This window comes from Blastococcus sp. SYSU D00669 (genome assembly GCF_054050715.1).
Window position 1 is genome coordinate 56527 of the sequence record NZ_JBJGZV010000010.1, and the last position, 84557, is coordinate 141083.

Here is an 84557-nt window from a genome sequence, read left to right on the forward strand (position 1 = left end):
GATGGTCTCCCTCGGCGCGTGGAACTTCGCGATCGGCTTCGGCGCCATGGTGGCCGGCCTGGTCATGTCGATGCGCTGGCGCTGAGCAGGTCCCCATCCCTACACGAGGCCCTCGTCCCCCTGGGAACGGGGGCCTCGGTCGTTCCCGGCTGGGGATTCTGTGCACAGCGCCCCGCCCCGTCCACAGGTCGACATGACGCTCCACCCCCAGGGTTGTCCACCGAGTGTGGAGAGAGGGACCCGGTCGTCACACTGCTGACCTGCTATTTCGCCGTCGTTGAGACTCGTGGGACGACGTCCCCACCGGCGTAACTACACCCGTGTGAGTCTTTCCCCAGCTGTGCACACAGCTGTGGAGAAGTCGACATGTGTGCCTGCGCGGGGCGGTGACCTGCGGCTTTCCCTTCCCCGGGGGGTGGGGATCCACACGCGCGGCGCTCACCGTGCGCACCGGTGCGGGCACACCCGCCGCCCTGTGGACCGGGGAGCTGGCAGCCTGGGGCCGTGCAGTGGTCCCCCCGGGCGGCCGAGACGGCCGCGCTCGCCGCGATCGGACTCGGCCTCGCCCTCGCCGTCCTGCTGGTGGACCCCCTGGGCCGGGTGCTCGTGGGCGCGGCGGCCCTGCTGGTGCTCGGGCTGGCGGCGCGCGACGCCCTGCTGCGACCCCGGCTGTCCGCCGAGCTGGACGGCGTGGTCGTCCGAACCCTCGTCGGCCGCCGGCTGCTGCCCTGGGGCGGGCTGCGGGTGCAGGTGCGCACCACGTCGCGCTGGGGACTGCGCAGCCGCACGCTGGAGCTGGACACCGCCGCGGGCCCGGACGACGACGGCGTCCTGGTGCTGCTGGGGCGGCGCGACCTCGGGACCGACCCGGAGGAGGTCGCGCGGGCCCTCCGGGAGCTGGCCCGCTAGAGGACGGCGACCGTCGGCACGGTCAGGCAGAGCACGAGCAGGACGACGGCGAGCACCACCACGCCGGCGATCTGCACCGGCCGGCTGCGCCGGGCGCCCACGAGGAGCGCGCTCGCGGCGATGCCGGCGACCAGGCCACCCAGGTGGCCGACGATGGAGATACCCGGGACCAGGACGCTGACGAGCACGTTGATGACGAGCAGCGTCACGATGCCCCGGAGGTCCTGCCGGCGGGCGACCATGAGGACGGCGAGCCCGCCCATGAGGCCGTACAGGGCCGTGGAGGCGCCCGCGACGGGGATGCCGGGGTGGCTGAACAGCTCCACGGCCGCCGCGCCGCCGAGGATCGACAGGAAGTACAGCGCCAGGTAGCGCCAGCGGCCGAGGGCGTGCTCGAGCTCGGAGCCGAAGATCAGCAGCGCCAGCATGTTGAGCGCCAGGTGCACCGGGCCGACGTGCAGGAACGCGGCGGTGACCAGCCGCCACACCTCGCCCTGGTCGACCAGGATCGGGTACTGGGCGAGCCAGAAGAAGACCGTCGAGTCGTAGTTGTCGAGCGGGTTGTGCCCCGCCACACCGGCGGAGACCGCGGTGACGACGAACATCGCGACGTTGACCGCGATGAGCGTGAGGGTCACCGGCCCCCAGCGGCGCCCCGCCGACCGCACCCCGCCGCCGCGGACGCGGCGCACGCCGGCCTGCCCGGCGCGCACGCACTCCGGGCACTGGAACCCGACGGAGGCCGGGACCATGCACTCGGGGCAGATCGGCCGCCCGCAGCGGGTGCAGGAGATGCCGGTGGCGCGGTCCGGGTGCCGGTAGCAGGTGGTGGTCGGCGGGGCCGGCTGGGGCTCGCTCAGCTCCGCTGCACCTCGACCGACTGGATCACGACGTCCTCGACCGGGCGGTCGTTGCGGCCGGTCGACACCTTGGAGATGCGGTCGACGACGTCGCGGCTCTCCTGGTCGGCGACCTCGCCGAAGATGGTGTGCCGCATGTTCAGGTGCGGGGTCTTGCCGACGGTGATGAAGAACTGCGAGCCGTTGGTGCCGGGGCCGGCGTTGGCCATGGCGAGCAGGTACGGCCGGTCGAACTGCAGCTCGGGGTGGAACTCGTCCTTGAACTGGTAGCCCGGACCGCCGTAGCCCTGACCGAGCGGGTCGCCGCCCTGGATCATGAAGCCGTCGATGATCCGGTGGAAGATCGTGCCGTCGTACAGCGGCTCGGTGGTCTTCTGCCGCGTCTCCGGGTGCGTCCACTCCCGGCGGCCCTCCGCCAGGTCGGCGAAGTTCGCCACCGTCTTCGGCGCGTGGTCGGGGAACAGGTTCACGCGGATGTCGCCGTGGTTGGTGTGCAGGACGGCGCTGCGCGCGGGAGTCGATTCGGTCACGTCCCCCACTCTCCCACCCCGCGCTGTGCGCGGGGTGGGAGGGGAAGCAGCCGCAGGACCGTGAGCAGCCACGGGACGGCGAACAGCGCGCTGGCGAGGACGTCCGTCGGGTGGTGCGCACCGCGGTAGAGCCGGGCCGCGGCCACCGAGACGACGACGAGGACGGCCAGCCCGGCCACCCACCGGCGCCGGCGCCCCCCGGTCGCCGCGACCGCGATGGCCGCCACCGCGCCGTAGAGGCAGATCGCGGCCGCGGTGTGACCGGACGGGAAGCTGGACGTCGGCGGCAGCTGCCCGTCCAGGTGCGGCACCTCCGGCCGCGGGCGGTCGACGAGCGCCGTCGTGGTCAGGAAGACCGCCAGCTCGCCGCACAGCGCGACGGTGAGGACGACGACCGGCCGCCAGCAGCGCCAGGCGACCCCGGCGGCCACGGCGACGACGGCGGCCACCGCGACCACCACGGTCGTGTCGCCCAGCTCGGCGACCGGACCGGAGGCGGCGTCCAGGGCGGCCGTCCGGTGCCCGGCCAGCCAGCGGACCAGGCCGTCGTCGAACCGCTCGAACCGATCGCCCTCCTGCGCCCGCGTCAGCAGCCACCCGGCGCCGAGGGTGCCGGCGAGCAGCACGAGCAGGGTCAGCAGGAGGCCGACGGTCACCGCACCGGGCCGGACCGGCGCCAGGACCGTCCGGGGAGGGCGGACGTCGGTCATGACCGGAGGGTGCCGCCGATGCGGGTCGCGCGCCGCTCGGACCGGCTCGTCCCCGATCGGGGAGGGGTGGAGACGAGGGGAATCGAACCCCTAACCCCCGCCTTGCAAAGGCGGTGCTCTGCCAATTGAGCTACGTCCCCGGGGGTGACCCGGAGGTGTGGGGTCTAGCGCACGGTGGGGGTGCTGACCGCGCCGGGGCCGCTGGTGGCCTCGTGCCACAGGTCGGCCTCCGCCTTGCCGGCGGAGCGCTTGCGGATCGCGGTGATCGCGCCGGCGACGGCCGCCGCGAGGGCCAGCTTCTTCAGCACGGGTTACCTCCTCGGGGCGCCGGGGCCACCGGCACACGGGTGGGCCTGGGAGGACTTGAACCTCCGGCCTCATCCTTATCAGGGATGCGCTCTAACCGCCTGAGCTACAGGCCCGTGAACCTCGAACAGTTTACCCGGCCTCAGGACGGGGCCGGGCGCCGGGGTCCTAGTCCCGCTCGGACAGGGTCAGCTCGAGGCCGCCGACCAGGTCGGAGCAGAGGTTGTAGATGAAGGTGCCGACGGTGCACAGCGCGGTCATGAGGACGACGTTGATCGCGCCGATGACCGCCGCGCCGCCGAAGACGATGCCCGGGGTGATGACCTCGCTGCCGCCGTCGCCGCCCGAGGCGCTGCCGAGCTGGCCGAAGAGGTCGTTGAGGGTGTCGAAGACGCCCAGCCCGGAGAGGACGCCGTAGAGGATCCCGACGGCCACCATCCAGATGAAGAACAGGGCGATCGACAGCACCAGCGAGATCTTGAAGGCCGACCAGATGTCGACGTGCCGCAGCTGCAGCCGGGCCCGCCGCGGGCCGCGACCGGAGGCCTTGCCCGGCCGGCCGGGCTTCTTGCCGCCGGCCGGCGCCGCCACGGCACCGGCGGGGGCCCCCGCCGGTGCGACGGGGGCACCGGCGGGAGCAGCGACCGGCGCGACCGCGGGGGACGCGCCGGTCGCCGGGGGCACGGCGCCGCCGGCCGGGACGCCGGCGGCCTGGGCACGCTGGCTCCCGGTGGTGGGGATCGCCTGCGTGGTCGAGACCGACGCGGCGGCCGGGTCGCCGGCGGCGTCCTGCGTGCGCACCGAGCCCTGCCGGTCGCTCATCCCAGTCTCCCGTCCCCCGGCGCCGCGCGCCGCTCGCTGTCGACCGGTCCGCCGGGTGCCGAGCAGCACCCGGGGAGCGGTCAGGTCCGTGGTTCGACAGGACGCGGTCCGTCCATCGCAGGTTACGACGCGGAGCCGGACCCTCGCCTGTCAACGCTCACCCTAGGCTGAGGCCTCGTCATTGTCCGTGGTACGAGCGATGGCCACGATGCTCACGTCCTCCGGCAAGTTCATGAGCTTGACACCCATCGTGGCGCGGTCCTTGTTGTGGCGCACGCCGTTGACCGGCGTCCGGATCACGCCGCCGCCCGAGGTGATCGCGTAGAGCTCGTCGCCGAGGGTGACGGCCAGCGCGCCGACCAGGTTGCCCTTGCGCGCCTTGGGGTCGGCGGTGAGCACGCCCTTGCCGCCGCGGCCCTGGGCCGGGTAGTTCTCGATCCCGGTCCGCTTGGCGAAGCCGCGCTCGGTGGCCACCAGGACGTCGACGCCCTCCTCGACCACGATCATCGACAGCAGCGCGTCGTCGTCGGACAGCGAGATGCCGCGGACGCCCTCGGTGGCCCGGCCCATGGGCCGCAGCGTCGTGTCGTCGGCCTTGAACCGGATCGACATCGCCTTCTTGGTGACCAGCAGCAGGTCCTGCTCCGGGTCGATCAGCGCGGCGCCGATGAGCTCGTCGCCCTCGCGCAGGTTGATCGCGATGATGCCGCCGCTGCGCGGGGAGTCGAAGTCGGTCAGCCGGGTCTTCTTCACCTGGCCGTTGGCGGTGGCGAGGACCAGGTACGGCGCGACGCCGTAGTCCTTGATCTGCATGACCTGGGCGATCCGCTCGTCGGGCTGGAACGCCAGGATGTTCGCCACGTGCGCGCCGCGGGCGGTGCGGTTGGCCTCGGGCAGCTCGTAGGCCTTGGCCCGGTAGACGCGGCCCTTGTTCGTGAAGAACAGGATCCAGTCGTGGGTGGAGCCCACGAAGAAGTGGTCGACGATGTCGTCCTGCTTGAGCTGGGCCCCCATCACGCCCTTGCCGCCGCGGCGCTGCGACCGGTAGAGGTCGCTCTTGGTCCGCTTGGCGTAGCCGGTGCGGGTGATGGTGACGACGACCTCCTCCTCCGCGATGAGGTCCTCCATGGAGACGTCGCCCTCGTTCGGCACGAACTTGGTGCGACGCTCGTCGCCGTACTTGTCGACGATCTCCTTGAGCTCGTCGCGGACGATCTGCCGCTGGCGCTCCGGCGAGGCGAGGATGGCCTGCAGGTCGGCGATGCGGGCCTCGAGCTCGGCGAGCTCGTCGTAGATCCGCTGGCGCTCGAGGGCGGCCAGCCGGCGCAGCTGCATGTCCAGGATCGCGGTCGCCTGGATCTCGTCGATGTCGAGCAGCTCCATCAGGCCGCCGCGCGCGGCGTCGGCCGAGGCCGCGTTGCGGATCAGCTGGATGACCGCGTCGAGCATGTCCAGCGCCTTGGCCAGACCGCGCAGGATGTGCGCGCGCTCCTCGGCCTTGCGCAGCCGGTACTGGGTGCGCCGGACGATGACCTCGATCTGGTGCAGCACCCAGTAGCGCACCAGCTCGTCGAGGCGCAGCGTCCGCGGGACACCGTCGACGATCGAGAGCATGTTGCAGCCGAACGTCGTCTGCAGCTGGGTGTGCTTGTAGAGGTTGTTCAGCACGACCTTGGCCACGGCGTCGCGGCGCAGGGTGATGACCAGCCGGCGGCCGACGCGGTCGCTGGACTCGTCGGCGATCTCGCTGATGCCCTGCAGCCGGCCGTCGCGGACGGCATCGGCGATCGCCTCGGCCAGGTTGTCCGGGTTGACCTGGTAGGGCAGCTCGGTGACGACCAGCTGCACCCGCCCGCGGGTGTCCTCCTCGACCGTGACGACGGCGCGCATGCGGACCGAGCCGCGGCCGGTCCGGTAGGCGTCCTCGATGCCCTCGCGGCCGACGATCAGGCCGTAGGTCGGGAAGTCCGGCCCCTGGATGCGGGCCATGCAGGCGGTGAGCGCCTCCTCCGGCTCGGCCTCCGGGTGGTCGAGCATCCAGTAGACGGCCTCGGCGACCTCGCGCAGGTTGTGCGGCGGCATGTTGGTCGCCATGCCGACCGCGATGCCCGCCGAGCCGTTGATCAGCAGGTTGGGGATGCGCGAGGGCAGGACCAGCGGCTCCTGGTTCTTGCCGTCGTAGTTGGGCTGGAAGTCGACGGTCTCCTCGTCGATGCCGGCCATCATCTCCATGGCCAGCGGGGTCAGCCGGGCCTCGGTGTAGCGCATGGCCGCGGCCGGGTCGTTGCCCGGGGAGCCGAAGTTGCCCTGGCCGTCGATCAGCGGGTAGCGCATCGCCCAGGGCTGGGCCAGCCGCACGAGGGCGTCGTAGATCGCCGAGTCGCCGTGCGGGTGGTAGTTACCCATGACCTCACCGACGACGCGGGCGCACTTGACGTAACCGCGGTCGGGGCGGAAGCCCTGGTCGTACATCGCGAACAGCACCCGCCGGTGCACCGGCTTGAGCCCGTCGCGGACCTCCGGCAGGGCGCGGCCCACGATCACGCTCATCGCGTAGTCGATGTAGCTGCGCTGCATCTCCTGCTGGAGGTCGACCGGCTCGACGCGGTCGCGGAAGGGAGTCTCCGTCACGGTTTCAAGTCCTCAAGGTCCAGTGCGATGGCGACGTCGGGTCGGCCCCCTCGCAGGGGCCCACGCCCAGCGGAGCGAGGCGTGGGGGGCGAGGGGCTCCTCGATCAGACGTCCAGGAAGCGGACGTCCTTGGCGTTGCGGGTGATGAAGCTGCGGCGGGCCTCGACGTCCTCGCCCATGAGCACGCTGAACAGCTCGTCGGCGGTGGCGGCGTCCTCGAGGGTGACCTGGAGCAGGATCCGCGTCTCGGGGTTCATCGTGGTCTCCCACAGCTCGGTCGCGTTCATCTCGCCGAGACCCTTGAACCGCTGGATCGCGTCGTCCTTGGGCAGCTTGCGCCCGGCCTCGGCGCCGGCCTTGAGGACGGCGTCGCGCTCCTTGTCGGTGTAGACGTACTCGTCGCCGATCTTGCCGCCCCACTTGATCTTGTACAGCGGCGGCTGGGCCAGGTAGACGTGCCCGGCCTCGACCAGCGGCCGCATGAACCGGAACAGCAGGGTGAGCAGCAGCGTGCGGATGTGCTGGCCGTCGACGTCGGCGTCGGCCATGAGCACGATCTTGTGGTAGCGCAGCTTCGACAGGTCGAACTCGTCGTGGATGCCGGTGCCGAACGCGGTGATCATCGACTGGACCTCGGTGTTCTTGAGGACCCGGTCGATCCGCGCCTTCTCGACGTTGATGATCTTGCCGCGGATCGGCAGGATCGCCTGGAACATCGAGTCGCGGCCGGATTTCGCCGAACCGCCGGCCGAGTCGCCCTCGACGATGTAGATCTCGGAGTTGCGCGGGTCGGTCGAGCGGCAGTCGGCCAGCTTGCCCGGCAGCGAGTTGTTGTTGAGGACGTTCTTGCGGGCGAGCTTGCGGGCGTCCTGCGCCGCGCGGCGGGCGCGGGCCGCCGAGCTCGCCTTGGTGATGATCGTCTTGGCCTCGGACGGGTTGGCCTCGAACCAGTGCCCGATCTGCTCGTTGCAGATCCGCTGCACGAAGCCCTTGACCTCGGTGTTGCCGAGCTTGGTCTTCGTCTGGCCCTCGAACTGCGGGTCGCCGATCTTCACCGAGACGATCGCGGCGAGGCCCTCGCGGATGTCCTCGCCGGTGAGCTTGTCCTCGGCCTTGTCCTTGAGGAGCTTCTTCTCGACCGCGTACCGGTTCACGATGGAGGTCAGCGCCGCGCGGAAGCCCTCCTCGTGCGTGCCGCCCTCGTGCGTGTTGATGACGTTGGCGAAGGTGTAGACCGACTCGGAGTACGCCTCGGACCACTGCATCGCGACGTCGACCGACATGCGCATGTCGTTCTTGCCGGTGCCCTCGGCGGAGAAGCTGATCACCGACTTGTGGATCGGGCTCTTCTTCGCGTTGATGTGGCCCACGTAGTCGATGAGCCCGCCCTCGTAGTGGTACGTGACCTCGGTGGCCTCGAACGCCTCGGGCTCGGTGCCCGGCGCCGGCGCCACCTCGGCGACCGAGATCTCGTCGGCCAGGCCGGTCTCGGCCTTGCCCTGGCCCGGCCGCTCGTCGCGCAGGACGATCTTCAGGCCCTTGTTGAGAAAGGCCATCTCCTGCAGCCGCCGGCTGATGGTGTCGAACGAGTAGTGCGTCGTCTCGAAGATGTCGCCGTCGGCCCAGAAGGTGATCGCCGTGCCGCGCTTCTTCGTCGGGCCGACCTCCTCCAGCGGACCCGGCTTGGCGTGGTCGTAGGACTGGTGCCACTCCTTGCCGTGCGTCCACACGCGGACGTCGAGCCGGGTCGACAGCGCGTTGACGACGGTGACGCCGACGCCGTGCAGGCCACCGGAGACGCCGTAGCTCTTGCCGTCGAACTTCCCGCCCGCGTGCAGGACGGTCATGATCACCTCGACGGTCGGGCGCTTCTCGACCGGGTGCATGTCGACCGGGATGCCACGGCCGTTGTCCTCGACCCGGACGCCGCCGTCGGCCAGGAGCGTCACCTTGACGGTGTCGCAGTAGCCGGCGAGCGCCTCGTCCACGGCGTTGTCCACGACCTCCCACACCATGTGGTGCAGGCCGCGCTCGCCGGTGGAGCCGATGTACATGCCGGGGCGCTTGCGCACCGCCTCGAGCCCCTCGAGGACGGTGATGGAGCTGCCGGAGTACGAGTTGTCGGTCTTGGGTCGAGCGACCACGAGGGGCCTTTCTCTCGCGCAACCGGCGCGCGCGGGCCCGTCGACGCTGAAGGGCACGGAGGGCGCAGAACGGCGCTCAGCCGGTTGCTGGGGGTTTCCGTCGTCCAGTCTACCTGCCCCACTGACAGGAATGCCGTCGTCCACGCCCTCAGACGGCATCTGCGCCACAAACGACTCGCCAGCCACCACCGGTGCAGCCCCCGGGGGTGACACGCCGTCCCCGGGGCGCTCGCCCGGGCGGGCGGCTCAGTCGGAGAGCCGGGTCGGGTCCAGCCGGGCGGCCGAGCGGCCCTGCGACCGGTTCGCGAGCACGGTGACGACCCACAGGACGACGCCGATACCCAGCAGGATGCCGGCGATCCGGTACTGCTCGGCCGGCCGCCCCGCCCAGGGCGTGGCGAGGAAACCGCAGGCGAGCGTCCCGACGACCGGCAGCACGGTCGGCGTGCGGAAGTGGTCGCCGTCCACGTGGTCGCGGCGCAGCACCAGCACCGCGACGTTGACGACGGTGAAGACGCAGAGCAGCAGCAGCGCGGTGGTGCCCCCCAGCGCCGGCACCTGGCCGACGAAGGTGATGAGGCCGAACGCCAGCGCCGTGGTGAACAGGATCGCCGGCCACGGGGTGCGCCGGCGCGGGTGCACGCGGCCGAGGAACGCGGGCAGCACGCCCTCGCGGGAGAGCCCGTAGACCAGCCGGCTGGCCATGAGCATGTTGATCAGCGCGGTGTTGGCGACGGCGAACATCGTGATGACGCCGAACAGGCCCAGCGGGAAGCCGGGGGCGCCCGCCTCGACGACCTGCAGCAGCGGGGTGTCGCCCTCGCTGAGCCGGTCCGGCGGCACGAGCGCGATCGCCGAGATGGAGACCAGCACGTAGATCAGGCCGGTGAGCAGCAGTCCGGTGAGCAGCACCTTGGGGAAGATCCGCCGCGGCTCCTTGCACTCCTCGGCCATGTTGACCGAGTCCTCGAAGCCGACCATCGCGAAGAACGCCAGGCCGGTCGCGGCGACCACGCCCGCGAACACGGACCTGTCGCCGGTGTCGAAGTCGGTGACCCGGCCGAAGTCGCCCTCGCCGAAGCCGAGCGCCCACAGGCCCACGCCGATGACGATCAGCAGGCCGGAGAGCTCCACGCAGGTGAGGACGACGTTGGTCTTCACGCTCTCGCCGACGCCGCGCAGGTTGACCAGCGCGACCAGGGTCATGAAGCCGAGGCCGACCAGCGTGATGCCGACGCCCTCGCCGAGCCCGAGGTCGAAGACCTCGGCGAAGTTGGCGCTGAACGCCCGGGCGGCGGTGGACGCCGAGGTGATGCCCGAGCTCATCACCGCGAAGGCGACGATGAAGGTCAGGAAGTGCACGCCGAACGCCTTGTGCGTGTAGAGCGCGGCGCCCGCTGCCCGGGGGTACTTGGTGACCAGCTCGAGGTAGCTGAACGCGGTGATCAGCGCGACGAGGAACGCGATCAGGAACGGCAGCCACACGACCCCGCCGACCTCCGCGGCGACGGTGCCGGTCAGCGCGTAGATGCCGGTGCCCAGCACGTCGCCGACGACGAAGAGCAGCAGCAGGCCGGGTCCCATGACCCGCCGCAGGCCCGGCTGACCGCCGGCGCCGGCCCGTTCGTCGGTGGAGGTCTCCGCCATGGCGCGATCATGGTGCTGCCGGGAGGTGGTCGCGACTCGAGCGGGCGGACACTCGGGGGGTGGACGAGCCCGGGACTACCGCACCCCTGACCTGCCTGGTGACGGGCGCGACCGGCTACATCGGCGGGCGCCTGGTGCCCGAGCTGCTCGCCGCCGGCCACCGCGTCCGGGTGCTCAGCCGCTCACCCGAGCGGTTGCGCGACCACCCCTGGGCCGGGCAGGTGGAGGTCGCGCGCGCCGATGCCGCCGACGCCGAGGGGGTGGCCGCCGCCTGCGCCGGGGTCGACGTCGTCTACTACCTGATCCACGCGCTGGGGAGCGGGCCGGCGTTCGAGGAGACCGACCGGCGCACCGCCCGCGTGGTGGCCGGGGCGGCAGGCGCGGCCGGGGTGAGCCGGCTGGTGTACCTCGGCGGGCTGCAGCCCGAGGGGGAGGAGCTCTCGCCGCACCTGCGCTCGCGCGGGGAGGTCGCGGAGATCCTGCTCGGGTCCGGCGTCCCCACCGTCGTGCTGCGGGCGGCGGTCGTGCTCGGGTCGGGGTCGGCGTCGTTCGAGATGCTGCGGTACCTGACCGAGCGGCTGCCGGCGATGGTGACGCCCAGCTGGGTGCGCAGCCGGATCCAGCCGATCGCCGTCCGCGACGTGCTGCGCTACCTGGTCGGCTGCGCGACGCTGCCGCCGGAGGTGCACCGCTGCTTCGACATCGGCGGCCCCGACGTCATGACCTACGAGGAGATGATGCAGCGGTACGCGCAGGTGGCCGGCCTCCGCCGCCGGCGGATCCTCCGGGTGCCCGTGCTGACGCCGTCGCTGTCCAGCCACTGGGTCGGCCTGATCACGCCCGTCCCGGCGTCGATCGCCCGGCCCCTCGTCGAGTCGCTGCGCAACACCGTCGTCTGCGGCGAGCACGACATCGCCCGGTGGGTCCCCGACCCGCCGGGGGGCCTGCTGGGCTTCGACCGGGCGGTGGCGCTGGCGCTGCAGCGGGTCAAGGAGGCCACCGTCGCCACCCGGTGGTCGTCGGCCTCGGTCCCCGGTGCGCCGTCGGACCCGCTCCCCACCGATCCCGACTGGGCCGGCGGCAGCCTGTACGTCGACGAGCGGGTGCGCGGGACGACGGCGTCGCCCGAGGCGCTCTGGCGCGTGGTGGAGGGCATCGGCGGGGAGACCGGCTGGTACTCCTTCCCGCTCGCCTGGCGGGTGCGCGGGTGGCTGGACCGGCTGGTCGGCGGCGTCGGCCTGCGCCGGGGACGGCGCGACCCGGAGAACCTCTACGTCGGGGACGCCCTGGACTTCTGGCGGGTCGAGGAGGTGGAGGAGGGGCGGCTGCTGCGGCTGCGGGCGGAGATGCGGCTGCCCGGCCTCGCCTGGCTGGAGTTCCACGTGGAACACGGCCGGCTGCGGCAGAAGGCGACGTTCCACCCGCGCGGCCTGCTGGGCCACCTCTACTGGTGGGCCGTCGCCCCGTTCCACGGCATCGTGTTCGGCGGCATGGTCCGCGGCATCGCACGGACCGCCGAGGCTCACACGAGCAGCTGGGCCGCGGCGAGCTCGCGGTAGAGGGGGCTGGTCTCGACCAGCTCGGCGTGCGTGCCGCGGGCCACGGCCCGCCCGGCGTCGAGGACGACGATCTGGTCGCTGTCGAGCACCGTGGACAGCCGGTGCGCGACCACCAGCAGCGAGTGGTCGGCGGCCGCGGCGGCCGCGGCGGCGAGGGTGTCGCGCAGCAGCTGCTCGTTGCGGGCGTCGAGGCTGGCGGTCGGCTCGTCGAGCAGCAGCAGCGCCGGCCGGGCCAGCAGCGACCGAGCGATGGCCAGCCGCTGCCGCTCGCCGCCGGAGAGCAGCACGCCGTCGTCCCCGACCGGGACGTCGAGGCCGCGGGGTGAGCGCTGGACGATGCCGGTCAGCCCGACGTCGGCCAGCACCGCCCACAGCTCGTCGTCCCCGGCGTCCGGCGCGGCGAGCAGCAGGTTCTCCCGCACCGTGCCGGCCAGGACCGGGGCCTCCTGCTCGACGTACCCGAGCCGGCCGCGCAGCGCGGCGCGCGGCAGGTCGCGGACGTCGGTGCCCGTCCACCGGATCGCCCCGCCGGTGAGCGGGTAGAACCCCTCGATCAGCGCGAGCACCGTGGACTTGCCCGCGCCGCTCGGGCCCACGAGCGCGACGCGGCTGCCGGCGGGCACCGACAGGGACAGGCCGTGCAGCACGGCGGTGCCGTCGGGGTAGGCGAACGAGACGTCGTCCAACTCCAGCAGCGGGACCGCCGTCCCCGGCTCGGGCGCGCGGGGCAGCACGGTCGCCGCCCCGCGCTCGGGGCGCTCGTCGTGCTCGGGCTCGAGGGCGAGCACCTCGCGGATCCGGCCCAGCGCCCCCAGCCCGGTCTGGATCTGCGTCCACGCGCCGATCGCCTGGCCCAGCGGGATGACCAGCAGGAACAGGTACAGGATGAACGCGACCAGGTCGGCCACGCCGATCGAGCCGGTGGCCACCCGGTAGCCGCCCACGCCGAGGACGGCGAGGAACGCGCCCTGGACGGCGATCGCGCCGGCCGGGGCGATCAGCGCCTCCAGCCGCGCCAGCCGGACGCCGGCCGCGTACGCCCGGGTGGCGCTCCGGTCGACCACGGCCACCTCGCGGGCGGTGGCGCCGCTGGCCCGGATGGTCCGCACCGCCGACAGCGCCCGCTCGACCGCGGCCGTCATCGCGCCGACCGCCTCCTGCGCCTGCCGCGACAGCCGGCGCGCCCCGCGCGAGGCGGTGACCGCGACCCCCGCCCCCACGGCGACCGCGACCACGGTGACCACCAGCAGCCGGACGTCGACCAGTGCCATCGCGACCAGCGAGCCGAGGCCGACGACCGCCGAGCCGGCCACCTCGACCACCCCGGAGGTGACGGTCGCGCGCAGCAGCGTGGTGTCGGCGCCGACGCGGGACATCAGGTCGCCGGTGCGCCGGCGGTCGTACTCGGCGACCGGCAGCCGCAGCAGCCGGTCGGTCAGCGTCCGGCGGGTGGTGAGGACGACGCCCTCCGCCGTCCGCTGGAGCAGGAACTGCTGGGCCGCGCCGAGCAGCGCGGCGGCGACCAGCACGACGAGCAGGACGACGACCGGGAGCAGCAGCCCCTCCCCACGGCCGACGGCGTCGATGACCCGCGCGATGAGGACCGGCTGGGCCAGGGCCGCGAGGCCGCCCACCAGGCTGAGGACCGCGGCGAGCACGAGGGCCCGCCGGTGCGGGCGCAGCAGGGGGAGCAGGTCGCGCGGCCGGGCGGTGGCCACCTCGGCCGCGGCCGCCTCCGGCGCGGCGTCGGTGCCCACCGCCGGCGGCCGGGCTAGCTGCCGGCCAGCGCGGCGAGCACCGCGCCCAGCAGCCGGGCGTGGTGCTCGATCAGCGAGGGGCGGTGCCCGTCGGGCCGGATGGCCGCGACGTGGCCGGCCGCGGTCCAGAACTCGTCGCCGTCGTCGCTGCCGAGCAGCAGGCCGCGCAGCGTCGGATCGCCCACCAGGCGGCGCAGGTCGGGGCTGTCCTCCGTGGCGAGCAGGACCCAGCGCAGGTCGAACTCCTCGTCGCCGCTCGGGATCTGCAGCAGCCCGCCGGTGCCGTGCTTCCAGAACCGGGCCGGGGCCAGCCGCATGCGCGGGAGGGGCAGCAGGACCGGCGCGGCGGTGACGGCGTACTCGGGCACCCGGTAGCGGCGGGACTCGAAGACCACGTCGAACGCGACCAGGTCGGTGGTGCCGACCCGGCCGCGCACGACCGCCGCGGGGCGGTGGTCCTTGGTCAGCCGCACCGGCGCGGTGGCGATCAGCTCGGCCAGGACGGCGTCCTGCGGGCCGGTGCCGTCGCTGACCGCCCAGCCGTGCTGCACGGCCCAGGTCTGCGCGCCGACCAGGTCGCCCTGGTAGGCGAAGACCTGCTCGGCCGCCCCCGACGTGCGCCGCCGCGGCCCGCCGAAGAGGCCCCGCCGCGGCTCGCCGGCGGGCGGTCCCACCGGCGGCTGGTGCAGCGGCGGCTGGTCCGCGGGCGGCTGCTCGACGGTGTTCGGCTGGTGCTCGTCGCGCTGCGCCGGCGGCAGTGACCAGCCCGGCGGCTCCCACGCCGCCGGCTCGTCGGGCCGCGACGGGCCGCGGTCGGCGGGCGGCTGGTCGCCGCCCGCTCCGCCCAGGTGCGCCGGCTCCTGCCAGCCGGCGCCCTCGTCCCTGCGGTCGTCGAAGCCGTCCCGGTCCCTGCTCATCGCTGCCTCGTCCTCCTGTGACGGCCGGCGGTGCTGCCGCCGTCCGCCTAGCCGTACGTGTCGCGGGGCCCCCGGCCGCGCACCGAGCGCGGCCCCTTCTTCCAGCTGGGCGCCGTCGGTCCGACAACGCGCAACTTCGTCACGACGTCCCCGCCCACCTGCGCCCGCAGCTTGCCCAGGATCGTCGGCGCGAGCAGCCGCAGCTGGGTGGCCCACGCCGTGGACTCCGCCTGGATCAGCAGCTCGCCGTCGGTGAGCGTCTGCGGGGTGCAGTGCGCGGCGATGTCGGGACCGACCAGCGCCGACCACCGGCCGAACACCGTGCCGACCTTGGTCCGCTCGGACCAGTCCTGCGCGCTGACCAGGTTGTCCACCAGCCGGCCCAGCGGCTGGGGGTCGTCGTCGCCGGGCCGCGGCCCGGTCCAGTCCCGCCGCGGCCCGGCGATCCGCCGGCGGGTCGGCTGCGGCCGGGCCGCCGAGGCGGCGCGGGCCGCCTCCAGCGCGGCGCGGGCGATGTCGCTCGGCCGCGCCGGCCGCTCATCGCTCACCGGGCACCTCCTGCAGCTCGGCTCCCGCTGCCGCCTCGTCCAGCGGCGTCGCCGTCCCCCCGGCCACCAGCACCACCGCACCGCGCAGCTCCACGGGCACGTCCTCCAGCACGGCGGCGGTGATCAGCGTCTGCTCGGCCGACCGGGCCACCGCCGCCAGCGCGGCCCGGCGATCGGCGTCCAGCGTGGCGAAGACGTCGTCCAGGACCAGGATCGGCTCCTCGCCGTCGGCCCGGAAGAGGGCGAACGTGGCCAGCTTGAGGGCCAGCGCCAGCGACCACGACTCCCCGTGGCTGGCGAAGCCCTTGGCCGGCGTGCCGCCGAGGTGGATGACCAGGTCGTCGCGGTGCGGCCCGACCAGCGTCATGCCGCGGTCGACCTCGTCGCGGCGCCGCTCCTCCACCCGCTCGCGCAGGGCCGCGGCCAGCTCGGCCGCCGTCGGCAGCGCCGCCCCCGGCGCCAGGGCGCCGCCGTCCCCGGCGAGCGGCACGGTGCTCGAGTAGCCGAGCCCGGCCGGGGCCGCGCCGGCCCCCGCCACCGCCGCGTAGGCCTCGGCCACGTGCGGGGCGAGGTCGGCGATCAGCCCCAGGCGGGCCGCCAGCAGCTGGCTGCCGAGGTCGACGAGGTGGCCGTTCCAGACGTCGAGGGTGGCGAGCGCGTCGCCGCGGGCGAGACGGGCGGTCTTGAGCAGCGCGTTGCGCTGCTTGAGCACGCGGTCGTAGTCGCCCCGCACGCCCGCCAGCCGCGGGGTGCGGCTGACCAGCAGCTCGTCGAGGAACCGGCGCCGCTCCGTGGGGTCGCCGCGGACCAGCGCGAGGTCCTCGGGGGCGAACAGCACGGTCTTGACCACGCCGATCAGCTCCCGCGGCCGGGGCAGCGGCGCGCGGTTGACCCGCACCCGGTTGGCCCGCCCCGGGTTGACCTCGATCTCCACCAGGAGCTCCCGGTCGCCGCGCCGCAGCGCCGCGCGCACCACCGCCTGCGGATCGCCGGTGCGCACCAGCGGCGCGTCGGTGGACACCCGGTGGCTGCTCAGCGTGGCCAGGTAGCCGACCGCCTCGACCAGGTTGGTCTTCCCCTCGCCGTTGCGCCCGACGAGCACCGTCGGGCCCGGGCGCAGCGCGAGGTCGACCCGTTCCCAGTTGCGGAACGAGGCGAGCTGCAGGTGCCGGACGTACACCTCAGTACCCGCTCACGCGGGGCGCTCGGCCTCCTGCGCCGCCACCGCGCGGACGGCGTGCCCGCCGAACTGGTTGCGCAGCGCCGCGACGGCCTTCATGGTCGGGGAGTCCTCCTGGCGCGAGACGAACCGGGCGAAGAGCGACGCGGCGATCGCCGGCATCGGGACGGCGTGGTCGATGGCCGCCTCGACCGTCCACCGGCCCTCGCCGGAGTCCTCGGCGTAGCCGCGGATGCGCTCCAGCGTGGGGTCCTCGTCGAGCGCCCGGACCAGCAGGTCGAGCAGCCAGGAGCGGATGACGGTCCCCTGCGTCCACGACGCGACCACGCCGGGCACGTCGTCGACGAGCTCGGCGGCCTCGAGCAGCTCGTAGCCCTCGCCGTAGGCCTGCATCATCGCGTACTCGATGCCGTTGTGGACCATCTTCGAGAAGTGGCCCGCGCCGGCGCGGCCCGCGTGCACGAAGCCCGCGGCCGGCAGCTCCTGCCCGGACTCGTCGGTGCCGGGGGACGGCGGCTTGAGCGCGTCGAAGATCGGCTGCACGGTCGCGACGTGCTCCTTGTCGCCGCCGACCATGAGCGCGTAGCCGTTGTGCAGGCCCCAGACACCGCCGGAGACGCCGCAGTCGAGGTAGCCGATGCCCTTGGCGCCGAGCGCCTCGGCGTGCACCTCGTCGTCGGTCCACCGGGAGTTCCCGCCGTCGACGACGACGTCCCCGGCGCTGAGCAGCTCGCCGAGCTCGCGGACGACGGAGCGGGTGGGATCGCCCGCGGGCACCATCACCCACACCACCCGCGGCGCCTGCAGCGCGTCGACCAGCTCCTGCAGGCTGGTCACGTCCCGCTTGGGCGAGGACCTGTCGTAGCCCACCACCTCGTGACCGGCGCGGCGGATCCGCTCGGCCATGTTGCCGCCCATCTTGCCCAGACCGACCAGCCCCAGCTGCACGGCGAAGTCCCCTCTCGAACGAACTGCGGAGTTCCCAGCGGTCGCGGTGCCCGGGCGGCCGCGCCCCGACACCTCGGCCCTCCTGCAGGGTCCCGCCGCGAGCCTGCGAGCGGTGGGGGGCAGGAGGGTCCTTCATCAGCCCGGCAGGCGCACCGGCATGATCAGGTAGCGGTAGGAGCCGGCGCGCTCGGCCGGACGCGCGGGCGCACCCTCGGACCCGCTGCCCTCGTCGTCGGTGGCCGGCTCGTCGACGCCGGACAGCACGGCGGGCTTGAGCGGGCTGGTGAAGTCCATCCGCGCGCGCGGCGAGTGCACCGAGGCCAGCCCGTCGAGCAGGAACGTCGGGTTGAAACCGATCGTCAGCGGGTCGCCCTCGAACTCGACGTCGCAGCGCTCCTCGGCCTGGCCCTCGTCGTCGGTGCCGCCGGCGCGCAGGGTGACCTGGCCGGGGGTGAACTCGCAGCGCAGCGGGGTGCCGCGCTCGGCGACCAGGGCGACGCGCTTGGCCGCGTCGGTGAACAGCCCGACCGGCAGCACCGCGTGCGCGCTCGACTCGCTCGGCATGATCGCCCGGTACTTGACGAACTCGGCGTCCAGCAGCCGGGTGGTGGTCTGCCGGTCCTTGCCGGAGAGACCGAGGATGCCCTCGCCCGAGCCGCCCGAGGACAGCGACACCACGATCTCCGGGCCGCTGGTCAGCGTCTTGGCGGCGTCGGCCAGGGTGCGCGCCGGGACGAGGACGGCGGCCGACGTCCCCGGGGTCTCCGGCCGCCAGGCGAACTCGCGGACCGCGAGGCGGTAGCGGTCGGTGGCGGCCAGGGTGATCCGGTCGTCCTCGATCTCCAGCCGGACGCCGGTGAGCATCGGCAGGGTGTCGTCGCGGCCGGCGGCGACGGCGACCTGGCCGACCGCCTCGGCGAAGACGTCGCTGTCGACGACGCCCGCCGACGACGGCATCGACGGCAGGGACGGGTAGTCCTCGACCGGCAGCGTCGGCAGGCTGAAGCGCGCGTTGCTGCAGGCGATGGCGAGGCGCGCGCCCTCGGCGGTGATCTCGACCGGGTGCGGCGGCAGCGCCCGGGTGATCTCGGCGAGCAGCCGGCCGGGGACGAGCGCGCGCCCGCCCTCGGTGGCGTGCACGTCGACCTCCGCGCGCGCGGAGACCTCGTAGTCGAAGCCGGAGACGGAGAGCTGGTTGCCGTCGACCTCCAGCAGGATGCCGGCGAGGACCGGTACCGACGGTCGCGGCGGAAGGCTGCGCGCCGTCCAGGCGACGGCGTCGGCGAGCACCTCTCGTGCCACCCGGAACTTCATGTCTCGACCCACCCCAGCTCTTCCCGGGGGGCGAGGACGTCGTCGTCCCCACCCTCCGCGGGATCTCCCGTGCTCCTGTGCGTTGCTCCCCCGTCGTGCTCATCGTGCCTGGTGCGGCTGCTCCAGTGGAAACCGTGCCCCCTGGAGGCCCCTCCCAGAGCAGCGTCCCCACCCAGACTGGGGTTCGAGAATTCTCCGGGACATCTCCTTCATCCTCGTCATCACCGGTGTGGATCCTGGGGACGACGGCCGTTCGTGCAGGTCGGCCCAGAAGTCGACATGTTGGTGCGCTGTGGGCGGCCGGCGGCGCGCCTGTGTCGACACGTGGACAACTCGACGGCCGTGCACACGGCACCCCCGTCGTCCACGGGCTGTCCCCTGCTGCGCCCCCGGTCGGTCCCCAGTCCGTCCGCAGGCCTCCCCGGCGCGATGACGGACCTCTGCTCAGATCGGTGAACCTGCAGGTGACACGCGTGTAGTTACACGAGGGGTCGAGTACGGCCGGGTACCCGGCCGCAAGGGTCGGGCGGCCGCGGCGCGCGTGCCGGTGACCGGATGTGAGCCGGCACACACGCGACATCCCCAACCTGTGCACATCCCTGGGGACAACTTCTCGACGAGTCGACGGCGTCCCCGGCGACGACCCGCGCTCGCCCGCGCAGGACGTGCGCTTACGCCATGCACACGGTTCCCCACAGGTGGGGATAAGTCGACCGGTGACGTGCTGGAGCGGCCCCGTCCAGGGACCTGCCCCGAGCTTGCGAGGGGTGGGGAGGACGGGGTCCTTCTACTGGCGGGCGCGGCTCTTGATGCGGGCGGTCAGCTCGGTGACCTGGGTGTACGTCGCGCGCCGCTCGCTCATCTGATTGGTGATCTTCTTGACCGCGTGCATGACCGTGGTGTGGTCCTTGCCGCCGAACGAGGCGCCGATGCGGGGCAGCGACAGCTCGGTGAGCTCGCGGCAGAGGTACATCGCGATCTGCCGGGCGTTGACCAGCGTGCGGCTGCGGTTGGTGCCCTGCAGCTCCTCCATCGTCACGGAGAAGTACTCGGCGGTGGCGGCCATGATGATCGCCGCGGTGATCTGCGGGCCCTGCTCGTCGCTGATCAGGTCCTTGAGCACGAGCTCGGCCAGCGGCAGGTCGACCTGCTGCTTGTTGAGGCTGGCGAAGGCCGTGACCCGGATGAGCGCGCCCTCGAGCTCGCGGATGTTGGTCTGCACCTTGCTGGCGATGAACTCGAGCACCGCGTCGGGCACCTGGAGCCGCTCGCCCCACGCCTTCTTCCGCAGGATCGCGATGCGGGTCTCGAGGTCCGGCGCCTGGACGTCGGTGATGAGTCCCCACTCGAAGCGGGTCCGCAGCCGGTCCTCCAGCGTCGTCAGCTTCTTCGGCGGCCGGTCGGAGGTGATGACGATCTGCTTGCTGGCGTTGTGCAGCGTGTTGAACGTGTGGAAGAACTCCTCCTGCGTCCGCTCGGCGCGTTCCAGGAACTGGATGTCGTCGATGAGCAGGAAGTCGATGTCCCGGTAGCGGCGCCGGAAGTCCTCGGCCCGGCCGGAGTGCACCAGGTTGATGAACTCGTTGGTGAACTCCTCGGTGCTGACGTAGCGCACCCGGACGTTGGGGAACATGCGCGCGGCGTAGTGGCCGATCGCGTGCAGCAGGTGGGTCTTGCCCAGCCCGGACTCGCCGTAGATGAACAGCGGGTTGTAGGCGCGGGCCGGGGCCTCGGCGACGGCGACCGCCGCGGCGTGGGCGAACCGGTTGCTGTTGCCGATGACGAAACTGTCGAAGACGTACTTGGGGTTGAGGCCCAGGTCGGCGGCGGCCGGCCGGCGGTCGGTCTCCGCGCTGCGGGCGGCGGCACGGCCGCCCTCGGCGCGTCGTCCCCCGGCCCGGCGGCCGGTGTCGGCGGGCAGCTCCAGGTCGAACGGCAGGACGTCGGCGGTGTGCTCGTCGGCCGCGGGAGGCGCGGCCGCCGCGACGGCCGGGCTCCAGTCCTCCGGGGCCCCGCGGTCGGCCACCGGCCGCGGGCCCGGCTCGGCGGCTGCCGACACGGGGTGGGCCGGCTCCCGGGCCCAGGCCGGGCCCTCCTGCGGCCACGCCGGGGTCTCCCGCTCCCACACCGGGGCGGCGCCGGCCCGGACGCCGAACGCGCTGCGGCCGTCGTCGGCCCGGTCCCGGCTCTCCCGGTCCTCCTCGGCGCGGTGGTTCCCGGCCGCCGACCACGGCCGCCGGGTGGGCGGCTCCTCCTGCGCGGCCGGCGGCTCGGCCGGGGCGTCCTCCAGCTGGACGGCGACGCGGATGTCGCGGCCGAACTGCTCGGACAACGCCTCGGACAGCACGCGGCGCATCCGCGACTCGAGCACGGTCTGGGTGAACTCGTTCGGCGCGGCCAGCACGGCGGTGTCCTCGACCAGACCCAGCGGCCGGGTCAGGTTGAGCATCGCGTTCTGCTGTGGGGACAGGCTCGTGGCCAGCCGCTCGCGGATCTGGTCCCAGACCGTCGCCAGGTCCAGCGTGGCATCGGTCATGCCCGTCGTCCTCCCAGTGCTGTCGTCGACCCCGGGCCCCCGGCCCGGCCCCGTCGTGCCGACTCCCCGGGCCCTGGAGATGTGGATACCCGCACAGGCGCGTTCCACATCTCTGTCCACAGGTTGTGCACTACCGGCGCACGTCTCCTCGCGGGCCGCCGCTGGCGGTCCTCCGTGAGGACGTGTGTACTGGTCAGAGCCCTGTGTTCGCAGACGGACTGGGATCGGCCGCGCCGGTCCGACCGACGGGTCGGCCCCGGCGCCGGACCTGCGGGGACCGACGCGGAGCGACGGCGACGCTAACAGCCCTGTCCACAGCCGGGCAACGCTCGCCCGACGTTCCCGGGCGAGTCGATCCGGGTTCCGACGGTCGTCACCACGGCGTGCCTCGGGAGCCGACGGCGGGCGGTGGGCGACCCTGGGCGGTCGTCGTCCGGCCCGGCCACCGGGCGACGCCGATCCTCGGCTATGCTCGTCGGCGTCTGCAGAGCGCCCGGGGCGCCTGCGCAGGTCGTACCTGTCTCCCGGGCTTCTCGCAGGAACCAGCTTCCGGGGTCCGCACCCCGAGCGCGCCCGTCGGCCGGCGGGTGCGCGACCGCCGATGTCGTGTAGTGGGAGTACCTCGTGAGCAAGCGCACGTTCCAGCCGAACAACCGTCGTCGGTCCAAGACCCACGGCTTCCGGCTGCGGATGCGCACCCGCGCGGGCCGGGCGATCATCGCCGGCCGTCGGCGCAAGGGGCGCGAGAAGCTCTCCGCCTGAGGTGTTGCCCGCGCAGGCCCGCCTGCGCCGGCGTCCGGAGTTCACCGCGGTCGTCCGGTCGGGGCGGCGCGTCGGGCGGCCGACCATGGTGCTCCACTACCTCCCCCAGCGTCCCGCTCCGCCGGGCGTCGTCGCCGACGGCCCGCGGGCGGGGTTCGTCGTGGGCCGGGCGGTCGGCAACTCGGTGGTCCGTCACCGGGTGACCCGCCGGCTGCGCGCCGTCGTCCGCGACGAACTGGACCGGCTGCCCGCAGCGGCCGACCTGGTCGTGCGTGCGCGTCCCGAGGCCGCCGAGGCGACCTCCGAGCGGCTGCGCCGCGACCTGGCCGGTGGCCTGGACCGCCTGCTCGGCGAGCGGGTCCGCTCGTGAAGGCGGCTCTGCTCGCCGCGGTCCGCTTCTACCAGCGGGCGATCAGCCCCGCGCTGCCGCCGCGCTGCCGCTTCCACCCGACCTGCAGCGCGTACGCGCTGGAGGCGATCGAGCGGCACGGCGCCGCGCGGGGCACCTGGCTGGCGCTGCGCCGGCTGGCGAAGTGCGCCCCCTGGCACCCCGGCGGCGTCGACCTCGTGCCCGAGCCGCGTCCCGGAACCACCGCCGTCGGCCGGACGTCGAGCACTGCGGCACCGGCCGCGGTCCCCGGCGCCGACGGTCCCCACCACCCCGACCGTGCGACCACGCGGGCCCCGCGGGAGGAGTCCTCCATTGCTTGACTGGATCTACACCGCCATCTCCTGGGTGATGGCGCGGTGGCACTCCCTGTGGAACGCCCTGTTCGGCGATCCGAACCCGGAGAGCGTCCTCGGTGGCCTGGCCTGGGTGCTGGCGATCGTCTTCCTCGTCGTGACGATCCGCATCATCCTGTTCCCGCTGTTCGTCAAGCAGATCAAGTCGCAGCGGGCGATGCAGGAGATCCAGCCGGAGATCCAGAAGCTGCGCAAGCAGTACGGCAGCGACCGGCAGGGCTTCAGCCAGGCCGTGATGGCGCTGCAGAAGGAGCGGGGGGTCAACCCGCTGGCCGGCTGCCTGCCGATCCTGCCGCAGATCCCGGTGTTCATCGGCCTGTTCCACGTGCTGCGGCGGATCGCGCCCGGCGCGGAGGGTCTCTACAGCTGGAGCGACCAGCTCACCGACGAGGCGGCCCGGGCGAAGTTCTTCGGCGCGCCCATCTCGGCGTCGTTCAACATGTCCGGCTCCAAGGAGCAGGCGATCCTCGAGATCGCCACCTACACGAACATCCGCATCGTCGCGTTCGTGCTGATCGTGATCATGTGCGCGACCACCTACTTCACGCAGAAGCAGATCATGCGGCGGTCGGGCCCGGTCGAGGGCCAGGCCGCGCTCGTGCAGAAGTTCATGCTCTACGGGATGCCGCTGAGCCTCTTCGTCTCCGGCTTCTTCTTCCCGATCGGCGTCCTCCTGTACTGGTTCACCAACAACCTGTGGACGCTGGGCCAGCAGTTCTACGTGCTGAAGAAGCTGCCGCCGCCCCCCGGCTCCCCCGCCGCCCTGGCCCAGGCGGCCGCCGAGAAGCCCGCGATCGACCCGAAGGCGCTCGCCCCCAAGCCCGGCGCGAAGCCGGTGCGCGGCAAGGGTGGCAAGCCGGTCGGCCCGGCCGCGCCGGCCGCCCCGGCCGACGGCGGCACGTCGGCGGGCACCGCCGGCTCCGGCACCCCCACCTCGGAGGGCACGCCGGCCGCCGACGGCGGGACCGGTAGCGGCGCGGGCGGTCGAGCGGCGTCGAACGGGGCGACGCCGAAGACCGGCAGCTCCGGTGCCACCAAGGCCAAACGAAAGCGCCGCTGACCGGCGCTCCGGCGTCCTCCCGGACGCCCGGCCGGCCGCTGCCGGCCCGCAGACCTGACGTCCGACCTTCCGAGGAGGAACCCCCGTGAGTGCTCCGCAGCAGCCGGACACCGCCGCCACCGCCGAGGTGACGTCGGGCGCCGTGCTCAGCCCGGCTCCCGGCACCGCGGTCGAGCCCGACGGTCAGCCCGCGCTGCCCGATCCCGACGCGACCGGCGACGACGCTCTGGTCGAGGACGTCGACGACGACGAGGACGACGACACCGCCGACGACACCGCCGACGACCTGCTCGTCCGCGAGGGCGACGTGGCCGGCGACTACCTCGAGCGGCTGCTCGACATCCTCGACGTCGACGGGGACATCGACCTCGACGTGGAGGGCGACCGCGCCTCCGTCGCCATCGTCGGCGGCCAGCTCGACGACCTCATCGGCGCCGACGGGCAGGTCCTCGAGGCGCTGCAGGAGCTCACCCGCCTCGCCGTTGCCCAGTCCACCGGGGTCCGCAGCCGGCTGATGCTCGACGTCGGCGGCTTCCGGGCCAAGCGGCGGGCCGACCTGTCCGCGCTGGCCGGCGAGGCCGCCCGCCGGGTGGCGCAGAGCCGCCAGCCGGAGCGGCTGACCCCCATGAACCCGTTCGAGCGCAAGGTCGTCCACGACGTCATCGCCGCGGTGAGCGGCGTGCGCAGCGAGTCCGAGGGCGAGGAGCCCAACCGGCGCGTCGTGGTCCTGCCGGACGCGTGACGCTTCCGGACGATTCCGTTCCGCGAACGCCGGAGACGGCCTCCGAGCTGTTCGGGGAGGCGCTGCCGGCGGCCGAGCGCTACGTCGCCCGGCTGGCCTCCGACGGCGTCGCGCGGGGGCTGATCGGCCCCCGCGAGGTGGGGCGGCTGTGGGACCGGCACGTGCTCAACAGCGCCGCGGTGGCCGAGGCCGTGCCCGAGGGGGCCCGGGTGGTCGACGTCGGCAGCGGCGCCGGCCTGCCCGGGATCCCGCTGGGCCTCGCGCGGCCCGACCTGGCGCTGACCCTGGTGGAGCCGATGGCGCGGCGGGTCGAGTTCCTCGAGGAGGCCGTCGCGGAGCTGGGCGCGCCGTGGCGCGTCGTCCGCGGCCGAGCCGAGGACCGCGGCGTCGTCACCGCCGTCGGGCCGGTCGACGTGGTCACCGCCCGGGCCGTGGCGCCTCTGCCCCGGCTGGTCGCCTGGTGCCGCGGACTGCTGCGGCCGGGAACCCGCCTGGTGGCCCTGGTCGGGGCGCGCGCCGTGGCCGAGCTGCCCGCGCTGGTGCCCGAGCTGGAGGCCGCCGGTATGCGTGACGTACATCCGCGGGCTGTCGGCGCCGCGCTCGGGAACGCTGCCACTACCGTGGTGGTGATGACCCGCGGGGAGCGGTGACGGCGGCACGCCGACACCTGTTCCACGTGGAACCGACAGCTGTACCCGGACCCGTTCCACGTGAAACGGGTGCGGGTTCGAGGGGGAAAGGACCGCGATGACCGACCCGGGCGAGCGGTTGCGGAGCAGTCTCGCTGCTGACAACGCCGCCTCGGGGGCTCCGGCGGACTTCGACAGCCCCATCGCGATGGAGGCCTTGCGGGCCACCCGCGTGCTGCACGCCGCCGACCAGGAACCGTTCCCGAGACCGGGACGGCTGCGGGTCATCACCATCGCCAACCAGAAGGGCGGCGTCGGCAAGACGACGTCCGCGGTCAACCTCGGCGTCGCGCTGGCCCTCTACGGACTGCGGACGCTCGTCATCGACCTCGACCCGCAGGGCAACACCAGCACGGCGCTGGGCGTCGACCACACGGTCGGGACGCCGTCGGTCTACGACACCCTGGTCGGTGACAGCCCGCTGTCGGAGGTCACGCACCAGACGAACGCCAGCCCGCTGCTCACCTGCGTGCCGGCGACGATCGACCTCGCGGGTGCCGAGATCGAGCTGGTCTCCGTCGTGGCCCGCGAGTACCGGCTGCGCCGGGCCATCGAGGCCTACGTCCACTCCCTGCCCGAGGACCGCAAGCCGGACTACGTCCTCATCGACTGCCCGCCGTCGCTGGGGCTGCTGACCCTCAACGCGCTGGTGGCCGGCGACGAGGTGCTGATCCCGATCCAGTGCGAGTACTACGCGCTGGAGGGGCTGGGGCAGCTGCTCAACAACATCGACCTGGTGCGGGCGCACCTGAACCCGGGCATCGCCGTCCGGACGATCCTGCTCACCATGTACGACGGGCGGACCAAGCTCGCCGACCAGGTGGCCGAGGAGGTCCGCAACCACTTCGGCGACCTCGTGCTGAACGCCGTCATCCCGCGCAACGTCCGGGTGTCCGAGGCGCCGGGCTACAGCCAGTCGGTCCTGACGTACGACCCGGGGTCCCGCGGGGCGACGGCGTACGTGGAGGCGGCCCGGGAGCTCGCCGAACGGGGTGCTGCGCTGCCGCCGCTGGATCCGGGGCGGATGCCGGCCGGTGTCGCGCCCCCGTCCTACGGATCCGCCGTCTCCACCCCTGAGCACCCGACGGAGAACCGATGACCAAGCGTGGCGGGCTCGGCCGCGGCCTGGCGGCCCTGATCCCCACCGCTCCTCCCCCGCCCGCCGGGCCGGAGGTCGACCGTCCCGCCGTCGTCGCCGCCCCGGCGCCCGCCGCGGTGCCGCCGCCCGGCGACGAGCCGGCCGAGGAGCCCCCCGCACCCGTCGTCCGTCCCGCGCGCCCGGCGCCGGTCGAGGACGCCGTCGGGGTGCCGGGCGCCCAGCTGCGCGAGGTGTCCGTCGACGACGTCGTCCCCAACCCCAAGCAGCCGCGGCAGGTCTTCGACGACGAGGCGCTGGAGGAGCTCACCCACTCCGTGCGCGAGTTCGGGCTGCTCCAGCCGATCGTCGTCCGCGAGCGGGCGGACGGCGGCTACGAGCTCATCATGGGCGAGCGGCGGCTGCGCGCCGCCAAGGCGGCGGACCTGCAGACCGTCCCCGCGATCGTCCGGGACACCACCGACGACGCCCTGCTGCGCGACGCGCTCCTGGAGAACATCCACCGGGTCCAGCTCAACCCGCTGGAGGAGGCCGCGGCCTACCAGCAGCTGCTGGAGGAGTTCGGCGCCACGCACGAGGAGCTCGCCAGCCGCATCGGCCGCAGCCGCTCGCAGGTCACCAACACCATCCGGCTGATGAAGCTGCCGGTGAAGGTGCAGACCCGGGTGGCCGCCGGCGTGCTCTCCGCCGGGCACGCGCGGGCGCTGCTCGGCCTGGCCGACGCCGAGGCGATGGACGCCCTCGCCACGCGCATCGTCGCCGAGGGGATGTCGGTCCGGGCCACCGAGGAGGCCGTCGCGGTCGCCGCCGCCGAGCAGCCCACCGCGAAGCGCCGGACGCGCAAGATCAGCGCGCCCGGGGTGGAGGACCTCGGGCAGCGGCTCTCCGACGTCTTCGAGACCAAGGTGCAGGTGCAGATCGGCCGGGCGAAGGGCCGCATCGTCGTCGAGTTCGGCTCGGTCGACGACCTGCAGCGGATCGTCGGTCTCATGGCGCCGGACATCACCGGCCGCCGGGGCGACTCCTGACGGAGACGCTCCGGCCGACCGGCTGAAACGTCACGGACGCAATTCAGGACCGCGGGTCGGTGTACCGGTCGCTGTTGGCCGGGCCGACGAACGGTTCGACGTCGGGCACGTGCGGCGAGCCGTCGGGCCGGATCGCCCGGAACCGGCCGGTGTCGACCGAGTCGAAGGTCGTGTGCAGGTCCAGCTCCTGCTCGACCACCCGGGCCAGCCGACGCACGCCCTCGCGGATCTCGTGCGGCTCCGGGTAGCAGTAGGACAGCCGCATGTACTCCTTGCCGCTCCCGTCGGCGTAGAAGCCGATCCCGGGCACGTAGGCCACGAGGTTGTTCACCGCCCGCGGCTGCATGAGCTTGGCGTCGAGGCCGTGCGGCAGCTTCAGCCACACGTAGAAGCCGCCGTCGGGACGGGTCCAGGTGGTGCCGGCCGGCATGAGCGCGTCGAGTGACTCGAGGGTGGCGTCGCGGCGGTCGCGGTAGAGCTCGATGAAGTGCTTGATCTGCTGCTGCCAGGGCTGGGTGTCCAGGTAGCGCGCGACGGCGTACTGGGTGAGCGACGGCGGGCAGAGCACCTGCGCCTCGGTGGCCAGCACGAGCTTCTCGCGGACCGCGATCGGCGCCAGCACCCAGCCCACCCGGAGACCCGGGGAGAACGTCTTGGAGAACGAGCCGAGGTAGATGACCCGCTGGGAGTCGCGGGCCCGCAGCGCCTGCATCGGCTCCCGGTCGAAGCCCAGCAGCCCGTACGGGTTGTCCTCGATGATCAGCAGGTCGTAGCGGTCGGCCAGGTCGATGATCGCCCGCCGGCGCGGCTCGGAGAGCGTGACCCCGGCCGGGTTGTGGTAGTTGGGCACGGTGTAGAGGAACTTCACGCGGTCGCCGCGCGCGCGGGAGTCGAGCAGCGCCTGCTCGAGCGCCTCGGGGATGAGGCCGTCGTCGTCCATGGGTACGTGCCGCACCCGGGCCTCGGCCGCCTGGAAGACGCCCAGCGCCCCGACGTAGGAGGGCCCCTCGGCGAGGATGACGTCGCCGGGGTCGCAGAAGACGCGGGTGACCAGGTCCAGGGCCTGCTGGGAGCCCACCGTGACGACGACCTCGCTGGGCGAGGCGTCGCGGATGCCCTCCAGCGCCATCACGTCGCAGATCCGCTCCCGCAGCCGGGGGTCGCCCTGGCCGGAGCCGTACTGCAGCGTCTGCGCGCCCATCCCGGAGACCAGTTCGCCGATCATCGAGCCGACGGCGTCGAGCGGGAGGGCGGTGACGGCGGGCATCCCGCCGGCGAGCGAGACCACCTCGGGCCGGCTGACGACGGAGAACAGCGCGCGGATCTCGGAGGTCTTCATCCCGTGCGTGCGTGCTGCGTACCGGTCCGCCAGCGGGTCCAGCCGCGAGGACCGCGGGACAGGGGGCAGGCCGGGGTGCGCGCCGGAACCGGGCGGGAGGGAAGCCACCTTCAGAAGTGTAGGCAGCGCCGTCCGGACGGCCTGCAGGACACGGCCGGCGGACGGACGGGTCCGGTCCCGCCCGCTCCATCCGTCACAGCGTCAGCCCTTGGCCGGCAGGACGAAGGTGCCGGTCGGCGGGTCGGCCTCGGGCGCGAGGAAGAGCCGCTGGACGGCGGCCAGCACCGCGTGCGCGATGGTGCTGCGCAGCCGGGCGTCGAGCAGCAGCAGCCGGTCCACGGGGTGGGACAGGTAGCCGAGGTCCAGCCGGACGGCGGGCATCCGGGTGGTGCGCAGCAGGTCCCACGTCTTGGGGTGCGAGCCGAGGTCGAGCAGGCCGGTGCGGACGACCACCTCGCGGCGGACCAGGTTGGCGAACTGCTCGCCGACGGTGGAGGAGGCCCCCGACCCGGTGCCGTAGTAGTAGCTGGCCACCCCGCGGGCGTGCTCGGAGCGGTGGGCGTCGACGTGCAGGGAGAGGAAGAGGTCGGCGCGGGCCTGGTTGGCGAACGTCGTCCGCTCGAGGTGCGTGGGGTTCTGGTGGCGGCCGCGGGTGAGGTAGACGGTGGCGCCCGCGGCGGCCAGCCGCCCCTCGATGCGGGAGGCGATGTCGAACACCAGGTCGGCCTCGGTCGTCTCGCCGGAGGAGTGCCCGGCCTCCGGGCCGCCGTGGCCCGGGTCGACGACGATCCGGCGACCGATCAGGTGCGGCCCGCTCTCGACGAACGAGGCGCTCTGCCGCAGCAGCTGCGGCCGCCCGCCGACCACCTTGCGACCGAGCTGGCGCAGCGCGCGCAGGGTGGCCGGCCCGCACGTGCCGTCGGAGGTGAGGCCGTAGTCGCGCTGGAAGGTGCGCAGCCCGGTCTCTGTCTCGGGGCCGAACACGCCGTCGACCGGGCCGGCGTCGTAGCCGAGCTCGTGCAGGCGGTCCTGCAGGTTGGTGACGTCGTCGCCGCGCATAGGGCGCTCGGGGTCGAAGCGCAGCAGCCGGTCCCCCAGCGACCACCGCGCCTCGGTGAGCGCCCGGTAGGTCTCCTCGCCGACCCGGCCGTCGACGCTCAGGCCGCGGACCTGCTGGAAGTGCCGGACCGCGAGCTCGGTCGCGGCGTCGTAGACCGCCGCGCCGTCGGCGAGGCCGTCGGGGGCGGTCGGGAGCAGGCCCAGGCTGCGCAGCGCGGCCAGCACCTCGGCCACGGCCGGGCCGCTGTCCCCGGGACGGAGGGGGTGCATGCGGCTGTCGCTCATCGTGCTCCGATTGTCGCCCGCCGTGCCCGTGCCGGCCCAGCCGGGGTCACCCCGAACGCGACGGGGCCCGTCCGACCGGGTGGTCGGACGGGCCCCGGGACCACGCTCGGTGCGCTCAGCCGATGTAGTCGGCGAGGTCGGAGAGGATCGCGCCCTTGGGCTTGGCGCCGATGATGCTCTTGACCGGCTTGCCGCCCTGGAAGACGGTCATCGTCGGGATCGACATGACCTGGTAGTCGCGGGCGATCTGCGGGTTCTCGTCGATGTTCAGCTTGGCGATCGTGAGCTTGTCGCCGTGCTCGGCCGCGATCTCCTCCAGCACGGGGGCGACCATCTTGCACGGCCCGCACCACTCCGCCCAGAAGTCCACGAGAACGGGCTTGTCGCTGCCCAGGACGTCGCTGGCGAAGCTGGCGTCGGTGACCGTCACGGTGTTGCCTGCCATGGGTCGTACTCCCTGTATCGGTTGCTCGAAAGGTCGCCGGTCGGTGCAACCGGCGTGGTGGGGGATCTATGCCCGGGTCAGCGCTCGCCGAAGGTCTCGGCCAGCCAGCGCTCGGCGTCGATCGCGGCCGCGGCCCCGGTGCCGGCCGAGGTGATGGCCTGCCGGTAGATGTGGTCGACCACGTCACCGCAGGCGAAGACGCCGTCGATGTTGGTGCGGGTGGTCGGGTGCTCCACCTGGATGTAGCCGGCGTCGTCCAGCTTCAGCTGACCGGCGAACAGCTCGCTGCGCGGGTCGTGGCCGATGGCGACGAAGACGCCGGTGACCGGGAGCTCCTCGGTGCCGCCCGACTCGACGTCGGTCAGCTGCACGCCGTTGACGGTGTCGCCGCCGAGGACGTCGGTGACCTGCTTGCCGAGCGCCCAGCGGATCTTCTCGTTGTCCTGGGCGCGCTTCTGCATGATCTTGGAGGCGCGGAGCTCGCGGCGGCGGTGCACCACGGTCACGCTCTTGGCGAAGCGGGTGAGGAAGGTGGCCTCCTCCATCGCCGAGTCGCCGCCGCCAACCACGATGATGTCCTGGTCGCGGAAGAAGAAGCCGTCGCAGGTGGCGCAGGCGGAGACGCCGCGGCCGAGCAGGCGCTGCTCGTTGTCCAGGCCCAGGTACCGGTACTTGGAGCCGGTGGCCACGATGACGGCGTGCGCGAGGTGCGTCTCGTCGCCGACCTTGACGACCTTGGGCGTGGCGGTCAGGTCGACCTCGGTGACGTCGCGCGGCTGCAGCTCGGCGCCGAAGCGCTCGGCCTGCGTGCGCATGTCGTCCATGAGCTGCGGGCCCTGGATGCCCTCGGGGAACCCGGGGAAGTTCTCCACCTCGGTGGTGGTCATGAGGGCGCCGCCGAACTGCGAGCCCTCGAACACCAGCGGGTGCAGGTTGGCACGCGCGGCGTAGACCGCCGCGGTGTAGCCGGCCGGGCCGGACCCGATGATGATCAGGTCGCGGACGCCGTCGTGCTCCGCCGGCGGGATGGCCGGGTGGGCCGGATCGGTCGAGACCGCGGGTCCGGGAGTCGGCTGGGAGTTCGTCACGGGCGGCACAACGTGGATGGTAGGGGTGGCATTCCCCCGCGGGGCGGCCCTCCTCGCCCGCGCGTCACCCCGCCGAGCTGACCGCGACCTCGGCGATGTCGCCGGCGAAGCCGTCGCCGCTGGGCACCAGACCGGTGACCCAGACCAGGACGAACCGGGCGGTCGTCGGCTGCTGGAACTGCAGCGGGGTCTCGCCGTCGACGGTGCCGCTCGCCGCCACCGGGTAGGCGTCGAGGGGGCCGTCGGGTCCCCCGCCGGTGCGCACCTCGACGGTGATGCCGGGGGTGCTCGTGGTCACCGTCACGCCGGCCAGCTGCTGCTCGCTGCCCAGGTCGTACATGATCCCGACACCGCTCTTCAGGTTGCCGAAGGCGGGCGAGCGGAAGTAGGTGACCGTGGACCAGGCGGTGGCCGGGTCGCCGTCGAAGCTGAGCGGGACGTCGCCGTCGTTCTCGGGCTCGCCGTCGCCCTCGGGGTTGTAGACCTCGGCGCTGACGATGGCCGCCGGCGCGCCCGCGGCCGGCGCCGAGCTGCTCGCGCTGCCGCTGGTCGAGCTCGGCGGCGGCGTGGAGCCGGGGACCTCGTCGACCGAGCCGGCGACGGAGAGCACGTTGGTGCCGAACCACCAGGCCAGCGCGATCACCACGGCGAGCGCGGCGACGGAGATGCCGATGACGGCGGCCCGCCGGCGGGCGCCGGGCTCCTCGACCTCCGGCAGGTCGGTGCTGCCGGTGTCCGGGTAGTCGTCGTCGTAGACGTCGTCGTAGGTGGTGGGCTGGTGCAGCACCGCGTCGAGGTCGTCGGAGGGGCGCCGCCACCCGTCGCCGGTCGCCGTCCACCGGTCCTCGACCGGGGGCGCGGGCGGGCCCGGCTGCACCACCGGGGTGGCCTGGGTGGCCTGGGTGGCCGGGGCGGCGTGCGCGACCGGGCGCACGGGCGGGACCGGCGGCATGGTCATCGGGTCCAGCCGGACGGGGGCGTCGACGCTGACCGTCGGCGCCGGCGGGGCGACGGGCAGCGCGGGCGGCGGGACGTCGTCCCGGCGGACCGACCGCAGCCGGTCGCTCTCCGGCCCGTGCCGGTCGAGGGCCGAGGCGCCGGCCGCGCGGGGCCGCTCGTTGAGCAGGGAGACCATGGCCGCCACGCTGGAGAGGCCCTGCCCGGGCTCGGTGGAGCGGGCCCGGCGCACGAGGGCGGCGAGGTCCGGCGGCACGGCGGCGGCGCCCTTGCGCACCCCGCGACCGGCGGCCTCGACCGCGGTCGGGCCGCCGAGGCAGGCCTCGAGCAGCGCACCCAGCGCGGTGATGTCGCCCTGCACGGTGCCGCTGGCCGCGGGGACGCCGCGCAGGCCCACCAGCCCGTTGGGCCGCAGGACGACGTGCTCGGGTGTCAGCCCGCCCACGGCCAGCCCGACGCGGTGCGCCTCGGCCACGCCCTCGGCCAGCCGGCGGACGACGGTGCGCGCCTCGCGCTGCTGGAGCGGCCCGCGGGTCAGCCGCTCCGCGAGGGTCTCGCCGTCGATCCACTCGTTGACGACGTAGGCGGCGCTGTCGGCGGCGGTCGCGTCGCCGTTGCCCTCGGCGGCGTCGTAGACCATCGCCAGCGCGGGGGTGGCCAGCCCGCCGGCGGTCAGGGCGCGGGCGATCCAGGCGTGCGCCGCGGGGCCGCCGGGGGTGTGCACGCGGATGGCGACGTCACGGTTGAGGACGCGGTCCTTGGCCCGGTACGTGCGGATGACCCCCGTGGGGGTGGGCTCGTCGGGACCGACCTGGTCGAGCGGGCGGTAGCGGTCCGGGAGGCCGGTGACCGTGGAGGTCATGGACGCGGACGACCTCCTCTTCGCATCGCTCCCGGCAGCGCCGCGCCCCGGGCCCGGCATCGCCGCCCCGGGTCTCACGCTCGTCCGCGCCCGAGGCGGGACCGGATCGCCGCCAGGGGCTCCCGGACCTCGGGGACGCGGGCGACCACGAGACCAGCAGCGGTCGCGACGCCGATCACCACGGTACCGACCAGGAGAGTGACGAGCGAGCCTGCCACCGATGTGCCCAAAACGTGACCCAGAAGGGTGACCGTGCCCCAGCCGACGAGGCCCGCGGCGCCCGACACGGCGACCAACCGGAGGACCGGCCCCAGCGTCTCGCGGTCGCGGGTGGCGCCGAGCGAGCGGCGGATGGCGAGGTCGCCGAGGACCCAGCCGGCGACGTAGGTGACGCTCGTGACCAGCATCAGCCCGGCCACCACGTGCTCCGGACCGACGACGACGGGGACCAGGAGCAGCAGCGGCACGCGGACGGCGACCATCCCGATCTGGATGAGGGTCGGCGTCCGGGCGTCCTTCATCGCGTAGAAGACCCGCAGCTGCAGCAGGGTGACCGCCATCGGCAGCAGGCCGAACGCGCCGATGGCCAGCGCGGTCCCGATCCCCTGGGCCTCGGCGACGCTGGTGTTCCCGCGGGCGAAGGCGACCGTGGCCAGCGGCGGGCCGAGGACCACCAGGGCGGCGGTGACCGGGAGGAGGCCCAGCGCGGACAGGCGGGTGCCGAGCGCGAGGTCCTTGACCACGCCGGGCACGTCGCGGCGCGAGGCCGCGCGGCTCATCCGCGGCAGCAGCGCGGTGAGCAGGGCGACGCCGATGATGCCGTAGGGCATCTGGAACAGCAGGCTGGCGATCGCGAAGGCGCTCGACCCGAGGCCGCCCTCGCGTCCGGCGTCGTTGGCCACGTTGGTGGCGACGACGACGCCGATCTGGCTGACCGCCACGTAGCCGATGACCCAGAGCCCGAGGGTGCCGGCCTCGCGCAGGCCGGTGTCCTTCAGCCCCCAGCGCGGCCGCAGCGGCACGCCCGCCTTCGGCAGCAGCGGCAGCAGCACCAGCGCCTGGACGGCGATGCCCAGGGTGGTGCCGATGCCGAGCAGCCACACCTGCCCGGACGTGATGGTCGCCGGCGTCAGCTCCCCCGGACCGCTGGCCGCGATGAACAGCAGGCCGGTCGCGATGACGACGACGTTGTTGAGCACCGGCGCCCAGGCGGGCGGGCCGAAGACGTCGCGGGAGTTGAGGATCGCGGTGGCCAGCGCGCCGATGCCGTAGAAGACGATCTCGACGAGCAGCAGGCGGGCCAGCCAGTTGGCCAGCCGGACCTGGTCGGGGTCGCCGTCGATGCCGTACAGGTCGGTGAGCAGCGGGGCGGCCAGGACCGCGAGCACCGTGACGCCGACCAGCCCGGTGATCGCCAGCGTCGAGAGGCGCTGCGCGTACGCGGTGCCGCGGTCGGCGTCGCGCTCCTGGGCGTGCACCAGCAGCGGCACGATCACCGACGTGAGGACGCCGCCGATGAGCAGCTCGTAGACGATGTTCGGCAGCGTGTTGGCCGTGTTGTAGGCGTCGTTGACCAGGCCGACGCCCAGCGCCGCGGCGAGCACCATGGTGCGCAGCAGGCCGGTGATCCGGCTGACCAGCGTGGCCACCGCCATCGTGCTGGCGGCCCGGAGGATGCCCCGGCTCGCCCCGGGGGCGCCCTCCCGCTGCTCGGCCTCCTCGTCGCTCTCCTCGACCGCGCGCGGCACCGGCGGCAGCACGGGGATGAGCTGGGTGAACTCCTCCTCCGGGTGCGGCACGAAGCGCCGCCGCGGGGGCGGTGGCGGGGGCAGCGGCATCCGGCGGGGCTGCGCGTCGTGGGCGGGGTAGGCCGGCGGCGGGGGCACCGGCGGGGGCACCGGCGGGGCCGCGGGCGGCGGTACCGGCGGTGCTACCGGCGGGGGCGCCGACGCCCGGACGGCGGGGCGCTCGGCCGACGGCGGCCGGCCGGAGAGGGCGTCGGCCGACGGGACCGACGGCGGGGGTGCCTCCTTGTACGGCGGCGGGGGGAGCGGCGCGGGCCCGCGACCCGCCCGCGTGCGCGGGGCGGCCGGCGGGACAGTCGAAGGAACCTGCTGCCCCCCATCGCTCGCCAGCTCGCGACGGGCCCCTGCAGCAGGGCCGCTCTGCCGGTCCCGTTCCTCGACGGGCCCCTCCGGTCCGGGCGTCACACCGGGCTCCGGGTGGGCGGCAGCGGCACGGACGCGCCCTCGGGGGCCGGGCCGGTCGGCATGCCGTCGGACGGGCCGCGGCGGCGGCGGACCAGGAACAGGACGAGCCGGCGCAGGAAGAGCAGGCCGAGCAGCACGGCCGCACCGATGGTGATGCTCAGCGAGATGGCGCCGTAGGCGGTGCTCTTGACCTGGATGCGCACCTGCTCGCCGAGCGGCCCACCGCTGGGCGTGGTCAGGGCGGCGGTGACGGCGACGCGGCCGGACTGGCGGATCGACGTCGGCACCTGCAGCGTCGTCCGCTCGCCCGGGGCGAGCTCCTGCAGGCCGATGTCCTCGATCCGCAGCCCCACGTTGCCGACGGTCCGCACGTCCAGCCGCACCTGGACGGCGAACGGCAGGTCGTTGCGCACGGTGAGGACCAGCGGGGCGTCGCTGGAGGCGAGGCTGTACGTGCCGTCGGCGGGGGCGACCAGCGTGACGCGGTCGCGCAGCCGCTCGATGCTGTCGTCGAGGGCCTCGGCGGCGGTGCGGAAGCCGGCGGGGTCGCCGCGCCAGGCCACCGACGCGGTGCGGGCGGTGGCGGCGTCCTGCGGCGCCAGCGCGCCGTCCGGGGACCCGACGGCGGCCCCGGCGAGGTCGTCCCGGACGGCGACCGCCTGGGCGACGGAGGCCAGCCCGCCGCCGTCCAGGAGCGGCGCGGCCGACGGGGTGAGCGCCCCGGCGTCGGCGACCGGGCCGGCGGCGAGCTCCTCGACGGCGGCCGCGCGCAGCCAGGGCAGCTCGGCGGTGTCGGACATCATCGCCCGCACGCCGTCGGGGTCGGCGCCGACCTGCCGGGGCGGCGCGACCAGCACGGTGGGGGCCAGGGCGGGGTCGGCCGGCGCGGTGAGGCTGAGCAGGGCCAGCTCGGCCAGGTAGCGCTGCTCGGCGATGCGCACCCCACCGGCGACCTGACCGGCGGAGGCGGCGACCGCGCCGAGGGCCGGATCGGCGACGAGCGCCGCGACCGACCCCTGCGGCAGGGCGACGCTGGTCCGGGCGGCCGCGGTCGCGGTGCCCAGCCCGAGCGCGGCGTCGCCGCCGGTGAGGGCGTCGGCGCCGAGGACCACCCGCTCGGCCCCGCCGGCCTGGAGCGCGGCGAGGGTCTCGGGGCGCACGGCGCCGTCGGCGAGCCAGCCGAGGTCGGTGCGCGGCTGGACCCCGAGGACGTCGGCGACGATGCCGGCACCGGCGCCGGTGGCGTCGTCGGACGGCGCGGCCGCCGCGGCGGTCCCGCTCGCCGGCAGGCTGCGCGCCAGGACGGCGGACAGGCCGGTGGCGACCAGCGCGTCGGCGTCGACGTCGCCGTAGGGCAGCGCCACGACCGGGTGGACGGCCGCGACGGCGCGCAGCCGCTCGAGCCACGCCTCGGCGGCCGCGGTGCCCTCGCCCGGGTCTGCCTGCCCGGCCACCTCGTAGGGGCCCGCGGCCATCAGCGCGAGCTCCTCGAGCAGCGCCGGGTCGACGGCGAGGGTGACCGGCACCGTCGGCACCGCCTCGCCGCCGCCCGCGGGCGCGGCGCGGGGCAGGTCCTCGACGACGGAGAGGGCGCGGTCCAGGCGGCCGCCCTCGGTCACGGCCGCGGCGAGACCGTCGTCGGCGAAGCTGCCGGAGGGGGTGCGGTGGGTGCGCTCGACGAGCGGCCACAGCCAGGCCACCGAGGTCCGCCCGGCGGGGATGGCCGGCTGCCGGACGAGGTAGGTGGCCAGCTCGCCGACGCGGCGGACCTCCCCGTCGACGGTGCCGTTGACGTTCAGCAGGGCCGGGTAGACGCCGTCGCGGTCCAGCCGCAGCTCGTCGGCGGGGACCGAGTAGGTGAAGGTCGCCGAGTCGCCCGGCTCGAGCTCGTCGGTGACGGGCTGGAAGGCCGGGACCTCGGTGGTGGCCGGGTCGGCGTCGTCGTCGGCCGCGGCGAGCTCGGCGCGGGAGGTGAGGACGGCGCCGCGCTGCAGGCGGACGGCGAGGTCGGAGACCGCGGAGTCGCCGCTGTTGGTCAGCGTGCCGGTGATCGTGACGGTCGAGCCGGGGACGACGCTGCGCGGCTCGAACCGGCTGACCTCGAGCGTCACCGGCCGGTCGGGGTCGCTGGTGTCGTCGGCGGGCGCCGCGGTGGCGCGCGTCGGCGCGAGCAGGAGCGGTGCGCCGAGCAGCGTCAGGCAGAGCAGGACGGCGAGGACCGTCCGGGACCCCGGCCGGGAGCGGCCGTCGGCGGGGTCGGCGGCCGTTCCCCTCACGCGCTGTCGGCCAGCAGGGCGGGTGCCCGCTCGACCAGTGCCCGCTCGTCGGCGTACGCGAGCCGCTCGGACAGCTCCGACAGCGGGACCCAGGCGACCTCGGTCACCTCGACGTCGGCGTCCGAGAGGGCGCCACCGATCGCGCGGAGCAGGAAGTGGTGCACCGTCTTGTGCACGCGGCGGCCGTCGGCGACGAACCAGAAGTCGATGATCCCGAGCGGGGCGACGACCTCGCCGATGATCCCGGTCTCCTCGGCGACCTCGCGGACGGCGGTGTCCTCGGGGGTCTCGCCCTCCTCGATGTGACCCTTGGGCAGCGACCAGAGGAGGCGTCCGCGCCGGTCGGTGCGGCCGATGAGGGCGGCACGGGGCTCGTTGACCCCGTCGTCGGCGACGACCAGGCCCCCGGCGGAGGTCTCGTCGACCCGGCGCAACCGGCGGCCGGGGCGTCCGCGCCCGCCCGTCCCAGCCATGCCAGGAGGGTAGCGCGCGTCCGGCCACTACCCTGGCTCGTCGTGTCCGCAGAGCCCCCGAGTCGTCCCGAACCCGAGCCCGTGCCGCCGGCGGTGCAGCAGACGGTGCGGGAGCTCGTCGACCTCTCCCCCGTGCTGACCGAGCTGGGAGAACGGTTCGCGGCGGCCGGGTTCGAGGCCCACCTCGTCGGCGGTTCGGTGCGTGACGCACTCCTCTCGGCCGGCGCGGGCGCGGCGCGCGTGCCGGGGGACCTCGACATCACCACCGACGCCCGGCCGGAGCAGACCCTGGAGCTGCTGCGCGGGTGGGCCAGTTCCACGTGGAACACGGGCATCCAGTTCGGCACCGTCGGCGCCGAGGTGCAGGGCGCGCGGCTGGAGATCACCACCTACCGGGCGGACCGCTACGACCGGGAGTCGCGCAACCCCGAGGTCGCGTGGGGCGACTCGCTCGAGGACGACCTCGCCCGGCGCGACTTCACGGTCAACGCGATGGCCGTCTCGCTGGGGCCCGACCGCCGGGTCACCGACCCGTACGGCGGCCTCGGCGACCTGCTCACCCGCCGGCTGCGGACCCCCGGGGCGGCGGTCGACTCCTTCCTGGACGACCCGCTGCGGATGCTGCGCGCCGTCCGCTTCGTCGCCCAGCTGCAGCTGACCCCGGACGACGAGGTGATCGCGGCGATCACCGCGCTCGCCGGGGAGCTGGGGCGGATCACCCCCGAGCGGGTGCAGGTGGAGCTGTCGAAGACGCTGCTGCAGGGCTCGCCCCGGGCGGCGCTGGAGCTGTTCGTCGGCACCGGGCTCGCCGACGTCGTCCTGCCGGAGCTGTCGGCGCTGCGCATGGAGATCGACGAGCACCACCAGCACAAGGACGTCTACGCGCACTCGCTGACCGTGCTCGACCAGGCCATCGCGCTGGAGGAGGCCGACCCCGAGCACGAGTCGCCGGACCTCGTCCTCCGCCTCGCCGCCCTGCTGCACGACATCGGCAAGCCGGCGACCCGGCGGCACGAGCCGCGCGGGCGGGTGTCGTTCCACCACCACGAGGTGGTCGGGTCGAAGCTGGTGAAGAAGCGCCTGACCGCCCTCCGCTACCCCAAGGACGTCATCGACGCCGTCGCCAAGCTCACCTTCCTGCACCTGCGCTTCCACGGCTATGGGCGCGGGGAGTGGACCGACTCGGCGGTGCGCCGCTACGTCACCGACGCCGGCGACCTCCTGCCGCGGCTGCACAAGCTGGTGCGGTCGGACTGCACGACCCGCAACCGCAAGCGGGCCGCGGCGCTGGCGGCGACCTACGACTCCCTCGAGGCGCGGATCGCCGAGCTGGCCGAGAAGGAGGACCTGGCGCGGGTGCGCCCGGACCTCGACGGCAACGCGATCATGGAGCTGCTGGGCATCCCGCCGGGCCGCGAGGTCGGCGAGGCCTGGCGCTTCCTCAAGGACCTGCGGCTCGAGCGCGGCCCCCTCTCCCCCGAGGAGGCGGAGGAAGAGCTCCTCACCTGGTGGCGCACCCGCACCGGAGGCTGACGCGCGAGAAATCCTCGCCCGGGAGCCTCCGCTGTGGACGGCGGCAGCGGCGATGAGCTGACATCGCCAGTCTCTGCTGCGTGCGCTTACCCGCCATCCGTCTCGCCGGCCAGGAAGTCGCCCCGCGGGAGCACCTCATGGCAGACGGCCTCTCCGCCTACCGGCTCCGCAACGCCGTGCGGACCGGTCGGTGGCAGGAGCCGCTGCCGGGGGTGTTCGTCGGGCACTCGGGCCCGCTGACCCGTCGAGAACGCTGGCACGCCGCGCTGTACTTCGCCGGTGGTACCGCGGCCCTCAGCCACCGCAGCGCGCTCGTCGCGTGGGGCGCACGGGCGGAGGAGCTGACCGCGCGCAGGTGGGCGGGCGGTGTGCGGGGTGAGTACCAGGTCCCTCAGGAAGGTGGTCTGGTCGAGGTCACCGTGCCCCAGGGGCGGCATCTGCGGTCGCGGGCGTTCGTCGTCGTCCACCAGAGCCGACGACCCGTCGCCGCCGAGGTCATGGCGGGTGGGCTGCGAGTCTGCCCGCCCGCTCGTGCCGCCGTCGACGTGGCGATGACCAGCCACCGTCGCCAGGACGTCGATCACGTCGTCGCCGACGTCCTGCAACGCGGCCTGTGCACCGTGCCGGAGCTCGAGCAGGAGGCATCGCACCTCGGACGAAGACTCACGTCCTGGTTGCGGCAGGCCGTCGGCGATGCTCGCCGAGGCATGCGTTCGGTCGGCGAGGCAGACCTCCGACATGCCCTCGTGCTCGCGGAGGTGCCCGAGCCCGAACGGGGAGCTGCGATCGAGACGTCGTCCGGCACCTTCTTCGTCGACGCCTACTGGCGTGACGCCAAGGTCGCCGCCGAAGCGGACGGTGCCGCGTTCCACCTGTCCGCGGACGACTGGGGTGCCGACATCCGCCGTCAGAACGCGATCCAGGGTGTCGGCGTCCGGCTCTTCCGGTTCCCCGTCCGGCGCCTACGCGCAGATCCACTCGGGTGCGGCCTGGAACTCCGCCCGCTGGTGGCCTGACGGAGGCTGAGAGCGCAGAAAAGCTTGACGCTCAACCTCCGGAAGGTCAGTGGCGGGAGGTGGTGCGGGCGTAGAGGGCAGCGGTGAGGAGGTAGCCGGCGCCCACGGCGACGAGCATCGGGTAGGAGACGCCCGACGGCGGCAGCACGAAGGCCCCGAAGACCAGCGCCACCACGAAGGTGACGTTGAACAGCGTGTCGTAGACGGAGAAGACCCGGCCGCGGAAGTCGTCGTCGACGGCCTCCTGCAGCGTGGTGTCCACGCAGATCTTCACCGCCTGGCCCACGAAGCCCAGCACGAAGCCGGCCGCGACGATGGTCGGCGGCACGAACGGCAGCCCGAGCGTGAGCTGCGCCAGGCCGCCACCGGCGAGCAGCGCCGTCGTCCAGCGCGGCTTGCCGATCCGCCGCACCACCCACGGGGTCACCGCCGCGGCGGTCAGGGTGCCCACCGCGCCGGCGCCGACGACCTCCCCCAGCCCCACCAGCCCGCCCGGGAAGAGCCCCGAACCCGCGAAGGTGTTCCGGTAGAGCAGCAGCGTCATCAGCGTCAGGACGCCGTAGAACAGCCGGTGCAGGCTGATCGCCGTGAGCGCCGCCGCGGCCGGCGGGTGCGACCAGGCGTGCCGGGCGCCGGCCACCATGCCGGCGGCCACCTCGCGGGCCGACAACCGCGCCGAGCGGGCCGTGTGATCGGGCCCCAGGTGGGCCCGCGAGAACCCCGAGACCACGGCGGCCGCTCCCAGGTACGGCAGCGCCGCCGACACCGCGACGACGGCGTACCCCGCGTCGCCGGACCCGGTGACCTGCAGCAGCCCGAGCGCCGCACCCCCGCCGACCACCGTGGCGACCGCGCCCGACGTCGTCGACAGCGCGTTCGCCGACACCAGCGACGCCTCGTCCACGGTGTGCGGCAGGCCGGCCGACAGCGCGGCCAGGACGAACCGGTTCACCGAGAAGACGGCCAGCCCCGCGACGTAGAACGGGGTGCCGCCGACCCCACCCAGGACCAGCGCGGCCACGACGGCCACCAGACCGGCCCGGACGACGTTGGCGCGCAGCAGCACCTGCCGGCGGCTCCACCGGTCCAGCCACACCCCGGCGAACGGTCCCACCAGCGAGTAGGGCAGGAGCAGGACGGCGAACCCCGCCGCGACGTCGAGCGGGTCCGCGGCCCGCTGCGGGTTGAACAGCACCGTGCCGGCCAGCGCCGCCTGGAAGACGCCGTCGCCGAACTGCGACAGCAGGCGGGTGCCGAGCAGCCGCCGGAAGTCCCCCCGGCGGAGCAGGTGGCGCACGGTCGTCGCCTCCTGCTGGTGCACCCGGTCACAGTACGGGGCCGTACACCGCCCTCCGGGTCACCGCCGAGCCGTGTGCCGCCCCGTCGGGTGACTTTTCCCGGGTCCGAACAGCCCTCCTGCCCTTGACGGTGCGAGCTCGACCTCCCCCGGCCGCGGACCTGGGGCACACTGGACCGCGATGACTCCGGTGCCCTCGTCGCCCGACCCCGAGTCCGGTCCTCCCGCCAGGCCCGCGACCGGTCGCCGTCCTGCGGACGCCGTCCCCCCGCTGTCCGTCGGCCGGGTCGAGGACGTGCGTCCCGGGACGCTGCTGGTGGCGATGCCGGCCCTGTCGGACCCCACCTTCGCCGGCACCGTCGTCTACGTCCTCGACCACACCGAGACCGGCACGCTCGGCGTCGTCCTCGGGCGGCCGAGCCAGGTCGAGATTCGCGACGTCCTGCCCGGCTGGTGCGACCTCGCGGTGGAGCCGGGCGTCTTCCACGTCGGCGGTCCGTGCGAGACCGACACCGCGCTGTGCCTGGCCACCTCGCCCGCCGTCGACGTGACCGAGGACAACGGCCTGCGCCGGGTGGCCGGCGACGTCTACCTCGTCGACCTCGACCGTGACCCGGAGGCGCTCGAGGGTCGGCTGACCGGCCTGCGCGTGTTCGCCGGCTACGCCGGCTGGTCCCCGGGCCAGCTGGCCGGGGAGATCGCCGAGGGCGCGTGGGCCTGCGTGGCCGGCCGGCCCTCCGACGTGCTCAGCCGGATGGCCGGACCGCAGCTGTGGCGCGCCGTCATGGGCCGCCAGACCGGCCGGCTCGCGGTGCTGTCCACCGCGCCCGCCGACCCGTCGGCCAACTGACCGGCGCCCGCAGGGGCTGCGCGCGCCGACGGCATCTGGTAGGAAGAGCTCGGGAAGGGGCGGTCTGGGGAAGAGGCCGCCCCTTCCTGCTGTCCTCAGACGCCCAGTTCCGCCGCGAGCTCGGGCTGGGTGGCCGCGTCGAGGGTCTCCTCCGCCGCCGGTAGGGCGATCTCCCGCCCCCCGTGGTCGGACAGCGTGATCGTCACGTCGAAGTCCTGGTCCGGCAGCGGCGTCACGTACTGGACCAGCAGGTCGTCGGAGTGCGAGACCGCCACCGTCTTGCCGCCGGACAGCCCGTACTCGGCCACCAGCTGCCCGTCGATCGAGCGCTGCCCCTGCCACGTGTAGTCCCCGGTCAGGAAGGCCCGCGGGTCGTCGGCGGTCCGCGCCGAGAGGTTCAGCACGAGCTGGGCCAGGACGTCGATCAGCGAGGCCGAGCCGCCCGCCGCGGCGCTCATCGGCCGCCGCACGTACGCCGCGTCGGGCAGTCCGCGGGCGGCCAGGGCCTCCGAGAGGCCGGGCACGTCGCCGAACCAGATGTCCTCGGTGGTGAAGAAGAGCGTGCGCATCTCCTCCGGCCGGCCGTCCTCGTACGTCGTCACCGCCTGGGCGCGACCGATCGAGCGGGTGAAGTCGATCTCGCCGGTGAGGGTCAGCACCGCCCCCTCGCCGTACGGCGCCGTCTCGACGAAGTCCGCCCCGCCGTGCTCGAAGTTCTGGTGCAAGAGCTCGGCGAGGACGTCGGCCTCCTCCTGGGTGATCTCGTCACCGGGGAGCCGCTCGTCGTCCGCGCCGCCGGTGCAGCCGGTCAGCAGGGCCAGCACCAGTCCCAGGGCGAGCAGGATCGAGCGAGAGCGGGACGGCATGCCGCCAGGGTAGGCAGCCCCGCCGTGCACCCCCGGGAACGCCACCGGTGGAAGGACCCGCCTGCCCCCCGACCCTCGCAAGCTCGGGCCGGGCCCCTGCAGGCGGGCCGTTCCAGTCCGTCGCCTAGCGCTCGATGTCGCCGCGGATGAACTGCTCCACCAGGTCGCGGGCCTCGCTGTCGGAGTGCTGCACCGGCGGGCTCTTCATGAAGTAGGACGACGCCGAGAGGATCGGGCCACCGATACCGCGGTCCTTGGCGATCTTCGCCGCGCGGATCGCGTCGATGATGATCCCGGCCGAGTTCGGGGAGTCCCAGACCTCGAGCTTGTACTCCAGGTTCAGCGGGACGTCGCCGAACGCGCGGCCCTCGAGGCGGACGTAGGCCCACTTGCGGTCGGACAGCCATGGCACGTGGTCCGACGGGCCGATGTGCACGTTGCCCTGCCCCATGTCGCGGTGCACCTGGCTGGTGACCGACTGGGTCTTGGAGATCTTCTTCGACTCCAGGCGCTCCCGCTCGAGCATGTTCTTGAAGTCCATGTTGCCGCCGACGTTGAGCTGCATCGTGCGGTCGAGCTGGACCCCGCGGTCCTCGAAGAGCTTGGCCAGCACGCGGTGGGTGATGGTGGCGCCCACCTGGCTCTTGATGTCGTCACCGACGATCGGCACGCCGGCGGCGGTGAACTTGTCCGCCCACTCCGGGGTGCCGGCGATGAACACCGGCAGCGCGTTCACGAAGGCGACCCCGGCGTCGAGGGCGGCCTGAGCGTAGAACTCGGCCGCCTGCTGCGAACCCACGGGCAGGTAGCAGACGAGCACGTCGGCGCCCGACTCGCGCAGCGCGGCGACGACGTCCACCGGCTCCTCGTCGGACTCCTCGATGGTCTCCCGGTAGTACTTGCCGAGGCCGTCGAGGGTGGTGCCGCGCTGCACCGGAACGCCCAGCGGCGGGACGTCGCAGATCTTGATCGTGTTGTTCTCGCTGGCCACGATCGCCGCGGACAGGTCCTGGCCGACCTTTTTGGCGTCGACGTCGAACGCGGCGACGAACTCCACGTCGGAGACGTGGTAGTCGCCGAAGCGCACGTGCATCAGGCCGGGCACGGACGACGTCTCGTCGGCGTCCCGGTAGTAGTGGACGCCCTGCACGAGCGACGCGGCGCAGTTGCCCACGCCGACGATGGCGACCTTGACGCTTCCCATGGGTGCTCCTCACTTCTCGGACCGCGGGGTCCGGACACGGACCGGGGTGGTCCTGACGGCGGTGGTCGGGGGGTTCAGGTGGTCGGGGACGGCGGGTCCGCGGGGGGGTGCACGGACGGGTCGGGGGACGGGTCGCGCTCGGCGCCGGCGTGCCCGGGGGCGGGCCGTTCGCTGGCGCGTCGCTCGGAGTCGATGAGCTCGGACAGCCAGCGGACCTCCCGGTCCACCGAGTCCAGCCCGTGCCGCTGCAGCTCGAGGGTGTAGCGGTCGAGGCGCTCGCGGGTGCGGGCGAGCGAGGAGCGCAGGCCCTCGCGCTGCCGCTCGACCGTGCGCCGGCGCCCCTCCAGGATCCGGAGCCGGGCGTCGGCGGCGGTGTGCCGGAAGAAGGCGAGGCGGACGCCGAAGAGCCCGCCGTCGTCGTACGCCTCCGGGCCGGTCTGGCTGACCAGCTCGTGGAAGCGCTCCTTGCCCTCGGCGGTGATGGTGTAGACGACCTTCCCCCGGCGTCCGGTCAGCGGCGGGGCGTCGGCGGGCAGCAGCGCCTTGGGGTCCGGCTCGGCCGTCGTGATGTACCCCGCAGCGTGGAGCCGCTTGAGCGCGGGGTACAGGGAGCCGAAGGAGATCGTCCGCAGCCCGCCGAGCAGCGAGGCCAGCTCCTTGCGGAGCTCGTACCCGTGCATCGACGCCTGCTGCAGCAGGCCCAGGATGGCGAACTCGAGCACGCCCGCCTCCCGTCGTCGGACCGGCATCCGCCCGCAGCGGTCGATGTATCGAGACGATACATCGACCGACCGACGACGGGTGAACGGAGGGCCACGGCGGCCGTCCGCCCGGTGCGCTGTGATCCGCCGCGGGTAGCCGCGTCTGCGTACGCTGGCCCCCGTGCCCGGACGTCGATCCGTCGTGGACTACTCGCTGCAGCGGCGAGCCGTCCTCGCCGACGTGTACTCCGGGCGCACCGGGTTGTTCGAGGTGTGCGACGCCAGTCCCTACCTCTCCCGTGCTGCGAAGTACCACGGCGAGAAGACCGACGTCCCCTGCCCCGTGTGCCGCAAGGAGCGGCTCACCCTGGTGAACTACGTGTACGGCGAGCACCTCGGCCCGACGGCCGGCCAGGCCAAGACCGAGGTGGAGCTCGCCCGCATGGACGCCGCGCAGGAGGAGTTCTCGGTCTACACCGTCGAGGTGTGCCGCGGGTGCGGCTGGAACCATCTGGTGGGTTCGTACGTCCTCGGGGCCGAGCCCGAACCCGGGCGCCAGCCGCGCCGCAAGCGCCGGGCGGCCACCGAGTAGGTCGCCCTGCGGGGAACGGGACGGGTCACGGCGGACCCTTCCGTCACACGCGTCGCGTGACGTGCGCGTTCGTCGCGCGTTGTCCACGGGAACCACAGCTGAAGACGTCACGCTTGCCCGGGGACCACCACGGTCCCCTGTCCGAGAGTCCGAGAGGGGCCCCTTCGTGCCTTCCCACGACGAGACCTCGCCGGTCGCGCCGCGCGCCGGCTCGGTGCGTCGGCCGCCACCGGCCCGTACCCGCAGCACGGGCGGCGGCGGAGAGGGCCGCGCCACCGGGGCCGGCCGACCCCGTGCCGCGGCCGGCGGCGCCGCCGGCCGGAGCGCAGCCGGGAGCGGTCGCGGCCGCACCACGGCCGGGCGCACGTCGTCCGACCGGCGGGTCGCCGCCGGCAGCGGTGGTGGCGGGCGCCCGCCGGGCTCCCGACCGCCCGGCGGCCGCCCCACCGGGGGTGGGTCCGGCGGCGGGCGGCCGGGTGGCCGCAAGGGCAAGCCGCCGCGCACGAAGAAGCAGCGGCGGCGCCGCCGCCTGAAGATCGCGCTGGGCACGCTGCTCGGCCTGTTCGTGCTGCTCGGCGTGTTCGTGGGCGTCGTCTACGCCAGCACCGACGTCCCCGACCCGAACTCGGTGCAGAACGCGCAGACGACGGTCATCTACTACGGCGACGGCCAGACCGAGATGGCGCGGCTCGGCGACGAGAACCGCACCAACGTCCGGCTCGAGCAGGTCTCCGAGGCGGCCCGCAACGCGGTGCTGGCCGCGGAGAACCGCAACTTCTACTCCGACCCCGGCATCTCGTTCACCGGCATCGTCCGGGCCGCGTGGAACAACCTGACGGGCGGCTCGACGCAGGGTGGCTCGACGATCACCCAGCAGTACGTCAAGAACGCCTTCCTGACCCAGGAGCAGACGTTCAGCCGCAAGTTCCAGGAGCTCTTCCTGGCGATCAAGCTGGACAACAACTACTCGAAGAACGAGATCCTCGAGAACTACCTCAACACCATCTACTTCGGCCGCGGCGCCTACGGCATCGAGGCGGCGGCCAACACCTACTTCGGCGTCCCCGCCGCGCAGCTGACCGCGCAGCAGGGCGCCGTCCTGGCCGTGCTGATCCGCAGCCCCTCCCGCCTCGACCCGGAGAACGACCCGCAGGGCGCCCAGGAGCGCTGGGCGAACGTGCTCGACGCGATGGTCGAGGAGGGCTGGCTCTCCGAGGCCGAGCGCAGCGCGTCGGCGTACCCGCCCGTGCTGCCCCGGGCCACCGCGACCCTGGGCATCCCCACGGGTCCGGAGGGCCTGATCGTCTCGCAGGTCATCGCCGAGCTCGAGGCCCGGGGCTACCCCGAGGACCAGATCCGGGCCGGCGGCCTGCGGATCACCACGACGATCGACCCGCGCATGCAGGGCGCCGCGATCAGCGCCGTGCAGGAGGTCATGGAGGGCGAGCCGGACAACCTGCGGCAGGCGCTGGTCTCGGTCGACCCGCGCACCGGTGCGGTCCGCGCCTACTACGGCGGGCCGATCGGCGCGGGCGAGGGCGCGATCGACTACGCGCAGGCCCGGCGCCAGCCGGGGTCGTCGATGAAGCCGTACGTGCTCGCCGCCGCCCTCGAGCGGGGGATCGGGGTCGACGCCCGGCGCGACGGCAGCTCCCCGCAGACGTTCCCCGACCGGGAGGCCCCGGTGCGCAACTCCGGCGGCGCCTCCTGCTCCGCCTGCACGCTCAAGGAGGCCATCACCCGGTCGCTGAACACCACGTTCTACGGCCTGGCCTACGAGGTCGGCCCGGACACCGTCCGGGAACTGGCCCTGCGCGCCACGGGCATGCCGGAGACCTGGCCGGACAACGGCGGCCTCCTCGACGGCAAGCGCACCCTCTCGGCGCCCGAGACCGGGACCACCGGTTCCTCGATCGGGATCGGCGAGTACGAGATGCGCCCGATCGACCAGGCGGTCGGCTTCGCCACCCTGGCCAACGGCGGCGTCCGGCACGCGCCCTTCTTCGTCGCCCGGGTGACGGACAACGAGGGCGCGCTGCTGATGGAGAACACCGGTGACGCCGGTGACCAGGCCGTGCCGGGTGACGTCGCCAACGACGTGACCTTCGCCATCGAGGGGGTCGCGGAGTACTCCGACCGCCCGCTCGCCGGCGGCCGGCCGGTGGCGTCGAAGACCGGTACGCAGGGTCTGGACGCCGAGAACAACTCCGACGCCTGGATGGTCGGCTACACCCCGTCGCTGTCGACGGCGGTGTGGATGGGCAGCGACTCGCTGCAGCCGATCGTCGACGCGCGCGGCCGGATCATCTACGGCGCGGGCCTGCCGGGCGAGATCTGGCAGCAGTTCATGAACACCGCGCTGGAGGGCAGCCCGGAGGAGCCGCTGCCCAGGGAGGCGCTGATCGACGGCGACACCGGCGAGGGCGTGCCGGCCCCGGAGACCAGCGCGCCGCCGACCTCCGAGGCCCCGCCGGCGACGTCGTCGTCCGCACCGCCGCCGGTCACCGAGGAGCCGGAGCCGGTCCCCGGCGACACCGACGGGGACGGCATCCCGGACGACTTCGACGGCGACGGCGTGCCCGACGACGAGGGGGAGCCCGAGGAGCCGGCTCCCGTGCCGCTCCCGGTGCCCGGGAACCCGGGACAGGGACCCGGCACCCCGGCACCCGGGGCACCCGCCCCGGGCGAGGAGGACGGCGCGACCGACCAGTGACCCGGCGCGGCAGACTGGGGTGGTGACGCAGCCCCACCCGCAGGACACCTCCACGGACCCCTCGGCCACCGCGGCCGGGGGGTCCGTGGCATCTGCGGCGCCGCCGTCCGGGCCCGACCGCGTGGTGCCCACGTGGTCCGACCCGGTGGCCGCCCAGGCGAGCGAGGCGGTCGGTGGTCCGTGGGGCCGGCACGCGGTGACCGGGCGGGCGCTGTTCTGGACGCCGCTGCGCGTGTGCCTGCTGTTCACGACGGCGGGCCTGGCGCTGGCCTGGCTGAAGCAGGCGCCCTGCGCGAGCGGCAACTGGGCGGGCTGGGTGCAGTACACGCACCTCTGCTACTCCGACACCGTCCCGCTGTTCGCGCTGCGCGACCTGGACACCGGTGCGGTGCCCTACCTCGACTCCGCGATCGAGTACCCGGTGCTGACCGGCGGCTTCATGGCGCTGGCCGCGGCGCTGGCGCGCGGCTACGACGGGCTCGCCGGTTCCTTCGGCCTGCTGCCGCAGGTGCCGCCGGTGCAGAGCTACTACGTCGTCACCTGCCTGCTGCTCTCGCTCTGCGCGCTGCTGCTCACCCGGGCGGTGCTCGGGCTGTCGGGCCGGCGGCCCTGGGACGCCGCGATGGTCGGCCTCTCCCCGCTGCTGGTCGTGCACGCGTTCACCAACTGGGACCTGTTCGCCGTCGCCCTGTCGACGCTGGGCCTGTGGGCGTGGGCGCGCTCGCGGCCGGTGCTGGCCGGCGTGCTCATCGGCCTGGGCGTCGCGGCGAAGCTGTACCCGGTGCTCCTCCTCGCGGTGCTCTTCCTGCTGTGCCTGCGGGCCGGCCGGCTGCGTGTCTGGCTGCGCACGGTGGTGGCGGCGGGCGCGGCCTGGCTCGTGGTCAACGGACCGATCGCGGTGCTGGCGCCGGCCAACTGGGGCCGCTTCTTCGCCCTCAACGGCAGCCGCCCGGCCGACCCGGACACCGTCTGGAACCTGCTGCTGGCCACCACCGACCACGCGATCCTGGGCGGTACGCCGGCCGAGGGGCAGGCCCCGACGGTGCTCAACGCCGTCGTCGCCGTCGCCCTGCTGCTGCTCCTGGTCGGCGTCGCGTGGCTGACCCTCGCCGCGCCGGTGCGACCGCGCGTGGCCCAGCTGGCGTTCCTGCTGGTCGCCGGCTTCCTGCTGCTCAACAAGGTGTGGAGCCCGCAGTACTCGCTGTGGCTGCTGCCGCTGGCGGTCCTGGCCCGCCCGAAGTGGCGCTCGCTGCTGCTGTGGCAGGCCGCCGAGGCGCTGCTGTGGGTGCCCCGGATGCTCTGGTACCTCGGCACCGACAACAAGGGCGTCGAGGTCGAGTGGTTCTACCTCGCGGTCGGGCTCCGCGACGTCGCCGTCCTCTTCCTCATGGGTCTGGTCGTGCGCGAGGTGCTGCGGCCCGACGAGGACGTCGTCCGCTGGTCGTGGCCGGGCACCGACGACCCGGCCGGCGGGGTGCTGGACCGGGCGGAGGACAAGGTGACCCTCCGGCGCGCGGCGCGCCCGGGGGCGGTGCCCTCCTGAGCTCAGCCGAGCGCGTCGCGCAGCAGCGCGATCTCCTCCGCGTGGGCGGCCGCGTCGCCGGGGGTCTCCAGGACGACGGGGCAGCCCGCCGCGCGGGCGACCTCGACCAGCAGCTCGACCGGGATCTCCCCCTCGGTCAGCGGCGCGTGCCGGTCGCGGCCGGAGCCCGCCGGGTCGCGGCTGTTGTTCAGGTGCACGAGGTCGAGCCGGCCGGTGCGGGCCGTCACGTCCTCGACCGCCGTGGCGAGGTCCCAGCCGGCCGCCCAGGCGTGGCAGGTGTCGAGCACGAAGCCCGCGCCGAACTCGCCCACCGCCTCCCACAGCCGGCCGATCGCATCGAGCTCGCGGGCCATCGCGTTCTCGCCGCCGGCGGTGTTCTCGATGAGCAGCGGCAGGGGGAACCCGCCGTCCTCGGCCTGGCGGGCGAAGGTCTTGCGCCAGTTGTCGACGCCGACGGCCGGGTCGTCCTTGGCGAGCACGTGGCCGCCGTGGACCACGAGGCCGTGCGCGCCGACCGCGGCCGCCGCGGTCGCGTGCTGACCCAGCAGCTTGCGGCTGGGGATCCTGATCCGGTTGTTGGTCGACGCCACGTTCATCACGTACGGCGCGTGCACGACGACCAGGACGTCGCTCTCCCGCAGCGCCTCGGCGTCCGGACGCGGCTTGGGCGCCTTCCAGTCCTGCGGATCGGCGAGGAAGACCTGCACCCCGTCGGCGTCCATCTCGGCCGCCCGCGCGAGCGGACCGCCGTCCAGCAGCTCGTTGTCCCCGGTCAGCCCGGGGCCGACGTGTACGCCGATCGGGTGTCTCGCCACGGGGGTCGACCCTAGTTCGGCCGCAACTCCAGGTTTAGCCGTAACTCCGCTCACACATCATCGTTCTGCCAGCGTGACGGGGGTTACCCGCTGGTAGCTGGCGCCGGCGGGGGCGCGACGTGGACGCGGAGGTGCGGAGCTGATGGCAACCGGTCGGATGCGGCGCAGCGCAGGGCGGGGCCTCGGCGCCCTGGTGCTCGCCTGGCTGGCAGCGATGGCCGCCGCCGTCGTGCTGGCCCCGGGGGCCAGTGCGGCTCCCAGCGCGACGATCGAGATCCGGACGCTGACGCCCCCCGTCGCCAGCGTCGACGCGGGCGGCACCGCCACCTTCGTCAACCAGGTCGCCACCTACGACACCGGGGTCACCCTGCCGCTGGCCGGCGGGGTGACGGCCACCGTGCACACCGACGTGGCCGTGACCTTCTTCGGCGAGAAGCGCACGCTGCAGTACGGGCAGCAGACGTCGTGGACGTTCCCGTCCACCACCGCCGGCACGGTCACCTACACCTACCGGATCGTCCCCAAGGGCAGCCTCGCGGCGAACCTGGTCGACCAGGTGGTCGCCGCTGTCGCCGCCGTCCTGCCGCCCCTGCCCGCGCCGATCCCGTACGTCGTCCAGACGCTGGTGCCGCTGCCCGACCTGCCGAGCACCAACCTCCCCGACCCGCCGGAGGTGGCCGTCGCGGTGCCGGGCGTCCCGAACACGCTACCCCCGCCGGGTGGCGCCCCGACCCCGCTGCCGGGCGCGCCGGTCCCGACCACCACGACCACCACGACGACGACCACCGCGGGCGGGACGGCGCAGAGCGTGCCGGGCACCCAGTACACCTACGACACCGGCGCGGGCGCGCCGCAGATGGCGCCGGTCGACAGCGCCGCCGCGGCCGCCTTCGACCCGTCGCGCTTCACCGCGTGGGGCGGGGGCTCGTCGGGCGGCGGCACCGGCGGCTCGGGCGCCAGCGGCATCGCCGGCACCTACGACGGCGCCTCGGTGCCGGTCTTCGGCCAGCTCGCGGGTCTGGACGGCGACGGCCTGGAGGAGGCCGACAGCCGGGTCGCGGCGCCCGGTTCCGGCTCGGCGGCGAACCTGCCGGTGCCGGCGCTGGCCGCGGTGGTCGCGCTGGCCGCCGTCACCGCCGCCCTGGTCCGCACCCAGCAGGCCGCCCGCGCCGTCAAGGGGGCGCACCGCCGCCGCTGAACGCTCCGCTGCCACGCGGCCGCCGTCCCGCTGAGGGGCGGCGGCCGCGCCGCGTTCCACGTGGAACGCGGGCGCCTGTGGACGGCGGACCGGGCCGCTCCGTGGCGCTGGTAGCCTTGTCGAGGCGCGTTCCGGCCGGTGCCGGGGCGTGCGACGCGTGTACGACCCTCCTGCTGCAGACCGACTGCAGCCGCCCAGACCAGAGGAGGTGGGGTTCTCCGTGCGTCACTACGAACTGATGGTCATCCTCGACCCCGAACTGGAGGAGCGCACGATCGCGCCCTCCCTCGACCGGTTCCTGACGGTCGTGACCAAGGCCGGCGGCACGGTGAAGACCGAGATCTGGGGCCGTCGCCGCATGGCCTACGAGATCAAGAAGCAGGTCGAGGGCATCTACGCCGTCATCGACATCCAGGCCGAGCCGGCCGACGTGGCCGAGCTCGACCGGCAGCTCAACCTCAACGAGTCGGTCCTGCGCACGAAGCTGATGCGGCCCGAGGTCCACTGACCATGGCCGGCGAGACCGTCATCACCGTGATCGGCAACCTGACCGCCGATCCGGAGCTGCGCTTCACGCCCTCCGGCGCTGCCGTCGCCAACTTCACCGTGGCCTCCACGCCGCGGACCTTCGACCGCCAGTCGCAGGAGTGGAAGGACGGCGAGGCGCTGTTCCTCCGCTGCAACGTCTGGCGGCAGGCGGCGGAGAACGTCGCCGAGTCCCTGACCCGCGGCTCGCGGGTCATCGTGACCGGCCGGCTCAAGCAGCGCTCGTTCGAGACCAAGGAAGGCGAGAAGCGCACCGTCATCGAGCTGGAGGTCGACGAGATCGGCCCCTCGCTCCGGTACGCCACGGCCAAGGTCACCCGCGCCTCGCGCGGTGACGGTGGCGGCGGCTTCGGCGGCGGCGGTGGCGGCGGCTTCGGCGGTGGCGGCGGTGGCGGCGGTGCCAGCGACCCCTGGTCGACGCCCGCCGGTCCGTCCGACGAGCCGCCCTTCTGAGCCTGTCCCCTCACACACCTCTTTCCTGGAGAACCCCGGTGCCCAAGCCACCCGTTCGCAAGCCCAAGAAGAAGGTCTGCCAGTTCTGCAAGGACAAGGCGACCTACATCGACTACAAGGACACGGCGCTGCTGCGGAAGTTCATCTCCGACCGCGGCAAGATCCGTGCCCGCCGCGTCAGCGGCAACTGCAGCCAGCACCAGCGGGACGTCGCCACGGCCGTGAAGAACAGCCGTGAGATGGCCCTGCTGCCCTACACCTCGACGGCGCGCTGACCATGAGCACGATGAAGCTGATCCTCACGCAGGAGGTCACCGGGCTCGGCAGCTCCGGTGACACCGTCGAGGTCAAGGGCGGCTACGGCCGCAACTACCTCCTGCCGCGCGGGCTGGCCATCCAGGCCACCCGCGGGGCCGAGAAGCAGGTGGAGTCGCTGCGCCGGGCGCGTGCCGCCCGCGAGGTGCGCTCGCACGAGGACGCGCAGGCCGTGGCCGGGCGCCTCAGCGGGCTCACCGTCCGCGTGCCGGCCCGCGCCGGCGCCGAGGGCCGGCTGTTCGGCCGCGTCACCACCGCCGACGTCGCCGCCGCGGTCACCGCCGCCGGCGGCCCGGAGCTCGACCGTCGCCGGATCGAGCTGCCCAGCAGCATCAAGACCACCGGCGAGCACACCGTCACGGTGCGGGTGCACCCCGAGGTCACGACGCAGCTGAAGATCGACGTCGTCCCCGCATAGTCGGGAACGGCCCGCGAGGGGCGTCGGACCTGCTGGTCCGGCGCCCCTCGCGGCGTCTCCGGGCCTCCGCGCGGTGCTGGGCGACGGCCGTGGCCTCGATCTCCACCGTCAGCTCGGGGAACGCGAGGCGGGTGACCCCGACCAGCGTGCTGGTGAACGTCCCGCCGGCCGCCGCGAACCGCTTCGCGAGGCCCTCCACGCCCCCAGCATCGCGTCGACGTCGGTCGCGAAGACGTGGATGCGGACGACGTCGCCGAGCGTCATGCCGGCCTCCAGCAGCACCGTCTCGACGTCGTCCAGGGCCAGGGAGCACTGGGCAGCGAGGTCGCCGAGGTGCTGCGGCGAGCCGTCCTCCGCCGTCGCGGCCTGCCCGGAGAGCACCAGCACCCGGCTCGCGCCCTCCACGACCTCTGCCTGGTCGAAGCCGTAGGCCAGCGACCAGGGGCAGGCGTTCACGGGGGTTCGGGTCAGCGCCCTCGCGGGCTCCCTCCGCTCGTTGCCGGCTCTCCGGCCGGCGCGGACGACCATGCTGGGACCCGGCAGCGGTCCGCCGGAGGTCGGTCGACGCCGGGCAGCGGCACGCCACGGCGTGGACGCCGACTCTCCGCATCCCTCAGCGCCTCGAGGGTGACCGACGCGCCTTGTGGACAGTGGGGCGGTTGGGCCCCGACGGACGGCGTCCGCGACACGCCGGGGGACGACGCGCGGGAAGTTCCCGTCTTTCTCCCGTCCACAGGCGGTGGGCAGCCTTCGCGCAGGTGGCGGGCCGGAAGACGGCGGGTGTACGGCCGCTGTCCCGACCGCTCTCCACATGTCGACATGCGTCCGTCCACCGACTTGTCCACAAGTTGTGCAGAACGGCGTCCCCACGGGTGTTGGACTGGTCCGTCCGCGCTTCCTAACGTCTTCCTCGCTCACCGCCGGAGCCCGGAGTTGTCGGCCCCCGGCGGTAGAACCGACCCGAACAAGCGTTCGAGTCGTGCGTGTCGCGTCCTGGTGCTTCCCCCACCAGACCCCCGGCCAGGGGCCGGGGGTCTGCTCGCGGGTGCGCAGAGAGTGGATGGAGGGGTTCGGCGTGGCAGTCGCCGACGAGTTCAGCCGGCCGGTGCCTTCGGCGCCCGAGTACGACCGCCAGCCGCCGCAGGACGTCGCCGCCGAGCAGTCGGTGCTCGGCGGCATGCTGCTGAGCAAGGACGCGATCGCCGACGTCGTCGAGGTCCTCAACGGCAACGACTTCTACCGCCCCGCCCACCAGGTCATCTACGACACGATCCTCGACCTGTACGGCCGGGGTGAGCCGGCCGACGCGATCACCGTCAGCGCCGAGCTGAACCGCACCGACCAGCTGTCCAAGATGGGCGGCGCGGTCTACCTGCACACGCTCATCCAGTCGACGCCGACCGCGGCCAACGCCGGCTACTACGCGCAGATCGTCGCCGAGCAGGCCACGCTGCGCCGGCTGGTCGAGGCCGGCACCCGGGTCGTGCAGCTCGGCTACGGCGCGGCCGGCGGGCGGGGCGACGTCGACGACATCGTCGACCGCGCGCAGCAGGAGATCTACGAGGTCACCGAGAAGCGGATGAGCGAGGACTACTCGCGCCTCGAGGACATCCTGCAGCCGACCATGGACGAGCTCGACGCCATCGCCTCGCGCGGCGGCGTCAGCCGCGGCGTGCCCACCGGCATCCGCGACCTCGACGAGCTGACCAACGGTCTGCAGGCCGGTCAGATGGTCGTCATCGCGGCCCGGCCCGGCGTGGGCAAGGCGCTGGCCCTCGACACCCCCGTCGCGACGCCGGGCGGCTGGACGACGATGGGGGAGGTCCGGGTCGGCGACCAGGTCATGGGCTCCGACGGCCGCCCGACGACGGTGGTCGCCGCCACCGAGGTGATGACGGGTCGGCCCTGCTACGAGGTGCACTTCTCCGACAGCTCGGTGATCGTGGCCGACGCCCAGCACCAGTGGCTGACCGAGACCAGGGCGAGCCGTCGTTCCGCCCAGCAGGCAGCCACCGGTCACAACGGCTACCCCAGGCAGCGCACGTTCGCCGAGGTGCGGACGACCGAGGAGATCGCCCGGACGGTTCGCTGCGCGACCGAGGACGGGCGGCTCAACCACTCCGTGACCAACGCTGCACCTCTGCAGCTGCCCGACGCCGACCTCCTGGTGCCGCCGTACACGCTCGGGGTGTGGCTCGGCGACGGCACGTCCGCTGCCGCCCAGTTCACGAGCGCGGACCCGGAGATCGCGGTGCACATCGAGGCCGAGGGTCTGGCGGTCGAACGGACGAGCGTCGATCGCCGGTACGCGCTGCGACTGCCCGAGCGGCCCGGTCCCGTGGAGCGGGTCTGCCCGATGTGCGGGGAGCTGTTCGTCCCGCGCACGTCGCAGGTGCAGACCTGCGGCAAGACCTGCGGCGGTGCGCTCCGGGCCAGCGGCGGTGTCGGGCGGACGGCCTCCTGCCCGGACTGCGGCGGTCCCTCGGCGGGTCTCGCGCAGTGCCAGGCCTGCCGTGACGACCACGGAACCGTCGAGGCGCTCTTGCGGCAGCTGCGCGTTCTGGGCGACAAGCACATCCCGGTCGAATACCTGCGTGCCTCCATCGCCCAGCGCCGGGCGCTGCTGGCCGGGCTGCTCGACACCGACGGGACGGTGGCACCCAGCGGTGTCGTCCAGTTCACGGTCCCGAGCCGGCGGCTGGCCGAGGACGCCCGCGAACTCGTCGCCAGCCTGGGCTACCGGGTGCGGATGAGCACGAAGCGCGTGCGAGGTCGGGCGGAGGAGCCGTCCACCGCGTTCACGCTGACCTTCAGCACCGACGACGAGGTCTTCAGGCTCGAGCGGAAGAAGCTCGTGCACAAGGAGCGGGGCGCCCGGACCTTCTCGGCGCGCGGGGCTCGCTTCATCACCGACGTGCGCCCCATCGCGAGCGTCCCGGTGCGCTGCATCCAGGTCGACGCCGACGACCACCTGTTCCTGGCCGGCCGCAGCTTCATCCCGACGCACAACTCGACGCTGGGCCTCGACATCGCGCGGTCGGCTGCGATCAAGAACCACCAGGCGACCTGCATCTTCTCGCTCGAGATGAGCAAGCACGAGATCACCATGCGTCTGCTGTCGGCCGAGGCGAAGGTGCCGCTGCACCACATGCGCGCCGGCACGCTCTCCGACGAGGACTGGTCCAAGCTCGCCCGCCGCATGGGTGAGGTCGCCGACGCGCCGCTCTACATCGACGACTCCCCGAACATGACGATGATGGAGATCCGCGCCAAGGCGCGGCGACTCAAGCAGCGCAACGACCTCAAGCTCGTCGTGATCGACTACCTGCAGCTGATGACATCGGGAAAAAAGGTCGAGAGCCGTCAGCAGGAAGTGTCGGAATTCTCCCGCGCACTCAAGCTCCTGGCGAAGGAACTCGAGGTCCCGGTCATTGCGATGAGTCAGCTGAACCGTGGCTCTGAGCAGCGCCAAGACAAAAAGCCGATGCTTTCCGACCTTCGCGAATCAGGATCTATCGAACAAGATGCGGACATGGTCATGATGATTCACCGGGAAGACATGTATGAAAAGGAGTCCCCGCGGGCCGGTGAAGCGGACATCATGCTCGTGAAGCACCGTAATGGTCCGACGGCGAATGTCACCGTGGCCTTCCAGGGCCATTACAGCCGTTTCGTGGACATGGCCAACTGACGCCTGCGGAGCAGCGAACGGCGCCCCTGCCATCAGGACAGGGGCGCCGATCCCGTTCTGGCCCGTTCCAGCGTCAGCGCAGCTCAGGCGCGCCGGCGCTCCTCGACGCCGCGGCCCGGGTGCCACGAGCGGATCACCAGCTTGTCCCGCGTCTCGTTGAGGCCGGTCCACACCACCTCGTGCAGGTCCAGGTGGAACACGTGCGCGCCGTCGCGGTCCGCCTCCGCGACGGCGACGCCGGCCACCTTGGCCTCGCCCGGCCAGTCGGCCCCGCCCTCACCCGGCTCCGACGTCGGGCTGTGCACCGCCAGCCGCGGGTCGCGCAGCAGGTCCTTCGCCTTCACCGCACCCGGCATCGAGCCCAGCCGGAAGTGCCCGTCCTCGCTGAACTCGACCTCGGTGCCGCTGATCCGCGGCGACCCGTCGGCCCGCAGCGTCGCCATCGTCGCGTGCTTGCCGCGCGTGAACGCCTCGCGCACCCGCCCGGCCAGCTCCGCCGCCTCCTCCTCGACCTCTGCCCAGCTCGCCATGCGGCGCAGTGTGCCGTCGGACACCGACAGAAGTCCGCGGCCCGGAACTGTCACACCCTCCTGCGACGGTGGCGACCACGGGATCGACGGCCGATCTGCACGCGCTGTTCAGCGGACGCACAGCTCGGCCCGGCAGTCTCGAGTCCGAGCGGCTCCCCCGAGCCGGTGCGACCAGGAGGTGACCATGCACGACGACGACGGACAGCAGACCGCCTGGCGCGAGCGCATCGGCACGCACGCGTGGGTGCGTTCCCCCGAGCCGGTCGACCTGCGGCACGACTCCGTGGCCGCCGCGATCGCCCGTCGGCGGGCCCGGCGCCGCCGCCCCTGATCCGGACGGCGCGGGGTCCGGTCCCGGACCGCCCGGACCCCGAGCCGCCCGTGTGCCACGTGAAACGTCAGGCCGGCGCCAGCAGCGCGACCAGGAAGCCCGACTCGCCCGGGAACGGCCGCAGGTCCCAGGTGGACAGCAGCAGGTCCTGCGCCCAGCCCGCGGCCGCCGCGTCGGCGAGGAACTCCGCGAAGTCGTAGCCGCGGCCCCCGCCGAACCCGATCGCCGCCCGGCCCGACGGCGCCACGTGCGCCCGCAGCCGCGCCAGCACCTGCCGCCGCGTCGTCGGCGCCAGGAACGTCATCACGTTGCCCGCGCAGACGATCGCGTCGAACTCCGCCGGGATGCCCCGCGCCGGCAGGTCGAGCTCCGCGAGGTCGCCCACCAGCCAGGTCGGCCCCGGGTGGTCCTCCTCCGCCGCGGCGATCAGCACCGGGTCGACGTCCACCCCGACCACCTCGTGCCCCGCCGCGTGCAGCACCGCCCCCACCCGCCCGGGCCCGCAGCCGGCGTCCAAGATCCGGGAGGCCCGCGGCACCAGCGCGTCCACCAGCCGCGCCTCGCCACCCAGGTCCGCCCCGGCCGCGGCCATGTCGCGGAACCGCTGGACGTACGCGGCCGAGTGGCCCGGGTCCTGCTGGGTGATGCGCACCCACGTGCTGATCTCCGTCACGATGCCTCCTCGTCCACGCCCCGCCAGTCCGGCGGGTCCCCCGGGTGCAGCGCCGGGTCGTCGGCCGCCAGCGTGCGCACCGGCCCCGGCGCGGTGCGCGGGCCCTCGAACCGCACCGTCACCCGGCCCAGGCCGCGCCCCCACACCCAACCCGGTCCCAGCTCGTCGTGCCGCACGTCCTGCCCCGGCCACCAGCGGCGGTCCGCGGGCGCCGGCTCCTCCGTCTCCTGCACGACCGCGGCCGGCTCCTCGGCGGCGACGTCGTCGGACTCCTCCGGCGCGAACAGGTCGCCCTGCGCGTACACCGACAGCCCCGAGACCCCGACCCCCAGCAGCCGCAGCCCCCCGCCGGTCCCCGTCTCGGTCAGCAGCCGCCGCGCGATCGAGGCGATGGTGCGCGCGTCGTCGGTGGGCTGCGGCAGCGTCAGCGACCGGGTCAGCGTCGTGAAGTCGTACCGGCGCAGCTTCAGCGTCACCGTGCGCCCCGACAGCGCCGACGTCCGCAGCCGCTCGCTCACCCGCGCGGCCTGCGAGTCGATCTCCCGCCCGAGCACCGCCAGGTCGGTCAGGTCCCGCTCGAAGGTCTCCTCGTGCGACACCGACTTGGCCTCCCGATCGGCCACCACCGCGCGGTCGTCCTCCGCCCGCGCCAGCGCGTACAGGCCGGCGCCGTGCGCCCTGCCCACCAGCGCGACGAGGTCGGACAGCGACTTCGCGGCGAGGTCGCCGACGGTCCGCACGCCCACCGTGCGCAGCCGCTCCTCGGTCGCCGGCCCCACCCCGCCCAGCCGGGTCACCGGCAGCGGGTGCAGCACCTCCAGCTCCGTGCCCGGCGCGACGACGACCAGCCCGTCGGGCTTGTCCAGGTCCGAGCCGAGCTTCGCCATCAGCTTCGACGTCCCCACGCCCACCGACCCGGTCACCCCGCCGGTCGCCGCCGCGATCCGCTCCTTGAGCCCCCGGGCCAGCGCCGTCACGCCGTCCACGGACAGGTTGTGCCCCGGGCCGGCCGCGAGGTCGACGTACGCCTCGTCCAGCGACACCGGCTCCACCAGGGGCGAGAGCTCGCGCAGCAGCTCCATCACCACCTCGGACGTCCGCCGGTAGGCGCCGAACCGGCCGCCGAGGAACGCCGTCCCGGGCGGGCAGCGCCGCCGCGCCTCCGCCGTCGACATCGCCGACCGCGCCCCGTACGCCCGCGCCTCGTACGACGCCGTGGCCACCACGCCCCGGCCGCCGGTGCCGCCGACGACCACCGGCCGGCCGCGCAGCGACGGCTTGTCCCGCTGCTCGACCGCCGCGTAGAAGGCGTCCAGGTCCAGGTGCAGGACGCTCGCCTCCCGCCGCACGCCCGCACCTCCCTCGTCCCGGATCCCCCCGATGATCCCCGCAGCCCCCGACGGACCCGCGCTCAAGGTCGGGACGGCGGATGTCGATCACCCCGGCATGCCACGGCTGCTGCCCCTCGCGCCCACCCGGCGCGCGCGACGGATCGCCGTGGCCGTCTCCGCCCTGGGCGCGCTGGCCGTCGCCGCCGGGCTGGTCTGGCAGTCCGCCTACGCCGCCTTCACCGACAGCACGCCGGCCCGCACCCTGACCTGGAGCACCGGCACCGTCGCGATCTCCGACGACGACGCCGGCGCGGTGCTGTTCAGCGCTGCCGACCTGCGCCCCGGCGCCGCCCGGTCGCGCTGCATCACGGTCACCTCGACCGGCAGCGCCCCCTCCCTCGTCCGGCTCTACGGCACCGGCCGATCCACGACCCGCTCGCTCAGCAGCCACCTGACCGTCGCCGTCGAGGCCGGCACCGGCGGCTCTGCGGCCGGCTGCAACGGGTTCGCCCCCGCCGCCACGGTCTACCGCGGCACCCTGGCCGCCTTCCCGACCTCTTACGCCGCCGGCGTGGGCTCCTGGACGACGGCCGGCAACCCGGCCGGCGAGCGCACCACCTACCGGTTCACCTACAGCCTGTCGGCCTCCGCGCCGGCCAGTGCCCAGGGCGGCACGGCGGCGATCGCCTTCACCTGGGAGGCGCAGAACACATGACCTGGCGCTCCGGCTGGCCGGCGCTGCTGATCAGCGCCGCCGCCCGCCTCGCCCTCGGCGTCCTGGCGCTGCTCCTCGCCGTCTCCGTCGTCCTCCCCCTGGTCGCCGGCTGGCGGTCCAGCGTCGTCCTGTCCGGCTCCATGACCCCCACGCTCGACCCGGGGGACGTCGTCGTCGTGCGCCCCGTCGACGCCGCCGACCTGGCGCCGGGGGACGTCGTCCTGGCCGACGACCCCGACGTGCCGGGCGAGCTGCGCATGCACCGGGTCGTCGCCGTCGAGGACGGCGGCCTGCGGCTGCGCGGCGACGCCGGTGCCACCGCCGACGCCTCGCTGGTCGCCCCCGCGGCCGTGCACGGCGTCGGCACCCTGCGGCTGCCCGGTCTCGGCCTGCCCGCGCTGTGGGCCGCCGAGGGCCGCACCGCCCCGCTGGTCCTCACCGGCGCGGCCCTCGCCGCCCTGCTCGCGCTCGCCCTGCTGCACCGGGCGCCCGCCGACGAGGACCGGCCGCGCCGCCGGCTGCCCGCCCGTCCGGTCGCCCTCGCGGTGGTCGCAGCCGCGCTCGTCACGCTGCCCGGCGCGGCCGACGCCCGGGCGGTCTTCAGCGCCACCACGGGCACGCCGTCCAACACCTTCGCCGCCGGATCCGCCTTCACCTGCGCCGGGACCGCCACCGCCGCCGGCGCCGCGCTGTTCCTCGGGCTGCAGGAGAGCGGTGGCACCACCGCGACGAACGCCGGCTCCGCGGGCGGCTCCGGCAACGGCACCTACTCGTCGAGCGGGGTGACCTACGGCGCCCCGGGTCCGCGCTGCGGCGCCGGCGAGAACGGCGCGGTGACGCTCGACGGCAGCAGCGGCCAGGTCTGGACCGGCCGCAGCTACGCCAACCCGCAGACGTTCTCGGTCCAGATCTGGTTCAGCACGACCACCACCCGCGGCGGCAAGCTCATCGGCTTCGGCACCGGCACCGGCGGCGCCGTGTCGTCGAACTACGACCGCCACGTCTACATGACCGACGACGGCCGCCTGGTCTTCGGCGTCTACAACGGCGGCTACTCCACCGCCACCACGACCTCGGCCTACAACGACGGCCGCTGGCACCTGGCGACGGCGACGTTCTCCGGCTCGGCCGGCATGACCCTCTACGTCGACGGCGTGCAGGCGGCCCGCAACGCCGCGGGCACGGTCGCCGAGAACACCACCGGGTACTGGCGGATCGGCCACGACAACCTGAACGGCTGGCCCACCCGCCCGAGCAGCGACTGGTTCGCCGGCTCGCTCGCGCACGCCGCCGTCTGGACCTCCGTGCTCTCCGCCGCCCAGGTCACCGACCAGTACGGCGCGGGCCCGTGGACCTGCGCCACCGCGGCAGGCAGCACCGGCGCGGGCGCCGCCCTGCACCTCGGCCTGCAGGAGGCCGCCGGCCCGACGGCCGCCAACGCCGGCTCGGCGGGCGCGGCCGGCAACGGCACCTTCTCGGGCGGTGGCATCACCTACGGGGTGACCGGGCCGGCCTGCCGGCCCGGCAGCGGCTCCGCCGTCCGGCTGGACGGCTCCTCGGGGTTCCTCTGGACGACGCGGCAGTACGTCGCCCCCCAGCACCTGACCGTGCAGATCTGGTTCGCCACGACCACGACGCGCGGCGGCAAGCTGATCGGCTTCGGCAACGGTGCCAACGGGGCCCAGTCCAGCCAGTTCGACCGGCACGTCTACATGACCGACGACGGCCGCCTGGCCTTCGGCATCTACGACGGCGGCTATTACACGGTGACGACGCCGACCGCCTACAACGACGGCCGGTGGCACCTCGCCACGGGCACCTTCTCCCCCTCCTCCGGGCTGACGTTCTACGTGGACGGCGTGCTGATCGGGACCAACACCGACACGGACGCCGCCGAGAACACCACCGGCTACTGGCGCGTGGGCTGGGACAACCTGGGCAGCTGGCCCGGCGCCCCGACCAGCAGCTGGTTCGCCGGGTCGGTGGCGCACGCCGTGGTCGTCGAGCGCGTGCTCACCGCCGACGAGGTGGCCGGCCAGTACACCGCCGGTCGCTGAGCCACCCGTTCGGGCGGCCGATCCGGAACTCCTTGTCCCGCGGGCGCCGACCTGCGAGCGTCTGTCGCCGGTAGGCACGGGGACAGGAGGGTGCGTGGACGCGGCGACGGTCGCCTTCCTCGCCACGGGCGGACTCGGCCTGGTGGTCCTCCTCGTCTCCCTGTTCGTCGGTGAGCTGGGCGAGCTCGGCCTCGGCGACGTCGACGGGCCGTTCTCCGTGCCGGCGATGGCCGCGCTGCTCGGCGGGGTGGGGTTCGGCGGCGCCGCCGCGCTCGCCCTCCTGCCGCTGACCGGCGCCGTCGCCGTCCTGGTGGCCGTCGTCGTCGGCCTCGCGGTCGCCGTCCCCCTCGCCTGGGGCGCCGTCCGGCTGTCCCGGGCGCTGCGCGACATGCCGACCACCGAGACGCTGACCCGCGCGCACCTGCTCGGCGCCCAGGGCGTCGTCGTCTCCCCCGTTCCCGCCGGCGGCTACGGCGAGGTCCGGCTCGCACTGGCCGGCCAGCAGCTGAAGTACTCCGCCCGGTCCGACGTCCCCCTGCCGCTGGGCACGCCGGTCTACGTCACCGACACGCTCAGCGAGACCGCCGTCGAGGTCGTCTCGACCGCGCCCGACCCCCTGCCCGGAGGCGACCTCTCATGACCCTGCTCATCGCCATCGGCGGTATCGCCCTGCTCGTCGTGCTGCTGGTGCTGCTCGTGCTGTCCCGCATCAAGGTGGCCGGGCCGAACCAGGCGTTCCTCGTCACCGGCCGGCAGGGCCGGCAGGTCACCGGGGCCGACGGCGCCATCTCCCGCGACATGTCGGGGCAGAAGGTGGTCATGGGGGCCAGCGTCTTCGTGCTGCCGATCGTGCAGAAGCTGCACACGATGGACCTGTCCAGCCGGCGCATCCCGGTGGGCATCCGCGGCGCCATCTCCAAGCAGGGCGTGAAGTGCGACCTCGAGGGCGTGGCGATCGTCAAGGTGGGCGGCAGCGAGCACGCCATCCGCGCGGCCGCCCAGCGCTTCCTCAACCAGCAGGCCGGGATCGACTCGTTCACCTCGGAGGTGCTCGCCGGCGCGCTGCGCTCCATCGTCGGCCGGCTGACCGTCGAGGAGATCATCCGCGACCGCGCCGCGTTCGCCTCCGCCGTCGCCGAGGAGGCCGAGTCGTCGCTGACCGGCCAGGGCCTGGTGCTCGACACCTTCCAGCTGCAGGACATCCAGGCGGAGGGCTCCTACCTCGCCGACCTCGGCCGGCCCGAGGCCGCGCGGGTGCTCAAGGAGGCCAGCATCGCCGAGGCCCGCGCCCGGCAGGCCGCCGAGCAGGAGCAGCTGCTCGCCGACGAGGCGATCGCCGTCTCCCAGCGGCAGCTGGCGCTCAAGCAGGCCGAGATCAACGCCGAGATCGACGCGGCCAAGGCCAAGGCGGCCGCCGCCGGCCCGCTGGCGCAGGCGGCGCAGGACCAGGCGATCCTCACCGAGCAGGAGAAGGTCGCCGTCCGGACCGCGGCGCTCACCGAGCGGCAGCTCGACACCCAGGTGCGCCGCCCCGCCGACGCCGAGCGCTACCGCGTCGAGCAGGAGGCCGAGGGCCGCAAGAACTCGGCGATCCTCAGCGCCGAGGCCGAGCGCCAGGCGACGATCGCCGCCGCCCAGGCCGCGGCCGAGCAGGCGAAGCTGCACGGTGAGGGCGAGCGGGCCCGCCGCTCCGCGCTGGCGGAGGCGGAGGCCATCGAGGGCGCCAAGCGCGGTGAGGCCGAGAAGCTGCGCCGGCAGGCGATCGCCGACGCCCTCGAGCGCGAGGGTGCCGCGGAGGCGGCGGCGATCCTGGCCCGCGGCCGGGCCGAGGCCGAGGCGCTCGACGCCCGCGCCGACGCCTTCGCCCACTACGGCGAGGCGGCGATCCTCGACCTGCTGGTCAAGGTCCTCCCCGAGGTGGTGGGCGCGGCCGCCGCACCGCTGTCGGCGGTGGACAAGATGACCGTCATCTCGGCCGACGGCGCCGGGTCGCTCGGCCGCTCGGTCGCGGCCAACGTCGCCCAGGGGCTGCAGATCTCCGGCGACCTCACCGGCGTCGACGTCGCCGGGCTGCTCCGCCGCCTGGGCCGGGTCGCCGGTCCCGAGGAGGCCGACGGCGTCACCCGGGTGCCGGTGGTCACCGTGGACGGCGACGGGACGTCCCCCAACGGCACCGCCGACCCGCGCTGACCGCCGTCAGGCGTCGGTGAGGGCGGCGGCCGGCAGCCAGTCGGCGTCGAGCAGCTCGGCGATCTCCTGCAGCGACGAGGTGTCGGCGCCGGCGGTCGAGCCGCTGACGACCAGCCGCTCCACCATGACCCGGGCGACCTGCTCCTCCACGGTGTCCTCGGCGTAGGCCACCCGCCACGGCGAGGTCCTCCCGTCGCGGTGGGTGCGGCCGGTGACCTGCCGGGCCTGGATGCCCGAGAACCGGGGCTGGTGGAACAGCCCCACGCGGGGCACCTCCGAGGCGGTCGTGCCGTCGGGCAGCAGCTCACCGGCGTGCAGGCTGATCGACGCCGTCACGGTGAACACGCAGACCGGCGCCTTGCCGCTCTGGAAGCGCAGCCGCTCGCCCTCGACGTCGAACCGGTCGCGGCCGTAGATGCACGCCACACCGATGCCGGCATCGAGCAGCGCCTCGCGGATCGGGTCGGCGGCCGTCTCGACGAACTCCACCGACACCGCGACCTGCCGCTCGGCCTCCACCTGCGCCTTGACCCAGTCGACGGTGGCCTGCACGCGGATCAGGCCGGCCTTCTGCCGGAAGCGCAGCAGCGCCGCGCGGCCGCGGGCGGTCTGCCGGGCCTTGCGGGCCAGCTGCATCTCGGCGCGGAACTCCTGCCACTCGGACTCGTAGGAGGCGCGTTCGGCCGGGGTGAGGGCCACCGGCGTGCCCGTCACGCTGACCGGTCCCCACGGCGCCGGGCGGTGCAGCGTGGCGGGCGGGTCGGCGTCGGCCAGCCAGCCCTGCAGGCGGGCCAGGTCGGCCCGGCGCGCGTCGGGGTCCTCGGCCCACTGCCAGCCGTAGCGGCCCTTCACGACCGCGAAGCCCAGCGCCGCCAGCCGCGCCGGCAGGTCCGACCAGGCCTTGAGCGGCTCGCCCTGGGAGCGGGCGAACTCCGGCGCCAGGTACGGCAGCTCCAGCGGCGTGTGCGCCGGCGTGGCCGTGGCGGCGAGGACGAACGGCGCGTCCTCGACCCGCGCGGCGCCGGAGACGGCCTTCCAGTGCTTCCAGCGCCGGGTGGTCGTGTGCCGGACCATGTGCGCCTCGTCGGCGACGACGACGTCGAAGCGCAGCGTGCCCACCTTGGCCAGCCGGTCCCACGTCGTCACGCACCAGCGCAGCCCGCCGTCCCCGAACCCGGCGATCGACCGCGTCCAGTGCGGGATGGTGATCGCGGCCGGCCGGTCGGCGATCACCAGCACGCGGTCGCCGCCGCGCCGCTCCGCGATCTCCCGGGCGGCCAGGATCGCCGTGCCGGTCTTGCCCACGCCCGGGTCGTCGCCCAGCAGGAACACCCGGCCCCCCGCCTCGGCGTGCGCCACCACGGCGTCGGCGCCGTCCCACTGCTCGTCCCGCGGGGTCAGCGGCCGGGGTTCCGGCAGCGGTCGCCGGGTGGCGTTGAGCTCGTCCTCGAGGAAGCGCTCGAACGTGTACGGCGGCGGGTCGTAGGGCACCAGCTCGGGCGGCAGGCTCTCGCCCACCCAGACGTGCGCCTGCAGCCCGGGGTGCCACGTGGCACCCGGCGCCGGCGCGCGGAACGGCACGGTGAGCACCCACACCCGCTCCCCGGGGCCGGCGGTGGGCAGGTCGGGCGCCGGCTTCGCCGCGGCGCGGGGGGACGACGAGCGCTTGCGGGACGTCGTGCTGCTGCGACGGCGGCGTCCGGGCATGGGAGGCAGTCTGCGCGGCGGCACCGACGGTCCCGGGCATTCGCGGACCGGGGTGTCGCGGCTCAGCCCTCGGCGCGCAGCAGCGGCGGGTGCAGCAGGGCGGCCGGGCCGCGCCGGTACAGCTGCGCGGGGCGGCCGCCGTCCCGGGTGGTCGTCGTCCCGGTCGGCTCGAGGAAGCCGGCGGCGCCGGTGACCTTGCGGTGGAAGTTGCGCGGGTCCAGCGGCCGGCCCCAGACCACCTCGTACACCCGGCGCAGCTCGGCGACGGTGAACTCCTCCGGGCAGAACGCGGCGGCCAGCGGCGTGTACTCGAGCTTGGCCCGGGCGCGCTCGACCCCGTCGGCGAGCACCCGGTCGTGGTCGAAGGCGAGCCCGGTCAGCCCGCGGACCGGCGCCCAGCGGGCGGCGGCGGCGTCGGTGCCGGCCGTCGGGACGGGCTGGTCGGGCACGAGCGCGAGGTGGGCGACGGTGACCACCCGCATCCGCGGGTCCCGGCCCGGGGTGCCGTAGCTACCGAGCTGCTCCAGGTGCCCCGGGCGCAGGCCGGTCTCCTCGGCCAGCTCGCGCGCCGCGGCCTCGGCGAGGTCCTCGTCGGGGCGGACGAAGCCACCGGGCAGCGCCTCACGGCCGGCGAAGGGCTCCTCGGCCCGGCGGACCACCAGCACGCACAGCTCGTCGCCGCGCACGGTCAGCACGACCAGGTCGACGGTCACCGCCACGGCCGGGAAGGACGTCGGGTCGTACGCCATGCGGGTGAGCTTATCTCGTCACCTTGACGAGAATGGGATGGACGACTTAGCGTCACTCTGACGACAAAGACGAGGACGCAGGAGGACCCCGTGGCCGACATCGCGCGCTACCCCTTCATCCGCCACCTCCGTGGCTCGACCACCGCCTACGTGCAGCACGTGCGCCGCGGCGCCGTGCGGCACGCGGGCACCGGCGCCGGTTTCTGGTTCCGGCCGCTGTCCGCGGTCCTGTCGGAGGTGCCGGTCGACGACCGCGAGCTGCCGATGCTCTTCCACGCGCGGACGGCGGACTTCCAGGACGTCACCGTGCAGGCGACGCTCACCTTCCGGGTGGCCGACCCGGCGCTGGCCGCGGGGCGGATCGACTTCTCCATCGACCCCGAGCGCGGCAGCTGGCGGGGCACGCCGCTGCAGCAGGTCGCCGGGCTGCTCACCGAGACCGCGCAGCAGCACGCGCTGGACCTGCTCGCGCGCACTGCGCTCACCGACGCGCTGGTCGGGGGCGTACCCGCGGTCCGCGCCGCCGTCGAGGCCGGGCTCGCCGGCGACACCCGGCTGGCCGAGACCGGCATCGCCGTGATCGGCGTCCGGGTGGTGGCCGTCCGGCCCGAGTCGGACGTCGAGCGGGCTCTGCAGACGCCGACCCGGGAGCGGGTGCAGCAGGAGGCCGACCGGGCGACCTACGAGCGGCGGGCCCTGGCCGTCGAGCGCGAGCGGGCCATCAGCGAGAACGAGCTGGCCAACCAGGTCGAGCTGGCCCGCCGCACCGAGGAGCTCATCGGCCGGCGCGGGGCCAACGCCCGCCGGGAGGCCGAGGAGGCGGCGGCCGCGGCCGAGATCGCCGCGGGCTCCCAGGCCCGGCGGGACCGGCAGGCGGCGGAGGTGCGGGCCGAGACCGAGCGGCTGGTCGGCGCCGCGGCCGCCGACGCGCGGGCGGCGGAGCTGGCCGCGTACGCCGACGCCCGGCCGGAGGTGCTGGTCGGCCGGGCGCTGGAGGAGCTCGCCCGCAACCTGCCGCACATCGACAGCGTGGTGCTGACGCCCGACCTGCTGGCGCCGGTGCTGGCGAAGCTGGGGAGCACCCGGTGACTCCCGCGCCCCGCGTGGTGCTCGTGCACCGGGCGACCGAGCTGACCGAGCTGGTCGCCCGGCACGGCACCCGCGCCGCCGCCGCCTTCTCCCTGGGCACCCGGGGCCGCGACATCGCCGAGGTGCAGGCGCGCGACGCCGCGGTCGGCGACGCGATCGCCGAGGCGCTGCGCGGTGTCCCGGTGGACTGGCGGCAGGGCCGGGTGGAGCGGGCCGACCTGCCCCGGTTCCTGTTCGCGCCGGAGGACGTCGTCCTGGTCGTCGGGCAGAACGGGCTGGTCGCCAACGTGGCGAAGTACCTCGACGGGCAGCCGGTGGTCGGCGTGGACCCCGAGCCGGGACGCAACCCCGGCGTGCTGGTGCGGCACCGCCCCGCGGACGTGGGCCGGCTGCTCGCCGGCCGGCTGCGGACCCGCGAGCTGACCATGGTCACCGCCCGCACGGACGACGGCCAGGAGCTGACCGCCCTCAACGAGGTCTACCTGGGCTCGCCGACGCACCAGACCGCCCGCTGGCGGCTGACCACCCCGGACGGCGACGTGGAGCGCCAGGCGTCGTCCGGGCTGCTCGTCGGCAGCGGCACCGGGGCGACGGGGTGGTGCCGGTCCGCCTGGCTGGCGCGCCGCAGCGCGCTGCCGCTCCCGGCGCCGGAGGACGGCGGGCTGGCGTGGTTCGTCCGGGAGGCGTGGCCCTCCCCCGCCACCGGCACCGCGCACACCGAGGGCCTGCTGCCCCCGGGCCGGGCGCTGACGGTGGAGGTCGAGTCCGAGGGGCTCGTCGCCTTCGGGGACGGGCTGGAGAGCGACCGGCTGACACTGACCTGGGGGCAGCGGGTCGAGGTGGGAGCGGCGTCCCGGACCCTGCGGCTGGTCTGCTGAGATCAGGACATGAGCGAGGACGCCGGCCAGGACGAACGGCTCGCCGCGCGCACGGTCGGCGAGGCCGGGCCGCGCGTGGTCTTCGTGCACGGGCTGTTCGGCCAGGGCCGGAACTGGACGACGATCGCGAAGGGGCTCGCCGACCGGCACCGCGTCACGCTGCTCGACCTGCCCAACCACGGGCACTCCCCGTGGACCGACACCGTCGACTACGTGGACATGGCCGGTCTCGTCGCCGCCGAGCTGGAGTCCCACGGCGAGCCGGTCACGCTGGTCGGGCACTCCATGGGCGGCAAGGTGGCGATGACCCTGGCGCTGCGCCGTCCCGAGCTGCTGCGGGCGCTGGTCGTCGTCGACGTCGCCCCGATCGAGTACCCCGTCTCCGGCGGGCGCACCGACGACCCGGACGAGGAGGCCTCGCCGTTCGCGGACTACATCGCGGCGATGAAGGCACTCGACCTGGGGTCGCTGCAGCGCCGGGAGGAGGCCGACGCGGCGCTGCAGGACGTCGTCCCGAGCCGGATGGTGCGCAGCTTCCTGCTGCAGAGCCTGGTGCGGGAGGGCCTCGGCGCCGACGGCGGCTGGCGGTGGCGGCTCAACCTCGACCTGCTCGAGCGCGACCTCGAGCGGCTGCGCGGCTTCCCCGACCCGCCGCCGGGCGCCACCTACGACGGCCCGGTGCTGTGGATCGCCGGCGCCAACTCGCACTACGTCCTGCCGCAGGACCGGGACCGGATGGACGAGCTGTTCCCCGCGACGCGGCTGGTGCGGATCAAGAACGCCGGGCACTGGGTGCACTCCGAGCAGCCGGAGATCTTCCTCGAGACCCTGCGCCGCTTCCTGGACCGCGTCGAGCACGACTGACCCGGTTGTTCCACGTGGATCAGCGCCCTACCCGAACAGCCCCCGCACGTCGTCCGCGGTGAGCGCGCCCGACGCCAGCGCGCCGTCGCCGACGACGCGGGAGAACAGCGCCTCCTTGCGGGCCTTGAGCTCCATCACCTTCTCCTCGATGGTGCCCGCCGCCACCAGCCGGTAGACGACCACCGGCTTGTCCTGACCGATCCGGTGCGCCCGGTCGACCGCCTGCGCCTCGGTCGCCGGGTTCCACCACGGGTCGAGCACGAAGACGTAGTCCGCCTCGGTCAGCGTCAACCCGAAGCCGCCCGCCTTGAGGCTGATCAGGAACACCGGGGCGGTGCCGGTGCGCCACTCCTCGATCCGGGCGTCGCGGTCGCGGGTGTGCCCGTCCAGGTAGACCCAGTCGATCCCCTCGCCGGTCAGCCGGTCGCGGATCCCTTTCAGGAACCGGGTGAACGAGCTGAAGACCAGCGCCCGGTGCCCCTCGGCGACGACCTCCCGCAGGTGCTCGAGGAAGGCCTCGGCCTTGCTCGACCGCACGTCGCCGTACGCCGGGTCGACCAGCGCCGGGTCGAGGCTCAGCTGCCGCAGCAGGGTCAGCGACCGGAAGATCGTCATCCGGTTCTTCCGCATGTCCTCGACCAGGCCGAGCACCTTGGACCGCTCCCGCTGCAGGTGCGTCTGGTACAGCCGCTCGTGCCTCGGCTCGAGCACCACCTCGAGCACCTGCTCGGTCTTGGGCGGGAGGTCGGCCGCCACCATCTCCTTGGTGCGCCGGAGCACCAGCGGCCGGATCCGCCGGCGCAGCTGGGCCAGGCGGTCGGCGTCGCCGTCGCGCTCGACCGGGATCCGGTAGGTGTCGCTGAACCGCTGCGGATCGGGGAAGAGCCCCGGCGCAACGATCGACATCAGCGACCACAGGTCCATCACGCTGTTCTCCAGCGGCGTGCCGGTCAGCGCGAACTTGACCCGCGCCGGCAGCAGGCGGGCGCTCCGGTAGGTGCGGGCCCGGGAGTTCTTCACGAACTGCGCCTCGTCGAGCACCAGCCCCGACCAGGGCAGGTCGGCCCACGACTCCTCGTCGATCCGGAACAGCGCGTACGAGGTGACGACGAGGTGCGCGCCGGCCACCTCGCGGCGCAGGGTGCTGCCCCGCTTGCGCTCGGTCCGGGTCACCGCGACGACCCGCAGCCCCGGCGCGAAGCGCGCCGCCTCCCGCACCCAGGTGTGCACCACGCTGGTCGGCGCGACCACCAGGGCGGGGGCGCCGTCCAGCTCGCCGGCCTCGTGCGCCCGCACCAGGAGAGCCAGAGTCTGCAGGGTCTTGCCCAGCCCCATGTCGTCGGCGAGCACGCCGCCGAGCCGGTTGTCCCACAGGAAGGACAGCCAGCCGTAGCCCTCCTGCTGGTAGGGCCGCAGCTGCGCGGCCAGCCCGGCCGGCACCGGCGGCGGCTCGGCGGCCTCCAGGTCGAGCAGGCCGCGCACTTCGCGGGTCCAGCGCTCGCTCTGCTCCTCGACGACCCCGAGCCCCAGCAGCTGCTCCCACAGCCCGACCGCGTACCGGCTGACCTGCACGCCGTCGCCGGGGACGTCGCGCAGCTCCCGGGCCTCCTCGATGAGCAGCCGCAGCTGCTCGAACTCCGGCCGCTGCAGCGAGAACCAGGTGCCCGAGATCAGCGCCAGCCGGGTGCGCCCGGCCGCGAGGGCCTGGAACAGCGTGGCGAACGGGACGGTCTGCCCGTCGACGGACACGCTGATCCCGAGGTCGAACCAGTCGGACTCGCCGGTGTCACGGGCGGCGAAGCTGATCTGCGGCGCTGCCGTGCTCTGGCGGTACGCCGGCGGGGTGCCCTCGACCGTCACGTCGACGTCCCCGTCGGCGCGCAGGGCGGGCAGCACCTCGGTGGTGAACTCGAGCGCCTCGACGCCGGCGAGCTCGCTTCGCTCGGCCAGCCGGCGCTCCCGCGTCCACAGCTCGGGCAGCCCCCCGACCGGGGCTGGCAGCGCCCCGACCAGCGCCTGCTCGGCCGCCGGGTCGCGGCCGGACCCCGGCGCGGCGGGCTCGTCCAGGGCGAACGCCCGGTCGCCGTAGGCCACCGCCCAGGTCACACGGACGCTGCCGTCCCCGGGGTAGCGGGCGGTGACGGCCAGCCGCGGCCGCGGGGTCTCCGGCAGCTCGACCGAGCCGTCGGCGGAGAACACCGGCACCGCCCGGCGCAGCCCCGGGTACCAGTCGCGCAGGAACCGGTCCCGGTCGCCGGCCGGGATGCCGATCGCGCCGCCGCGGGCCACCAGGCCGGCCAGCGCCGGGGGCGCCGGCCGGTCGAGCCGGGCCAGCACCAGCCCCGGGCCGTCGTCCGGCCGCCCGTCCACGGTGACCCCGTGCGGGGGCACCCCGAGGAAGGACAGCGCGGCCGGGTCGACCGCGCGGCCGTCGACCCGCAGCACCGCGGCCAGGTCGGTGCGGTCCCCGGCGTCCCGCACGTCGACGGCGATGGTGGCGGGCTCCGCGGAGAGCACGACGGGCCGGGCCGGACGGTCGGCGGTCAGCAGCGCGACGCCGTCGGCGACCGCCTCGGCCAGCAGCCGCCACAGCCCCGGGCCGAACTCGTGCAGGTACACGTCGACCGGGGCGTAGGAGTAGTACTGGTTGCGCGCGGCCTGGTGGGTGGCGTGCAGCGCGCGCAGCGCCGCCAGGTGGGCCGGGTCCCAGCCGGCGCGCACGCTGTCGTACTGCAGCTGCCGCCACGACACCCCGGTGCGCACCCACTGACCCCGCTTGCCCGGGGTGACCGGTCGCAGCTGGACCAGCCGCTGCCGCGCTCCGGGAGCGCCCACCGAGGCGCGTCCCCGGCCGGGCTCGTGGGCGACCAGGTCGAACTGCAGCCCCAGCGGCACGGCCGCCTGGCCCGGGGCGTCCGTCGCGGTCACCAGGTCCGCGAGCTCGTCCTCCCAGGTGCGGGACCGCCGGACGTGCCTCCCCGGCAGGCGCCCGCGCAGCGCCAGCAGGACCGCGACTGCGTGCTTGCAGTCGTCGCCCACCGGGCAGGTGCAGGCCCCGACCCAGCCGGTGCGGCTGCCGTCGGCCAGGACGACGGTGGTGCGGTACGGCGCCGGCCCGCTGCCCTGCACCAGCGCAGAGACGCGGCGGGCGTCGTCGGCGACCCGCACGCCGAGCACGCTGCGGGCCACGTACGGGCGGGCGCGGTCGAGCACGTCGTCGCCCACGGCCTCGGCCAGCGCGGGGTCGGTGACCAGTTCGTCCCAGCCCCCGAGCACCCGGACAGGCTACGGCGGGCCGCCGACGGTCCCCGGTCCCCCGGCGAGATCGGCGGTCTCGCACGCTCCCACCCCTCGAAGCGTGCGACATCGCCGATCTCGCCACGAGGGGACAAGATCAGGGCATGACCGAGAGCCGCGCCGGACAGCCCGCCCAGCCCCGCGACCTGGTCGACGTCGCCGCGCTGGTCACCGCCTACTACGCGCTCGAGCCCGACCCGGCCGACCCGGGGCAGCAGGTCTCCTTCGGCACCAGCGGGCACCGCGGGTCCAGCTTCGACGCCGCGTTCAACGAGGCGCACATCCTCGCGACCACGCAGGCCATCTGCGAGTACCGCGCCGCGCAGGGCTACGACGGCCCGCTGTTCCTCGGCCGGGACACCCACGGGCTGTCGGAGCCGGCCTGGACCAGCGCGCTCGAGGTGCTCGTGGCCAACGACGTGACGGTGCTCGTCGACGCCGCCGACCGGTACACGCCCACCCCGGCGGTCAGCCACGCGATCCTGCGCGCCAACCGCGGCCGGTGGGGCGGTCTCGCCGACGGCATCGTCGTCACCCCGTCGCACAACCCGCCGCGCGACGGCGGGTTCAAGTACAACCCGCCGTCCGGCGGCCCGGCCGACACCGACGCCACCAAGGCGATCGCCGAGCGCGCCAACGACCTCCTCCGCGGGGAGCTCGAGGAGGTCCGGCGGGTCCCGTTCGCCCGGGCCCGTGCCGCCGCGCAGCGGCACGACTTCCTCGGCGACTACGTCGACGACCTGCCGCAGGTCCTCGACGTCGACGCGATCCGGGACGCCGGCGTGCGCATCGGCGCCGACCCGCTGGGCGGCGCCAGCGTCGACTACTGGGCCGCGATCGCCGAGCGGCACCGTCTCGACCTCACCGTGGTCAACCCGCTGGTCGACCCCACGTGGCGGTTCATGACCCTCGACTGGGACGAGAAGATCCGCATGGACTGCTCGTCGCCGTCGGCGATGGCCTCGCTCATCGGCAAGCGCGGCGGCTACGCGATCGCCACCGGCAACGACGCCGACGCCGACCGGCACGGCATCGTCACGCCCGACGCCGGGCTGATGAACCCCAACCACTTCCTGGCGGTGGCCATCTCCTACCTGTTCGCGCACCGGCCGGGCTGGGGCGAGGGGACGGCGGTCGGGAAGACGCTGGTGTCCAGCTCCCTCGTCGACCGGGTCGTCGCCGGCCTCGGTCGCCGCCTGGTCGAGGTGCCGGTCGGCTTCAAGTGGTTCGTGCCCGGCCTGCTCGACGGCTCGGTCGGCTTCGGCGGGGAGGAGTCGGCCGGGGCGTCGTTCCTGCGCCGTGACGGCAGCGTCTGGACGACGGACAAGGACGGCATCCTGCTGGCGCTGCTGGCGAGCGAGATCCAGGCCGTCACCGGGCGGTCGCCGTCGCAGCTGCACGCCGAGCTCACCGAGCGGTACGGGGAGTCGGCCTACGCCCGCGTCGACGCCCCGGCCACCCGCGAGCAGAAGACGGCCCTCGGCAGGTTGTCGCCGGAGGACGTCACCGCCACCGAGCTCGCCGGTGAGCCGATCACCGCGAAGCTCACCCGCGCACCGGGCAACGACGCCCCGATCGGCGGCCTCAAGGTGGTCACCGAGAACGCCTGGTTCGCCGCCCGCCCGTCCGGCACCGAGGACGTCTACAAGGTCTACGCCGAGTCCTTCCGCGGGCCCGAGCACCTCGCGCGGGTGCAGGAGGAGGCCCGCGCCGTCGTCACCGCGGCCCTCGGGGGCTGAGCGCGGTCCCGCAGCCGGCCCGGTTCAGCGGCGGCGGTCGGCCTTGTCGGCGTACATCGCGTCGTCGGCCTCGCGGACCACCTGCTCGTAGACCTCGTCGGGGTCGGCGCCACCGTGGGCCGACCCGATCCCGATGCTCATGCCGATCGTCATGCTGAGGTCCCCGATGACGAGCGGATCGGTCACCGTGGTGCGCACCCGCTCGGCGAGCACCTCGGCCTCCGGCCGCTCGGTGTTCTCGCAGACGATGGCGAACTCGTCACCGCCCAGGCGGGCGGCCGTGTCGCTGGCCCGCAGCACCGAGGCGAGCCGGCCGGCGAAGGACACCAGGACGGCGTCGCCCATCGGGTGGCCGTGCTCGTCGTTGATCGCCTTGAAGCCGTCGAGGTCGATGATCAGCACGCAGGTCGGCGTCCGCTCCCGGTGGCCGCGCTCGAGGGCGTGCCGGAGCCGGTCGTGGAACAGGATCCGGTTGGGCAGCCCGGTCAGCGGGTCGTGCAGCGACCGGTGCACCAGCGCCGCCTCCAGCGCCTTCCGGTCGGTGATGTCCTCGATGATCATGACCAGGTGCGCGGGCCCGCCGTCGGGCGTGGCCGCGACCCACGAGGTGGCCACCTGCACCGGCACGGCGGAGCCGTCGGACCGCAGGAACCGGCACTCGTGCCGCATGTGCCGACCGGGGTGGCGGTGCAGCACGCTGCACGCCTCGCGCGCGCCCTCGACGTCGTCGGGGTGGGTGAGGTCGAACAACGACCGGCCGACCAGGTCGTCGGTGCTGCGGCGCAGCAGCTGGCCGAGGACCGGGTTGGCGTCGGTCACCACGCCGTCGGTGGTGCACAGGGCCACGCCCATCGGCGCGTTGGCGAAGACGCTGCGCCGATCCGCCGGCGGCGGTGCGTCGACCAGCTCCGTCACGTCCACCTCCTCCCGCCGCTCACGTCAACCTGTGGATAACCCAAGTGTTCCCCAATACCGGCGATCCGCATGCCGCGCGAGGGGTGCAGGATGCGGAGGAGACGCCTGGGACCCGCAGGAGGACGCCGTGAACGAGTTCGACCTGGTGCTGCCGGCGGAGGTCGACATCCGCGAGGTCGGCATGCGCGACGGGCTGCAGCTGGAGGCACCCGTCCCGCTCGAGGCCAAGCTCGAGATGCTCGAAGCGCTGGTCGCGACCGGTGTCCGCCGGATCGAGGCGACGTCGTTCGTCTCGCCGCGCGCCGTGCCCGCGCTCGCCGACGCCGACCAGGTGGCCGCCGAGCTCTCCCGCTGGGGCGGTGTCCACTGGTCGGCCCTGGTCGCCAACCCGCGCGGCGCCGTGCGGGCGGTCGACGCCGGCGTGGCCGACCTGGAGTACGTGGTGAGCGCCTCCGACGGGCACAGCCGCGCCAACGCGGGCCGCAGCACGGCCGACGCGGTCGGCGCGGTGGGCGAGATCGCCGGGCTCGCGCACGGGGCCGGCGGGTCGCTGGAGGTGATCATCGCGACGGCGTGGGACTGCCCGTTCGACGGCCGCACGCCGATCCCCCGCACCGTCGACGTCGCCCGGGCCGCGGTGACCGCCGGCGCCGACCAGCTGTGCCTCGGCGACACGATCGGCACGACGACGCCGCTGCGGGTGGTGCAGCTGCTCGACGCCGTCCGCCGGGCGTGCCCCGGCATCCCGGTGGGCGTGCACTTCCACGACACCCGCGGCACCGGCCAGGCCAACGCGCTGGCCGCCGTCCAGGCCGGGGTCACCCAGCTGGACTCCTCCGTCGGCGGGCTCGGCGGCTGCCCGTTCGCACCGGGCGCCAGCGGCAACATCGCCACCGAGGAGCTGGTGTACATGCTCGAGGAGTCCGGCGTGCGCACCGGCCTCGACCTCGATGCCGTCCTCGCCGCGGCCGCGGTCACCGAGCAGGCGGTCGGCCACGACCTGCCGAGCTCGCTGTACCGGGCCGGCGGGCGCTCGGTCCCCCGGGAAGCCGCCGCCCGCTGACCGGTGGTTGGCTGGTGCACGTGACGGCCGTGCCGCAGGACCCGGGTCCGGTGGACCCCCGCGTGATGCGCGACGTCCTCGGCCATTTCGCCTCCGGGGTCACCGTGGTGACCGCCGACACCGCCGCGGGGCCGATCGGCTTCACCTGCCAGTCGTTCAGCTCGCTGTCCCTCGACCCGCCGCTGGTCGTCTTCGCCCCCGGCCGGACGTCGACCACCTGGCCGCGGCTGCGGGAGATCGGCCGGTTCTGCGTCAACGTGCTGGCCGAGGACCAGACCGGGCTGTCGCAGACGTTCGCCCGCTCGGGCGAGGACAAGTTCGCCGGCGTCCCCTGGTCGCGCAGCCGGCACGGCTCCCCGGTGCTGCAGGACGTCGTCGCCTGGATCGACTGCGAGCTGTGGGCGGAGTACGACGGCGGCGACCACACCCTGGTCGCCGCCCGGGTGCTCGACCTCGGTGCCGACCCGGGACGGCGGCCGCTGCTGTTCCACCGCGGCTCCTACGGCCTGCTCGACGGCCGCCGCGCCGACGGCTGAACGGCGGCGGCCACGACGGCTACTCGAAGTGGACGGCGATGAGCGCCACGTCGTCGCGCCCGTCGAGGGACCCCGCCACGGCGGCGTCGCAGAGCGTCCGCGGGTCGGCGTTGGCCGGGGCCGCGGCCAGCCGGGCGCAGAGCTCGGCGATCCCGGCGTCGAGGTCGCTGCCGGGGCGCTCGATGAGCCCGTCGGTGTAGGCGATGAGGGTCGATCCCGCGGGCACCTCGACGTCGACGGTGTCCCGGCGGGTGCTCGTGTCCACCCCGACCAGCAGCCCCGTCACCCCGTCGAGCAGCTGCACGCGGCCGTCCGGCGAGCGCAGCACCAGCGGGGGGTGGCCGGCGCTGGCCAGCCGCACGCGCCACGGTCCGCCGTCCCGCTCCGGGCGGGCCGCGCGGACGTAGGCCATCGTGGCCATGGGGGCCACGTGGAGGCCCTGCACCAGCCGGTCGACCCGGGTGACCACGGTGGCGGGGTCGTCGTCCTGCGCCTCCCACACGCAGGCTCGGATGAGACCCCGCAGGTGGCCCATCGCCGCGGCGGCCGCGACGTCGTGGCCGACGACGTCGCCGACCACGATCCCGATCGAACCGTCGGGCAGCTGCAGCAGGTCGTAGAAGTCGCCGCCGACGTCGGCGGCCGTCGACGCGCTGACGTAGTGGGCCGCGGCGCGGATGCCCGGGATCTCGGGCAGCACCGGCAGCAGCGAGCGCTGCAGCGTGTCGGCCACGCTGTGCTCCTGCTGGTAGAGCCGCACGTTGTCCATGGCCAGCGCCGCGCGGCGGGCGAGGTCCTGCAGCAGGTCGACGTCCTCCGGCGCGAAGTGCCGGTCCTCCGACGTCATGACCAGCGCCATCGCCCCCAGCGTGCGGCGGCGGGCGACCATCGGCACGGTCAGCACGGACACGCACCCCAGCTGCTCCACCAGCTCGCGCGCCGCCGGGTTGACGAAGACCCGGTCCTTGACGTCCCGCGTCACGGGGTCGATCAGCGTCGGCTGGCTGGTCGCCATGCTGCGCCGGCTCGGCGAGCTCTCCGGCAGGTTCATGGCGTGCGCCGCGCTGAACACCCGGAGCTCCTCCTCGAAGCCCTCGCGGTGCCGCGCGGCGGTGTCGACGACCGACCCGTAGGCGTCGACGAGGGTGACGAACACCCAGTCGGCGAGCACCGGTACGCAGATGCCGGCCAGCCGGTCGAGCAGCGACTGCATGTCGAGGGTCGCCATCAGCGTGCTGGTGGCCTCGGACATGAGGGCCAGCCGGTTCTGCGCCCGCTCGGCGCCCTCCTGGGCGTGCTCGGCGTCGGCGCGCGCCTGCTCGGCGATCGCCCGGGCCAGCTCCGCCTCCCGGCGGGCCGCCTGCTCGGCGGCGAACGCCGCCTCGCGCTCGCTCTCGACCCGCACCCGCTCGGTGACGTCGGTCTGCACGCCCACGAAGCTGACCAGGTGGCCCTCGCCGTCGAAGACCGGGCTGATCGACAGCTGGTTCCAGAACGCCGTGCCGTCCTTGCGGTAGTTGACCAGCGTCGTGGTCACCGTGCGCTGCTCCTCGAGCGCCGCGCGGATCCCGGCCACCGCCTCGGGGTCGGTCGCCGTCCCCTGCAGGAAGCGGCAGTTGCGGCCGACGGCCTCCTCGTACCCGTAGCCGGTGACCCGGGTGAACGAGGGGTTGACCCAGACCAGCGGGTTGTCCGGCTCCCGCGGGTCGGTGATCGTGAACGTGATGTCGGTGGCGAGCACCGCCCGCTCGCGCAGCGCCTGGAGGTAGGCGTCCGGGTCCTCGACGTCGCCGACGCCGTCGAGCTTGAGGAAGACCACGAGCGCCAGCTGCTGCTCGCTGCCGGCCTGCGACAGCGGGAAGCCGGTCACCCAGAGCAGCTCGTCGGAGAGGCCGTCGTCACCGCGGGCGCGCTCCGGTTCGGAGCTCGTGCCCGGCCTCAGCCGCACGGCCTCGCCGGTGACCGGCTGACCCTGCGCCACCAGCGACAACGGGCTGCCGGACCGGGCCAGGGCCTCGCCGCCCAGGTCGGTCAGCCCGGCGGAGGCGCCCCAGGTGTCGATGTCGACCGGGAGCGAGACGTTGCCCGAGAGCTCGACGGCGGCGGTGTTCGCGTAGATCACGGTGCCGGCCTTCTGGTCGATGACCAGCACGGCGACCGGGACGTCGGCGAGCACCCCCGGCAGCGCGGCGTGCGCGCCGGAGTCCTGCGCGTGCTCGGACACCACGGCGCTGGCCGCGGTGACGATGCCGGCCTGGCGGTCGAGGTCCCGCCCGGTGTCGGTGGGGGCGCCCGAGACGGCCGCCGCGGCCTGCGGGGGGACGGCGGGGCCCGGTCCCCGGTCGCGATTCGGCGGCACGCAACCAATCTAACCGGCGGGTTCGGGGCCGACCACCACGACGATCACGCTCGTGGCCAGCGGCTTTCGGGCCGCAGGTGTGGTGCTCCCGCCGAGCGGGCACCCCGACGCCCGACCGGGGAACGGCGCGCCCCCGTCGCTCGTCCGACGGGAGCAGGGCTCACCAGGGAGGGACCATGGGACTGCTCGACCGGCTGTTCGGCCGCCGCGACCGCGGCCACGCCAGCTCCACGGGGTACGGGGACCGCTACGACGACCACCGCGGCGCGCCGCGGCCCGCCCGCTCCGCCGACGAGCAGGCCATCGAGCGCTACCGCTACCTGCTCCGCACCGCGCCGCCGGACCAGATCGAGCAGGCGCACGCCGAGGCGTTCGCTCAGCTCACGCCCGAGCAGCGCCGCCAGGTGCTCGAGCAGCTCTCCGCGGCTGGTGAGCGTCCGCAGGGCGAGGACGCGCAGGCGCTCGCCCGGGCCGCCACCCGGGTGGAGATGCGCCGGCCGGGCACCCTCGAGCGCGCCTTCGGCGGCGGGTACGGGCCCGGCTACGGCGGTGGGTACGGCGGTGGGTACGGCGGCGGCTACGGCGGACCCGGCTTCGGCAGCATGGTCGGCGGCAGCCTGCTGGGCACGATCGGTGGCCTGGTGATCGGCACCGCGGTCGCCGACGCGCTCTTCGACACCGGCCTCGGTGACGGCGGTCTGTTCGGCGGCGGCGACGAGGAGGCCTACGCCGCGGGCTACGACGAGGGCGCCCAGGACGTCGGCGGCGACTACGGCGGCGGGGACTTCGGCGGCGGGGACTTCGGGGGCGGCGACTTCGGCGGGGGCGGCGACTTCTGACCGCTCACCGATCGCCGGCCACGCGGCCCCGCGAGCGCAGCCAGAGCAAACCCAGCACCGGCAGCACCAGCGGGATGAACAGGTAGCCCCTGCCGTAGACCGACCAGACCGTCTCGTCGGGGAAGGCGGCCCGGTCGACCAGCGACAGCGTGCCGACGACGAGCACGCCCACCAGCTCCACCGAGACGGCGACGAGCGCCGTGCGCCGTCCGGCCCGGCCCCCGCGCACCAGCCCGACCGTGGCCACCAGGTAGACGACCGCGGCGAGCGCCGAGAGCAGGTAGGCCAGCGGCGCCTCGTCGAAGCGGGTGGCCAGCTGCACGGCGGCGCGGGCACCGGCGGCCAGCGTGAAGATGCCGTAGAGGGCGACGAGGACGCGGCCGGGCCCGCCGGACGTGCCCCCCGGCCCGCGCTCAGGCACCGGTCGCCTCCCACACCTGCACCAGCCGCCAGACCATGACGGCGACCACCGCCGCCGCGACGGCCAGCACCGTGCCGGCCCACCGGGTCGTCTCGGTGCGCGCCCAGAGGACGCCGGCCACCGGGATCAGCGGGATCGCGACCAGGTAGCCGAAGAAGGTCCCGGGCTCCACGAGCCGGTGCCCGCCGACCAGCCCGACGACGGCGACGACGACCTGCACGAGCAGCACCGCCTCCAGCAGCCCCGCCGCGGCCAGGTGCAGCGCGCCGATCCGCCGGGAGGCGGCGGTCGAGGCCAGCCCGAGGACGGCGAGCACGACCGCGGCGACGGTGGCGAGGGCGGCGAGCGTCGTCACGGGTGCGGTGCGGGCGGGGACGACGGGGCGGCGGGCGGCACGCCGCCATCCTCCCCGACCCGCCGCGAACCGAACTCACCGGTAACCGGACGGGCCGCGGCTCGTTCAGTCAGGCCACAGCGATGTGATCCACCTGACCCGAGGAGCCCCATGAGCCGGTCCCGCCGAGCCCTGGGAGCGGGGAGCCTGGCGGCCCTGGTCGCCGGGGTGCTCGCCGCCACCCCCGCGCAGGCCGCCCCGTCGTCCCCCCTGGCACCGGTCCAGGACTTCCTGGCCGACCAGCTGTCCACGCTCGCCGCCGCCGTGCCCACCACCGTGCTGGTGCACGGCACCGACATCGCGGCCGCCCGGGCCGCCGTCGACGCGACGGGCATGCGGCTGGTCACCGAGTTCGAGCAGATCGGCGTCGCGGTCGCCTCGGGCACCGCCGCCCAGGTCGAGGCGGCCCGGTCGCTGCCCGGCGTCACCTACCTGGAGGGCAACACCCCCATCGAGTTCCACGACTCCACCTCGCACACCGCCACCCGCGGCGGCGAGGCGGTCGCCACGCTGACCGGCGCGAACGGGCTGCCCCTCGACGGCAGCGGCGTCTCGGTGGCGGTCATCGACTCCGGCGTCGACCCCACCCACCCGTACTTCCGCGACGCCGACGGCAGCAGCGCCGTCGTCGCCAACCTCAAGAGCGTCTGCCTGGTCGAGTCGAACACCTCGACCGACTGCGTGCTGCCGGTGCCGGGCGCGCTGGACACCGACACCGTCTCCGGCGGCGGGCACGGCACGCACGTCAGCGGCATCGTCGCCGGCCGACCGACGACCCTGTCCGACGGCACGCAGCTGCAGGGCGCGGCCCCCGGCGCCAGCCTCGTCTCCATCTCCACCGGCGCCGTCCTGCTCATCGTCGGCGCCGACTCCGCGCTCAACTGGGTGCTGGAGAACCACGAGGCGCCGTGCGGCGCCGGCGTCCCGGCGAGCGTGTGCCCGCCGATCAAGGTCACGAACAACTCGTACGGCCCGAGCGGCGGCGGCGCGTTCGACCCGAACTCGGCGACGGTGAAGCTGCAGCGGGCGCTGGCCGCCGAGGGCGTCGTCACGGTGTGGGCCGCGGGCAACGACGGCGGCGACGGCTCGTCGTCGCTGACCAACCCGCCCGGCCAGGACCCGACCGGCGGCATCTTGTCGGTCGCCTCCTACTTCGACCAGGGCACCGGCACCCGGGACGGCGGGGTGAGCGAGTACTCCTCGCGCGGCGCCGCGGCCGACCCCTCGACCTGGCCGGACCTCTCCGCGCCGGGCGAGGACATCACCAGCGCCTGCCGGCTCTACCTGCCGATCTGCGCCACCGGTCTGGCCCCGCAGAACGGTCCCGGCCTGCTCGACCTCGGCACGTTCAACACGATCAGCGGGACCTCGATGGCCGCGCCGCACGTCGCCGGCATCGTCGCCCAGCTGTTCCAGGCCGACCCGGGCGCGACCCCGGCCGAGATCGAGGCGGCGCTGAAGGGCAGCACCCACGCCTACGCCGACGGTGCGCCCTACGAGTCGGTGGGCGGGTACGCGACGTCCTACGACAAGGGCACCGGCCTGGTCGACGTGGTCGCCGCGGTCGCCCGCCTGACAGTGAGGATGTGGGCGAGCCCCGCAGCGGTCGTTCCTGACCCAGCGCCTGACTGACTTCGGGTCTTCATGCCGATCTGTCGGTGCGGTCCGCTGCGGGGCTCGCTTGCACTCACCGGTC

The 84557-nt window shown here is 74.4% G+C and carries 75 protein-coding genes and 2 tRNA genes (1 of these 77 running past the window's edge); 36 read left to right on the forward strand and 41 right to left on the reverse strand.

The window, feature by feature from the left end; genetic code table 11:
• Both crgA and ACI8AF_RS09410 read left to right on the forward strand, forming a co-directional pair.
• Positions 1 to 85 carry the 3' portion of a cell division protein CrgA gene (crgA, locus tag ACI8AF_RS09405; RefSeq protein ID WP_456539431.1) on the forward strand. The gene continues 188 nt to the left of window position 1, outside the view, so 85 of the gene's 273 nt are visible here — the last part of the coding sequence; its start codon lies beyond the left edge, outside the window; the stop codon is at positions 83 to 85.
• A gap of 419 nt (positions 86 to 504) precedes the next feature.
• Positions 505 to 909: a PH domain-containing protein gene (locus ACI8AF_RS09410; protein ID WP_456539432.1), complete on the forward strand. Its 405-nt coding sequence runs from the start codon at positions 505 to 507 to the stop codon at positions 907 to 909.
• On the opposite strand, the gene ACI8AF_RS09415 is transcribed toward ACI8AF_RS09410, so the two are convergent.
• From ACI8AF_RS09415 to ACI8AF_RS09460, 10 genes are all read right to left on the reverse strand, one after another.
• A complete protein-coding gene (locus tag ACI8AF_RS09415; protein WP_456539433.1) occupies positions 906 to 1661 on the reverse strand; it encodes a rhomboid family intramembrane serine protease in 756 nt (251 codons plus the stop codon). The genes ACI8AF_RS09410 and ACI8AF_RS09415 overlap by 4 nt on opposite strands.
• Before the next feature lie 104 nt (positions 1662 to 1765).
• Positions 1766 to 2299 (reverse strand): peptidylprolyl isomerase, encoded by a 534-nt coding sequence (locus tag ACI8AF_RS09420; RefSeq protein WP_456539434.1) that lies wholly within the window; start codon positions 2297 to 2299, stop codon positions 1766 to 1768.
• Complete coding sequence (locus tag ACI8AF_RS09425; protein WP_456539435.1) at positions 2296 to 3009, reverse strand: phosphatase PAP2 family protein; 714 nt, start codon at positions 3007 to 3009, stop codon at positions 2296 to 2298. Before ACI8AF_RS09425 ends, ACI8AF_RS09420 begins: the two co-directional genes overlap by 4 nt.
• 67 nt (positions 3010 to 3076) lie before the next feature.
• A tRNA-Ala gene (locus ACI8AF_RS09430) sits at positions 3077 to 3149 on the reverse strand.
• Between the two features lie 24 nt (positions 3150 to 3173).
• Positions 3174 to 3317, reverse strand: coding sequence for a DLW-39 family protein (locus ACI8AF_RS09435; protein ID WP_456539436.1), 144 nt, complete (start codon positions 3315 to 3317; stop codon positions 3174 to 3176).
• A gap of 40 nt (positions 3318 to 3357) precedes the next feature.
• A tRNA-Ile gene (locus ACI8AF_RS09440) sits at positions 3358 to 3431 on the reverse strand.
• A gap of 52 nt (positions 3432 to 3483) precedes the next feature.
• Positions 3484 to 4137 carry a DUF3566 domain-containing protein gene (locus ACI8AF_RS09445; protein WP_456539437.1) on the reverse strand — a complete coding sequence of 218 codons (654 nt, stop codon included), beginning with the start codon at positions 4135 to 4137 and terminating at the stop codon, positions 3484 to 3486.
• Between the two features lie 162 nt (positions 4138 to 4299).
• Positions 4300 to 6768, reverse strand: coding sequence for a DNA gyrase subunit A (gene gyrA / locus ACI8AF_RS09450; RefSeq protein WP_456539438.1), 2469 nt, complete (start codon positions 6766 to 6768; stop codon positions 4300 to 4302).
• 104 nt (positions 6769 to 6872) lie between these two features.
• The gene (gene gyrB / locus ACI8AF_RS09455; protein ID WP_456539439.1) at positions 6873 to 8912 is read right to left on the reverse strand and encodes a DNA topoisomerase (ATP-hydrolyzing) subunit B; all 2040 of its coding nucleotides are present in this window, start codon (positions 8910 to 8912) and stop codon (positions 6873 to 6875) included.
• A 246-nt stretch (positions 8913 to 9158) separates the two neighbouring features.
• A complete protein-coding gene (locus ACI8AF_RS09460) occupies positions 9159 to 10559 on the reverse strand; it encodes an APC family permease (protein WP_456539440.1) in 1401 nt (466 codons plus the stop codon).
• A 59-nt stretch (positions 10560 to 10618) separates the two neighbouring features.
• Between ACI8AF_RS09460 and ACI8AF_RS09465 the strand changes: the two genes are divergently transcribed.
• Positions 10619 to 12118 (forward strand): SDR family oxidoreductase, encoded by a 1500-nt coding sequence (locus ACI8AF_RS09465; RefSeq protein WP_456539441.1) that lies wholly within the window; start codon positions 10619 to 10621, stop codon positions 12116 to 12118.
• Here the strand turns inward: ACI8AF_RS09465 and ACI8AF_RS09470 are convergent.
• The 7 genes from ACI8AF_RS09470 to dnaA all read right to left on the reverse strand — a co-directional run bounded on the left by ACI8AF_RS09470 (position 12082) and on the right by dnaA (position 21318).
• Positions 12082 to 13875: an ABC transporter ATP-binding protein gene (locus ACI8AF_RS09470; protein ID WP_456539442.1), complete on the reverse strand. Its 1794-nt coding sequence runs from the start codon at positions 13873 to 13875 to the stop codon at positions 12082 to 12084. The genes ACI8AF_RS09465 and ACI8AF_RS09470 overlap by 37 nt on opposite strands.
• Positions 13876 to 13889: 14 nt before the next feature.
• Entirely contained in the window at positions 13890 to 14792 is a 903-nt protein-coding gene (locus tag ACI8AF_RS09475; RefSeq protein WP_456539443.1) for a hypothetical protein, read from the reverse strand.
• Between the two features lie 47 nt (positions 14793 to 14839).
• Positions 14840 to 15340 (reverse strand): DciA family protein, encoded by a 501-nt coding sequence (locus tag ACI8AF_RS09480; protein ID WP_456539444.1) that lies wholly within the window; start codon positions 15338 to 15340, stop codon positions 14840 to 14842.
• Positions 15330 to 16520: a DNA replication/repair protein RecF gene (recF, locus tag ACI8AF_RS09485; protein ID WP_456539445.1), complete on the reverse strand. Its 1191-nt coding sequence runs from the start codon at positions 16518 to 16520 to the stop codon at positions 15330 to 15332. The genes ACI8AF_RS09480 and recF overlap by 11 nt, the downstream gene beginning before the upstream one ends.
• Positions 16521 to 16532: 12 nt before the next feature.
• The gene (gene gnd, locus ACI8AF_RS09490) at positions 16533 to 17468 is read right to left on the reverse strand and encodes a phosphogluconate dehydrogenase (NAD(+)-dependent, decarboxylating) (protein WP_456539446.1); all 936 of its coding nucleotides are present in this window, start codon (positions 17466 to 17468) and stop codon (positions 16533 to 16535) included.
• Positions 17469 to 17603: 135 nt separating this feature from the next.
• Positions 17604 to 18782 carry a DNA polymerase III subunit beta gene (gene dnaN / locus ACI8AF_RS09495; protein WP_456539447.1) on the reverse strand — a complete coding sequence of 393 codons (1179 nt, stop codon included), beginning with the start codon at positions 18780 to 18782 and terminating at the stop codon, positions 17604 to 17606.
• A 787-nt stretch (positions 18783 to 19569) separates the two neighbouring features.
• On the reverse strand, positions 19570 to 21318 hold the full coding sequence (dnaA, locus tag ACI8AF_RS09500) for a chromosomal replication initiator protein DnaA (protein WP_456539448.1): 1749 nt from the start codon (positions 21316 to 21318) through the stop codon (positions 19570 to 19572).
• Positions 21319 to 21942: 624 nt separating this feature from the next.
• On the opposite strand from dnaA, the gene rpmH reads away from it, so the two are divergent.
• From rpmH to ACI8AF_RS09540, 8 genes are all read left to right on the forward strand, one after another.
• Positions 21943 to 22080, forward strand: a complete 138-nt coding sequence (rpmH, locus tag ACI8AF_RS09505) for a 50S ribosomal protein L34 (RefSeq protein WP_089305879.1) — start codon at positions 21943 to 21945, stop codon at positions 22078 to 22080.
• Between the two features lies 1 nt (position 22081).
• Positions 22082 to 22450: a ribonuclease P protein component gene (gene rnpA / locus ACI8AF_RS09510; protein ID WP_456539449.1), complete on the forward strand. Its 369-nt coding sequence runs from the start codon at positions 22082 to 22084 to the stop codon at positions 22448 to 22450.
• Positions 22447 to 22791 carry a membrane protein insertion efficiency factor YidD gene (gene yidD / locus ACI8AF_RS09515; RefSeq protein WP_456539450.1) on the forward strand — a complete coding sequence of 115 codons (345 nt, stop codon included), beginning with the start codon at positions 22447 to 22449 and terminating at the stop codon, positions 22789 to 22791. The genes rnpA and yidD overlap by 4 nt, the downstream gene beginning before the upstream one ends.
• A complete protein-coding gene (gene yidC / locus ACI8AF_RS09520; RefSeq protein WP_456539451.1) occupies positions 22784 to 23884 on the forward strand; it encodes a membrane protein insertase YidC in 1101 nt (366 codons plus the stop codon). Before yidD ends, yidC begins: the two co-directional genes overlap by 8 nt.
• Positions 23885 to 23969: 85 nt before the next feature.
• Entirely contained in the window at positions 23970 to 24626 is a 657-nt protein-coding gene (locus ACI8AF_RS09525; protein WP_456539452.1) for a Jag family protein, read from the forward strand.
• Complete coding sequence (gene rsmG / locus ACI8AF_RS09530) at positions 24623 to 25276, forward strand: 16S rRNA (guanine(527)-N(7))-methyltransferase RsmG (protein ID WP_456539453.1); 654 nt, start codon at positions 24623 to 24625, stop codon at positions 25274 to 25276. The genes ACI8AF_RS09525 and rsmG overlap by 4 nt, the downstream gene beginning before the upstream one ends.
• A gap of 97 nt (positions 25277 to 25373) precedes the next feature.
• On the forward strand, positions 25374 to 26414 hold the full coding sequence (locus ACI8AF_RS09535) for a ParA family protein (RefSeq protein WP_456539454.1): 1041 nt from the start codon (positions 25374 to 25376) through the stop codon (positions 26412 to 26414).
• Positions 26411 to 27439, forward strand: a complete 1029-nt coding sequence (locus tag ACI8AF_RS09540) for a ParB/RepB/Spo0J family partition protein (RefSeq protein WP_456539455.1) — start codon at positions 26411 to 26413, stop codon at positions 27437 to 27439. The genes ACI8AF_RS09535 and ACI8AF_RS09540 overlap by 4 nt, the downstream gene beginning before the upstream one ends.
• Positions 27440 to 27482: 43 nt before the next feature.
• Here ACI8AF_RS09540 and ACI8AF_RS09545 read toward each other — a convergent pair whose 3' ends face one another.
• The 8 genes from ACI8AF_RS09545 to ACI8AF_RS09580 form a co-directional block, all read right to left on the reverse strand.
• Positions 27483 to 28886 (reverse strand): aminotransferase-like domain-containing protein, encoded by a 1404-nt coding sequence (locus ACI8AF_RS09545; RefSeq protein WP_456539456.1) that lies wholly within the window; start codon positions 28884 to 28886, stop codon positions 27483 to 27485.
• A gap of 93 nt (positions 28887 to 28979) precedes the next feature.
• Complete coding sequence (locus tag ACI8AF_RS09550) at positions 28980 to 30122, reverse strand: N-acetylmuramoyl-L-alanine amidase (protein WP_456539457.1); 1143 nt, start codon at positions 30120 to 30122, stop codon at positions 28980 to 28982.
• A gap of 115 nt (positions 30123 to 30237) precedes the next feature.
• On the reverse strand, positions 30238 to 30567 hold the full coding sequence (gene trxA, locus ACI8AF_RS09555) for a thioredoxin (RefSeq protein WP_456539458.1): 330 nt from the start codon (positions 30565 to 30567) through the stop codon (positions 30238 to 30240).
• Between the two features lie 77 nt (positions 30568 to 30644).
• Complete coding sequence (gene trxB, locus ACI8AF_RS09560; RefSeq protein WP_456539459.1) at positions 30645 to 31664, reverse strand: thioredoxin-disulfide reductase; 1020 nt, start codon at positions 31662 to 31664, stop codon at positions 30645 to 30647.
• Positions 31665 to 31719: 55 nt separating this feature from the next.
• Complete coding sequence (locus ACI8AF_RS09565) at positions 31720 to 33474, reverse strand: hypothetical protein (RefSeq protein ID WP_456539460.1); 1755 nt, start codon at positions 33472 to 33474, stop codon at positions 31720 to 31722.
• 74 nt (positions 33475 to 33548) lie between these two features.
• Positions 33549 to 35360, reverse strand: coding sequence for a murein biosynthesis integral membrane protein MurJ (gene murJ, locus ACI8AF_RS09570; RefSeq protein WP_456539461.1), 1812 nt, complete (start codon positions 35358 to 35360; stop codon positions 33549 to 33551).
• A gap of 320 nt (positions 35361 to 35680) precedes the next feature.
• A complete protein-coding gene (locus ACI8AF_RS09575; protein ID WP_456539462.1) occupies positions 35681 to 37960 on the reverse strand; it encodes a DUF6049 family protein in 2280 nt (759 codons plus the stop codon).
• Positions 37957 to 38433, reverse strand: coding sequence for an NUDIX hydrolase (locus tag ACI8AF_RS09580; protein WP_456539463.1), 477 nt, complete (start codon positions 38431 to 38433; stop codon positions 37957 to 37959). The genes ACI8AF_RS09575 and ACI8AF_RS09580 overlap by 4 nt, the downstream gene beginning before the upstream one ends.
• A 42-nt stretch (positions 38434 to 38475) precedes the next feature.
• Here ACI8AF_RS09580 and ACI8AF_RS09585 point away from each other — a divergent pair, with 42 nt between their 5' ends.
• The gene (locus ACI8AF_RS09585) at positions 38476 to 39966 is read left to right on the forward strand and encodes a CCA tRNA nucleotidyltransferase (protein WP_456539464.1); all 1491 of its coding nucleotides are present in this window, start codon (positions 38476 to 38478) and stop codon (positions 39964 to 39966) included.
• A gap of 212 nt (positions 39967 to 40178) precedes the next feature.
• Positions 40179 to 40982, forward strand: coding sequence for a hypothetical protein (locus ACI8AF_RS09590; RefSeq protein WP_456539465.1), 804 nt, complete (start codon positions 40179 to 40181; stop codon positions 40980 to 40982).
• A gap of 46 nt (positions 40983 to 41028) precedes the next feature.
• On the opposite strand, the gene ACI8AF_RS09595 is transcribed toward ACI8AF_RS09590, so the two are convergent.
• Entirely contained in the window at positions 41029 to 42303 is a 1275-nt protein-coding gene (locus ACI8AF_RS09595; protein ID WP_456539466.1) for an MFS transporter, read from the reverse strand.
• Positions 42304 to 42574: 271 nt separating this feature from the next.
• Between ACI8AF_RS09595 and ACI8AF_RS09600 the strand changes: the two genes are divergently transcribed.
• A complete protein-coding gene (locus tag ACI8AF_RS09600; RefSeq protein ID WP_456539467.1) occupies positions 42575 to 43129 on the forward strand; it encodes a YqgE/AlgH family protein in 555 nt (184 codons plus the stop codon).
• A gap of 95 nt (positions 43130 to 43224) precedes the next feature.
• On the opposite strand, the gene ACI8AF_RS09605 is transcribed toward ACI8AF_RS09600, so the two are convergent.
• From ACI8AF_RS09605 to ACI8AF_RS09615, 3 genes are all read right to left on the reverse strand, one after another.
• Entirely contained in the window at positions 43225 to 43995 is a 771-nt protein-coding gene (locus ACI8AF_RS09605; protein ID WP_456539468.1) for a hypothetical protein, read from the reverse strand.
• Positions 43996 to 44119: 124 nt separating this feature from the next.
• On the reverse strand, positions 44120 to 45199 hold the full coding sequence (locus ACI8AF_RS09610; protein ID WP_456539469.1) for an inositol-3-phosphate synthase: 1080 nt from the start codon (positions 45197 to 45199) through the stop codon (positions 44120 to 44122).
• A gap of 74 nt (positions 45200 to 45273) precedes the next feature.
• Positions 45274 to 45921: a PadR family transcriptional regulator gene (locus ACI8AF_RS09615; RefSeq protein WP_456539470.1), complete on the reverse strand. Its 648-nt coding sequence runs from the start codon at positions 45919 to 45921 to the stop codon at positions 45274 to 45276.
• A 160-nt stretch (positions 45922 to 46081) separates the two neighbouring features.
• On the opposite strand from ACI8AF_RS09615, the gene ACI8AF_RS09620 reads away from it, so the two are divergent.
• The 3 genes from ACI8AF_RS09620 to ACI8AF_RS09630 all read left to right on the forward strand — a co-directional run bounded on the left by ACI8AF_RS09620 (position 46082) and on the right by ACI8AF_RS09630 (position 50748).
• Positions 46082 to 46492: a DUF5318 domain-containing protein gene (locus ACI8AF_RS09620; protein ID WP_456539471.1), complete on the forward strand. Its 411-nt coding sequence runs from the start codon at positions 46082 to 46084 to the stop codon at positions 46490 to 46492.
• A 166-nt stretch (positions 46493 to 46658) separates the two neighbouring features.
• Positions 46659 to 49205, forward strand: a complete 2547-nt coding sequence (locus ACI8AF_RS09625) for a transglycosylase domain-containing protein (RefSeq protein ID WP_456539472.1) — start codon at positions 46659 to 46661, stop codon at positions 49203 to 49205.
• Between the two features lie 22 nt (positions 49206 to 49227).
• Complete coding sequence (locus ACI8AF_RS09630) at positions 49228 to 50748, forward strand: glycosyltransferase family 87 protein (RefSeq protein ID WP_456539473.1); 1521 nt, start codon at positions 49228 to 49230, stop codon at positions 50746 to 50748.
• A 2-nt stretch (positions 50749 to 50750) separates the two neighbouring features.
• On the opposite strand, the gene ACI8AF_RS09635 is transcribed toward ACI8AF_RS09630, so the two are convergent.
• Positions 50751 to 51563, reverse strand: a complete 813-nt coding sequence (locus ACI8AF_RS09635; RefSeq protein WP_456539474.1) for a deoxyribonuclease IV — start codon at positions 51561 to 51563, stop codon at positions 50751 to 50753.
• 142 nt (positions 51564 to 51705) lie between these two features.
• On the opposite strand from ACI8AF_RS09635, the gene ACI8AF_RS09640 reads away from it, so the two are divergent.
• The 5 genes from ACI8AF_RS09640 (at position 51706) to rplI (ending at position 54493) form a co-directional block, all read left to right on the forward strand.
• Positions 51706 to 52761 (forward strand): hypothetical protein, encoded by a 1056-nt coding sequence (locus ACI8AF_RS09640; RefSeq protein WP_456539475.1) that lies wholly within the window; start codon positions 51706 to 51708, stop codon positions 52759 to 52761.
• Positions 52762 to 52981: 220 nt separating this feature from the next.
• The gene (rpsF, locus tag ACI8AF_RS09645) at positions 52982 to 53269 is read left to right on the forward strand and encodes a 30S ribosomal protein S6 (RefSeq protein WP_456539476.1); all 288 of its coding nucleotides are present in this window, start codon (positions 52982 to 52984) and stop codon (positions 53267 to 53269) included.
• Between the two features lie 2 nt (positions 53270 to 53271).
• The gene (locus ACI8AF_RS09650) at positions 53272 to 53760 is read left to right on the forward strand and encodes a single-stranded DNA-binding protein (protein ID WP_456539477.1); all 489 of its coding nucleotides are present in this window, start codon (positions 53272 to 53274) and stop codon (positions 53758 to 53760) included.
• Between the two features lie 38 nt (positions 53761 to 53798).
• Positions 53799 to 54035, forward strand: a complete 237-nt coding sequence (rpsR, locus tag ACI8AF_RS09655; protein ID WP_179716001.1) for a 30S ribosomal protein S18 — start codon at positions 53799 to 53801, stop codon at positions 54033 to 54035.
• 11 nt (positions 54036 to 54046) lie between these two features.
• A complete protein-coding gene (rplI, locus tag ACI8AF_RS09660; protein ID WP_456539478.1) occupies positions 54047 to 54493 on the forward strand; it encodes a 50S ribosomal protein L9 in 447 nt (148 codons plus the stop codon).
• 108 nt (positions 54494 to 54601) lie between these two features.
• Here rplI and ACI8AF_RS09665 read toward each other — a convergent pair whose 3' ends face one another.
• Positions 54602 to 54949 carry a RidA family protein gene (locus ACI8AF_RS09665; protein WP_456539479.1) on the reverse strand — a complete coding sequence of 116 codons (348 nt, stop codon included), beginning with the start codon at positions 54947 to 54949 and terminating at the stop codon, positions 54602 to 54604.
• Positions 54950 to 55553: 604 nt separating this feature from the next.
• Between ACI8AF_RS09665 and dnaB the strand changes: the two genes are divergently transcribed.
• Positions 55554 to 58184, forward strand: a complete 2631-nt coding sequence (gene dnaB / locus ACI8AF_RS09670; protein ID WP_456539503.1) for a replicative DNA helicase — start codon at positions 55554 to 55556, stop codon at positions 58182 to 58184.
• Positions 58185 to 58267: 83 nt separating this feature from the next.
• Here the strand turns inward: dnaB and ACI8AF_RS09675 are convergent, their stop codons facing one another.
• Complete coding sequence (locus ACI8AF_RS09675) at positions 58268 to 58714, reverse strand: pyridoxamine 5'-phosphate oxidase family protein (RefSeq protein ID WP_456539480.1); 447 nt, start codon at positions 58712 to 58714, stop codon at positions 58268 to 58270.
• Between the two features lie 184 nt (positions 58715 to 58898).
• Between ACI8AF_RS09675 and ACI8AF_RS09680 the strand changes: the two genes are divergently transcribed.
• Positions 58899 to 59045, forward strand: coding sequence for a hypothetical protein (locus ACI8AF_RS09680; protein ID WP_456539481.1), 147 nt, complete (start codon positions 58899 to 58901; stop codon positions 59043 to 59045).
• A gap of 67 nt (positions 59046 to 59112) precedes the next feature.
• On the opposite strand, the gene ACI8AF_RS09685 is transcribed toward ACI8AF_RS09680, so the two are convergent.
• Together ACI8AF_RS09685 and ACI8AF_RS09690 are read right to left on the reverse strand one after the other, a co-directional pair.
• Entirely contained in the window at positions 59113 to 59718 is a 606-nt protein-coding gene (locus ACI8AF_RS09685) for a class I SAM-dependent methyltransferase (protein WP_456539482.1), read from the reverse strand.
• Positions 59715 to 61067 carry a DNA polymerase IV gene (locus ACI8AF_RS09690; protein WP_456539483.1) on the reverse strand — a complete coding sequence of 451 codons (1353 nt, stop codon included), beginning with the start codon at positions 61065 to 61067 and terminating at the stop codon, positions 59715 to 59717. Before ACI8AF_RS09690 ends, ACI8AF_RS09685 begins: the two co-directional genes overlap by 4 nt.
• 97 nt (positions 61068 to 61164) lie before the next feature.
• Here ACI8AF_RS09690 and ACI8AF_RS09695 point away from each other — a divergent pair, with 97 nt between their 5' ends.
• The 4 genes from ACI8AF_RS09695 to ACI8AF_RS09710 all read left to right on the forward strand — a co-directional run bounded on the left by ACI8AF_RS09695 (position 61165) and on the right by ACI8AF_RS09710 (position 66011).
• Positions 61165 to 61764, forward strand: coding sequence for a hypothetical protein (locus ACI8AF_RS09695; protein WP_456539484.1), 600 nt, complete (start codon positions 61165 to 61167; stop codon positions 61762 to 61764).
• Positions 61761 to 63821 (forward strand): LamG-like jellyroll fold domain-containing protein, encoded by a 2061-nt coding sequence (locus tag ACI8AF_RS09700; protein WP_456539485.1) that lies wholly within the window; start codon positions 61761 to 61763, stop codon positions 63819 to 63821. Before ACI8AF_RS09695 ends, ACI8AF_RS09700 begins: the two co-directional genes overlap by 4 nt.
• Positions 63822 to 63915: 94 nt before the next feature.
• Entirely contained in the window at positions 63916 to 64461 is a 546-nt protein-coding gene (locus ACI8AF_RS09705) for a hypothetical protein (RefSeq protein WP_456539486.1), read from the forward strand.
• On the forward strand, positions 64458 to 66011 hold the full coding sequence (locus ACI8AF_RS09710; RefSeq protein ID WP_456539487.1) for a flotillin family protein: 1554 nt from the start codon (positions 64458 to 64460) through the stop codon (positions 66009 to 66011). The genes ACI8AF_RS09705 and ACI8AF_RS09710 overlap by 4 nt, the downstream gene beginning before the upstream one ends.
• A 6-nt stretch (positions 66012 to 66017) precedes the next feature.
• Here ACI8AF_RS09710 and ACI8AF_RS09715 read toward each other — a convergent pair whose 3' ends face one another.
• Positions 66018 to 67718: a helicase gene (locus ACI8AF_RS09715; RefSeq protein ID WP_456539488.1), complete on the reverse strand. Its 1701-nt coding sequence runs from the start codon at positions 67716 to 67718 to the stop codon at positions 66018 to 66020.
• A gap of 62 nt (positions 67719 to 67780) precedes the next feature.
• A complete protein-coding gene (locus tag ACI8AF_RS09720) occupies positions 67781 to 68467 on the reverse strand; it encodes an NUDIX hydrolase (RefSeq protein WP_456539489.1) in 687 nt (228 codons plus the stop codon).
• A gap of 90 nt (positions 68468 to 68557) precedes the next feature.
• Here ACI8AF_RS09720 and ACI8AF_RS09725 point away from each other — a divergent pair, with 90 nt between their 5' ends.
• The 3 genes from ACI8AF_RS09725 to ACI8AF_RS09735 are packed head-to-tail and all read left to right on the forward strand — an operon-like array spanning position 68558 to position 71298.
• Positions 68558 to 69556, forward strand: a complete 999-nt coding sequence (locus ACI8AF_RS09725) for an SPFH domain-containing protein (protein WP_456539490.1) — start codon at positions 68558 to 68560, stop codon at positions 69554 to 69556.
• Positions 69553 to 70434, forward strand: a complete 882-nt coding sequence (locus ACI8AF_RS09730; protein WP_456539491.1) for a hypothetical protein — start codon at positions 69553 to 69555, stop codon at positions 70432 to 70434. The genes ACI8AF_RS09725 and ACI8AF_RS09730 overlap by 4 nt, the downstream gene beginning before the upstream one ends.
• Before the next feature lie 9 nt (positions 70435 to 70443).
• Entirely contained in the window at positions 70444 to 71298 is an 855-nt protein-coding gene (locus ACI8AF_RS09735; RefSeq protein ID WP_456539492.1) for an alpha/beta fold hydrolase, read from the forward strand.
• A gap of 27 nt (positions 71299 to 71325) precedes the next feature.
• Here the strand turns inward: ACI8AF_RS09735 and ACI8AF_RS09740 are convergent, their stop codons facing one another.
• Positions 71326 to 74574, reverse strand: coding sequence for a DEAD/DEAH box helicase (locus ACI8AF_RS09740; RefSeq protein ID WP_456539493.1), 3249 nt, complete (start codon positions 74572 to 74574; stop codon positions 71326 to 71328).
• Positions 74575 to 74699: 125 nt separating this feature from the next.
• Between ACI8AF_RS09740 and pgm the strand changes: the two genes are divergently transcribed.
• Entirely contained in the window at positions 74700 to 76334 is a 1635-nt protein-coding gene (gene pgm / locus ACI8AF_RS09745) for a phosphoglucomutase (alpha-D-glucose-1,6-bisphosphate-dependent) (RefSeq protein ID WP_456539494.1), read from the forward strand.
• Between the two features lie 24 nt (positions 76335 to 76358).
• Here pgm and ACI8AF_RS09750 read toward each other — a convergent pair whose 3' ends face one another.
• Complete coding sequence (locus ACI8AF_RS09750; protein ID WP_456539495.1) at positions 76359 to 77249, reverse strand: diguanylate cyclase domain-containing protein; 891 nt, start codon at positions 77247 to 77249, stop codon at positions 76359 to 76361.
• Positions 77250 to 77376: 127 nt separating this feature from the next.
• Between ACI8AF_RS09750 and ACI8AF_RS09755 the strand changes: the two genes are divergently transcribed.
• Together ACI8AF_RS09755 and ACI8AF_RS09760 are read left to right on the forward strand one after the other, a co-directional pair.
• The gene (locus ACI8AF_RS09755) at positions 77377 to 78312 is read left to right on the forward strand and encodes a hydroxymethylglutaryl-CoA lyase (protein ID WP_456539496.1); all 936 of its coding nucleotides are present in this window, start codon (positions 77377 to 77379) and stop codon (positions 78310 to 78312) included.
• 20 nt (positions 78313 to 78332) lie between these two features.
• Entirely contained in the window at positions 78333 to 78848 is a 516-nt protein-coding gene (locus tag ACI8AF_RS09760) for a flavin reductase family protein (protein ID WP_456539497.1), read from the forward strand.
• Between the two features lie 19 nt (positions 78849 to 78867).
• Here ACI8AF_RS09760 and ACI8AF_RS09765 read toward each other — a convergent pair whose 3' ends face one another.
• On the reverse strand, positions 78868 to 81207 hold the full coding sequence (locus tag ACI8AF_RS09765) for a SpoIIE family protein phosphatase (RefSeq protein ID WP_456539498.1): 2340 nt from the start codon (positions 81205 to 81207) through the stop codon (positions 78868 to 78870).
• A 176-nt stretch (positions 81208 to 81383) separates the two neighbouring features.
• Between ACI8AF_RS09765 and ACI8AF_RS09770 the strand changes: the two genes are divergently transcribed.
• Entirely contained in the window at positions 81384 to 82046 is a 663-nt protein-coding gene (locus tag ACI8AF_RS09770; RefSeq protein ID WP_456539499.1) for a hypothetical protein, read from the forward strand.
• Between the two features lie 4 nt (positions 82047 to 82050).
• Here the strand turns inward: ACI8AF_RS09770 and ACI8AF_RS09775 are convergent, their stop codons facing one another.
• Both ACI8AF_RS09775 and ACI8AF_RS09780 read right to left on the reverse strand, forming a co-directional pair.
• Entirely contained in the window at positions 82051 to 82467 is a 417-nt protein-coding gene (locus ACI8AF_RS09775; protein WP_456539500.1) for a hypothetical protein, read from the reverse strand.
• Positions 82460 to 82822 carry a hypothetical protein gene (locus ACI8AF_RS09780; protein ID WP_456539501.1) on the reverse strand — a complete coding sequence of 121 codons (363 nt, stop codon included), beginning with the start codon at positions 82820 to 82822 and terminating at the stop codon, positions 82460 to 82462. The genes ACI8AF_RS09775 and ACI8AF_RS09780 overlap by 8 nt, the downstream gene beginning before the upstream one ends.
• A 150-nt stretch (positions 82823 to 82972) precedes the next feature.
• Between ACI8AF_RS09780 and ACI8AF_RS09785 the strand changes: the two genes are divergently transcribed.
• Positions 82973 to 84493 carry a S8 family serine peptidase gene (locus ACI8AF_RS09785; RefSeq protein ID WP_456539502.1) on the forward strand — a complete coding sequence of 507 codons (1521 nt, stop codon included), beginning with the start codon at positions 82973 to 82975 and terminating at the stop codon, positions 84491 to 84493.
• Positions 84494 to 84557: the final 64 nt, after the last annotated feature.

Coding starts and splice junctions, on each gene's coding strand:
- ACI8AF_RS09415 (WP_456539433.1), bottom strand. CDS start 1,661: ATGGTCCCGGCCTCCGTCGGGTTCCAGTGCCCGGAGTGCGTGCGCGCC.
- ACI8AF_RS09425 (WP_456539435.1), bottom strand. CDS start 3,009: ATGACCGACGTCCGCCCTCCCCGGACGGTCCTGGCGCCGGTCCGGCCC.
- ACI8AF_RS09445 (WP_456539437.1), bottom strand. CDS start 4,137: ATGAGCGACCGGCAGGGCTCGGTGCGCACGCAGGACGCCGCCGGCGAC.
- ACI8AF_RS09460 (WP_456539440.1), bottom strand. CDS start 10,559: ATGGCGGAGACCTCCACCGACGAACGGGCCGGCGCCGGCGGTCAGCCG.
- ACI8AF_RS09475 (WP_456539443.1), bottom strand. CDS start 14,792: ATGAGCAGGGACCGGGACGGCTTCGACGACCGCAGGGACGAGGGCGCC.
- dnaN (WP_456539447.1), bottom strand. CDS start 18,782: ATGAAGTTCCGGGTGGCACGAGAGGTGCTCGCCGACGCCGTCGCCTGG.
- dnaA (WP_456539448.1), bottom strand. CDS start 21,318: ATGACCGATGCCACGCTGGACCTGGCGACGGTCTGGGACCAGATCCGC.
- ACI8AF_RS09535 (WP_456539454.1), top strand. CDS start 25,374: ATGACCGACCCGGGCGAGCGGTTGCGGAGCAGTCTCGCTGCTGACAAC.
- ACI8AF_RS09540 (WP_456539455.1), top strand. CDS start 26,411: ATGACCAAGCGTGGCGGGCTCGGCCGCGGCCTGGCGGCCCTGATCCCC.
- ACI8AF_RS09550 (WP_456539457.1), bottom strand. CDS start 30,122: ATGAGCGACAGCCGCATGCACCCCCTCCGTCCCGGGGACAGCGGCCCG.
- trxA (WP_456539458.1), bottom strand. CDS start 30,567: ATGGCAGGCAACACCGTGACGGTCACCGACGCCAGCTTCGCCAGCGAC.
- ACI8AF_RS09565 (WP_456539460.1), bottom strand. CDS start 33,474: ATGACCTCCACGGTCACCGGCCTCCCGGACCGCTACCGCCCGCTCGAC.
- ACI8AF_RS09580 (WP_456539463.1), bottom strand. CDS start 38,433: ATGGCTGGGACGGGCGGGCGCGGACGCCCCGGCCGCCGGTTGCGCCGG.
- ACI8AF_RS09605 (WP_456539468.1), bottom strand. CDS start 43,995: ATGCCGTCCCGCTCTCGCTCGATCCTGCTCGCCCTGGGACTGGTGCTG.
- ACI8AF_RS09610 (WP_456539469.1), bottom strand. CDS start 45,199: ATGGGAAGCGTCAAGGTCGCCATCGTCGGCGTGGGCAACTGCGCCGCG.
- ACI8AF_RS09640 (WP_456539475.1), top strand. CDS start 51,706: ATGGCAACCGGTCGGATGCGGCGCAGCGCAGGGCGGGGCCTCGGCGCC.
- ACI8AF_RS09650 (WP_456539477.1), top strand. CDS start 53,272: ATGGCCGGCGAGACCGTCATCACCGTGATCGGCAACCTGACCGCCGAT.
- rplI (WP_456539478.1), top strand. CDS start 54,047: ATGAAGCTGATCCTCACGCAGGAGGTCACCGGGCTCGGCAGCTCCGGT.
- dnaB (WP_456539503.1), top strand. CDS start 55,554: ATGGAGGGGTTCGGCGTGGCAGTCGCCGACGAGTTCAGCCGGCCGGTG.
- ACI8AF_RS09675 (WP_456539480.1), bottom strand. CDS start 58,714: ATGGCGAGCTGGGCAGAGGTCGAGGAGGAGGCGGCGGAGCTGGCCGGG.
- ACI8AF_RS09680 (WP_456539481.1), top strand. CDS start 58,899: ATGCACGACGACGACGGACAGCAGACCGCCTGGCGCGAGCGCATCGGC.
- ACI8AF_RS09695 (WP_456539484.1), top strand. CDS start 61,165: ATGCCACGGCTGCTGCCCCTCGCGCCCACCCGGCGCGCGCGACGGATC.
- ACI8AF_RS09700 (WP_456539485.1), top strand. CDS start 61,761: ATGACCTGGCGCTCCGGCTGGCCGGCGCTGCTGATCAGCGCCGCCGCC.
- ACI8AF_RS09710 (WP_456539487.1), top strand. CDS start 64,458: ATGACCCTGCTCATCGCCATCGGCGGTATCGCCCTGCTCGTCGTGCTG.
- ACI8AF_RS09715 (WP_456539488.1), bottom strand. CDS start 67,718: ATGCCCGGACGCCGCCGTCGCAGCAGCACGACGTCCCGCAAGCGCTCG.
- ACI8AF_RS09720 (WP_456539489.1), bottom strand. CDS start 68,467: ATGGCGTACGACCCGACGTCCTTCCCGGCCGTGGCGGTGACCGTCGAC.
- ACI8AF_RS09735 (WP_456539492.1), top strand. CDS start 70,444: ATGAGCGAGGACGCCGGCCAGGACGAACGGCTCGCCGCGCGCACGGTC.
- pgm (WP_456539494.1), top strand. CDS start 74,700: ATGACCGAGAGCCGCGCCGGACAGCCCGCCCAGCCCCGCGACCTGGTC.
- ACI8AF_RS09770 (WP_456539499.1), top strand. CDS start 81,384: ATGGGACTGCTCGACCGGCTGTTCGGCCGCCGCGACCGCGGCCACGCC.
- ACI8AF_RS09785 (WP_456539502.1), top strand. CDS start 82,973: ATGAGCCGGTCCCGCCGAGCCCTGGGAGCGGGGAGCCTGGCGGCCCTG.